The organism is Mycobacterium sp. NGS39 (assembly GCF_059812765.1).
On record NZ_JCALDH010000009.1, the window covers coordinates 1 to 114107 of the forward strand.

Below are 114107 nucleotides of genomic sequence, written 5' to 3' on the forward strand. Positions count from 1 at the left end.
GGGTGCGGCCGCCGGCACATGGATAGGACCCGAAGGGGCACTCATCGGGGGAATCATCGGCTCGATCGTCGGCGGCATCGCCGGCGAGAAAGGCACGAATGCCGTCTACCAGTGGGCGACCAGTGGTTGATGCCGCGGCGTGGGCCCACGTTCATCAACCCACGTGGTCGAAGACATTGTTGATCGCGGCGTTCGCCGTCTGGGCACTCGCGTTCGTCGCAGACATCGTCGTGCACAGCGTCGAGGTGCAGCGTCGGATCTACTGGATCGGGTGGCTCGGCGGCGGTGTGCTGGCTGCCGGTTCGGTGTTCTTCCGCGGCTGGGCGGCCACGGCCGGAGTGCTGGCTCTCGTGGTGTCCGTCGCCGTTGGTCGTGCCTACGCGTCGACTCCCTACCTGAAGTTCGGGAAGCGAGTATTTTCCCTGCGATCCAGCTACCAACAGCCTCCGCCGCCGAGCCCGCCGCCGCCGGACGCGTACGGCGACATCTCGGCAGCGAAATTCTGGTGGATTATGGCGATACTGATGCTTTTTCTCGGCGTCACCGTAGCAAACCTCGGATTTGCTACGGCCGCAGGGCTTTTGGCGCTTCTGATGGCACTCGCCGCTCTGGGATGCGGTGCCGACGACGCGCGGCGACGGCTTCCTGTCGTCCGCCAGCAGTACGTGCAGGCGGGGATCGCCGCCCTCGCCTCGATACCGCTTTATGGCGTGCCGCCGGTGATGTACGCCATCGGTTACGTCATCGGCCAACGGATGCCGCCGCCAGGCGGTCGGCACGCCGCCGGGCGCGTCACCGCTGCCGAGCGAAGAACTCCTCCAGCATCGCCGCGCACTCCTCCGCCAGCACCCCGCCGCGGACCTGCGGGCGGTGGGTGAGCCGACGATCCCGCACCACATCCCACAACGATCCGACCGCGCCGGTCTTCGGCTCCCATGCTCCGAACACCAGCCGCGCCACCCGCGCCATGACCAGCGCGCCTGCGCACATGGTGCACGGCTCGACCGTCACCGCCAGCGTCGCGCCTTCGAGCCGCCACCCGTCGCCCAGCACTCGCGCCGCCGCCCGCAGCGCCAAGATCTCCGCATGGGCAGTGGGGTCGCCCAAAGCCTCGCGCGCGTTGGCGGCCCGTGCCAGTTCGATGCCGTCGGCGCTGAACACCGCCGCCCCCACCGGAACGTCGCGAGGCCCGGCGCTCGCTGCAGCTTGCAGGGCGACGCCGATCAATTCCTCGTCATTGGGCACCATCAGTTCGGGCGCGAAATCACCGATTCAATCGATCGAGTGCTGCCGAGAACTCGTCGGTGAAGCCCATGCGCGCGGCGATCATCCCGAGCTGCTCGTCGGCGTACAGGTCGGTGTCGGACAGAATCACCCCGAGGACTGCCTCAGGCAGGCCGATGTCCGACAGCACGCCGAGGTCGCCCTCCTCGAACGGCTCGTTCGGGTCGAGTTCGTCGTAGTCGATGTCGGCGTCGAGCTTCTCCAGCGCCTCCGCGGCGATGTCGTAGTCAAGCGCGGCGGTCGCGTCGGACAGGAACAGCCGCGTGCCCGACGGCGCTGGACGCACGATGACGAAGAACTCGTCGTCGACGTTCAGTAAACCGAAAACCGCACCGGCACTGCGTAATTCGCGCAACTCAGTCTCCGCGGCCGCCAGGCTGGTCAATGCCCTGGACCGCATCGGGGCGCACCGCCACTGGCCGTTCTCTCGGACCACCGCGAGCGCGAAGCCCTCCGGGATCTCCCGGGTCTGCTCCTTCGCCGGTCGACGCTGTGGTCCCATGGCCGCATACGGTAGTCCCCGAGCACGCGCCTTGACCACTATTGGCAGCAGACGCCCTCAACCGGATGTGCCAACCTTGAACACGTGACCACGACACCCGTCTGCGTGCTGGGCATGGGCCTCATCGGCGGGTCGATCATGCGGGCAGCGGCCAAGGCCGGCCGCGAGGTCTTCGGCTACAACCGCTCCGTCGAGGCCGTCACCGCCGCCCGGTTCGACGGCTTCGACGCCACGCACCACCTCGACGAAGCACTGCACCGCGCCGCCGATGCCAACGCCCTGATTGTGCTGGCCGTTCCCGCCCCTGCACTGTCGATCCTGCTTCCATACGTCAGGGACATGGCCCCGGACAATCCGCTCACCGACGTCACCAGCGTCAAAGTGGCTGTGCTGCAAGAAGTTCAGAGATTCGGGTTACAGAGGCGGTTCGTCGGCGGCCATCCCATGGCAGGCACCACCCACTCCGGCTGGTCGGCGGGAAACGCCCGCTTGTTCGTCGGCGCACCATGGGTGGTGGCCGTCGACGACCACGTCGACCCACGTTGCTGGACGACGGTCACCGAGCTCGCCCTGGACTGCGGCTCGGTGGTGGTGCCCGCCAGGTCCGACGAGCACGACGCAGCCGCGGCCGCGATTTCGCATCTTCCCCACATCGTCGCCGAGGCCGTTGCGATCACCGCCGGCGAAGTACCCCTGGCGTTCGCGCTGGCGGCGGGGTCGTTTCGCGACGTGACCAGGGTGGCGGCCACCGCGCCGGAGCTGGTTCGCGCGATGTGCGAGACTAACGCCGAGCAGCTGCTGCCGATGCTCGACCGGACAATCGAGCTGATGACGCGCGCCCGCACGGTACTGGCCCAACACGGTTCGGTCGCCGAGCTGGTGGACGACGGCCACGCCGCCCGCATGCGCTACGACGGCTTCTCGCGCTACGAGATCGCCGGAATCGTTGTGGGCGAGGAACGCTGGCGTGAAGAACTGGCCGCCCTCGGCAGGGCCGGCGGGGTGATCAGATCCGTGCCGCCAGTCCGGGATAGTCCAGGATGAAGCCGTGGTCGTCGACGGTGACCTTGGTCTGAGCCACCGGTGAATGCAGCTTGATCCCGTCGGCTTCGCTGCTGTAGGAAATCGAGGCCGGCTTCACCTCGAAGTCGGGCAGCATCACGTACACCACAGGAACTGTCACCGACTCTCGGCGCTTGTACACCCCAGTTCGGCGAATGGGCAGTGTGTTGAAGAACGGGCTGAACACCACGTCGACGTCGAGAGCGCCGTCGAATGCGCCTCGTGACAGGCCTTGGTTGTTGGTGATCGACCACATGTTCTCGTCGTCACGCGCAATCGAGAGATGACGGTCGCGTTCAGACAGGGTCAGACTTATCGACAGCCGCTTGGTAGCACCGCCTTCGTCGGTGACCAGATCGTATGACGCGCTGAACGGCGGATGCGCGTCGGTGGGGCCGGCCACGATACGGCCGTATGCCTTGATTCTGTTGCCGGACAGGTGAATTCGTGCCGACTCCATGCGCGCGACGTCGTAGGCGCGCCATGTCATGATCGTCGGCCAGGGACTCGATGTCGGGTCGGACGGGCTCGCGCTCACCTCTCTACGGTAAGCGACGGACGTCCCACTGCGCCCGCGGTCCCTGAAGTGGTTCCCGGCGTTGTGACGGACGCTACATCGTCGACGAGCTGCGCCGGCATTCGTCGGAGCCGACCCGTGCCCGGCGCCGAAACCCACACCGCGAATGCCAGCAGCGCGTCGAGAATCAGCGCCAGCGCAGTCACCATGAGCGCCCCCACCAACGCGATGTAGAACTGGCGCACCTTGATGCCGTCGATCAAGTAGCGGCCCAGCCCGCCCAGACTCGCGTACGCCGCGATCGTGGCCGTCGCCACCACTTGAAGCACCGCGGTGCGCAGGCCGCCGAGGATCAGCGGCAGTGCGTTCGGAAGCTCCACCCGCAGCAGCACCCGCGACTCCGTCATGCCCATCGCCCGCGCGGCATCGACCACGGCCGGGTCGACGTTCGCGATCCCGGCGTACGTGCCGGCCAGCAGCGGCGGGATGCCCAGCAGCATCAACGCCACCGTCGGCGGCACCAACCCAAGCCCCCACAGCAGCACACCCAGCAGCAGCACACCCAGTGTCGGCAGCGCACGCAGCGCGTTCACCCCGGTGACCACCACCAACGTGCCGCGGCCGGTGTGGCCGACCGCCATGCCGATCGGCACCGCGATCACCACCGACACCGCGACGGCTACCACTGTGTACTGCAGATGCTCGCCGGTGCGGGCCAGCAGCCCGGCGCTGCCGCCCCAATTGGCGGCGGTGAAGATGTAGGACAGCGCCTGCTGCAGAAAGTTCATCGGGCACCCACCCGTTGCGCGCGCACCCACGGTGTCGCCAGCCGCCCCGCCACCAGGATCGCTGTGTCGACGACGATCGCGAGCACGAAAATCGCAATGATTCCCCCGATGATCTGGTCGCTCTTGTCGGCCTGATATCCCTCGGTGAACCACGTCCCCAATCCGCCGATGCCGATCACCGAGCCCACGGACACCATCGAGATGTTCGTCACGGCGACCACTCGAAGGCTCGCGACGAGCACCGGAATGGCCAGTGGCAGTTCGACTTTGACCATCCGCAGAAGGGGGCGGTAGCCGACGGCCGTGGCGGCGTCGATCACGTGGGCGGGCACCGCGTCCAGCGCCTCGGGCACGGCGCGCACCAGCAACGCGATCGTGTACAGCGTCAGCGCGACGATCACGTTGGCTTCGTCGAGGATTCGTGTCGGGATGACCAGCGGCAGCACCACGAACAGCGCCAGCGACGGGATTGTGAAGACGATGCTGGCACTCACCGTGGTGAGCCGCCGCAGCAGACGTGTCCGCTGGACGAACGCCCCCAGCGGCACCGCGATCAGGAGCCCCAGCAGCACGGGGATCAGCGACAGACGCAGATGCACGAGTGTGAGCGCCCAGCCGTCGTCGAGGTGGTTCAGCAGGTAGCGCATCAGCGGCTCCGCTGTTCGTCGAGCGCGGCCAGCACGTCGTCGGCGCGCACACAGCCGATCACCTTGCCGGCGTCGTCGACCGCGACACCGACCCCCACCGGTGATGACAGCGCCGCGTCGAGCGCCTGACGCAGCGTGCCGTCGGGACGGAACAGCGAGCCGCCGGCGACCAGCCCGTCGGCGTTGCGCCATCCGACCGGCGCCCCGTCGGAGTCGGTCACCAGTTCCCAATCGCCGACACGCCGGATGTCATGCAACCGCAGACCGGAGGCGTGGAAGAACTGCAACCTGCGGTAGCCGCGGTCGGCGCCGACGAAACTCGCGACGAACTCGTTGGCCGGGTTGGCCAGCAGCTGCGCGGGCTCGTCGTACTGCTGGAGCACGCCGCCCGGACCGAACACCGCGACCTTGTCGCCGATCTTCACGGCCTCGTCGATGTCATGGGTGACGAAGACCACCGTCTTGTGCAATTCGCTTTGCAGCCGCAGCATTTCGGCTTGCAGCTCTTCGCGGACCACCGGGTCGACGGCGGAGAACGGCTCGTCCATCAACAGGATCGGCGGGTCGGCAGCCAGCGCACGCGCCACCCCGACGCGCTGCTGCTGACCACCGGATAGCTGCGCGGGATAGCGGTCGGCCAGTTTCGGGTCGAGACCCACCCGCGCCATCACCTCGAGCGCTGCCTTGCGTGCGCTGCGGCGCGACTGTCCGCGCAGCACCGGAACGGTCGCGACGTTGTCGATGACCCGCTGATGCGGCATCAGCCCGGCGCTTTGGATCACATAGCCGATCCCGAGCCGGAGCTTGACCGGGTTCACTGTGGTGACGTCGGCGCCGTCGACGGTGAGCCTGCCGGAGGTGGGCTCGATCATCCGGTTGATCATCCGCATTGAGGTCGTCTTGCCGCAGCCGGACGGGCCGACGAAGACCGCCAAGGTGCCGGTGGGCACGTCGAGAGTCAGGTTGTCCACCGCGACGGTGCCGTCGGGGTAGGTCTTGCTGACAGCGTCGAAGGTGATCATTTCGGTTTGTCGAAGCCGTTGTCGTGCACCCACTTTCGGGCTGCTTCGTCCGGGTCGATGCCCGAGTTGCCCGATACGGCGGCATTGAGCTTGATCAGATCCTCGGTGGTGAGCTTGGCCGAGACCGCGTCGAGTACCGTCTTGAGCCGATCGGACATCTTCTGCGAGCTCACCAACGGAACGACGTTGGCGGCCAAAAAGTTGTTCTTCGGGTCCTCGAGCACCACAAGATCGTTTTGCGGGATGGCCGGCGACGTACTGAACAGATCGGCGGCGGTGACAGTGCCGTTGACCAACGCCTTGACGGTCGCCGGGCCGCCGCCGTCGCTGATCGCCACGAAATTGCCGGGGCTGATGTCCAGTCCGTACTTCGCCTTGAGGCCTGGCAATCCCTCAGTGCGATTGAGAAATTCCGACGGCGCCCCGAATTTCACCTCCGCCGAGTGGGCGGCGAGGTCGCCGATGGTCTTGAGGTTCCACCTGGTCGCGGTATCGCGCGTGACGGTCACGGTGTCGGTGTCATTCGCCGGTGACGGCGTGAGGACAGACAGATCGCCGGGCAGCGCCTTCAGCAGCGCGAGCACCACTGCGTCGGGGCTCGTGGCTGTGGTCTTGGGATCGAAATACTGCAATAGGTTGCCGGTGTATTCCGGGATCAGGTCGATCGAATGGTCTTTGACCGCAGGAATGTACGTCTCGCGGCTGCCGATGCCGAACTGGCGGCGGACGTTGAAGTCGTTGGCCTGTAAGGCTTGCGCGTAGATTTCGGCCACAATCTTGGACTCGGGGAAGTCGGCCGACCCCACGGCGATCGACTTGAGGTCACCCGACGCCGGACCGCCCCCGAGCGGGTTGGAGCTTCCGCAGCCGGCCACCAACACCGCCCCGGCGACGAGCGCCGACAAACGCCGCCGGGCTCGGGCCATGGGCATTCCTCTCGGCAGGCGCCGTCTGCTCGCTGAACCATAACGCGCCAGAGGTTTGATTCTCATCAGGAACGGGTGAAGATGGAGTATGACCAGCGATCCTCGGGTGCCCCCCGAACCGCCCGAGCCGCCGCCCGTCGTGCCGGCTCACACCACGGCCGGCAGTAGCGATGCTCTTTCACCCTCCGCCACGCCACCGACCTCAGCGGTGAAATTCACCAGGACAGCCGCAGCGTGGTGGTCCCTTATCGTGGGGCTGCTCATCCTCGTTTTGCTGCTGATCTTCATCGGCCAGAACACCGACTCGACGACGATTCACTTCTTCGGCTGGAGTTGGAACACACCGGTGGCGCTGGCCATCCTGGTCTCCGCCGTCTGCGGCGCCGGCATCACCGTGCTGACGGGTGCCGCGCGCATGTTTCAGCTACGACGCGCTGCGAAACGGAACCTGCGCGCTGGCCGCCGCTGACTGACCTAAGGCGCCGTTGCCAGCGCCCGCCGCTATTCATGGGTGAACGAAAACACTTCTAGCCCTTGGCTTACCTGCACGTCGGACGTCCCGGGTGACGTTTGCATTCGTCGCTGAACCTCTCTTGGACCACTCCTCCGCTGCACGAGCGTGCGCTGTGGTAAGGAAACGGAACCATCCGCGTCGGCGGTCGCTCCGAATGACTTTGCGACCACGGTCAATGACGGCACCCGCCGTCGCACACGAAGGAGTGATGATGCGGCACCCTCAACCCACAACCCTTGCGCTGGCAGGACTTTCCGTTGTCGCGGTGGTTGGCCTGTCGGCCTGTTCGAATGACAGCAGCACATCGGCGGCGCCCACGAGCACCAGCATGGCCACTGCGCCGGCGGCCTCCAGCTTGGTCGGTCCGGGATGCGCCGCTTACGCACAACAGGTTCCGACCGGCCCGGGCTCCGTCGAGGGTATGGCCCAAGACCCCGTGGCGGTCGCGGCGTCCAACAACCCGATGCTCACCACGCTGACTGCTGCGCTGTCGGGCAAGCTGAACCCGAACGTGAATCTGGTGGACACCCTGAACAACGGCCAGTACACCGTGTTCGCGCCCACCGATGACGCGTTCAAGAAGCTGCCGCAGTCGACCATCGATTCGCTGAAGACCGACTCGGACACGCTGACCAAGATCCTCACTTACCACGTGGTGGCCGGCCAGGCGTCGCCCGACAAGGTCGTGGGAACCCACAAGACGCTGCAGGGAGCGACGGTGACCGTCACCGGCTCCGGCGACAACCTGAAGGTCAACGACGCCAGCCTGGTCTGCGGTGGCGTGAAGACGGCGAACGCGACCGTCTACATGATCGACACGGTGTTGATGCCGCCGGCTGCGTGACTGCTATCGACTCTGCGCTGAGAGCGTGAAAAGCCAAGCGGCTCAAGCTCTCAGCGCAGAGTCAAGCGTTGATTACGCGCAGGCCGGCGGTGATCAGCGGCGCGACGCCCAACCAGTGGTTGACAGTGACCGTTTTCCACGCAGTCAAACTCAACTGAGGAGGCGGAGCTCCGTCAAGATTGCCAGCACGGCCCCTGATACGCGCCCTTAAGCTCTTTCTGTGGCCCTTTTGCGAGTCGATCAAGACGACCTTCGAGTTGTAGCGAGCGAATTGCACTCACTTGCAGACGACCTATCCACTGGCTCTCCTCTCCGGAATCGGGTACATGCTGAGCAAGATCTGGAAATAGGCGAATGTCACCATCACGCACGTTCACGCCATCAAAGGCGTTCAACTGGCTGACCACCAACAGGTACGGGATGGTTCTGTCCAGTGCCATAGTGCTCGCGTTCGCGTGCTTGGAGGGCTACGTCTTCTTCAAGATGCACAATGGTCTTTACCTCATCTTTGCGATATTCATGGTCGCCGTCGTCGTCAACGGGTGGGTGCAGGTGTACCGGCACCGTAACCACAGATCCTGGCCTCCCAAGCTTCGATGGGTCTCGCGAGACAAGGCAGATTAGTTCGATTTCCCAGCGAGAATTCCGGCTGCGTGACTGCTATCGACTCTTGATTTCGCGCAGGCCGGCGGTGATCAGCGGCGCGACGACGTCGTTGTCCCAGTCGGGCGGGCCGCCGCCAGTGGCCAGCCGGTCGCGGAAGTCCACACCCGCGGCGATGATCGCCAACTTGAAGTACGCCAGCGCCAGATAGAACGACCAATGCGTGAGCTCGCGGCCGGAAATCACCGAATAGCGTTGCGCCAGTTCGTCAGCCGACGGCAACAGCTCTGACGTCCACGCCGCGTCCATCTTCACGATCGCATCCATCGCGGGATCGCGGTAGATACACATCAACGCGACGTCGCTGAGCGGATCGCCGAGCGTGGACATCTCCCAGTCCACCACCGCGCGCACCACCGACGCGTCCTGGCCGTCGAGAATCGTGTTGTCGATGCGGTAGTCACCGTGCACGATCGACGCCCCGCTCTCCGCCGGGACCGCTTGCCCCAGCAGAGAATGCAGCCGCTGCACGTCGGCATCTCGCGGGTCGTCCTGCTCGCGCACGTACTGCCACTGACCGCCCCAGCGCTTGACCTGACGACCCAAATAGCCTTCGGGACGGCCAAAGTCGCCCAGCCCCACTTCGCCCGGGTCGACGGCATGCAGATTCGCGAGCACCTGCACCAGACCGGTCACGCAGCCGTCGACGACATCACGGCCTCCGAGGGCTTGCAGCTCGTCGCGCGTGCGCACGATGCGCCCGTCGACGTACTCAACCATCGCAAATGGAGCGCCGAGCACGGACTCGTCCTCGCACAATGCGACCGCCTTGGCCACCGGCACACCTGTGCCGGCCAGCGCCGCCACCACCCGGTACTCGCGGGCCATGTCGTGAGCGGACGGTGTCAGACCATGCAGCGGCGGTCGGCGCAGCACCCACTGTGACGCGTCGTCACGCACGTGGAACGTCAGGTTGGAACGCCCGCCGGAGATCAATTCGGCGCGCAGCTCTCCGCGGCGGGGGACGTCGACGCCGTGCAGATAGCGGTCGAGCGCAGCGAGGTCCAGTCCAGCGAGGCTGTCGGTGGTCACCGACTGTGTATATCGGGTCAGCGCGAGTTGGGTGGCAGCAGGTCCCACACGTGCTCGGTGCAGTTGACTTCCGCGACGGTGAAGACACCTCGACGGGAGTAGCGCAGCCGCGTGATCGAGGCGTAGTCGATGGGAAAGAGCAGCAGACGCTCGGTGCCGAGGATGCGGTGCAGGGTCACGTTGATTACCCCGCCATGGCTGAACAGGGCCACGGTGTCGTCGTGGTCGGCGTTGGACACGACGTCGTCTATCGCGGCGGACACCCGCTTGACGAACGCATCTTCGTCGACGCCGCTGGGCAGATGCCCGCTGGCCAGTCGCTCCCACTCCTCGGGGAACTCTTCACGGATCTGCTCGATCGGGACGTAATGCGCCATGTCGCGGTCATATTCGGCAAGGCGGTCGTCGATCTCGACGTCCAGGCCGAGCGCGTCGGCGACGGGCGCGGCGGTCTGCACCGCCCGTCGCTGGGGGCTGCTGAGCACTCGAGTGATCGCGTGGCGGCTCAGCGCTTTCGGCAGCCGGCGCGCCTGCTCCACACCTACGTCGGAGAGTTCGGGATCCGCGCCCTCACCCGGCTCACTGCGAAGGGGCAGCGCATGCCGGATCAACAGCAATTGCACGCGTGCCACCATAGAGGGCGTGCCCGGGTACGCCGACGACCTGTTCGACCTCACCGACCGCGTGGTGCTGGTCACGGGCGGCAGCCGGGGGTTGGGCCGCGAGATGGCGTTCGCGGCGGCGCGTTGCGGCGCCGACGTGGTGATCGCCAGCCGCAATTTCGACAGCTGCCAAGCTACCGCCGCCGAGATTACGCAAGAGACCGGCCGGGCGGCGATGCCCTACGCCGTGCATGTGGGGCGGTGGGATCAGCTCGACGGGCTGGTGGACGCGGTGTACGAGCGGTTCGGCAAGGTCGACGTGCTGGTGAACAACGCCGGTATGTCCCCGCTGTACGAGTCGCTGACGTCGGTGACGGAAAAGCTGTTCGACGCGGTGATGAACCTGAATCTCAAAGGGCCGTTTAGGTTGTCAGCGCTCATCGGCGAGCGCATGGTGGCCGCCGGGCGCGGTTCGATCGTCAACGTCAGCACGGTGGGATCGCTGCGGCCGGGCCCCGACATCGTCCCCTACGCGGCGTCGAAGGCCGGGCTGAACGCCATGACCGAGGCGCTCGCCAAAGCGTTTGCGCCCGCAGTACGGGTGAACACGTTGATGCCCGGGCCGTTTCTGACCGACGTCAGCAAGGCGTGGAACCTGGACAAGGCGACCGGGAACCCATTCGGCCACCTGTCGCTGCAGCGCGCCGGGCAGCCACACGAAATCATCGGTGCTGCTTTGTATTTGATGTCCGACGCGTCGAGCTTCACCACCGGTTCGATTGTGCGGGTGGACGGCGGCATCCCGTAACACCGCGACGCTGCGTTCAGTGTGGTGCGGGCATCGGGAACGAACCTGCGCCGTGGTCACTGGCGGCGATCACCGGCAGCACCACATAGGACGGATGCGCAGCGTCATGCAGGATCGTCTGCGTTGCCGCCCGCATGTCGGTGTCCTGTCCGAAAGGCTTGCCGGTGTTGGGGTTAGGCGCGAACTGCGGGTAATCGCTGCTGGAAATCTCGACACCAATCCGATCGCCGGCGCGGAACAGATAGCTGGTGGGCCACACCGCGATCGTGTACTCATACGGCTGGCCCGGAGTGATTGGCTGCGGAGCGGCCAACGAGTCACGGAATGCGGCGCGCAAAATGCCGTTGTTGAGATTGATCACTTGCCCGTCGGGCTTGACGACGGTCACTTTCGCGGTGAAGTCGGTGTCGGTTGCCGACGACGCCGCCCACAGGTGCACGTCGATCGGGCCGGTGACTTCGGTGTCGGCGGTCAACGGTGCGCTGTCGTACACGAGGACGTCGGACCGCTGCTCGACCGGCGTCTGATCGTACGGACCTTGCTGCGACTTGCGGGCATCGCAGCACGAATGCCCGCCGAGGCTTGGTACCGGAACCGCTGGATCGTAGGTGTAGACGTCGGCCTGCTCCGTGGCTGCGGGCGGTTCGGTGCCCAACTTGCCTGTGCGCTCGGCGAATTCGCCATGGCCGGACAGGTAGTAACGTGTCCAGCGCGTCTGCGGAAGCGGCCATCCTGGCGCTGACTTCCAGCGGTTGGCTCCCATCAGGAAGTAGTCCACCCTCGGGCTGCCCGCCACGCCGTTGTCGACGCCCTTCAGGAAGTGGTCGAACCACGCCACCATCAGTTCGTTGATAGGGCTGTTGCCCACAGCGCCAACGTCTTTCAGCAACGCTGGCGCCGGTGAATCGGAGCGCCCCCAATCCAGGTGATCCCATGGGCCGATCACCAACCGCTGGTTGCTGCGCGCCAGAGGTGTGGCGCCGTGGGCGAGCATGCCGGTGAAGTTGTCCAATCCACCGGACAGAAATGCGTCGTACCAGCCCTCGACGTCGAGCACGGGAACCTTCACTGCCGCATAGCGATCCCGGATGCTCCAGCGCGTCCAGTAGTCGTCGCGGGTCGAGTGCCGAATCCAGTCGAAGTACCACGGTGCAACGGCGGGGCCGCCCGGGTGCAATACGGGTAAGTCCTTGTACGGCCGGAAGTTCAGCCACCGCGTCACCTCCCCCGCTGCCGCCCTCAGCTCGGCGGCCGTGGCCGAGTCATGGCGGTTTTCCGCCGCGGTGGTCGCGATCGACGTGATCGCCCACGGCAGCACGAAACCGAGCCGAAATTCGCCGCCTTCGTACATCCAGCCGTCGTAGTAGTCCGCGGCGGTGTTGGCCGGCACGATCGTCACCAGATGCGGCGGGGCGGTCACGGCTGCAAGCCACTGCGTCGCACCGACATACGACGACCCGTACATTGCGACCTTGCCGTCGGAGCCGGGCAGCGCAGCCGCCCATTCCACAGAGTCGTAGCCGTCGGCCATGTCGGGCCCGAACTCGCTGAACGTGCCCTCCGAGGAGCCCTGCCCCCGAACATCCTGCACGGCAACGAGATAACAGTGCGACGCGAACCAATCCGGCGGCTCGTAGCGTGACGGGCTGGTCTGCGCGCCGGACTTGCCGTACTGGGTGCGCATCAGGATCACCGGCACAGAGTCTGCGGTCCTGGGCCGGTAGACGTCGGCGCGCAGGATCGTGCCGTCGCGCATGCGTGCCGGCACGTCGGTCTGCTTGCTCACCGCACAAGGCCCGCGCCCGGCAGCGGGCCGCCGCGGTGGCTGCGGGCTTTCACTGCACGCGACCAGCAGCACAACGAGTGCGATGGCAAGCGCTGCATGAGCGGCCGTGGCGAGACGGCGCATTCGGTCCCTAGGTTTCGTCAGCGATCTGATCGCGGCTTTCGTGCAATCCCGGTGCGTCCGGGTCTGTGCCCTGCTGATCGTGCTGCGCCTGCCACTCCCGTTGGCTGTCAGTCGCTTTCCGGGCATCCCTCGGCGTGGCAGGCGGATCGTTGTGCTGGTCCATGATGAGAGCCCTCCTAGGTCCGGCGCATCGTTACGGCGTGACGATGTCGAAGTTGGGGTTCGGCTTGTCCAGAACATCGGCCAGGCGGGCCAGCGCGTCACTGTCCCCGCTGACGTCGATGCCGGGCGACGTCCGGTCGCCTGCCACGTACGTCAACAGCCGCATCTTGTCATCCAACCGCACCGCCGCGTCGGCGGTGGACCGGTCCCCCGGTCGCTTGCGGTACACCAGCACACCGTTGCGCAGCGTCACGCGGTAGTTGGCGTCCAGGTCTGCGAACGTCACGTCGAACGCAAGGTCGAGCCCCCATGCGCGCGGACCGTTCACGCTGATCGCCAGGATGTCGAACATCTGCTCCGGCGTGAGCTGCGCGAGGATGGTCGGCGACGTGAGCTGGCTGGCGGTGCCGAAATTTCCGCCGCGCAGTTCGGTCGCACCGGAGAGGAAGAAGTTGCGCCACGTCGCGTTCTCGGCGCCGTAGGCAAGCTGCTCGAGAGTGTCGGCGTAGACCCGGCGTGCGTTCTGGTGATCCGGCTCGGTGAAGATGGCATGGTCCAGAAGTGTTGCGGCCCAGCGGAAGTCACCGGCATCGAACGCCTTCTGGGCAATCTCGACCACCCGGTCGATGCCACCGAGAGCGTCGACGTATCTCTTGACCAGCTCTTCAGGCGGGTGCGGCCACAGCCGGGCCGGGTTCCCGTCGAACCAGCCCATGTAGCGCTGGTATATCGCCTTGACGTTGTGGCTCACGGAGCCGTAGTAGCCGCGGACATGCCATGCCCTGTTCAGCGCCGGCGGCAATTGGAACTGCTCGGCGATCTCCGCGCCGGTGTAGCCCTGGTTCAGCAGCCGCAGCGTCTGATCGTGCAGGTAGGCGTACATGTCGCGCTGCGTCGACAAGAATTCGACGATCCGGTCCCGGCCCCAGATGGGCCAGTGGTGGGACGCGAACACCACTCCGGCGTCGTCGGCGAAGCGGTCGATCGCTTCGGTCAGGTACCCCGACCAGACGTGCGGGTCGCGCACCAGCGCGCCGCGCAGCGTCAGCAGGTTGTGCAGGTTGTGCGTGGCGTTCTCCGCGATGCACAGAGCGCGGTAGCGGGGGAAGTAGAAGTGCATCTCGGCCGGCGCCTCACTGCCCGGCGCCAGCTGGAACTCGATCTCGACACCGTCGATAGTGTGCTTCTCACCGGTTCTCGTGATGACGACGGTCGGCACGATCAACGCGAACTCGCCGGTGGAAGTGTTCTGCCCCAAGCCTGTTCCGACCTGGCCCCGGGGACCCCGCGCCAGCAGTGTGCCGTACATGTAGGTGGCGCGCCGCGCCATCGCTGTGCCGGCGTAGATGTTCTCTTGCACCGCGTGCTCGGTAAAGCCCTCGGGGGCAAGGATGCTGACCTTGCCGCCGTCGACGTCTTGTTGGTTGGTGACGCCCAGCACGCCACCGAAGTGGTCGCCGTGGCTGTGGGTGTAGATGACCGCCACGACCGGCCGGTCGCCGCCGCGGTGTTCGCGGTACAGGTTCATCGCCGCCGCGGCGACCTCGGTGGAGATCAGTGGGTCGATGACGATGACGCCGTTGTCGGTTTCGACGAACGTGATGTTGGAGATGTCGAAGCCGCGCACTTGATAGATGCCGTCGACCACCTCGTACAGGCCTTGCTTGGCGGTCAACTTCGACTGCCGCCACAAGCTGGGATGTACCGACATGGGGGCGTCGCCGGTGAGGAAGGCGTAGGCGTCGTTGTCCCACACCACCCGCCCGTCGGCTGCCGTGATCACACACGGCTGCAGCGTCGCGATGAGCCCGCGATCGGCGTCGTCGAAATCGGTGGTGTCGTCCAACGGCAGCGAGCCGAGGTGATCCTTGTGCGCGCGTTCGATCGTCGGGGTGGGCGGCTTGGGGGTCATGGCTCCGACAGTGCCACCGCGACTCGCCTTGCACATCGAATTCGGCTGATTATCAGGGGGTTACCATGCAGCGGTGACGTTCGTGGAGGTCATCGAGACCGTCGGCAAGGTGATCGACGCGACCGGTGTTGCGGTGATCGTCGGTGGTGCGCTGGCCGCGGCGGCGCTGACGTCGACGCGGCGATTTGCCGACGGCAGTCGCTACGAATCGTTTCGCCGCCAGCTCGGCCGCTCGATTCTGCTCGGCCTCGAATTTCTGGTGGCTGCCGACATCATCCGCACGGTGGCCATCACGCCGACACCGCAGAGCGTCGCGGTGCTCGGCGGCATCGTGCTGATTCGGACGTTCCTGAGCTTCTCGCTGCAGTTGGAGATGACGGGTGCCTGGCCGTGGCAGCACCGGCCGGCGGTCAAAACCGGTGCAGCACAACCTGACTGAGCAGACCATCCTGCACTGTCGCTGTCATGTAAGTGCAGTGCGGCTGGCGGCGCCGGTCGGTGGGCGACCCAGGGTTGAGCAGCCGCAGTCCCGTCGGCGCGGTGCTGTCCCAGGGGATGTGGCTGTGGCCGAACACCAGCACGTCGACGTCGGGATAGCGGCGTGCCATCCGCGCGTCGCGGCCCTTGGCGTCGCCGGTTTCATGCACCACGGTGAAGCGCACGCCGTCCAGCGTGGCGATGGCTTCCTCGGGTAGGCGGGCGCGCAGCTCGGGTCCGTCGTTATTGCCCCAGCAGGCGATCAGTTTCGTGGCGCGATGCTCGAGCGCCTCGAGCAGTGCCACGTCCACCCAGTCGCCGGCATGGATGACCACGTCGGCGGCGTCGACTTCGTCCCATACCGGGCGCGGCAGGTCGCGGGCCCGCTTGGGCACATGGGTGTCGGAGATCAGCAGCAGCTTCACGACGTCTGCAGCAGCTCGGCCATCTTGGGCATCACCGCTTGCAGCGCCTTGAGCGGCCGCAGCATCACCTTGACTTCGGTGATCTTGCCCTCGTCGTTCCAGTGGATCATGTCGATGCCGTTGACGTGGATGCCGTCGACGTCGGCGACGAACTCCAACACGGCCGAGCGGTCGCCATACCAATGGTTGACGTAGCGGAAGTCGTTGGCGCCGAACAACTTTGCGGCGGCTTGCAAGTATGCGAGCGTCTTGGCGCGGCCTTGTTGCGGCGTGAAGACCGCCGGCGAATAGAACACCGCATCGTCGGCGAGCAGGTCGTGCAGCTGGTCGGTGCGCTGGTTGTCGATCATGTCGATCCAGCGCTGGATCACCGGCGGCGTCATGTGATCGGCTCGATTCCGAGGTCTTTGTACGTGACAAGGGCAACGTACGGCACATTCAGCTCGGCGAAGAGGCGGGCGGCGATCTCGCCGCGGTCGACCATCGGAATCACGCCGGTGACCGCGGCGCCGGCCTCGATGACTTTGTCGTGCGCCTTGCGGACCGATCCGCCGGTGCTGACGACGTCCTCGACCAGCAGCACTCGCGTACCAGGATGGTCGCGCAGCCGGAAGCCCTCGATGAACTGTTCGAGGCCACGAGACTTGGGTTCCTTGCGGACCGAGAACCACGCCTTGCCGGTGACCATTGCGACGCCGACGGCAAGGGCGTCGGCACCCATCGTGAGGCCACCCACCGCATCGAATTCGATTCCGTGCTGCTGGGCCAGGTCGACGATGGCCCGGCTGACGACGGCCAGTCTGGCGCCGGTGTCCACGGCGTGCTTGCCGTCGATGTAGTGGTGGCTGGTCTGGCCGCTGGCGAGTTTGAACGGCACGTCGCGGTACTCGTGGCCGCGTTTGATGATCTCGAAGGCGTCCTGCCAGGAGGTCGAAGTCGTCACCGCGGTAATGCTACGGACGCTGGTCGGCCGTCTGCCGAGACTACGGTTGCTGACGGATTTCGGCGGATCTGGCGCAACAACCGTAGTGTCAGCGCGATCTCTGGCTCGCAGAAAGCGCGCCCGAAGGGATTCGAACCCCTAACCTTCTGATCCGTAGTCAGATGCTCTATCCGTTGAGCTACGGGCGCTCGTATTCAGTTGTGTGGCGGAGGCGAGAGGATTTGAACCTCCGGTCCGCTTTAAGGCGGACAACTCATTAGCAGTGAGCCCCATTCGGCCGCTCTGGCACGCCTCCTTGAAACGGCATCCGCCGAAGGCACAGCGTACACAGCGCTCAGCGAGCAAGGCAAAGCGCCGCAACGCCCGAACCCCCGCAACCTATGCTGGGCGGGTGACCGCCCGTCTGCGCCCCGAGCTGGCCGACCTGCCGGCCTACACCCCGGGTAAGACGGTGCCGGGCGCCATCAAGATCGCCAGTAACGAGACAGTCCATGGGCCGCTGCCGACGGTCCGCGCGGCGATCGAGAAGGCCACCGACAGCATCAACCGCTACCCCGACAACGGCTATTCCGAACTGCGTGAGCGGCTGGCCGAGCACGTCGGCTTCTCCCCCGAGAACATCTCGGTGGGCTGCGGCTCGGTGAGCCTGTGCCAGCAGCTGATCCAGCTGACGGCCGCCGCCGGCGACGAGGTGGTGTTCGGCTGGCGCAGCTTCGAGGTGTACCCCCTGCAAGTCCGCCTGGCAGGGGCCACGCCTGTTCAGGTGCCGCTGACCGATCACACCTTCGACTTGGCCGCGATGGCCGACGCGATTACCGACCGCACACGGCTGGTGTTCGTCTGCAATCCCAACAACCCCACCTCGACCGTGGTCGAGCCTGCTGCACTGATCGAGTTCGTCGAGGCTGTGCCGCCCGATGTGCTGGTCGCGATCGACGAGGCCTACGTCGAGTACATCCGCGACGGCATGCAGCCGGACACCTTGGACTTGGTGCGCCGCCATCCGAATGTCGTTGCGCTGCGGACCTTTTCGAAGGCCTACGGGCTGGCCGGGCTGCGTGTGGGTTATGCGATCGCAGACCCGGACATCGTGGTCGCGCTTGGCAAGGCGTACGTGCCCTTCAGCGTCAGCAGCATTGCGCAGGCCGCCGCGATCGCCTCGCTCGACGCCGCCGACGAGTTGCTTTCCCGCACCGACGACGTGGTGGCCGAACGGGAACGGGTCGCGTCGGCACTGGCCGCGGCGGGCTACCCGCTGCCACCGTCACAGGCGAACTTCGTGTGGCTGCCGCTGGCCGAGCGCACCTCCGAGTTCGTGACCGCCGCCGCCGACTCGCGCCTCATCGTGCGGCCCTACGGCCAGGACGGCGTGCGAGTCACCATCGGCGCGCCGCACGAGAACGACGCCTTCCTCGACTTCGCCCGGCACTGGATAGGAGACAACCGTGACCGATGACGTGGCGCGCAAGACGTTCACCGAACTCAAGGAGCGCACAGGACGGATCCCCGATGCCGAGCTCGACGAGTTCTGGGCGACGCTGGAGCCGGCCACGATCGATTTCATACTGGGCGAATGGAAGGGCGGCGAGTTCCACACCGGCCACCCCGCCAACGGCTTCATGAAACGGCTGAACTGGTTCGGCAAGACCTTTCACTCCGCCACCGACGCCAAGCCGCTGGTGTGCCTGGACGCCGACGGCAACAAGTTCTCCAACACCGAGGCGATGAACGGCGAGGCCAGCCTGTGGATGGAGGAATTCCGTGGCGAGGTGACGGCCAGCATGGTTTACGACGGCCGGCCCGTGCATGACCACTTCAAGAAGATCGACGACAACGCCGTCATGGGCATCATGAACGGCAAAGGCGCGGTGATCGACGGCCGCTACCTGTACTTCTACCTCGAGCGGGTCTAGACGTTACGGCCCGTCGCCGGACGTGAGCCGGTTGCGAAAAAATCGGCCGGTTTTCGCCGTGCGCTCACGCTCGGCGCGCAATCCGATCGGGTCTAGCTCGGGCGCCGACCAGTGAACGCGATCAGCCGGTCGAACGCCGACGCCTCCTCACCTACCTCGACCGGCTCGTCGAAGCCGACGGTGGCGCGGCCCTGCGGGGTGATGATGTTGCGCGCCAAGCCGTACACGTACTCCGCCAGTTCGGGCGTGGGCTCCACCGTCTGACCCGTGGCTTGCGCGTAATCCCAAGCGTGGATCAGGAATTCGATCGACAGCACCCCGACCATCACCTTGGCTGGCGCCTCGTTGGAACCCACCTTGACAGTGCCGTCGACGCCGCGTCTGCGCCACGCATCCAACGTCGGCCGCGCCGCGAGGATGATCTGCCGCTCGACGGAATCGGTGCTGTCTCGGGGCGGCAGCTGCGCCCCGGCCGCTTCCCCGATCGTCGTGATCGAGCTGATCAGGTGATCGGTGAGGGCGGCAACGTCGTACTCGCGGCATGGAGTTTGCTTGCCCAGATCGTCCGCCGAGATCACGTGCACCACTCGGTGCAGCTCCGTCAATGCGGCTTCGGCACTGCTCAATTCGTCGATCGGCGGCGTCTCTGCGCCGGCGGGGTAATCCGAGGGCATAGCCCCAACCGTAGCCGTCCTCGCCGAAGCGCCAGCCCCTGCCGACATGGGGTCTCGACGGCCGCCGATAGCCTGCAGGCATGGCAGACGCATACGAATCCGTGACCGTCGACGTCGACGACCACGTGGCACGGGTGACGCTGATCGGACCCGGCAAGGGCAACGCGATGGGTCCGGCGTTCTGGTCTGAGATGCCGGACCTGTTCGAGAAGCTGGACGCCGACCGCGACGTGCGCGCGATCGTGATCACCGGCTCCGGCCGCAACTTCAGCTACGGCCTGGACCTGCCCGCGATGGGTGGAAGCCTGACCGCGGTGATGGCCGACGGCGCGTCAGCGCGGCCCCGGGCCGAGTTCCACGCCGAGGTGCTGCGGATGCAGAAGGCGATCAACGCCGTCGCCGACTGCCGCACGCCGACCATCGCCTCGGTGCACGGCTGGTGTGTGGGCGGAGGCGTCGACCTGATCTCGGCGGTGGACATCCGCTACGCGAGCGCTGACGCCAAGTTCTCGGTGCGCGAGGTGAAGCTGGCGATCGTTGCCGACGTGGGCAGCCTGGCCCGGCTGCCGTTGATCCTGAACGACGGGCACCTCCGTGAATTGGCATTGACAGGCAAGGACATTGACGCCGCCCGCGCTGAGAAGATCGGCTTGGTCAACGACGTCTACGACGACGCGCAGACGTGCCTGGCGGCTGCGCACGCGGCCGCAGCCGAAATTGCGGCGAACCCGCCGCTGACGGTGCGCGGCATCAAAGACGTGCTGGATCAGCAGCGTATCTCGCGGGTGTCGGAAAGCCTGCGCTACGTCGCGGCGTGGAACGCGGCGTTCTTGCCGTCGAAGGACCTGACCGAAGGCATCTCGGCGACATTCGCCAAGCGGCCGCCGAACTTCACGGGCGAATAGCGAAATCGGCGGTGGCGGAGGGATTTGAACCCCCGGACGGTGTTAGCCGTCTCTCGCTTTCAAGGCGAGTGCATTAGGCCGCTCTGCCACGCCACCGCGGACAAGCGTAGCCACCCCAGGCGCGCCGCCCTAGGCGCGGCCGGCCCGCCGCGGCTGCTCGCTCAGCTTCATGCCGGCGATGATCCGCCGGCAGTTCTCCCCCAGCGCGGCCACCTGCGGCCGTGACAGCTGGCCCAAGAAGTGCGTTCGCACGCACTGGGCGTAGGTGACCATCGCCTCGTTGACGGAATCGCGACCCTCGTCGGTGATCGTGGCCAACACCCCCCGTCGATCGTCGGGACTGGCTTCCCGCCGCACCAGGCCCTGGCCCTCGAGCCGTCGGATTTGCCGGGTGACCCGGCTGGGCAGCGACATCAGCTGCTCGGCCAGATCCCCCATCCGCGCCGACCCCGACGGCGTGTTGTTCAGTAAGTCCAGCAGCCGAACGTCATTGAGCGTCAGTTTGTGCGCGTCCACGAGCCCCCTATTGAGGATCACCGACAATCGCAGCGACGCCTCCAGGAAGTTTTGCCAAGATTTCATCTCGGCAATGTCCAAGCCCGGCATCTCGCTGGCCGAGCGCCCCCCGATCAAAACCTCCATGGGCGTTCATCCTAAAGCAGAGGATGTTGCCAGCGCACCGAAATGGTGCGGGAGTACCGTTGCCTCATGCGCGCCGTTGTAGCACGGTCGTCCGACCGCATGTCCTGGGAAGAAGTACCCGATGTGCACTGTGGGAAAGGTGAGGTACTACTGCGGGTGCGGGCCGCCGGAGTTAACCGTGCTGATTTGCTACAGGCGGCAGGACATTACCCGCCCCCGCCGGGCGCAAGCGACATTTTGGGGATGGAAGCCTCTGGGGTAATAACCGAAATTGGCGACGGCGTGTCCGGATGGGAACCCGGACAGGAAGTCTGCGCTTTGCTGGCGGGCGGCGGCTATGCGGAATACGTGGCGGTGCCGGCTCGTCAACTGATGCCGGTTCCCGACGGCGTCGATCTGATTGCCGCCGCGGGTCTGCCCGAGGTGGCCGGCACGGTGTGGTCGAACCTGGTGATGACGGCCGGACTGCACTCCGGTCAGACCGTGCTGCTGCACGGCGGTGGCAGCGGCATCGGCACGCACGGCATCCAGGTGGCCAAGGCGCTGGGCGCTCGCGTCGCGGTGACGGCCGGCTCGCGACAAAAGCTCGACGCCGCGCGCGAGCTCGGCGCCGACATCACGATCAACTACCGCGACGAGGACTTCGTCGAGCGGATCCGGGAGGCCACCGATGGCGCCGGTGCAGACGTCATCCTCGACATCATCGGAGCCAAGTACCTCGACCGCAACATCGACGCGCTTGCCAACGACGGCCGTCTTGTGGTGATCGGCATGCAGGGCGGTACCACGGGGGAGTTGAACCTGGGCAAGCTGCTGGCCAAACGCGCGGGCGTGATCGCCACCGCCCTGCGCAGCCGCCCGGTCGACGGGCCCGCCGGCAAGGGGACGATCGTCGAAGAGGTCGTCCGCAACGTCTGGCCGATGATCGCCGACGGGCGCGTGCGGCCGGTGATCGGTGCCGTGCTGCCGATCGAACAGGCCGCGCAGGCCCACCGGATGCTGGCCGAGGGCGAGGTGATCGGCAAAGTCGTTCTGCGCGTAGGAGATTAGCGCAGCAAGCCGATCAGCCGAGCGACGCCAGCGTGCGGACCAGCTGGTCCACCTCCGCCGTCGTCGAGTAGTGCGCCAGCCCGATCGACACCGCGCCCCCGACGTCGTTGACCCCGATCAGATCCAGTACCCGCGACGGCGCGTTGGCGATCGCGCAGATTCCGTTGTCGGCCAGCCGTTGCACCACCCGGTCCGCCGGCACGTCCATCACCGCGAAACTCAGCACCGGGATGCGCACCTCCGGACGCCCGAGCACCATCACCCGGGGCAGCGACCGTAGCGAGACCAGCAGGTAGTCGAACACCCGGTCCATGTACAAGCCCGCCGACTGCATCGACATCGCGAGCCGCTGCCTGCGGGTGCCGCTGGCCGACTCGTCAAGGGCCGCAAGGTATTCGATGCTGGCGACCACTCCGGCCAGCAGCCCGAACTGGTGCACTCCGGTTTCGAATCGGGCTGGCCCGGTCGCGTTGTGTGTCAGCGACATCGAGGCGAACGTCTCCATGATCGACGGCTCGCGGAATGCCAGCGCACCGATCGGTGGGCCGCCCCAGCCGACCGCGTTGACCGCCACCACGTCGGCGTCGACGTCGTTGATGTCCATCAACCGGTACGGCGCGGCCGCGGAGTGGTCGACCACTACCAGCGCACCGACGTCGTGCGCGAGCTTGGTGACGACGCGCAGATCGGTGACAGTGCCCAGCGTCGACGACGCCGACGTGATCGCCACCAGCCGAGTTGACTTGTTGATCAGGCTTTCCCATTGCCACGACGGCAGATCGCCGGTCTCGATGTCGACCTCGGCCCACTTGACCCTGGCGCCGTAGCGATTTGCTGCCCGCAGCCACGGGGCGATGTTCGCCTCGTCGTCGAGCCGGCTTACCACCACTTCGTAGCCGAGACCGGCCCGCGACGCCGACGCGTCGGCGAGCGCCCGCAGCAAAACGGCGCGGTCCGCGCCCAGCACCACGCCGCGCGGGTCCGCGTTCACCAAATCGCCGACGGCCTGGCGGGCGGCTTCCAGCACGGCCGCGCTGCGGCGCGCCGCCGGGTGCGGACCGCGGGGGTCGGGTCGAGAGCCACGGAAGGCGGTGGACACCGTGGTGGCGACGGCGTCGGGGACCAACATGCCGAGCTGCGCGTCGAAGTGCACCCAACCGTCGCCCAAGGTCGGGTGCAAACCGCGCACCCGGGCAACGTCGTACACCATATGAGCCACCTCAGAGCATCTGAAGATCTCGACTAGCCGACCCGTCGCCGGCGGCGCCCGGGCACATCCAGGCCTGACGGACCGGGTCACCTGGCCAGCCATACTAGTCCAGTGAGCTTGGCCCTCGGAGTGCTACCAGCGCTGTTGTTGCTGATAGTGCCCGGGACGGTGGTCGGTTTGGCCGCCCGGCTACCCGCACCGATTGCGGTCGCCACTGCTCCGGCGCTGACCTACGGAGTCGTGGGGCTGGCGATCGTTCCGTTCGGCGCCATCGGGTGGCCGTGGAACGCCTGGACGGCATTGTTTGCTATGGCGGTGGTGACCGGAATCGTCGCGGGCTTGCGGACGGCACTGGGCCGTCATCGCGACCGCGACGCGGAGGCGCTGGCCCCATCCGGCCGCCCCGTGCTGCTGGTCGCGGGCGGGGTGCTCGTGGGCGTGGTGCTCATCTGCTACGCGGCCGCGGTGGGGTTGCCCCATTGGCAGTCGGTGCCGAGCACCTGGGATGCGGTTTGGCATGCCAACGAGATCCGCTACATCCTCGACACCGGCCAGGCCTCGCCGACTCACATGGGCGAATTGCGCAACGTCGAAACCCACGCCCAGCTGTACTACCCGTCGGCGTTTCACGCGATGGCCGCGGTACTGAGTCAGCTGACCGGCGCCGCGCCGACCACCGCCTACACCGTCAGCTCCGTGGCGGCGGCTGTCTGGCTGTTCCCGGTCAGCGCCGCGGTGTTGACAGGGCAGCTTCTGCGCTCCCGCACCGCGCTGTGGCGCACGGCCGGCTGTGCCGCCGCGGCGGCCGTGATGTCGGCCTCGTTCACCGCGCTGCCCTACATCGAGTTCGACACCGCGGCGATGCCCAACCTCACCGCCTACGGCCTGGCCGCGCCGACGATGGTGTTGGTGGTGTCCACGCTGCGGCACCGCGACCGGATCCCGGTCGCGGTGCTGGCGCTGCTGGGTGTGTTCTCTGTGCACACCACCGGCGGCGTGGTGGCGGCACTGTTCGTCGCGGCGTGGTGGGCGGTCGACGGGCTGTGGCGTCCAGTGCGCGGCCGCGTGCCCGACCTGGTGACACTGCTGGCCGTCGCGGTGCCCGCGGCGCTGTTACTGCTGCCGCAGTTCAGCGGGATTCTCAAGCAGGCCGACATCATCGTCGGGCACGCATTCGTCACCCACCTGGGCAAGAAACGGGCGCTGTTCGACGCGGTCGTGGGCCACACCCGCCATCTCAACGACTTCCCGATCCAGTGGGCGCTGATGGCACTGGCCGCGGTGGGCGCAGTCGTGCTGCTGGTGCGCAAGATCTGGTGGCCGCTGGCCGTGTGGCTGCTGCTGGTGGCCGCGATCGTGTACTCGTCGGCGCCGTTCGGCACCCCGCTGGGCGGTGTGCTCGGCAAGTTCAGCGACCTGTTCTACAGCGACCCGCGGCGGCTGTTCGGGGTGATCACCCTGCTGCTCGCGCCGTGGGCCGGGATCGCGCTGGTCACCGTCGCGGTGGCGGCGGTCGCACGGCTTCGGCGGCTGGGCGGGCACCGGCTCCGGCTGACCGACGCGGGCTGGTACGGCGTCACCGCGGCGGTGGTGCTCGCGGTCGGGGTGGGGTACGGATGTGCCTACTTGCCGCGCCACGAGTACCTGTTCGGCCAGAAATACGACTCGGTGATGATCGACCACAAGGACCTCGAGGCGATGGCGTACCTGGCGACGCTGCCCGGCGCCCGCGACACGCTGATCGCCGACGGCAACACCGACGGCACGGCGTGGATGTATGCGGTGGCCGGGCTGCATCCCCTGTGGACCCACTACGACTACCCGGTGCAGCAGGGCCCCGGCTACCACCGCTTCGTGGTGTGGGCCTTCGCCGACGACGCGGACACCGATCCGCGGGTCGCCGAAGCGGTCCGCGCTCTCAACATCCGCTACGTCCTGACCAGCACTCCGGTGGTCCGCGAGTTCGTCGTCCCGGATGGCCTTGCGTCGCTGGACAAGTCGCGCTCGTGGGCCAAGATCTACGACAACGGCGGCGCCCGCATCTACGAGTGGCGTGGCGGCCAAGGTTAGGGTACGGGTCGCCGGGTACGCACTGGTGAGTGCGCGCGAGCCAGGAGACTACTGTCGGGAGATGCTGAGCGCGCCGGATCCATCGAGCGGTGCGGGCCCAAACCGGGTGACTCCGGCCGCAAGCTGACGAGAAGAGGTGACGACGGTGAGCACGAGCACCGACGACGACAACATCGAGATCATCAACGGCCGCCGCGACGACGACAACGGCTCGCAAGACGACTCCAACGGGCGGTCGGTGACCGATCTGGTGGAGCAGCCCGCGAAGGTGATGCGGATCGGCACGATGATCAAGCAGCTGCTCGAGGAGGTCCGGGCCGCGCCGCTGGACGACGCCAGCCGCAACCGGCTGCGCGAGATCCACGCGACCAGCATCCGCGAACTCGAGGACGGGCTTGCGCCTGAGCTGCGCGAGGAGCTGGAGCGGTTGTCGCTTCCGTTCAGCGAGGAGTCGACCCCGTCGGATGCCGAGCTGCGGATCGCCCAGGCCCAGCTGGTCGGCTGGCTGGAAGGGCTGTTCCACGGCATTCAGACCGCCCTGTTCGCCCAGCAGATGGCCGCCCGCGCGCAGCTGGAGCACATGCGCCAGGGTGCGCTGCCGCCGGGCATCAGTGTGCCGGGGCATCAGCAGCCCGGTGGCCACGGCCACTCCGGCACGGGGCAGTACCTGTAGCCGAGGCCGTGGGGAAGAGCGTGTCCCTGACCGATTCGACCGCGCCTCCCGCGCACGACGTCAGCATCCGCACCGATGGGGCCTGGGTCGAGTTTCCGATTTTCGACGCCAAATCGCGGTCGCTGAAGAAGACGTTCCTCGGCAAGGCCGGCGGCACGATCGGGCGCAATACGTCCAATGTGGTGGTGGTCGAGGCGCTGCGCGACATCACTCTGTCGCTGAACACCGGTGACCGCGTCGGCCTGGTGGGCCACAACGGCGCGGGCAAATCGACGCTGCTGCGGCTGCTGTCGGGCATCTACGAACCCACCCGCGGCAAGGCCGTCGTGAAGGGCCGTGTCGCACCGGTTTTCGACCTCGGAGTCGGGATGGACCCCGAGATCTCCGGCTACGAGAACATCATCATCCGCGGGCTGTTTCTCGGGGAGACCCGCAAGAAGATGCAGTCGAAGGTCGACGAGATCGCCGAGTTCACCGAGTTGGGTGAATACCTGTCGATGCCGCTGCGCACTTACTCGACCGGCATGCGAGTGCGGTTGGCCATGGGCGTGGTGACCAGCATCGACCCGGAGATCCTGCTGCTGGACGAGGGCATCGGCGCCGTGGACGCCGAGTTCTTGAAGAAGGCGCAAGTGCGGCTGCAGAGCCTCGTCGAACGCTCCGGCATCCTGGTGTTCGCCAGCCACTCGACTGAATTCTTGGCCCGGCTGTGCAAGACCGCGATCTGGATCGACCACGGCTCGATCAAGATGATGGGCGGCATCGAGGAAGTGGTACGCGCGTACGAGGGCGAAGAGGCCGCGCGGCACGTGCGCGAGATCCTGGCCGAGACCGAATGACCGACGTCTGCGCCGTCGTCGTCACCCACCGGCGTCCCGACGAGTTGGCGAAGTCGCTGGACGCCCTGGCACAGCAGAGCCGTCGTCCGGACCATCTCGTCGTCGTCGACAACGACTTCTCCGACGGCAGCGACGAGCGCGTGCGCGACCTCGTCGCCGGCCAGCCCATCCCGTCGACATATCTGGGATCACGCCGAAACCTCGGTGGCGCAGGCGGTTTCGCGCTCGGCATGCTGCACGCGTTGGCGCTCGGTGCGGAGTGGATCTGGTGCGCCGACGACGACGGCCGGCCACAGGGCCCCGACGTGCTGGCCACGCTGCTGGCCTGCGCGCAGAAGTACCAGCTGGCCGAGGTGTCGCCGATGGTGTGCGACATCGACGACCCGTCGCGGATGGCGTTCCCGCTGCGGCGTGGGCTGGTGTGGCGCCGGCACGTGAGCGAGCTGCGCGACGGCAGCAACGACCTCCTGCCCGGCATCGTGTCGCTGTTCAACGGGGCGCTGTTCCGCGCATCCACGTTGGAGGTCGTGGGCGTCCCGGACCTGCGCTTCTTCATGCGCGGTGACGAGGTGGAGATCCACCGGCGGCTGGTGCGCAGCGGTCTGCCGTTCGGCACCTGCCTGAACGCGGTGTATCTGCACCCCAACGGCGCCGAGGAGTTCAAGCCGATCCTCGGTGGCCGCATGCACACCCAGTACCCCGACGATCCGCGCAAGCGCTTCTTCACGTACCGCAATCGCGGCTATCTGCTGTGGCAGCCTGGGCTGCGCCGGCTGCTGCCGCAGGAGTGGCTGCGGTTCGGCTGGTTTTTTCTGGTGTCGCGACGCGACCCGGGCGGGCTGGCCGAATGGTTGCGGCTGCGCCGGTTGGGGCGTTCCGAGAAGTTCGGCCGACCGCAGGAGGGGTCGTGACGATCACCGACGACGCTGTCGACTCCAAGACGTTCCGGCGCGCGTTCGCCGACCTGGCCGACGGCTTCGCGCATCGGCAGTTGTGGCTGCACCTGGGGTGGCAGGACATCAAGCAGCGCTACCGCCGGTCGGTGTTGGGTCCGATCTGGATCACGATCGCCACCGGCACCAGCGCCGTGGCGATGGGCGTGCTGTATTCGAAGTTATTCGGCCTGGAACTGTCCGAGCATCTGCCGTACGTGACGCTGGGGCTGATCGTCTGGGGGCTGATCAGCGCGTCGATCCTCGAAGGCGCGGAGGTGTTCATCGCCAACGAGGGGTTGATCAAGCAGTTGCCGACGTCGTTGAGCGTGCACGTCTACCGGCTGGTGTGGCGTCAGGCGCTGCTGTTCGCCCACAACATCGTGATCTACGTGATCATCGCGGTGATCTATCCGAAGCCGTGGAAGTGGACAGACCTTTCGGTGATCCCGGCACTGGGAATCATTGCGCTGAATTGCATTTGGGTGTGTCTGGTGTTCGGAATCCTGGGCACGCGGTTCCGCGACATCGGGCCGCTGCTGAACAGCATCGTGCAGCTACTGTTCTTCCTCACGCCGATCATCTGGACCGACCAGACGCTGCAAGCGCAGGGCGCCGGCCAATGGCGGTGGGTGGTCGAGCTGAATCCGCTGTACCACTATCTCGACATCGTGCGGACGCCGCTGCTCGGCGGCGACCAGCAGGTGCGGCACTGGCTGGTGGTGTTGGCGCTGACCGCCATCGGTTGGGTGCTGGCGGTGCTGGCGATGAAGCAGTACCGCAGCCGGGTGCCGTACTGGGTGTGACCGTCAGAACACCTTGGTGATCACGTCGCCGGCGACGCTGATGTCCCCGTCAGGCCAGGGCGAAGTAGCGCAGCCAGAGATACAGTGCCGCAAGAGAAATCGACATCGCAGTGACGACGGCGCCCTTGCGGGTGAACTCCCAGAACGAGATCGGGCTGTCAGAGCGGCGCGCGATGCCCAGCATCACGACGTTGGCGCTGGCACCGATTGCGGTGAGGTTGCCGCCGAAGTCGGCGCCCAGAGCAAGCGCCCACCACAGCGCGTTCTGGTGGGTGTCCCCGTCCATGCTCGACGCCAGCTCGGCCACGATCGGCGTCATGGTCGCGACGTAGGGGATGTTGTCGACAATCCCCGAAATCGGCGCTGAGACAAGAAGAATCAGCATCACGGTCAACAGCGCGTTACCGCCGGTCGCATCGGTCGCCCAGTGCGCCACCTGGTCGATGACCCCGGTCTTGACCAGCGCGCCCACCATGACGAACAGACCCGCGAAAAACAGCAGTGTTTCCCACTCGACACCGGACAGGTAGTCGGCCTTTTCCAGCCGCGTGATCAACACCAGCACCCCAGCGCCCAGCAGCGCGACGATCGACGGCGCGATGTGCAGCGCCGAATGCGAAAGGAACGCCGCGAACACCGCGACCAGCACGACAGCGCATTTGACCAACAGCGCAGGATCGCGGATCGCTTCCCGCTGCTGCAGGGACATGACGTCCGTAACCCGTTCGGGGTCTACGTCGAAAGAGCCGCGGAACAGCCACGGCAGCATCAACGCCAACACCACGGTCACGACCAAGACGATCGGCGTCAGGTGGATCAGAAAGTCGTTGAACGACAAGCCCGCTCGGCTGGCGATGATGATGTTCGGTGGATCGCCGACGAGGGTGGCGGCGCCGCCGATGTTGGACGCGAACACCTCCGCCATCAGAAACGGTGCCGCGCGCACGTCGAGCCGGTCACACACCAGCAACGTCACCGGCGCGACCAGCAGCACCGTCGTCACGTTGTCCAGCAACGCCGATGCCAACGCGGTGACCAGCACCAGCAGGATCATGATCCGCAGCGGAGAACCCTTGGCCCGCTTGGCCGCCCAGATCGCGACGTATTCGAAGACGCCGGTCTGACGCAGCACCGAGACGATCACCATCATGCCCAGCAGCAGGAAGATGACGTCCCAGTCCACGCCCGTCTGTCGGGAGAAAAACACGTCGTCTGAACCGACGACACCGAGCGCGGCCACTATCGCCGCACCAGCCAAAGCCACCACAGTTTTGTTGACGCGGTCACTGGCGATCAGTGCATAGGCGATCACGAACACCGCGATCGCGACGACGGTCATGGCCTCAGCCGCCGAGCGCAGCGGCCAGCAGGCGTGACGCGGTGATCACGCCCTGCAGTTCACCGTCTTTCACCACGGCCAGCAGCGGACTGCGGTGGCGCGCCATGACCGCCGCGACTTCGACGATGGTGTCGTCCGCGTGCGCCGACGGCACATCCAGCAGATGCTCGGGCAGCACGTCACCAACCGTCTTGCCCGCCAACCGTTCAGCACACCGGTCGGCCATCGACTCGTCGAGAACCCCGGCCAGAGACGGATCGTCCTGCACATACTTCGGCACCACGAACCGCACCACCTGCGATGCCGGCAGCACCGCATACGGATGCCCCGACGTGTCGGTCACGACGACGCCGGGCAGCCGGTGCCGCGCAAGCATGCGCGCGGCATCCAGGGCCGGCGAGTCGATGCTCACCACTGGGAACTGTTCGGCGATGTCGCCAGCATGCACACATGCACGATACGTCTGACAGCCGTCTAAGCTGCGCGAGTGGCCGAGCCCTTGATGCCGTCGACGTTGTCGCTGAAGACGCAGGTCGTGCGGTTCGTGATCACCGGCGGGTTCTCGGCGGTGGTCGACTTCGGGCTGTATGTGGCCGGCCTGGCCGTCGGCTTGAACGTCAACGTGGCCAAGTCGCTGAGCTTCATCGCCGGCACGGTGACCGCGTACTTGATCAACCGACGCTGGACATTCCAGGCGCCGCCCAGCAGGGCCCGGTTCGTCGCCGTGTGCGTGCTCTACGGGCTGACCTATGCGGTGCAGGTGGGCATCAATTACCTGTTCTACATGCAGTTCGCCGACCAGCCGTGGCGCGTTCCGGTGGCATTCGTGATCGCCCAGGGCACCGCAACCGTGATCAACTTCATCGTGCAGCGCGCGGTGATCTTCCGGATGCGCTGAGCGCTGGGCGGAGGCGGCCGGCGGTAGGCTGACCGGCGATGTTGACCACGAAGCGGCTGACCGGGTGGGGCCGCACCGCGCCGACCGTCGCGCAGGTGCTGTCCACGCCGGATCCCGAGGAGATCGCCAAGGCAGTGGCGCAGGCCGGCCCGCGCGGTGTGATCGCCCGCGGCCTGGGCCGCAGCTACGGCGACAACGCGCAGAACGGCGGCGGCCTGGTGGTCGACATGACCGCGCTGAACCGCATCCATTCGATCAGCGCCGACACTCGGCTGGTCGACGTGGACGCCGGTGTGAACCTCGACCAGCTGATGCGGGCCGCGCTGCCGTTCGGGCTGTGGGTGCCGGTGCTGCCGGGCACCCGCCAGGTCACGGTAGGCGGCGCGATCGCCTGCGACATTCACGGCAAGAACCACCACAGCGCAGGCAGCTTCGGCAACCACGTGCGCTCACTGGATCTGCTGACCGCCGACGGCGACGTGCAGCGCCTCACCCCGGAGTCGGATCTGTTCTGGGCAACGGTCGGCGGCAACGGGCTCACCGGCATCATCCTGCGCGCCACAATCGAGATGACGCCTACGGAGACGGCGTATTTCATCGCCGACGGTGACGTGACGGCCGGCCTGGACGAAACCATCGCGTTGCACAGCGACGGCAGCGAGGCCCGCTACACGTACTCCAGCGCATGGTTCGACGCGATCAGCCCACCCCCCAAGCTGGGCCGCGCTGCGGTGTCGCGGGGATCGCTGGCGCGGCTGGACCAGCTGCCCGCCAAGCTGCAGAAGAATCCGTTGAAATTCGATGCGCCGCAACTACTTACGCTTCCCGACATCTTCCCGAACGGCTTGGCGAACAAGTACACGTTCGTGCCCATCGGCGAGCTGTGGTACCGCAAATCCGGCACCTACCGCGGCAAGATCCAGAACTTGACGCAGTTCTACCACCCGCTGGACATGTTCGGGGAATGGAACCGCGCCTACGGGAAAGCCGGCTTCGCCCAGTACCAATTCGTGGTGCCGACGCAGGCGGTGGAGGAGTTCAAGAGCATCCTCTACCGGATTCAGTCGTCCGGGCACTATTCGTTTCTCAACGTGTTCAAGCTGTTCGGCCCGGGAAACCAAGCGCCGCTGAGCTTTCCGATGGCCGGTTGGAACGTGTGCGTCGACTTCCCGATCAAACCCGGGGTCGGCGAGCTGCTCGCCGAACTCGACCAGCGGGTGCTCGAATTCGGCGGCCGCGTCTACACGGCCAAGGATTCACGCACCACCGCCGAGACCTTCCACGCCATGTATCCGCGGATCGACGAGTGGATTGCGCTGCGCCGCAAGGCTGATCCGCACGGAGTGTTCGCTTCCGACATGGCCCGACGCTTGGAGCTGCTGTAAATGCTTGACGCTGTAGGCAATCCGCAGACCATCTTGCTGCTGGGCGGCACGTCGGAGATCGGGCTGGCGATCTGCGAGCGCTACCTGCGCACGGCGGCCGCGCGAATCATCCTGGCCTGCCTGCCCGACGACCCGGGCCGCGACGACGCCGTCGCGCAGATGAAGGCCGCGGGCGCCCGGGAGGTCGAGGTCATCGACTTCGACGCGATGGACACCGCCAGCCACCCGAAGGTGATCGAGCAGGCGTGGGCAAAGGGTGACGTCGACGTGGCGATCGTCGCCTTCGGACTGCTCGGCGACGCCGAGGAGTTGTGGCAGAACCAGCGCAAGGCCGTGCAGATCGCCGAAGTCAACTACACGGCGGCGGTATCGGTGGGTGTGCTGCTGGGCGAGAAGATGCGCGCGCAGGGCTTCGGGCAGATCATCGCGATGAGCACGGTCGCCGCCGAGCGGGTCCGCCGGTCCAACTTCGTGTACGGCTCGACGAAAGCCGGACTCGACGGCTTCTACCTCGGCCTTTCAGAGGCGTTGCGCGAGTACGGAGTTCGCGTCCTGGTGATCCGTCCGGGTCAAGTGCGCACGCGGATGAGCGCGCACATCAAGGAAGCGCCGCTGACCGTCGACAAGGAAGACGTCGCCGAGCTGGCGGTGCGGGCCGCGGCCAAAGGCAAGGAACTGGTGTGGGCGCCGCCGGCGTTCCGCTACGTGATGATGGTGCTGCGCCACATTCCCCGGCCGATCTTCCGGAAACTGCCCATCTAGATGCGCACAGCGCTCGGCACTCTCGGCCGGATGCTGATCGCGGCCGCGGTCGCTGTCGTGGTGGCCGCGGTCGCGCTGACCGCGATAGCCCGGGTCGAGTGGCCCGCCTACAACTCGTCGAACCAGCTGCACGCGCTGACCACAGTGGGTCAATTCGCTTGCCTAACAGGCGTTTTGGTCGCCGGCTGGTTGTGGCGGCGGGGGCGGCGGCGGATCGCCCACGCTGCGGCGCTGGTGTTCTTGGCCGCGTTCAGCGTGGTCACGCTGGGGATGCCGCTCGGCGCCACCAAGCTGTATCTGTTCGGCATCTCCGTCGACCAGCAGTTCCGCACCGAATACCTGACGCGGCTCACCGACACCGCCGCACTGCGCGACATGACGTACTTCGGGCTGCCCCCCTACTACCCGCCGGGGTGGTTCTGGCTCGGCGGGCGGGCCGCCGCGGTCACCGGGACGCCGGCCTGGGAGATGTTCAAGCCGTGGGCCGTCACGTCGATCACGATCGCGATCGCCGTCGCATTCGTGTTGTGGTCGGCGTTGATTCGCTTCGAGGTGGCGCTCGTCGTGTCGGCGGCTACCGCGGCGGTGACGCTGGCGTACTCGCCCGCCGAGCCGTACGCCGCGATCATCACCGTGCTGCTGCCGCCGGTCCTGGTGCTCGCGTGGGCCGGGCTGCGGGGCGGCGAGCGCAACGGCGGCTGGGCAGCGGTCGTGGGCGTCGGCGTGTTCCTCGGTGTCGCGGCGCTGTTCTACACCCTGCTGGTCGCCTACACCGCGTTCACGATCGCGGTCATGGCCGCGGTGGCGGCCACCCGCCGGCGCTGGGATCCGTTGCTGAGGGTCGGGGTGATCGCGGTGATCGCCGGGGCGATCGCCCTGATCGGCTGGCTGCCCTACCTGCTGGCGGCGATCGGCGGCTCCCCGGCGGGCTCAGGAACCGCGCAGCACTATCTGCCCGCCGACGGCGCGCAGCTGTCCTTCCCGATGCTGCAGTTCACGCTGCTGGGCGGGCTGTGCCTGATCGGCACGATCTGGCTGGCGGTGCGCGCGGGATCGTCGACGCGGGCGGCGGCGCTGGGTATCGGCGTGCTCGCGGTGTACGCGTGGTCGCTGCTGTCGATGCTGACGACACTGCTGCACACCACGCTGCTGTCCTTCCGTCTGCAGCCGACGCTGGCCGTGCTGCTGGCCGCGGCCGGCGCGTTCGGGTTCGTCGAGGGCGCGCTCGCGCTGGCCCGCCGGTCCCAACCGCCCACCTCCCGCCGGGTGGTGGCGGCCGCCGGTGTGCTGGGCGCCGTCGGGGCGCTGGGGTTCAGCCAGGACATTCCCAATGTGCTCAAGCCCGACCTCGTCGTCGCCTACACCGACACCGACGGCGCTGGTCACCGCGCCGACCGCCGGCCACCCGGCGCCGCGACCTACTACCCCCACATCGACGCGAAGATCCGGGAGGTCACCGGCAAACCGCGCGACGAGGTGGTCGTGCTGACCGCCGACTACAGCTTCCTGTCGTTCTACCCGTACTGGGGTTTCCAAGGATTGACGTCGCACTACGCAAACCCGTTGGCGCAGTTCGACAAACGGGCCGCCGCGATCGAAAGCTGGGCCGACCTCAAGACCGCCAACCAGTTCGTCGCCGCGCTGGACGCGCTGCCGTGGAAGCCGCCGACCGTGTTCTTGATGCGTCACGGCACCAGCGAGACGTACACGCTGCGGCTGGCCGCCGACGTCTACCCGAACCAACCCAACGTCAAGCGCTACCAGGTGGCGCTGGACGCCGCGCTGTTCAAAGACCCTCGTTTCGAGGTGACCACGATCGGCCCCTTCGTGCTGGCGATCCGCAAATGGTGATTTCGGTGCGCTTACGTGCGGTGACCGTCGTTTTGCGCACCGAAATCGCGGATTAGCATCTACCCCCGTGGCAGGCGGCGCGGGTGACTACCGAACCGCCCGCACCGTTGCCATTGTCGCCGGCCTGCTCGGCGCCCTGCTGGCGCTGGCCACTCCGCTGCTGCCGGTCAAGCAGACCACCGCGCAGCTGAACTGGCCGCAGAACGGCGTCTTCTCGTCGGTCACCGCACCGCTGATCTCCTACGTCGCGACAGACCTCGACATCACGGTGCCCTGCCGGGCGGCCGCCGGGCTCACGGACCCGACGAAAACCGTGCTGCTCTCCACGGTGCCCAAGCAAGCGCCGAAGGCCGTCGACCGTGGACTGCTGATCCAGCGGGTCGGCGACAACTTGCTGCTGATCGTCCGCAACACGCCCGTCGTCACCGCGCCGCTGAGCCAGGTGCTCAGCCCGGCGTGCCAGAAGTTGACGTTCACCGCCCACGCCGACAAGGTCACCGGCGAGTTCGTCGGCCTGGCCAACGGCCCCGACAGCGACGACCCCGGCACCCCCCTGCGAGGCGCCCGCACCGGCTACGACTTCCGGCCGCAGATCGTCGGCGTGTTCACCGACCTGTCCGGACCGGCGCCGCCGGGGCTGAGTTTCTCCGCGACGATCGACACCCGCTACAGCAGTGCCCCGACCCTGGTCAAGCTGCTGGCGATGATCCTCGGTGTCCTGTTGACCGCGGCGTCGCTGATCGCGCTGCACGTGTTGGACACCTCGGACGGCATGCGGCACCGCCGCTTCCTGCCGTCGCGGTGGTGGTCGCTGACCCCGCTGGACGGGGTGGTGGCCGCGGTGCTGGTGTGGTGGCACTTCGTCGGCGCCAACACCGCCGACGACGGCTACATCCTGACGATGGCGCGGGTGTCGGAGAACGCCGGGTACATGGCGAACTACTACCGCTGGTTCGGCACGCCGGAGGCACCGTTCGGCTGGTACTACGACCTGCTGGCGCTGTGGTCGCACGTCTCGACGGCCAGCGTGTGGGTGCGGCTGCCCACGCTGCTGATGGCGCTGACGTGCTGGTGGCTGATCAGCCGCGAAGTGATCCCCCGGCTGGGCCACGCGGTCAAGATCTACCGGGCGGCGGCGTGGACCGCGGCCGGCATGTTCCTGGCGTTCTGGCTGCCGCTGAACAACGGGCTGCGGCCCGAGCCGATCATCGCGCTGGGCATCCTGCTGACGTGGTGCTCGGTGGAGCGCGCGGTGGCCACCAACCGGCTGCTTCCGCTGGCGGTGGCCTGCGTCATCGGCGCGCTGACGCTGTTCTCCGGGCCCACGGGCATCGCGTCGATCGGCGCGCTGCTGGTGGCCATTGGACCGCTCCGCACGATCCTGCACCGCCGCTCGGCCCGCTTCGGCTACACCGCGCTGCTGACACCGATCGTCGCGGCGTGCACCGTGACGGTGATCCTGATCTTCCGCGACCAGACGTTCATGGGTGAAGTGCAGGCCAACGCGCTGAAGTCTGCGGTCGGACCCAGCCTGTCCTGGTTCGACGAGCACATCCGCTACGAGCGGCTGTTCATGGCCACACCCGACGGGTCGATCGCACGCCGGTTCGCTGTGCTCGCACTGTTGGTCGCGCTCGCCGTGGCCATCGCGATGGCATTGCGCAAGGGCCGCATTCCGGGCACCGCCGCCGGGCCGAGCATGCGGATCATCGGCATCACGGTGATCTCGTTCATCGCGATGATGTTCACCCCCACCAAGTGGACGCACCACTTCGGGGTGTTCGCCGGGCTGGCCGGCTCATTGGGCGCGCTGGCGGCCGTCGCGGTGACAGCTGCGGTGATGAAGTCGCGGCGCAACCGAGCCGTCTTCGCCGCGCTGGTGCTGTTCGTGACCGCGCTGTCGTTCGCGAGCGTCAACGGCTACTGGTACGTCTCCAATTTCGGTGTGCCCTGGTCGAATGCGTTCCCGGAAGCAGGGTTCGGTTTCACCACACTGCTGCTGGCGGTCACCGTCGTGGTGCTGCTGGTGGCTGCATGGTTTCACTTCTCGAGTCACGACATCGCGCAGCCCGACGGCCGCTGGCCGCGGCTGAGCCGAATCATCCAGTCTCCCTTGGCAATTGCGACCTGGCTGCTGGTGGCGTTCGAGGTGTTCTCGCTGACCGCGGCGATGGTCGGCCAGTACCCGGCGTGGACGGTCGGGCGGTCCAACATCGAAGCCCTGTTCGGCAAGACCTGCGGACTGGCCAACGACGTGATGGTGGAACAGGACCCGAACGCGGGCATGCTGACGCCCACCGGCGTGCCCGTCGCCGACGGGCTGGGCGCCGAGAACTCCAGAGGCTTCACGCCCAACGGCGTCCCGTCGAACGTGTCCGCCGACCCGGTCATGCAGCAGCCCGGCGCGGGCGCGTTCGTCGACACGACCACCGGCACCACCAACGGCCAGGCCGGCACCGAGGGCGGCACCACCGCCGTCACCGGAATCAACGGCTCGCGGGCGCAGCTGCCGTTCTACCTCGACCCCGCCCGCACCCCGGTGCTGGGCAGCTACCAGTCCGGCATCCAGTCGCCCGCGGCGCTGCGATCGGCCTGGTACCGGCTGCCACCGCGCGACCAGGCGGGGCCTCTTCTGGTGGTGTCGGCGGCGGGCCGCTTCGACGCGCGCGAGGTGCAGGTGCAGTGGGCGGGTGACGACGGCAAGGTGGCCGGCAGCGCCGGCTTCGCCGACGTCGGATCGCCGCCGGCATGGCGCAATCTGCGGCTGCCGATGTCGGCAATCCCGCACACCGCCACGCAGATTCGGCTCACCGCCACCGACGACGACCTGGCCCCGCAGCACTGGATCGCGCTGACCCCGCCCCGGATCGCGCACCTGCGCACCCTGCAGCAGGTGGTCGGCTCGCAGGATCCGGTGCTGCTCGACTGGCTGGTGGGGCTGGCGTTCCCGTGCCAGCGGCCGTTCGGCCACAACGTCGGCGTCACCGAAGTCCCGAAGTGGCGGATTCTGCCGGACCGGTTCGGCGCCGAGGCGAACTCGCCGGTGATGGACAACCTCGGCGGCGGCCCGCTGGGCATCACCGAACTGCTGCTTCGGGCGACCACCGTGGCGACCTATCTGAACAACGACTGGTCCCGCGACTGGGGGTCGCTGCAGCGGCTCACGCTGTACTACCCCGACGCCACGCCGGCCCGGCTTGATCTCGGTTCCGCAACACGCAGCGGACTGTGGAGCCCGGCGCCGATGCGGCATTAGGAACGTCGCATACCATCGGGCCTCGTGCCTGACAGGAGCGGCGAGAGTCCCGGGATGGCTCATCGCATCGCGCGGTTGGTCGCCGTGGTCGCGGACATCGCCGGAATCCTGCTGTGCGCAGTGGTCCCGCTGCTGCCGGTCAGGCAGACCACCGCGACGATCCTGTGGCCGCAGAACCCCAGCGGCAACGTCTCCGACGTGACCGCGGCGCTGGTGTCCGGGGCGCCAAGGGCACTGGACGTGTCGATCCCCTGCTCGGCGATCGCGACGCTGCCGCCGTCCGGTGGGCTGGTGTTCTCCACAATTCCGCCGGGCGGCACAGACGCCACCAAGTACGGGCTGTTCGTGCGGGCCAACGCCGACACCGTCGTCGTGGCCTTCCGCGACTCCGTTGCTGCGGTCGCGCCTCGCGCCGCGGTGGCCTCCGGCGCCTGCAGCGCGCTGCACGTGTGGGCCAACGTCGGCGGGGTGGGCGCCGACTTCGCCGGCATCCCCGCAGCGACGGGAACGCTTGCGGTGGAGGAGAAGCCGCAAGTCGCCGGCATCTTCACCGACCTCAAAGTGCCGCCACAGCCCGGCTTGAGCGCACGCGTGGACATCGATACCCGGTTCATCACGTCGCCGACGTTGCTCAAGCAGGCCGTGATGGTGCTCGGCGTGGTCTGCGTGGTCGCGGCGATCGTCGCGCTGGCCGTACTGGACCGCTACTCGGGCCGGCGGCCGCGCGGCAGCCTTCCACGACGGCTGCGGGCCAACGTCGCGACCTGGCTGGCCGACGTCGGCGTCGTCGGCACGCTTGTCCTGTGGCATCTGATCGGCGCGACGTCGTCCGACGACGGCTACAACCTCACGATGGCGCGGGTGTCGCACAGCGCCGGGTACGTCGCCAACTACTACCGGTTCTTCGGCACCACCGAGGCCCCGTTCGACTGGTATCAGTCGGTGCTCGGCCAGCTCGCCTCGGTCAGCACCGCCAGCGTGTGGATGCGGCTGCCCGCGACCCTGGCGGCCATCGGGTGCTGGCTGATCGTGTCGCGCGGCATGCTGCCGCGGCTCGGGCGCAAGCTGGCCGACAACCGCGTGGCGGTGTGGACGGCAGGCGCGGTGTTTTTGGCCGCCTGGCTGCCGTTCAACAACGGGCTGCGGCCCGAGCCGATCATCGCGTTCGGCACGCTGCTCACCTGGATGCTGGTGGAGAGCTCGATCGCGACTCGCCGACTGTGGCCGGCGGCGGTGGCCGTGGTGGTCGCCACGCTGGCGGCGACGGTCGCACCGCAAGGTCTGATCGCGCTCGCACCGCTGCTGGTGGGTGCGCGCCAGATCGCGCGGATCGTCGCGCGCCGCCGGGTCACCGACGGCCTTCTGGCCCCGATCGCCGCGCTGGGCGCGTCGCTGGCGCTGATCGTGGTCGTCGTGTTCCGCGACCAGACACTCGCGACGGTCGCCGAGTCGGCCCGCATCAAGTACGTCGTCGGCCCGACGATCGCGTGGTATCAGGAGTTCCTGCGCTACTACTTCCTGACGGTCGAAGACAGCGTTGACTCGTCGCTCACCCGCCGCTTCGCGGTGCTGGTGCTGCTGCTGTGCTTGTTCGGAATGCTTGCGGTGCTGCTGCGCCGCGGCGGCGTGCCGGGGCTGGCCGGCGGGCCGGTGTGGCGGCTGATCGGCACCACCGCGGTCGGGCTGCTGCTGCTCACGTTCACCCCGACCAAGTGGGCGGTGCAGTTCGGGGCGTTCGCCGGCCTGGCGGGAGCGCTGGGAGCGGTGACTGCGTTCGCGGTGTCGCGGCTGGGACTGCACAGCCGCCGCAACCTCGCCCTGTATGTCACGGCGCTGCTGTTCGTATTGGCGTGGGCGACATCGGGCATCAACGGCTGGTTCTACGTCGGCAACTATGGGGTGCCGTGGTTCGACAAGCAGCCGGTGATCGCGCGGCATCCGGTGACCTCGATGTTCTTGGCGCTGGCGATCGCCACCGGGCTGCTGGCCGGCTGGCTGCACTTCCGGATGGACTACGCCGGCCACACCCGGGTGGCCGACAACCGCCGCAACCGCATCCTCGCGTCGACGCCGCTGCTGGTGGTGGCGGTCATCATGGTGGTGCTGGAGGTGGGGTCGATGGCCAAGGCCGCCGCGCAGCGCTATCCCGTCTACACCACCGCCAAGGCCAACATCGACGCGCTCGCGTCCGGGCTGTCGAAGACGAGCTGCGCGATGGCCGACGACGTGCTCGTCGAACCTGACACCAATGCCGGTCTGCTGCAACCCGTTCCGGGCCAGCCGTTCGGCCAGTACGGGCCGCTGGGCGGAGCCAACCCGGTCGGGTTCACGCCCAACGGCGTCGGCGACAAGCTCGAGCCCGTCGAGCCGGTGTCGGCCAACCCGGGCACCGTGAACTCCGACGGCTCGCCGAACAAGCCCAACGTCGCCGTCGGCTACCTGGCCGGCACGGAGGGTGGCTACGGCCCCGTCGGGGTCAACGGGTCGCGGGTGTTTCTGCCGTTCGGCCTCGATCCGGCACGCACGCCGGTGATGGGCAGCTACAAGGAGAACACCGTCGCGGCCAAGGCCACCTCGGTCTGGTATCAGCTGCCGCCCCGGACGCCGGACCGCCCGCTGGTGACCGTCGCCGCGGCCGGCGCGATCTGGTCCTACGACGAGGACGGCGCGTTCAACTACGGCCAGTCGCTGCGGCTGCAGTGGGGTGTGCGCCGCCCTGACGGCAGCTTCCAGCCGCTGTCGATCGTCCAGCCGATCGACGTCACGGCAGCCGAGACGGCGCCGCAAAAGGCGTGGCGTAACCTGCGATTCCCCCTGGCCTGGGCGCCGCCGGAAGCCAATGTGGCCCGCATCGTCGCCGACGACCCGAACCTGAGCTCGGATCAGTGGTTCGCGTTCACGCCGCCGCGGGTCCCGATCCTGGAAACCGCCCAGCAGCTGCTCGGCTCACAGACGCCGGTGCTGATGGACATCGCCACCGCCGCGAACTTCCCGTGCCAGCGGCCGTTCTCGGAGCATCTCGGCGTCGCAGAGTTGCCGCAGTACCGGATCATTCCCAGCCACAAGCAGATGGTCGTGTCGTCGAACCAGTGGCAGTCCGCCGAGGACGGCGGCCCGTTCCTGTTCACGCAGGCGCTGCTGCGTCCGTCGACGATTCCGAGCTATCTGCGCGACGACTGGTACCGCGATTGGGGTGCGATCGAGCGCTACGAGCGGGTGGTGCCCGCCGAGCAGGCACCCGACGCGGTGATCGAGCAGGGAAGTGAGATCGTGCACGGGTGGACTCGCGTCGGACCGATCAGGGCGCTGCCGTGACGGGTTCTGACGCTCTTACCGCAAGCGGCCCGTCCGACGTCTTCGCCAACGCCGACCGCCAGCCAGGCCGCGTCGACGAAGTACGCCGCGACGTCTCCGTGGCCCGCTGGGTGGCGACGATCGCCGGGCTGGTCGGGTTCGTGTTGTCGGTCGCGACACCTCTGCTGCCGGTGGTGCAGAGCACCGCGACACTGAACTGGCCGCAAAACGGGGCGCTAACCAACGTCACGGCGCCGTTGATCTCGCAGGCGCCGGTGTCGATGAACGTGACGGTGCCGTGCGACCTGATCCGCAGCATGCCCCCGCAAGGTGGCCTGGTGCTGGGCACCGCTCCGAAGAACGGCAAGCAGGCCGCGCTCTTCGGGCTGCTGGTCAACGTCACCAGCTCGCGTGTCGACGTCGTCGACCGCAACGTGGTGGTCGCGAGTGTGCCTCGCGCGCAAGCGGTTTCACCGGCTTGCCAACGACTCGAGATCACTTCGTCGGAGGCGGGGACCTTCGCGACCTTCGTCGGGCTGACCGACGCCACGGGTAAACCGCTGCGCAGCGGGTTCGCCGACCCGAACCTGCGGCCGGCGATCGTCGGGGTGTTCACCGACCTGGTCGGGCCCGCGCCGCCCGGACTCAGCTTCTCCGCGGTCGTCGACACCCGATTCTCCACCAAGCCAACGACTTTGAAGCTCGCCGCAATGATCCTCGCGGTCGCGGCGACCGTTATCGCACTGCTGGCGTTGTGGCGCCTGGACCGCATCGACGGCCGCCGGATGCATCAGCTCATCCCGGCCCGCTGGCGGTTCTTCACGGGCGCCGACGTGGTCGTCGTCGGCGGATTCCTCGTGTGGCACATCATCGGTGCCAACTCCTCCGACGACGGCTACATCCTGCAAATGGCCCGCACCGCAGGCCATGCCGGGTACATGTCGAACTACTTCCGCTGGTTCGGCAGCCCCGAGGACCCCTTCGGCTGGTACTACAACGTGCTCGCGCTGATGACGCACGTGAGCGATGCCAGCATCTGGATGCGCCTGCCGGATTTGATCTGCGGGCTGGTGTGCTGGCTGCTGCTGTCGCGGGAGGTGCTGCCGCGATTGGGGCCCGCGGTCGCGTCGAGTCGGGCCGCGATGTGGGCGGCGGGGCTGGTGCTGCTGGCGGCATGGATGCCCTTTAACAACGGGCTGCGGCCCGAGGGTCAGATCGCCACCGGTGCGCTGATCACCTACGTGCTGATCGAACGCGCGATCATCTCCGGACGGCTGACGCCTGCAGCGCTGGCGATCATCACCGCCGCATTCACGCTCGGCATCCAACCGACGGGGCTGATCGCGGTCGCCGCGCTGCTGGCCGGTGGCCGTCCGCTGCTGCGCATCCTGGTGCGCCGCCACCGGGTGATCGGCACCTGGCCGCTGGTGGCACCGCTGCTGGCTGCTGGTTTCGTCGTCCTGACGGTGGTATTCGCCGACCAGACACTCGCAACGGTGTTGGAAGCCACCAGGATTCGCACCGCGATCGGCCCCAGCCAAGAGTGGTACACCGAGAACCTGCGGTACTACTACCTGATTTTGCCGACGGTTGACGGATCTCTGTCGCGGCGCTTCGGATTCCTGTTCACCGCGCTGTCGCTGTTCGCGTCGATGTTCATCATGTTGCGGCGCAAGAGGATTCCCGGAGTGGCACGCGGGCCGGTGTGGCGGCTGATGGGCGTGATATTCGGGACCATGTTCTTCCTGATGTTCACCCCCACCAAGTGGGTGCACCACTTCGGCTTGTTCGCCGCTGTGGGTGCGGCGATGGCGGCGGTGGCCACGGTGCTGGTGTCGCCCTCGGTGCTGCGATGGTCGCGCAACCGGATGGCGTTTTTGGCGGCGGTGTTCTTCACGCTGGCGTTGTGCTTCGCCACCACCAACGGCTGGTGGTATGTCTCCAGCTACGGCATCCCATTCAACAATGCGATGCCGAAGATCGGCGGAATCACTGTCAGCACAGTGTTTTTCGCCTTGTTCGCGGTGACCGCTCTGTATGCGGTATGGCTTCACTTCGTGGCGCGGGAGCATGGCAGCGGGCGGCTGGCGCGACTGCTGACCGCGGCACCGATCCCGTTGGCGGCGGGTCTGATGGTGGTGGTGTTCGTCGGTTCGATGCTGGCCGGTGTGGTGCGCCAATATCCGACGTACTCCAACGCCGCGGCGAACCTGCGCGCGTTCGTCGGCGGCTGCGGTCTGGCCGACGACGTGCTCGTCGAACCCGACACGAACAACGGCTTCCTGCGGCCACTGCCCGGTGACTACGGCCCGCTGGGCCCGCTGGGCGGCGCGAAACCGGTGGGCTTTACGCCCAACGGCGTGCCGGATCAGATTGTGGCCGAGTCGATTCACGTGAACCTGCCGCAGCCCGGCACCGACTACGACTGGGACGCTGCCACCAAGCTGTCGCAGCCCGGGGTGAACGGGTCGACGGTGCCGCTGCCGTACGGGCTGGATCCGGCTCGCACGCCGGTGGCGGGCAGCTGGGTCGAGGGGCCGCAGCAGCAGAGCAGGCTGACGTCGGCGTGGTACGACCTGCCGCCCGCCGACGACGGCCATCCGCTGGTGGTGGTGACAGCGGCCGGGACGATCAGTGGCTACAGCGTGCTCAACGGGTACAGCAAGGGCCAATCCGTCGAGTTGGAGGTGGCGCGGCGTGGTGCCGACGGAGGGTTGGCGCCGGCTGGGCGGCTGGTGCCCTACGACCTCGGGCCGACGCCGTCGTGGCGCAATCTGCGATTTGCGCGCTCAGACATCCCCCGTGACGCGGTGGCGGTGCGGGTGGTGGCCGAGGACCTGTCGCTGACGCCGGGCGACTGGGTGGCGGTGACACCGCCGCGGGTGCCGGAACTGCGTTCAGTGCAGGAGTACGTCGGCTCGACGAAGCCGGTGCTGATGGATTGGGCTGTGGGACTTGCCTTCCCGTGCCAGCGGCCGATGTACCACAACCTCGGTGTCACCGAGATCCCCGCCTTCCGCATCACACCCGACTACACCGCCAAGAAGCAGGACACCGACACCTGGGAAGACGGCCTCAACGGCGGGCTGTTGGGAATCACGGATCTGCTGCTGCGCGCCCATGTGATGGCGACCTACCTGTCGCATGACTGGGGCAGGGACTGGGGGTCGCTGCGCAAGTTCGACACGATCGTCGAAGCCACGCCGGCCACATTGGACGTCGGCACCGCGACCCGCAGTGGCCTGTGGAAGCCCGGCCACATCAGGATCAAGCCTTAGGGCCGCGAGCGTGCGTGTTAGTACACCGACACGCCGACGCATTGCGTACAACGGCGCACGCTCGTGCCACCGGACAAGCTCATTGCGGCGCATACACGAGGTTCAGCACGCCCGTCTTGAACGTCTGTGAGGACAGCAGTTTGAGCGGTATCGCGTCGCCGTCCCCAAACAGCCGCGTGCCTTTGCGCACGGCAATCGGATGAAGTAGTAGGTGCAGCTCGTCGAGCAGCCCCGCGTCGAGCAGCTGGCGCACTACCGACACCGAGCCGCTCATTGCGATGTCGCCGCCGGGTTCGTTCTTCAGTGCGGGGACGGCCTCGAGCAGGTCTCCGCCGAGTTGTTCTGAATTGCGCCAGGTGAACTCGAGCTTCTGGCGGGAGACGACGATCTTGCGGGCGTCGCCCAGCTTCTTGGCGAATTCCGCTTCGTCGCCATCGCCTTTCTCCCGGTCTGGCCAGGCTCCCGCGAAGCTGTCGTAGGTCTTGCGACCGAGCAGGATGGTGTCAGCCGTGCCGAGCGTGCCGTCGACGGCGGCACCCATTTCTTCGTTGAAGTAGGGGAAATGCCACTCGTTGGGCGCCTCCACGACGCCGTCGAGCGCGATGAAGAGCCCCGCTTTGATCTTTCTCATGCCCGGATAGACCGCCACGCACGGGAAAAATCATCGCGCTCGTCGGGCCGCGAAGGTGCGCTGCGGTACAGGTTGTGCGGCGTGCCGCTGTTCAGACACGCACCCTCGCGGGAATTAGATCGGGAGCAGTCCGTGCTTGCGCTGCACGCGGTCCCACTTCTGCTTGTCGCGCAGCAGGTGCAGCGACTTGCGCAGCAGCAGCCGGGTCTCGTGCGGCTGGATCACCGCGTCGATGAACCCGCGCTCCGCCGCGATCCACGGGATTGCCATGTTGAGGTTGTAGCCCTCGATGAACTGACGCTTCACCTCTTGTGCCTCAGGCGCATTCGGGTCGGGGAAGCGCTTCATCAACAGCTGGGCGGCGCCTTCTGCGCCGATCACCGCGATCCGCGCGGTGGGCCACGCGAAGTTCAAGTCGGCGGAGAGCTGCTTGGACCCCATAACCGCGTACGCGCCGCCGTAGGACTTGCGAATCGTGATCGTCACCTTCGGCACATCGGCTTCGACCACCGCGTTGAGGAACCGGCCACCGCGCTTGATGATGCCGTTCTTCTCCTGCTCGACACCCGGCAGGAACCCAGGTGTGTCGACGACAAAAACCAAAGGCAGATTGAAGGAGTCGCAGAACCGGACGAATCCGGCCGCCTTGTCCGAGGCCTCGTTGTCGATCGCCCCGGCCAAGACCATGGGCTGATTCGCGATCACGCCGACGGGCCGGCCGTCGACACGCGCGAACGCAGTGATGATCGCCTGGCCGCGCTGCGCACCGACATCGAAGACGTCGCCGTCGTCGAAGATGCGCAGCAGGATCTCGTGCATGTCGTAGGCCGCATTGTCGGAGTCCGGCACGATCGAATCCAGCTCGAGATCGTACGGCGTGATCTCCGGCTCCAGCCCCGGGTTGACGATCGGTGGGTCGTCAAATGTGTTGGCGGGCAAGAACGACAGGTAGTCGCGCACATATTGGAACGCCGCTGCCTCTGATTCGACGACCTGGTGGATGTTGCCGTAGCGCGCCTGGGCGTCGGCGCCACCGAGTTCGTCGAGCGTGACATCTTCGCCGGTGACGTCCTTGATCACGTCGGGTCCGGTGACGAACATGTAGCCCTGATCACGCACCGCGACGACGAGGTCGGTCTGGATCGGCGAGTAGACCGCTCCCCCGGCGCATTTGCCGAGGATGATCGAGATCTCCGGCACCATGCCGCGCAGCAGCTCATGCCGGCGGCCCAGCTCGGCGTACCACGCCAGCGACGTCACCGCGTCCTGGATGCGCGCGCCGCCCGAATCGTTGATGCCGATCATCGGGCAGCCGACCATGGCCACCCACTCCATCAGCTTGGCGACCTTGCGGCCGAACATCTCCCCGACCGTTCCACCGAACACCGTCTGGTCGTGGCTGAACACGCCGACCGGCCGTCCGTTGATACGGCCGTGCCCCGTCACCACGCCGTCGCCGTAGAGCGCGTTCGGATCACCCGGTGTGCGGCACAGCGCGCCGATCTCCAGGAAGCTACCGGGATCCAGCAGCGCGTGGATGCGGGCGCGGGCGCTGGGGATGCCCTTCTTGTCGCGCTTGGCGGCCGCCTTCGCCCCGCCGGGCTCCTTCGCCAGCTCCAGCTTTTCGCGGAGTTCGGCCAACTTCTCGGCCGTGGTGTGCGCGCGGCTGGTTGACAGAGTCTCAGTCACAACACGCAATCCTAAAGGAGGCCTCCATCCCGCCTCGAATCACGACAGGTTACTCGCTGGCCCTCAAGGATCTGCTGGATCCTAGCGAGCAGATCGCCCGGGATGTCACCAGCGGCGTCTTTCCACGCGACCAGGCCGTGCAGGAGGTTGGACGGCTCGACGCTCAGTTGCGAACCGAGCAACACCGTCTTTCTCGCTTCGTTGCTTCTACTCGAGTGATTTAAGCGATACGAAATCTCAACTTGCTGCGAGCGGGCACCGAGCCCCGTCGATCCGGTTTTGGGAGTGATCGACTCGACTAGCTCACGCCGGATTTCGGTCGTACTGCCCTTGGCTAACCGCACGGTCAACGTCGACGGAGAGATGCGCAAGAACGAATGTCGCCACATGCGAACCGCACCGTACAACGCCAATGGGCCCACCCCGAGAAGGATGGTGCCGACCAACCATAGCCACGCCGGCGGCCGACCCTGATGATTAAGAGCCGCGCCAATAGCGGCAATCCCTAACAGCGGAATCAGCACTATCGCGCCGTAAGCGTTGCTCTCGTACCAGGGAATGTAACGGCAGACAATCTCGTCGCCCGACCGGCTGACCCCGGCAGCCAAAAGCTTGCGCTGCCCAATCAGGATGATGCCGCCGCCCACAGCGGCACCGAGAGACAGATACCAGGCCGATCCGAATAGCAGGTTGAGACCTGCAAGCAAGAAAAGGGTGCAGGCGATGGCATAGCGGAATAGGCGCCTGCGAGGCCCTTTCGCCCTCCTAGGCCCATTAATGACCCTTTGCATTCCCGCTACCGAGACGCCGTCGCAAATACATCCGCCGCGGAGTGCTCACGCGTCGCGGCGGCCGGACTTTAGTGCGATGACTGCGGCAGTGATCGACGTGGCCATAACCGCGATGTTGACGTATCGCAGCCTGTCCCTTGTCAATGCGTCGTGAGCGAGAAAAGCCGCGATGACAAGCATCGAGCAGGCATAAAGTACTTGCAATCGTCGCGCCCGTTGCGCGCCATTGCGTGCGCCACATTGAACCGCGCGACGCAAGGCGAGCCCAATCAGCAATCCCAGCGTGGCCGCAGCCACCACCAACGGCATCATCTACTGCATTGGTCCAGTGAGACAACACCGTCTACGACGGCGGAGGCACCAGCGAGGATCCCGGCAGTGGAAGCCCCAGCGGTTACTCCTTCGGCGGGTACCGACACTGCGATCCCTACGACACCGGCGAGGATTTCACCGAAATCTTTGAGCTGTTCCTCCCCGCTGCAGCCTGGAAATCCAGGCCGGGGCACCTGGGTGTTTGGCCCATCCGGCGGCGCAGCTGTGATGACTACCGGGGGTGGCGTGGGTCGCGGTGGCAAGTTGATCGGTTCGCCAGTGACCGGTGGGGGTGGCGGAGTGGGCGGGGTCGGCGACGGCCCCTGCCTGAAGTCCACCGTCTGTACCACGGCGCGCCCGCGGTCCGTGACGATCTCAGCGTCTGCTGCTGACGAAACCTGGGCTGCGACACCCTGCGAGTCGGTGCCGGTTTGGCGGTTTCGATGAGGCGACGCTAGCCGATCTTGCAGAATTCCAATGTGCTGGGATAGCGGTGCGGCGGCGTTGGTGAGCCGGGCTGCGGTTTCATTGTCGATGGCTAGCAGGCGTTCCACCTGGGCGGTGATGTGCTCGGCGTGTGCTTTAGCTTGGGCTCGGCGCGCGGCCTGCGTCGAGGGGTTCAGATCCAAATTCCGGTCATTGATTGACAAATCCTCGCCGACCGTGAAGCCGTTGGCCTCCGCTCGCTTCACCGCGCGTAGTGCGGCATGTTTGGCGTAGGCGATTTCATCAGCGCCGGCGCGAGCGTTGCTGGCTGCGTCGCGCATGTTGTCGGCAACTCCGGTGGCGATGTCGCGATTCTTGGCGGTCTGCGCTAAGGCCGCCTCGGCGCCCTGCCCGTGCCATTCGCTGCCTCCCGGATACGTCGCTTCGCGATGCACTGCGGTGAATGACTCTTCCCACTGCTCAGCACAGCGTTGCCAGTGAACGGCGGCGTCGTGCAGATGGGTGACATCCCAGCGCCGGATTGCGGAAAGCGTCAACAAATTTGCTCCACAGAGGCCAGGTTTTCGGCATTGCTCGCGTCTCGTGCGGCGTACCGGTGTGCGGCTAGGGTGGCGAGGTCTCCGGTGCCGGCAACGAGACGCCCAAGGACGTAACCAACGCTCGACACAGTTGAGTGAAATTCGCTGACCGCAGCCGCGCTGGCCTGCCCGGTGGCCGAAACAGCCGGTGGGCAGGCAGCTATCTCGGCCACATCAGCCGCATGCCGCCCGCACACCGCGGCAAAGCCCAAGAGGCCCTCCGCGTCGACGATGACTCCGTCTGCGTCCATGCCATGAGCTTAAGGTCAATTGTCGACAGCCAAGCGCGCTAATTTCGGTATCGCTGAGATCTGCAAGCAGGGAAAGGGTCCTCGACACGGCTATGGTTGACCTGTGGCGTCACACCGTCGAACGCCCGCGACCGGTGGGCGCTGATCCAAGTCAGCTCACCGCCGACGATTGGCAATTTCTGCAGACGTACAAAACCTGCAATGGCGCGCACGAACGCGCCGTCGCCGCACTACTATCCGCCTGCCCGAGGAACTCATGACCGAGATTGCCGCGGCCGTAGGCTGTTTCGTGCTAATGGCGCTGTTCGTCGCCGCCTCGTTGTGGTACTTCAAGCGCATCCGCGATGGGCGGGCCGACCCTCTCATCAACCCGACCTCGACCACCGGCATGCGACCCAGCAGCCCGCCGCCACCGCTGCACGATCCCCCCGATCCAGATTAAGACTTCACCCCAGCGGCGGGGTGGATGAGTTCGTGCTGCATGCGTCCGTGGTGCGCCCGCACATCTTGTTCGACGGGGTTAAACCTTCTGCTGCGCTTCGACTTTGGCGAGCACCTGACTCATATGAGCGCCGACCTTGGCGATGTAGGGCTCGTCGATGGCCTGGATGTGCTCGCCACCGATCGGCACCACCTCGAGATCGGACACGTACTCACCCCAGCCGCCGTCGGGCTTTCGGGTGGCGTAGCGCGGCTCGAACATGATCGCGTCGTCGTGGTAGCGGTCGGCCATGTAGAGCGTGACGTGCCCGTCGTAGGGCCGGATCTCAGCGGTGTCGATCGCACGCTGATCCAGATACGACGTGCGCTGGTGCTCGATGATCCCTCCGGGAATCTGCACACCGCTTTCCTTGACGGCGTTCAGCACGAACTGCACTTGCCCTGCGTCGTCGAGCTTTTCGAGCTCCTCGTACGGAATCTCGGGGATCTGCACGTTGAAAGTGCGCTCGGCGAACCGCGCGTAACGCTCCCAGCGCTTGCGGGTCTCCTCCTTGGTCTGCGGGATCTCCTCGCCCGGCCGCACGGCGTCGATGAGCCCGACGAACGGTACGTCGCAGCCCTGTTCCTTGAGCCCGATCGCACAGGCATACGCCAGCGCGCCGCCCAGCGACCAGCCGGCCAGGATGAACGGCCCGTCGCCGCCCAGCTCGCGCAGCTTCGGAATGTACTGCGCCGCACGCTCTTCGATGGTGCCCTCGACGCGCTCGAAGCCGTACATCGGCGTGTCCGGCGGCAACCGCTTCAGCAGCGGCTCGTACACCACGGTCGACCCACCGGCCGCGTGGAATACGAACACCGGCACCTTGTTCGAGCCCTCTTCACGGGCGCGGATGATCCGGACGAACCCATCCAGCTGACCGGCTTCGAGGTACTGGCGCACCTTGTCCGCAAGTTCTTCGATGGTTCTCGACGTCTTGACGTCCTCGGCAGTGATCGGCCCGTCCGCGCGCTCCGAAAGCCGTTGCGCCATCTTCTCCGCGATCGCGTCGTCAACCTCGGGCAGCTCGTTGAAGATGCCGCCCGGCGACTTGCCGGTGACGATCGCCCATGTGGCGAACGTGACCCGCTCTGACGCGTCGCGCGGCGGCACGTCAGCGCCAAGCGCTTCGGTGATCGCCTGCTGATTCAGCGCCGCGGCGGCAGCCGCAAGATCGGGCTTGCCTTCCCGGGGCGGTCCGGCCGGGTTGTCCGACGGTGGTGGCGGCGGAATGTCCGGTGGCTCAGGGTCTTCCGCCTGGGTTTGTGGTTCGGCTTGCGGGTCCGGTGCCGGGGCGGTGACGGTCTGCACCGACGCCCCGGACAGCAGCCGGGCCTGCTCTTCGGCGATCTCGTCGGCGGACTTGGTCTTCTGGTACTCGTGCAGCTGCTGCACTTCGTCGCGGTGTTCGATCGCGTACTCGATCAGCTTCTCGACCGCGTACAGGTTCGCGTCGCGCACGGCCTGCAGCTGGATCGGCGGCAGGTCGAAGTCGTACTCGACGCGGTTCTTGATCCGCACCGCCATCAGCGAGTCCAGGCCGAGTTCGATCAGCGGAACCTCCCACGGCAGATCCTCGGGCTCGTATCCCATTGCGCCACCGACGATTGCGGCCAGCCGATCATGCACGGTCTCACCGGAGTCGGGCGACCACTTGGCGAACCCGGCGCCGAGGTTGGCGCCCTGGGTCAGGTTGTCATGCAGGATTTCCGCGTCGGGTTGGTCCTCGGACTCTGAAGCGGCCTCCTGTGTAACCGGCTGGGCTGCAACAGTTCCCACAGCGACGGCTGACGGTAGCGCCGCCACCTGGCCGCTCCGCGACACGATCGCGTCATAGACCAGAGTGAACGACTCGTCGATGCGCGCATGCACCTGCACCGACGCACCTCCCGGGTGCCGGGTGAGCGTGGTCACCAGCCGCGCGCCCTCGCCGGGCACCGCGCGCTGCTCGGACGCCGTCAACTGGGCATCCGGAAGCACTTGCGCGGCAGCGGCTTTCACCAACGCAGCCAGGTCGGTTTCACCGCGCGGGCGGTATTCCCAGACGTGGCGGCCGTCGGGCATCGCGACGTGGTTTCCGGGCATCATCACCGAGCTGTCACCCGTGAAGTGGGCGTCGAGCCAGTGCTCTTTGCGCTTGAACCGGGTCGGCGGGATGTTCGCGTAGTCGGCGGGGCCGGCAGCGCGCGTGAACAGTGTGCGGATGTCGAGGTCGTGGCCGTAGACGAACAGCTGCGCCATCGCGGCGATCATCGACTCGACTTCGTCTTGTTTGCGGGCCAGCGTCGGAATCAGCTGCGCGTCGTGCAGGCCCGCCGCAGCGGTGGTCAGGCCAACCTGCATGAGCGCCACCGGATTTGGCGCGAGCTCCAGGAACGTGGTGTGCCCGTTGTCGACGGCGTTGCGGATGCCGTGCGTGAAGTACACGGAGTGCCGCAAGCCCTTCTTCCAGTAGTCGACGTCGTGGATCGTCTGGCCGGGGCGGATGAAGTTGCCCTCGTGCACGGTCGAGTAGTAGCCGGTGGTGATCGGCCGGGGCTGGATGCCAACCAGCTCAGCCGCCAGCTCGCCCAGCAGGGGGTCCATCTGCGAGGTGTGGCTGGCGCCCTTGGTCTGGAACTTGCGCGCGAACTTGCCTTCCTTCTCGCAGCGCTCGATGATCGCGTCGACCTGTGCCGGCGGGCCGCCGATCACCGTCTGGCCGGGTGCGGCGTAGACGCACACCTCCAGCTCCGGGAAGTCGGCGAACACGGTCTTGATCTCATCGGCGGAGTATTCGACCAGTGCCATCAGCCGGATGTACTCGCCGAACAGCATCGCCTCGCCCTCGCCCATCAGATGCGAGCGCGAGCAGATGGTGCGGGTGGCGTCCTCCAGCGACAAGCCACCGGAGAAGTAGGCGGCGGCAGCCTCGCCCAACGACTGCCCGACCACCGCGGCGGGCTTGGCGCCGTGATGCTTGAGCAGCTCACCGAGCGCCACCTGAATCGCGAAGATGACCAGCTGCACTTTCTCGATCGGCAGCTCGGTGGTCTCGTCGGTGTAATCGACCGCGTCGTCAAGGATGAGCTCAAGGATCGAGTGTCCGCGCTCCAACTGCACCAGCGCGTCGACCTTGTTGATCCAGTCGGCGAACACCTCGTTGCGCAGATACAGGCTCTTGGCCATCTTGCGGTGCTGCGCACCGAAACCGGCGAGCACCCACACCGGCCCGTTGGTCACCGGACCGTCGGCGGTGAACACGTTCGGGCGCTGCTTGCCCTCGGCGATCGCACGCAAACCTGCGATGGCCTCGTCGTGGTCATGGGCCAGCACCACCGCACGCGAGCGACCGTGGTTGCGGCGCGACAACGCCCGGCCGATCGACTCCAGCGACGACGCCCGGCCCTCCGGGCTGTCGATCCAGTCGGCCAGCTCGGCAGCCGCGGCGCGCTTGCGCGATGTCAGGAACGCCGACACCGCCAGCGGGATCGCCGGTGCGGGCGGCGGTGACTCCTCCAGTTCCTGCAGCGCAATCTCCTTGAGCCGCAAGGCTTCGTCGGTCAGGCCTGGCAGTTCGTCGTCCGACTCGTCGGCCATGCTGGCGTGCACGCCGTAGAAGTCGGCTTCTTCGTCGTCGTCTTCGATCAGCACACCGCCGACGTACACACCTGCCTTCTCGGCGGGCTTCTCCTCGACCACCGGCTCGGGCTCGGGCTCCTTCTCGATCACGTCGCGGGGCAGCACCTCGCGCAGCACCAGGTGCGCGTTGGCGCCGCCGAACCCGAAGCCGGACACGCCTGCGATCGCGTAGCCGGAATACCGCGGCCAGTCGGTGACGGTGTCGGCGACCTTCAGCCGCACCGCGTCGAAGTCGATGTACGGGTTGGGACCGGCGTAGTTGATCGACGGCGGCAGCTTGTCGTGCGACAGCGCCAGCGCGATCTTGGCCAGGCTGGCCGCACCCGCGGCCGATTCAAGGTGTCCCACATTGGATTTCACCGCACCCAGCAACGCCGGCTTGTCCGCGGGGCGGCCCTTGCCGACGACGCGGCCCAGCGCCTCGGCCTCGATCGGGTCACCGAGGATGGTGCCGGTGCCGTGCGCCTCGATGTAGTCGACGGTGCGTGGGTTGATGCCCGCGTCCTTATAGGCCTTGCGCAGCACGTCGGCCTGAGCGTCGGGGTTTGGTGCCAGCAGACCGTTGGACCGGCCGTCGTGGTTGACCGCGCTGCCGGCGATCACGGCCAGGATCTGGTCGCCGTCGCGGCGGGCGTCCTCGACCCGCTTGAGCACCAGCATGCCGCCGCCCTCGGCGCGCGAATAGCCGTCGGCGTCAGAGGAGAACGACTTGATCCTGCCGTCAGCCGCCAGCACACCGCCGACCTCGTCGAAACCGATGGTCACCATCGGGGTGATCAGCGCGTTGACGCCACCGGCCAGGGCCACGTCGCACTCGCCCGCGCGCAGCGCCTGCACCGCCTGGTGCGCTGCCACAAGCGAACTGGAGCACGCGGTGTCGACGGCCACCGACGGACCGCGGAAGTCGTAGAAGTACGACACCCGGTTGGCGATGATGCTGCTCGCCGTGCCGGTGATCGCGTACGGGTGCGCGACGGTGGGGTCCGACACCGCCAGGAAGCTGTAGTCGTTGTTGGACGAGCCGATGTAGACGCCGACGCTCTGACCGCGCAGGCTCGACGCCGGGATGCGCGCGTGTTCCAGTGCCTCCCAGGTCAATTCGAGCGCCATGCGCTGCTGCGGGTCGAGGTTGTCGGCCTCCATCTTCGACAGCGCGAAGAACTCAGAGTCGAAGCCCTTGATGTCTTTGAGGTAGCCGCCGCGGGTGCGGGCCTTGGCCACCCGCTCGGCGATGCGCGGCTCTTCGAGGAATTCCGACCAGCGGCCCTCGGGCAGGTCGCTGATCCCGGAGCGACCCTCCAGGAGCGCCTGCCACGTTTCCTCGGGGGTGTTCATGTCGCCGGGGAAGCGGGTGGACAGCCCGACGATCGCGATGTCGGGCACGTCGCGCTCGCGTGACCAGTTCTCGTCGTCGTCGACGTCCTCGGCTTCCGGCTCGCCCTCGATGATCCGGGCCGCCAGCGACTCGATGGTCGGGTGCTGGAACGCGACCGTCGCCGACAACGTCACCCCGGTCAGGTCCTCGATGTCGGCGGCCATCGCGACCGCGTCGCGTGACGAGAGGCCCAGCTCCACCATCGGGGTGGTTTCGTCGATGGCGTCCGGGGCCTGGCCGGTGGCGTTGGCCACCCAGTTGCGCAGCCAGGTCCGCATCTCGGCGACGGTCTCGGGCCGCGCGCTAGCCGGGGAATCGCCCTGGGGGGTATCGGGAATCTCGTTGTCTGCCATAGCTTTTCGCGTTGTCAGTCCGCAGCGTCGGGGAATGAGTTGGCTGAGGCGGTACCGCCGCGCAGGCTGCCGTCGATGTAGGCGGCCCGGCAGGCTCGCCGGCCGATCTTGCCGCTGGAGGTTCGCGGGATAGTGCCCGCGGGCATCAGCAGCACGTCACGCACGGTCACGCCGTGGCGCACCGCAATCGCGGCGCGGATGTCGTCGGCGACGGGCTCGACCTCGATCTTGTGCGTGCCCGGGGCCCGTTCGGCGACGATGACCAGTTGTTCGGAGGTGTCCTCCGGGTCGTACTTCAGCCCGGCGTGCGGATTGTCGAACACCTGCTGCGGCAGCTGGTTGGCCGGCACCGAGAACGCCGCAGCGAAGCCCGGCCGGATCGCCCGGGTGGCCTCCTGCGCGGTGTACTCCAGATCCTGCGGGTAGTGGTTGCGGCCGTCGATGATCACCAGCTCCTTGATCCGGCCGGTGACGTAGAACTCGCCGTCGAGGAACGCGCCGAGGTCGCCGGTGCGCATCCACATCGCGTCATCGGGCGCGCCTTCGGCGTGCGAGGGATTGGTGCGCGACTTGAGGATGTTCTTGAACGTCTCGCGCGTTTCCTCTTCCCGATTCCAGTAGCCGGAGCCGACGTTGTTGCCGTGCACCCAGATCTCGCCGATCTGGCCATCGGGCAGCTCGCTGGCGGTGTCCGGGTCGACGATCACCGCCCACTCGTCGAAGCCGATCTTGCCGCACGACACCTGCGGCACCGCGTTGGGCGAACCCTCCGGGACCTCGACCAGCCGGTCTTTGACCAGCTCGTTGCGGTCGACGTTGATGATCTTCGGTGCCTGGTGCGGGATCGTCGTCGACACGAACAGCGTGGCCTCGGCCATCCCGTACGACGGCTTGATGGCCGACGGCTCCAGCCCGTACGGCGCGAACGCCTCGGTGAACTTGCGCATCGACGCCTGCGACACCGGCTCGCTGCCGTTGAGGATCGTCTGCACGTTGCTCAGGTCGAGTTCCTCGCCGTCCTTGGGCAGGCCGCGGCGCGCAGCGTGCTCGAACGCGAAGTTGGGCGCGGCCGACACCACGCGGCCGCGGTCGTCGCCCTTGACGCCGAGCTCGCGCATCCAGCGGATGGGCCGACGGACGAACGCGGCCGGGGTCATGAACGTCATGTGCCGGCCAAGAATCGACGGCAGCATGATCGTGATCAGGCCCATGTCGTGGAAGAACGGCAGCCACGACACTCCGCGGTCGCCCTCTTCGAACTCCAGCGCGGTCATCACCTGCGCGATGTTGGTGGCCACCGCAATGTGGGTGATCTGCACACCGGCCGGGCTGCGGGTGGAGCCCGACGTGTACTGCAGATACGCGATGGTCTCTTCGGTCGGGGTGTCGGGCATCACCCAGGTTTCGGCGACCTCGTCGGGCACCGCGTCGACCGCGATGATGCGTGGGCGCTCCTTGGCCGGGCGCTTGTGGAAGAACTTGCGCACACCTTCCGCGGCGCCGGTGGTGGTCAGAATCGTCGAGGGGGTGCAGTCGTCGAGCACTGCGTGCAAGCGCCCGACGTGACCGGGCTCGGCCGGGTCGAACAGCGGAACGGCAATGCGGCCCGAGTAGATGGTGCCGTAGAACGACGTCAGGTAGTCGAGGTTCTGCGGGCAGAGGATCGCGACGCGGTCATTCGGTTCGGTGACCTGCTGAAGGCGCGCGGCGATCGCACGGCTGCGCGCGGAGAACTGGCCCCACGTGATGTCGCGTTCGACGCCGTCGCGCTCGGTGGAGAAATCAAGGAACCGGTAGGCCAGGTGGTCGGCGCGGATGCCCGCCCACCGCTCCACATGCCGGGGGATGCTGGCGCCGTGCGGGAAGCTGAGTCGTCCCGTCTTCTTGTCGATGAACGGGTTCACCCAAATCGGCACGTTCCACTCTCCTGTCGAAGCCCACGGGCGGGGTCGGTTGTCAACTCAAGCGGGCCGGCCGCGTTCGGCTGGCTCTGCGCCGCGAAACCCCAAACCTTAAAGATCGTACAGAGGTCGGAGCGTCCGCCGCCGTCGCGTGGCCGCCGATCACAGCCGTTGCCGCTCTTAGTTATTTCTTAATGTTAGGGGACGGCTGGTCGGCGGCCAAATCGCCAGCCCGTTCACGTCGTGAATGTTGCGAATCTGTGCTATGCCCGCAGTCTGCGCCGCAGTCTTCGGAACCTCATCGTGTTTTCGGCGCGTTGTTGATCACATCGGCTGCCCAGTCGCGCGTCCAGTCTGTCGCCGAACGTCCGTCGAGCTTCCAGTACTCCGTTGTGGCGTACTTTCCGTGGACGGGCTCTCCCGCCGCGCCGAGCAGTGCTTGCAGCGTGCCGGGCAGGTTCAGCAGGTTGAACGCGCCGGCCGGCGCGGCGCAGATCAGATCGCCCTCGGCGCAGATCTCGTTCACGCGGTCGTTCAGCTCGCCGAAGCCGCCGTCGCGTGGGCCGGTCATCGTGATTCCCGAAGGGATGAACGGCATGCCCTTCAGCGTGATCTCCGCGCCCTCACCCGGCGGGTTGGGCCCCACGTCGCGGCCGACGCCGGGCTGGCGGCGCCCGTCGGCAATCAGCGTCACGCCCAGCACCCGGCCCGCGTCGACCGGACCGCGGCCGTTGCCGATGTCGCTGGCGATGTCGCCACCGATCACCGCACCTTGCGAGAAGCCGACGATCACGAAGTTGGTGCGCGGGCACCGGTCGGCGATGTCGGCGATCGCCTTACGGGTGACATCGGTGCCCTGCTTGCGGCTGTCGTCGTAGCTGACCTCGTTGTCACCGGACAGCGGCCGGTGGAACTGAGCGATGTAGGCGACGGTGTACACCTGCAGCCGGTCCGAGCCGAACTGCTCGCTCAGTGGACGAGTCACGTTCAGCAGCAACGCATTTGGAAACTGCGTGGGGTTGACGGGGTCTTGCTGCGGTGACGACTCCCAGGTGCCGGGGATGGACACCAGCTGCACGTCGGGACAGCCGGCGCCCTGCACCGAAGGCCGCGGCCGCAGCAGCACGAACACGACCACTGCCACCACGGCAGCCAGCACAAGCACGCCGACGACCGCGATCACTAGGCGGCGGCGCCGCCGATTCACACCCGCCATCGTCAGCCGTGCTTGGGATGCGGGGCCGCGTCGATCTTGCCCACCGCCCAGTTACGCGTCCACACCGTGGCCGGCTGGCCGTCGGAGCTCCAGAACTGCGTGGTGTTGTACAGCGCGTGCACCGGCTGGCCCGCGCCGCCGGCCAGCACGTCGAGCGTGGCCGGCAGGTTCGTGATGTTGAACGCTTCTTCGGGTGCCGCGCAGATCAAATCCCCGGGCGCGCAGATTTCGTTGACACGGTCGTTGAGCGCCCCGAAGCCGCCCGGACGCGGGCCTGTCATGGTGAGCCCGAACTCCGACAGCAGAGGCACCTCGTGCAACGTGATCTCGGCGCCCTGTCCCGGCGGCGTCGGCGGCACGTCTTGACCGACACCGGTCTGGCGGCGCCCGTCGGCGATCAGCGTCACCCCGAGCACAAGGTCCTCGTCGACGGGTCCGCGGCCGTTGCCGATGTCACTGGCGATGTCGCCCGCGATCACCGCGCCCTGCGAGAAGCCGACGATCACGTAGCTGGTCAGTGGGCAGCGGTTGGTCATGTCGGTCAGCGCCCGCACCGCGTTGTCCATGCCCTCTTTACGGCTGTCGTTGTAGCTGATCTGGTTGTCCCGGGAGAACGGATTGTGGAACTGCGCGGTGTAGGGCACCGTGTACGTCTGCACCCGAGCGCCGCCGAACTGGTCGGCGAGTGGTCGAGTTACGTTGAGCAGCAACGCATTCGGGAACTGCGCTGGATTCAGCGGATCCTGCTGCGGCGATGACTCCCACGTGCCGGGAATCGACAGCAGCATCACGTCGGGGCAGCTGGCGTCCTGGAACTCCGGGCGCGGCTTCTTCGGCCCGCCCGAGGTGGTGGGCGGCTGGGCGTTGGGCGGTGTGGACGGTTGCGGCGCCGAGGGTTTGGTGGCCCGCTGCATGACCACCATCAGGACCAGCCCCAGCGCCACCACCACTGCCACCGCCCCAGCGGCAGCGAGCGCGAGGATGCGGTGGCGTTTCCGCCGATTGGTGTTGGCCATGGTCTCCTGCTAGCAGAGGCGTTCGGTCGCGATGCGGATGTACGTTGCGGTCGCGGTGTCGACGTCCGCCCCGGTGGGCGGCATGGAGGTCAGGTGAGCGCCGTGCACGTCGCTGGACACCAGCGGATGCACGTAGTCCCATACCGCCTGCGGGCTCTGCCCCGCAGCGCGGGCCTGGCAGACGTAGGAGCCGATGGACAGCGCCAGCAGCTCACTGGACGGATGCACTCCATCGGCGTCCAGCGCGTCGAGGTACGCGCGCTGCTGACCGGTGACCGTCAGTTTGCGCTCGCTGCCGCTGGCACCGGCCGGCGGCTGCGCAGGCGCGGCGGGCTGAATTCCCGACGCCAGCGTGGTGGTCTCGTCGGCCGGCAGCGCGACGCTGGACATCAGGCCGTCGGACGCCGAGCAACCCGACAGCACGGCGGCCGCAAGCGTCAGCGTCGCCATTGTCGAAGACCCGGCCACGCGCCTGGAGGTCGGTTGCACGTTTCCACGGTACCGGCTGAGCGGCGGCGGCCCGGGTGAGCAATCTCGCAGTTCGCCGCCGCGTCGTCAGCTACCTGATCGCGGCCACCAGATCCCCGGTCATCGCGGCGAGCTGCGGCCCCCAGCTAGACCAGTCGTGGTTGCCGCCGGCCGGGAAGTCGAAGTGCCCGTTGTGGCCGCCGACCTGGCGGTAGTGCTGGTAGAAGAAGCGGTTCATGCCTTGCGCCTGGTCGCAGTACCCGATCATCGCGGGCTCGTCGCTGCACGTCAGCGTCTGCGGGCTGAACACCCACAGCCGGGTGTTGTTCTGCACCAGCAACGAGATGTGCACGTCCGGGTCGTGCCATTTCCAGCGGCCGAGCTGCGGCAGGCCCCACATGTTGCGGGTGTCCACGCCACCGAATCGCATCAGCCCGTCGGTGATCGCGCCGTTTTCGGTGGTCCGAGACGGCGTGAGGAAGCCCGACATCGAGCCGGCGTAGCTGTACCGGTCGGGGTGGAAGGTCGCCATCGCCACCGCGCCGTAGCCGCCCTGCGCGGCGCCGACGATCGCGTGACCGCCGGGCGCCAATCCCTTGTTGGCGGCCAGCCAGTTGGGCAGCTCGTCGGCCAGGAAGGTCTCCCACTGGCGGCTGCCGTCCTGCTCCCAGTTGGTGTACATGCTGAACGCGCCGCTGGCCGGGGCGGCCACCGAGACGCCCTTGCCGGCCAGCGTGTTCATCGCATTGCCGACCGTGACCCAGTTGCTGACGGCGTCGCCGGCGTTGAACGCGTCGAGCAGGACGACCGCGTGCGGGCCGCCGCCGAGAAAGGCGACCGGGATGTCGCGGCCCATCGCTGCCGACGGCACCATCAGGTACTCGACGGCGTCGGCCCTGGCGGTCGGTGAGACCGGGCCGGCGAACAGGCCGATTCCGAGGATGGCTGCGGCCAACACGCGGAACAGCACCCCTGCAAGCTTCATAGCCACCCTCCCTGCCGTCGCCGAATCCGCAACGTAGTGAACCACATCACGCCGACCCGCGACACAGAACTCCTGGCGCAGAAACGAGTAACGGCGACGACCGGATGGTCGCCGCCGTTACTCGATAGCGTGCTTCTACGCGGTGGGCGTAGCGCCCAGCACCCGCTGGATGTCGGGCTTCATCGCGGCCAGCTGCTGGCCCCAGTAGGCCCAGCTGTGGGTACCGGCCTCGGGGAAGTTGAACACCCCGTTCTTGCCGCCGGCGGCGATGTAGGCGTCCTTGAACGACTTGTTCGTCCGCAGGGTGAACCCTTCGAGGAACTTGGCGTTGAAGTCGCCGCCACCCAGCTCGTTGGGCTTGCCGTTGCCGCAGTACACCCAGATGCGGGTGTTGTTGTCGACGAGCTTCTGGACGTTGACCATCGGGTCGTTGCGCTTCCAGGCCGGGTCGCTGGACGGGCCCCACATGTCCTCGGACTTGTAGCCGCCCGCGTCACCCATCGACAGGCCGACCAGCATCGGCCACCAGCCCTCGGACAGGTTCAAAAAGCCCGACAGGGAGGCCGCGTACGGGAACTGCTGCGGGTAGTAGATCGCCAGCGTCAGCGCCGCCGAACCGGCCATGGACAGACCGACCGCCGCGCTGCCCGTCGGCTTCACCTGGCGGTTGGCCGCCAGCCACGCCGGCAGCTCCTGGGTGAGGAACGTCTCCCACTTGTAGGTCAGGCAGCCGTTCTTGCCGCACGCCGGCTTGTACCAGTCGCTGTAGAAGCTGGACTGGCCGCCGACCGGCATCACCACGGACAGGCCGGACTGGTAGTACATCTCGAACGCGTTGGTCTCGATGTCCCAACCGTTGTAGTCGTCTCGCGCCCGCAGGCCGTCGAGTAGGTAGACCGCCGGCGAGTTCGCGCCACCGCTTTGGAACTGAACGCGGATGTCGCGGCCCATCGCGGGCGACGGCACGTCCAGGTACTCGACCGGCAGACCGGGCCGGGAGAACGCGCTCGCAGTCGCCGCGCCTCCGACGACGCCGACGAGGCCGGGCAGCAGCGCGGCCGCCACGGCGGCGACCGTCAGCCGGCGCGCCCAGCGGCCGCGCATCTTCTCAACGAACTTCATCAATATGTCCATCCCATCCTTTTAACGCGCAACGACGGCGTCGGACGCCGTCGTGTCCCGGGTAGTCAACCACACCGTCGGTGCAGACCTGTAACCGTGAGCCTCGGGCTGACCCAGATGTGGGAATCCTCTCCCATGTCAGATAGAGGCCGGTTCACGCCTTCCGTCGACATCCATTGCGATGCTCACCGCGCCGTTGCGGTTTCCCCGACCCGAACGAAACCCGCAGCTCAGACGCTACGGGCCCGTCGCCGGTAAGCCAGTGTAAGGGGTAGCCCGCAACGGCGGTTCACTCAACCCGCAGCGCAACAGCTCGTAGCGCGGCACCCGGTCGATCCGGTAGCTGGTGAACTGGTACGCGTGCACCACGTTGGACAGGAAGCGGCGTAGTGTCAGCGGTCCTCTGATCGACGTCAGTACCGCGTCTGTGCTCGGGCATTTCAGGGCCGCTTTGGCCTGCCGGACCCAGTCCTCGTCGAGGTACGTCGGCAGATACGGGTGCTCCTCGAGCCACGGCCCCTCGGCCACCGCCCAGTCGGGGAACAGGTTCTTGTCGTGGCCGATCCGGGCGTCCTCCAGCCGCGCCGTGTGGGCGGCGAGCGGGTTCGCCAATCCGATCTGGTCGATCACGCGCACGTCCAGGCCGACGTTCATGCCGAGCATGCCGAGATTGGTGAAGAACACCGTGTGCGGGCCGGGTTTGGGCGGATTCGGGCCCAACGCCACCGGATCCGCGGGCACGACGTCCCACTGCGTGTAGTTGCCGGACGGCAGCAGCAGCGCGCCGTCCGGGGTGTTCTCGATTGCCTCCAGCACCGCCCGCATGCGCGGATAGTCCAGGTAGTCGGCGGCCGTCAGCGGATGGGCGTGGCCGGTGGCCTGCGCGTAGAACCGCCGCTCGTCGACGATCCCGGTGTAGGTGACCCGGGTGGCGTCGGCACCCATGCCCGGCGAATTGGCTGCCCACAGCGACCAGCCCACAATCGCCAGCCACACCGCGGCCGTGGCCGCGGCCAGCACCGTGCCGGTCTCGCGGGACAGGCGCAACCGGTCGGGCAGCACCAGCGGGATCACCGCGACTGGGGCCAAGAGGCAGAACATCGGCGTCAGCAACACCCGCCCGTGCATGAAGTCGCCGCCCTGCCGAATCCAATAGAGCGCTTGCAGCAGCCCGCTGACGACGATGAGGACGACGACGGCGGCCGGGTTCTGCACCAGCCGGGCGGCGCGGCTCCGGGGCGCGGTGTCGCCGTCGTTCACCCACCAGGCGCGGCTGCGGCCTGCGAGCACCAACACCGCCAGCCCGACCGTCAGGATCGCCGGGATCCACAGCGCGTACGGCCCGTTGAAGTTGGCCAGATAGACGAAGCCCTGCGACCATTTCTTTCCCGAGGCGTCCTTGGCCAGCGCAGTGCCCGGTACCAGCAGCGCGTAGTACCCCATCCGGAAGATCTGGTACGCCACCGGCAATAGGCCGCCCGCCCCGACGATCAGCACCCGCACGCCCCAATCGCGCGCGGCGATCAGCATCATCACCAGCGCCAGACCGCCGATCAATGCGAGCTCCGGACGCACCAGCACCGAGAGCCCTGCGACGAACGCCAGCGCGGCGGTGAACCCGCGGCCGGTCTGCTTCTGCTGACCCCAGCACACCAACATCCACCACAGCAGCCCGAGATACGCCAGCACCAAGCCGTTTTCCAGACCCGAGGTGGCGAAGTCGCGCGCCGGCGGCACCGCGATATACACCAGCGCACCGGCCGGCAGCAGCAACGCCCGACGCCCGAGCAGCCCCGGCGCGTAAAGCCGTGCCGTGCCGACCATCACGAAGACCATGCCCAGCACGGACAGCGTCAGCGCCAGCACCAACGCGACGTACTCCAGCCGCACCGGGCCGCCGACGAGCGCACCCAGATACACCAGATACGTCCACACCGTCGACGTGTTGGCCTCTACCCGTTCACCGACGTTGAACACCGGGCCGTTGCCCGCCAACAGGTTTCGCACTGTGCGCAGGACGATGAGTCCGTCGTCGGCGATCCAGCGCCGCTGCCACGCTCCCCAGCCGAACAGCACGGCGACCACCGCCACGCTGACCCACAGGCTCGCCTGCGCGGTCAGCTCGAGCCGACGCGCGCTAACGGACGAAGACGGCCGCACCAACTGTCCCGATCCACAGCAATGCCAGGAACTGCAGAACCCGGTCGCGCAACGCGATCTCTTCCGGTTCGCCGGCCATGCCGCCGTCGACATCCACTGCGTAGCGCAGGATCGCGATGGTGAACGGGATCATCGAGATCACCCACCACGAGCCGGAGCCGCCGTCGCGCTGGAACGCAAACAGCCCGTAGCACAACACCACCGCGGTCGCCGAGAGCGTCCACACGAACCGCAGATAGGTGCCGGTGTAGCTCTCCAGCGACTTGCGGATCTTGGCGCCGGTGTGTTCGGCCAGCTGCAGCTCGGCATAACGCTTGCCGGCCACCATGAACAGCGACCCGAACGCCATCACGAGCAAAAACCACTGCGACAGCGGGATCTTGGCGGCGGCGCCACCGGCGATCGCGCGGATCAGATACGCCGACGAGACGATGCAGATATCGAGCACCGCTTGGTGTTTCAAGCCGAAGCAGTACGCCAGCTGGATTCCGATGTAGACGGCCATCACGATCGCGAGGTCCGTGTTGACGAACACCAGCGCAATCACCAGTGACGCGGCACCGAGCACCACCGCCAGCGTGTACGCCAGCCACTCGGGCACCACGCCGGCCGCGATCGGCCGGAATCGCTTGGTGGGGTGCTGACGGTCGGCCTCGACGTCGCGGACGTCGTTGACCAGATACACCGACGAGGCCGCCATGCAGAACACGACGAAAGCGATCGCCACGTCGACCAGCACGCCGCGGTAGTCGTACTTGACGTCGCCGCCCAGCGCCGCCAGCGGTGCGGCGAACACCAAGACGTTCTTCACCCACTGGCGAGGCCGGATGGCGCGGATCAGGCCGGCGATCAGGTTGTCGGGCGGCCGTGTCACCTCTGGCGCTTGCTCGCTCATGCGCTGTTCCCGATCTTCTTGAAAAGCTGTCCGACCACTGCCCCGACCGCCACCCCGGTCAGCACATCGCTGGGGTAGTGCACCCCGAGCACCATGCGCGACAACGCCATCGGCGGAACCAGCAGCACCGGCAGCGGCAGACCCGTGAGCGGTGCCATCAACACTGCGGCCGCGGTGGTCGAGGTGGCGTGCGCCGACGGAAAGCTCAGCGCGCTGGGCGTGCCGACGTTCACCGCCACCGCGGGATGGGCGGGACGACGACGACGCACCACCCGCTTGATCAGGACCGCGGCGGCGTGCGCGACGAACGCCCCGGCACCGGCCAGCAGCCACTCGCGGCGACGCCGCGGTTGCGCTATCGCCCCGGCAGCGCAGAGCACCAGCCAGCCGGCGCTGTGCTCGCCGAAGTGCGACATCGCGCGGGCCACCGCGACCACGCCCGGCCGAGCGAGCGCGGACTGCACGGCCACCAGCGCGGCCACTTCGCCCCGGGGTTGGTCAACCATGGCTGCTCACCGCGGGGAGAAGGACCGATTCCCAACTCTGGGTGCTGGTCAGCATTGGCAGCGCCGCCCGGTAAACCCCGCGCATCTCGTCGAACCGACGGGCCAGCTTGCGCTGCCGGCGCACCGACTGGCGCAGCAGGGAGAACATCTTTCGCCGGTCCCGCTGCCGGTAAACCACTCCGCGGCTGTCGGCGGTGGTGACGGTCACGCCGTCGACGTTGCACAGTAGAAACCATCGCGAATCCTGGGTGGGCACGTTCAGCTGGGGCCGCTGGTGATGTGCGGGGTCGGCCTTGGTCAGCTGGTGCAGGATGCCGTGGGCCAGCCGAATTGCCTTGGCGGGGGCGGTTTTCGGCTCGGCGACTCGACCCACCATGCCCGACGGCGGCGGCAGCGCGGTCGCCGAGGGCAGCACCACCGCGTCGGGATACTGGCGGCGGATCTGATGCACGGCAGGCAACGCCGATTCCAGGATCGAGAAAATGTGCTCAGGACCGGCCAGGAAGTCGTCGATCGCCTTGTTCTGGATCGCGACCGTCGAATACTCAAGGCAGAGAAGGTGTTTCAGCGTGGCTTTGAGCATGCTGCGCAACAGCCCGCGCACGTCGCCGTCCCAGTGCAGGGCGGCGACCACCAGGCGGTTGCGCAGATGGAAGTACGCCTGCCAGTCGATGGCATCGTCCTTGTCGCTCCAGGCCATGTGCCAGATCGCCGTGCCCGGCATGGTCACCGTGGGATAGCCGTGCTCGGCGGCGCGCAGGCCGTAGTCGGCGTCGTCCCACTTGATGAACAGCGGCAGCGGCTGGCCCAACTCGTCGGCGACCTGTCGCGGGATCATGCACATCCACCAGCCGTTGTAGTCGACGTCGATGCGACGGTGCAGCAGCTTGCTGTCAGGGTGATTGCCGCGCAGAGGTTTTCGCGCGAAGTCGTGGTCGTACTTGGCGTGCGGTGCGTGCGTCCACATGAACGTGCCGCGGTCGACCACCTCGCCCATCACGTGCAGGTGCGACGGGTCTTGGAGATTGAGCATCTGCCCACCGACGAGCGTCGGCGTCTTGGCGAACCGGTTCATCGCCAGCGCGCGCAGCACCGAGTCGGGCTCGATGCGCACGTCGTCGTCCATGAACAGGATCTGCTGGCAGTCGGTGTTTTTCAGCGCCTCGTACATCACTCGGCTGTAGCCGCCTGAGCCGCCAAGGTTGGGCTGGTCGTGAATCGACAGGCGCTGGCCCAGCGCGGCCGCGGCTTCGGCGAAGCCCGGGTGGTCACGCACCTTCGCGGTTCCCTGATCCGGCACGATCACTGCACCGATCACGTTGTCCACCAACGGGTCCGACGTCAGCGCACGCAGCGACTGCACGCAATCGGCCGGGCGGTTGAAGGTGGGAATGCCGACCGCGATGTTCGCGACGCCGGGCGCGGCCACCGGCGCGAACCAGCCCGCGTTGTGCAGAGTGACCGCGCTGTCGGTGGTGATGTCGAACCATATCCAGCCGCCGTCTTCGAACGGGCCCAGGTCGATTTCGAATTCGACGGTCTGCTGATCGCCGGAGAATTCGCGGCCTTCGACATAGATCCGCGCGCCGGTGGCCTTGCTTCGATATACGTCGACCCGCCCCGTGCCGCTGAGCTCGGCGTGCAGCACCACCGACGTCAGCGTCGACCAGCGACGCCAGTAGCTGGCCGGAAAAGCGTTGAAATACGTGGAGAACGACACTTCGGACTCGCTGCCGATCTGTAACGCGGTGCGGCTGGCGGCGTGTGCGCGGCGGGCGTTGGTGGCCGACTCCTCGATGTAGAGCTTGCGCACATCCAGAGGCTCGCCGGGGCGGGGCAGGATGACGCGGGCCAGCAGGCTGACGGCCTTGGTCATTCCCCGGCGCTTTCGGCAAGTGGCGTGCCATCACGTAGGTGCGGGGCCAGCACGTTGTCGAACATGGAGAGCGCGCTGGCGATCGCCATGTGCATGTCGAGGTACTGGTAGGTGCCCAGCCGACCGCCGAAAAGCACCTTGGCCGTGGCGGTTTCGGCTTTCGCACGGGCGCGGTATGCGGCCAGCAGCGAACGGTCGCCATCGGCGTTGATCGGGTAGTAGGGCTCGTCGTCGTCCGCGGCGAACCGCGAGTACTCGCGCACGATCACGGTCTTGTCGGCCGGATACTCACGCTCCGGGTGGAAGTGGCGGAACTCGAGGATCCGGGTGAACGGCACGTCGATGTCGTTGTAGTTCATCACCGGAGTGCCCTGGAAATCACCGATGTCCAGCACCTCGGTCTCGAAATCCAAAGTGCGCCAGCCCAATCGGCCCTCGGCGTAGTCGAAGTAGCGGTCCAGCGGCCCGGTATAGACCACCGGCGCGTCGGGACTGGCCGCCCGTAGTTCGTCGCGCACGTCGAACCAGTCGGTGTCCAGAAGCACCTCGATTCGCTCGTCGGCGGCCATGTTCTGCAGCCACGCGGTGTAGCCGTTGACGGGCAGCCCTTCGTAGGTGTCGTTGAAGTAGCGGTTGTCGAAGGTGTAGCGCACCGGCAGCCGGGTGATGTTGCCGGCGGGCAGCTCCTTCGGGTCGGTCTGCCACTGCTTGGCGGTGTAGCCCTTGATGAACGCCTCGTAGAGCGGGCGGCCGATCAGTGAGATCGCTTTCTCTTCGAGGTTCTGCGCGTCGGCGGTGTCGATCTCGGAGGCCTGCTCGGCGATCAGCTTGCGGGCTTCCTCGGGCGAGTAGTAGCGGCCGAAGAACTGCGACACCAGGCCCAGGCCCATGGGGAATTGGTAGGCCTGGCCGTTGTGCATCGAGAACACGCGGTGCTGGTAGCCGGTGAACTCGGTGAACTGGTTGACGTAGTCCCACACCCTCTTGTTGGAGGTGTGGAAGAGGTGGGCACCGTACTTGTGCACCTCGATGCCGGTCTGCGGTTCGGGCTCCGAGTAGGCGTTGCCGCCGATGTGCGGCCGCCGTTCGACGACGAGCACCCGCTTGCCCAATTGAGTAGCCACCCGTTCGGCGATCGTCAAGCCGAAGAATCCGGAGCCGACGACGAAGAGATCGAAGGGCCCGGAGGCCACCGGGCCGACATCAGGTGAGGTCATCGGCAGCTAGGGTATCGGACCTTCACTCCCAAACCATTTCGCCAGGCTGCGGGGGCCGACGCGGGTAGGTCGCGATTGCCTTACGATTCCGTCTCGTCACTCTAATCACAGGATTCACATCCGTACCATCGGGAACGTTGGTATTGGCGGGTCGGCGCAAGTTGTCGTCCGCGGGTGCTGACCCGTAGTTGCACCTACTACGCCGACGATTTGTTGTCCAGATTGAGGAGACTTCCGTGCCGAACAGACGCCGACGCAGGCTCTCCACAGCCATGAGCGCGGTGGCCGCCCTGGCCGTGGCAAGTCCATTCGCAGTGACCGCTGTGTCTGAATTGACCGCGCAGAGTGCGCCCGCCCCCCAGCAGCACGACTTCGTGCAGGCGGCGATGGTGACCGATCTGCCCGGGGAAATCATGTCCGCGCTGCAGTCCAGTCTCTCGCAGTTCGGGATCGTCGTGCCCAACATGTCCGGCATCCTGGGCTCGAGCAGCACGCCGTCGGCGTCGTCGCCCCTGACGTCGCCGGGCGGGCTCACCGCCACGCCAGGCAGCTTGACCGCGCCGGGGTTGACGGCGACGACGCCGGGCCTGACCGCTCCGACCCCCGGTCTCACGACGCCGACGCCGGGGCTCACGACGCCCGCACCCGGCCTCACCGCTCCTACTCCGGGACTCACCACTCCGACGGCACCGATCACGTCACCTCAGTCGGTGCTCGGTGACGCCGCGCTGGCGAACCCGACCCTCACTCCCGGCGCGGCCACGGCCGCGACGCCGGCGGGCACCGCGACGGTGACGACGCCCGGTCTGACGACTCCGTCGACCGGTCTGACCCCGGGGCTGACCAGCCCGCTCGGCACCACGCCGGGGCTCACGGCGCCACCGGGAGAGGTTCCGATCAGCGCACCGCTGGGCCCGGACCCGCTGAGCGGCACCTATCCGATTCTGGGTGACCCGCTGCTGGGCGCCGCGACGCCGGCCGCAGCGCCAGCCAGCGGCGGCCTGCTGTCGGATCTGTCCAACGCCGCGTCGCAGCTCGGCGCCAGCCAGGCGATCGACCTGCTGAAGGGCGTGGTGGTGCCTTCGATCATGCAGGCGATCAAATCGGCAGCTCCTCCCGCTGCCCCGGCGCCGGCTCCCCCGCCGACCCCTTAAGACCGCCCGGCCAAACGGCACCGCAGAGAAGGCGAGCTCTGCGGTGCCGTTACCGTGCGCGTAACGGTGTGTCGCAACACTGGTAACAATTGGCACATACGTAACATCGGCTCGTGGGATGCCGCCCTGCGCCGTCGCTAGTGTTCACCGCAGTGGTGGCGACGACCCTGCTGCTGCCGTGGGCGATCGGCGGCGTGCCGGGCGAGCAGCCGGCCAAGACACCGCGAGCCGACGACACCGCGCTAGCACAGCAGCCGCTGACCGACATCGGCGCCGGCGAGACGATTCGCGAGGTCAGCCAGGCCACACCGTTTTCGTTGGTGGCGCTGACGGGCACTGACGCCCGCACCACGGCGCGGGTCCGCGCGAAGCGCCCCGACGGCACCTGGGGCCCCTGGTATGACGCCGAGACCGACGAGTACGCCGGTCCCGACGGGGCGGCCGCGCCCCGCGGCACCGAGCCGGTGTTCGTCGGTCGCACCACGGCCGTGCAGATCGCGATCAAACGCCCGGCCGCCCCGGCGCCCGCACCGAAGGCGCCGAAGGCGCCACCACATGATCTCGGTTACATCCCCGCCAACGTCGAGCAGCCGTTCGGCCAGACCGTCAACGCGGTGCTGATCACCCCGCCGCAGGCACCGTCCGACCAGTTCGCCATCCCCACCGCCGTCACGCCGCCGGGGCAACCGCCGGCGATCATCGGTCGCGCGCAGTGGGGCGCCGACGAGTCGATACGGTGTGGTCAGACCGTGTACGACAAGGGAATTCGCGCGGCGGTGGTGCATCACACCGCGGGCAGCAACGACTATTCACCACAGGACTCGGCTGAAATCATCCGGGCGATCTACGCGTACCACACCCGGACGCTGGGCTGGTGCGACATCGCCTACAACGCACTGGTGGACAAGTACGGCCAGGTGTTCGAGGGCCGTGCCGGCGGCATCACCAAAGCGGTCCAGGGCACCCACACCGGCGGCTTCAACGTCGACACCTTTGGCGTGGCGATGCTCGGCACCTTCGACGCGGTGCCGCCGTCTCCGATCCAGCTGCGCACGGTCGCGCGGCTGATCGGCTGGCGGATGTCGCTCGACGGGGTCGACCCGCGCGGCACAGTGACGCTGACGTCGGCGGGCGGCGAGTTCACCAAGTTCCCCGCAGGTGCACCTGCGACGCTGCCGACGATCTTCTCGCACCGCGACGTCGGAGCCACCGACTGCCCGGGCAATGCCGCCTACGCGGAGTTGAACCACATCCGCGACATGGCGGCCCGGTTCAACGACCCGCCCGGTCCGCAGGATCTGGCCGACTCACTTCAGGGCGGCGCCATTTATGCGCGCTGGCAGGGGCTCGGCGGGATGAACAGCTGGCTGGGTCCGCCCACCTCACCTGAGTCACCGGCCGACGGGGGCGCCCGCTATGTGCGATTCGCGCACGGCGCGGTGTACTGGTCGCCGCGCACGGGCGCCAATCCGGTCGGCGGGGCGATTTACGACGCGTGGGCCGAACTCGGGTACGAACGCGGCCCGCTCGGCTTGCCGACCAGCGGTGAAATCAGCGAGCCGCAATGGGTGGTGCAGAACTTCCAGCACGGCACGCTGAACTTCGACAGGGAAAGGCCCCGGGTCCTTCAGGTGATCGACGGTCTGGCCTATGAGGTGTCGCCGCCGCCGGCGAACGGGCCGCCGCCGCAGCTGGAGCGCTTCAGCTCGATCAACCGGTAGGGGCGTTATTGGGTCCGGCTTCGTGTCCGTCACCAGCCCGAATCGGCCTTTTTGCATTTGCTAGCAGGTAGAATTGGTAGGTGGCGGCTACTCATAAAAGTGCTTCAAACTGCGGCGATGATGACCGGGCACGCCAAGCGTGTGCTTTGCTGGCTGCCCTGGAGGCGAGCGGATTGCCGGTCCCGGATGAGTTCGGTTTCGACGTGTTGCACAGCTTCTCGATGGACGGACTGACCGACCCAGGGGAAGAAGTACACGTCCTAACCAACGTCCGCGAACCGTCAGCCCGCTTCACCGAAGGCCTGCTGATCGCCTCTCCCGGGCGCGTCGAGTCGCTATTGCTGGCCGGCAGTAACGGGACGGTTGGGTACGGCGTGGTGTTTACCAAAGACGACGCGGTGCATGTGGGCCCGAGGCCCGGATGGTCGACGCGCGAGGAGTGGCTGGAGGTGGCGGTCGAGACGGCGGTACGCACGCTGATGCGACGCAACGCGAGCCGGGAACCCGACTTCCGGTACGACCGGGTCCGCGCCGACGAGCACCTAGCGTTGGTGGAATTCAAAACCCGCACGGGTTGTCCAATTCGGGTCCGTAGTTGGCGCGTCGCAGAAGTAACCGACGTGCCCGGGGTCGACGGCGCACGGGTCGAATTGTGGACCGGGATCGTGGCCGACGGTTTGATCACCCACGCCGCGATCGCGGCGGGGTACCGGCCCGACGGCAGCATCGCCGCGCTCGCGTGCATCGAGGGTATGCCGTCGGCGCATGACATGGCGTTCCTCGGCGTCTTCACTTCCGAGGGCTCTCACCGCAACCTAGGGCCGACGGCGCCGGATGGTGACTTCCTCAGTACCGCAATGCCTTTGCTCATTCCCTATATCACCGTGTCGAACGAGTGAGTCCCGGCGTAGCTAGTTGCTGGTCGGTGGTGGTTGCCTACGTTTGATTTCCAGGGCGCGGTCGCAGTGGGTGGCCGGAACGAATCTGTTGATGGCGCAAGCGATTTGGGGGTCTTCGTAATGAAGCGTGGTAGTGGCCAGTCGACACGGTTGACTGGCTGAGCCCGGAAATGGGCCTGGGGCCTCATGATTCGTGGTGTTAGTGGACACGAATAGGAAGCCCCCAGGTGATCAACAACAGTAGTGCGACGGTGATGCTTGGGCTGGAAGGCATGGCCGTGCTGGCGGTGTCTGAGCGCGACGGTGAGCTGGAATACGCCATCGAGACGACCGCGGCGAGTGGTTGGTGCCCGGTGTGCGGAGCGATCGCTCGGTTGTATGCTCGGCGCCCGACGTGGGTGCGGGATTTGCCTGCCGGAGATCGACCGGTGACGCTGATGTGGGTCAAACGGATCTAGCGGTGCGTGCATCGGCAGTGTGAGCAGCAGACCTGGACTGAGACGCATCCGGCGATCGCGCCGCGCGCGTCGTGGACCGAGCGGGCCCGCGCGCAGGCGTGTCGGCGGGTGGGCCGCGATGGTCATTCGGTAGCGGCGGTGGCGCGCGAGTTCGGGGTCGGTTGGGCCACCGTGATGGCCGCGGTGCGTGATCACGGGGCCCGGCTGCTGCAGTGGGCTCGACCCGGCGGGGCGGTCACCGCGATCGGGGTCGATGAGACCGCTTTCACCCGCGCCAATGCGATCCGCTCGACGGTGTTCGCCACCGGAATCGTCGACCTGCGCCGCGGCCGGCTGATTGACGTCGTACCCGGCCGAAGCCGAAAAGTGTTGGCGGACTGGCTCTGTGAGCAGACCAGCGACTGGAGGGCCGCGGTCGCGGTGGCGGCGTTGGATCCGTTCCGCGGCTACGGGACGGCGCTGTCGGCCGGGTTGCCGAATGCGGTGCGGGTGCTCGATCCGTTCCATGTGGTGCGGCTGGGATTCGCCTGCGTCGACGATGTGCGCCGCCGCGTGCAACACGACACCTGCGGGCATCGCGGCCGCCGCGGCGACCCACTGTACGGAATCCGACGCGTGCTGCGCCGCGGCGCGGACAGCCTCACCGAGCACGCCTGGGCGCGGCTGCTGGCCGGCATCGAGGCCGGCGACCACAACGGGCAAGTCGCCAAAGCATGGGTGGCCGCTCAGGAGTTGCGCGCGATCTACCGCTGCCATGACCACCAGCAGGCCGCCGCTCGTCTGTATGACTGGACCGTCATGTGCATCGACTCCGAGATTGCTGAGATCGCCCGGCTGGCACGCACCATCACCACCTGGCGCGAGAAATTCCTGGCCTACTTCCATGCCGGCCGTCTCAGCAACGGACCCACCGAAGCCGTCAACCTCTTGATAAGAAAATTTTGCGCATCGGTCATGGATTTCGAAACTTTAACAACTACCGGCTCCGCCTACTACTGCACTGCGGAATCACCTGGCACCATCAAACCCCGACACCACTACGAGGCCGGCTACCACGCTTGGCTGCGTAGAGCCCGATTTGGGCTTCTACGCGGTGCGGCAGGCCACCCAGCCCGGGGTGAGGGACGTCAGTTGTTAGTCGGTGGTGGTTGGGGTTGGAAGGGTTGGTACCACCACCACTGGGCGCGTTCGCCGGTGGGTCCGGGGCAGGGTGGCACCGCGGGCGGCGGCTGGGTCGGTGGGCGGGCGAGTGAGCCCGAGTTCAGCGCTCGTCCTTCGCGGTCGGTGACGGTCAGCTCGTGTGCGGGGCCGGTGATGGTGATCAGGCCGCGGTGGTGCAGCCGGTGGTGATGCGGGCAGGCCAGCACCAGGTTGGCCAACTCGGTGGCGCCGCCGTCTTCCCAATGGCGGATGTGATGGGCGTGCAGACCCCGCGTCGCTCCGCACCCGGGCACCACGCAGGTGCGGTCGCGATGCTCGAGCGCGCGGCGCAGCCGCCGGCTGACCACCCTGCTCGCCCGCCCGGCCCCGATCGGTTGCCCGTCACGTTCGAACCACACCTCACAGGTGGCCTCACACGTCAGATAGCGGCGCTCGGCGTCCGACAACACCGGACCCAGATGCAGCGCCGCGACACGGTCTTTGACATCTAGATGCACCACCACCGTGGTGTGCTGGCCGTGCGGGCGGCGCGCCACCTCGACATCCCACCCCGTCTCCACCAGCCGCATGAACGCCTCAACGCTGCTCGGCATGGGCGGAGCCGTCTCTGACGGGTGATCGTCGGGGCCGTGGTCGCGTTTCCACTCGCCGATCAGCGCCTCCAGATGCGACGCCAACGCCGCGTCGAACTTCGCCGCCTCCAGATGCGGCAGTTTGATCCGCCAGTAACTGAACTGTTCGTCGGAGCTCTTGGTGATCGACGCCTGCGGCTCGCGTTGCGGCTGCGGTTCGGGTCGCGGTTCGAGCTTGACCGCGGTGCGCAACTGATTGACCGTCGCCACGCTGGCCAGCTGCGCGTAATGCTCATCAGAGCCCTCGGCTGCGTGTGCGGCGATCACCCCGACCTGATCCAACGACAACCGGCCCTCGGCCAGCCCCTGCACACACCGCGGAAACTGCTCACGCCGGCCCGCCACCGTGGCGATGGTGTGCGCGGTCGCCGAGGACACACCGAGCTTCCAGGCCATCAACGCCGGCACCGACCGCGCCCCGGTCGCCCCCCACAACCCCTCACCATCGATCTCGGCGACGATCTCCACGATGCGCCCATCAATCGCATTACGCTGACCCGCCAACTCCGCCAACTCCTCAAACAACACCTCAAGACGCTGCGCAGGACTCACCGCAACAGCGGCAGACGAAGCGGAAGACGACATGACGACAGCATCGCAGCCACCACCGACAAGTCGGGGCTGCCCGATTCGCTCGCAAACTCAGCGCGCCCCATCGCCCAGCCGAAGGGGAAAAACAACAGGAGTGAGTTTGTTAGGTAAACCCGGCGCGCTGCGCAAGTTGAGCCAGGATGCGTTGGTCTCGCTCGCGTATCAACTCAGGATCCGTTTCCTGAATGAACTCGACGGCGTTGAAGCCCTCACCTTGACGACGATTCTGGGGTGGTTCCAAACCCTCGATGAGAAGGGCTTCCATGGTTGCGATAAGGGTGCTTACCCCGATACCGACTTCGGGGATCGGAGTCAATTCACCGTTGTCTCGCACACCCCGAACGCCGAACCACGAGAAACGGTTCCAACGGCCAGTCAGACGGTCGCGGGTGTGCTCGAAGAGGCGCTGGCCGAGTCGAGGCTCGGACACCCTACCGACGTAGATCGCGCGGCTTCCGTCATAGAGCACATAGACACCGGCCTGCTCGTTGAAGTTAACCGGCTTACTGCCGGCCTGCTGCACACCAAGGAGATGTGTCATTTTTGGCTTCCAGTGCACCGCATCTCTATTCCAAAACATCCCGAAGGCGTTAATGAGGCCCATCTGGCGGGCGTCTTCCTGCGCCTCATCTGATTCTTCTGGCCCCGCCTCGGCTATCGCCCCGGCCTTATCACGCAGCGCGTAAACGCCCCGCCCCACCTTGATAACCGAAGATTTCTTACCCGCCCGAAGGATCGCGGACAGGGTCCCCGACACTGTTGCCGCGGGGGTTGCGCCCACATTGATCCTGTATCGCTTGTCTATGATCGCTTGGGCAATTTCCGCGTAGTGCATTGGAGCGCCGTGTTCACGAAGAACGCGAATTATCGCGTCTCGCCAAGGCATATCTGCCACTCGTCCTCCTTTTGCTGTTGCCCACCGACGCTTCTCAGCTCACGCTGAAGCCTTCATCGCCTTATAGATCATCGGCACGAGTTCACCCATCAGCTTCTGAGAAATCTCGGGGTTGTTCAGGATCTGCGTGGACAGGTCGGTGTGTGACTCCATGGCCCAGATCACCGCGCTGACGAATTCGTCTTGCAGATCCGGGCTTGCGGAAAACTGCGCCAGTGAATTGTTCTGCGCCTGCTGCTGCAGGGTCTCACTTGTTTCCAGCCGATCTTTGATGTGGGTGACGACGTTGCGCACGCTCGAATCTGGGTGCTCACCGGAGAACAGGTCGTTGATCTGTGCGATGACCTCGTCGAGGGCCACCAGTTCCGGATCGCGTGCGGTGCCCGTTCCGGATTCCTTGACCGGCTGCAGTGAAACATCGCCGGTGAGCTTGGTGGTGGAGGTCTGCCATTCGTGGTGGGCAAGGTAGTCGAATTCCACTGTCGAGAGGTCGATTTCGTGCTGCAGCTGCTCGCTTGAGATGACGGGAGCCAAATGGCGTAGATAGATCGACAGCTTCTCCACCGACGGGTCTTCGTAGTCGACGATCTGCGACAGGAAGTCGTACTGGCGAAGGAACGTGCCGACGTCCTTACGGAACATGTGCAGCTGCTCTAAAGCCAGCTGGTCACCGCGGTCGAGGGCAGCTCTTTCTCTGTCGCGGAACCGGTCGCGCGCCGGCTTCACCCACTTGGAAAGAGCGTTGTTGCCTTTGTTGGCAAGGTAATCGGCAACCAGATTGTCGACCTCTGCTTCGGTGTAGATGCCGGCGGCGTCGAGCTTGCTCATGGTCTGGTGGACGATGTTGGGGTCGGTGACGTCGGCGAGGGTGGTGGCGCGGTAGTAGGGCTCGAAGGCTTCGACGATGTCCTCGGCGGTGTTGGCGAAGTCCAAGATGAACGTCTGGTCCTTGCCCGGTGCGGTGCGATTCAGCCTGGACAGGGTTTGCACCGCCGCCACTCCAGACAAACGTTTGTCGACGTACATGGCCACCAGCAGCGGTTGGTCGAAGCCGGTCTGAAACTTGTTGGCCACCAACATCACGTTGTACTCGTCTGCAGCGAACGCCTCACGGAGGTCGCGGCCCTTCAGACCCGGGTTCATGGAGGTCTCCGTGACCTTCTCTAGCCCGGACTCGTCGTCGGTGACTTCTCCGGAGAAGGCTACGAGCGCCGCGACGTCGGTGTAGCCCTTTTCGGCGACGTACTTGTCGAACGCCAGCTTGTAACGCACCGCCGCCTTGCGTGATGACGTCACCACCATGGCTTTCGCGAGCCCCCCCAACCGCCACACCACGTTCTCGCGGAAGTGCTCGACGATGATCTGCACCTTCTGGGCGATGTTCGTCGGATGCAGCTTGACCCAGTTCATCACCGACTTGATCGCCGCGCTCTTGTCGACGAGATCCCCGCTGCCGGTACCGGTGATGTCAACGGTGCCGCCGTCTGCGGTGTCCTTCGTTTCATAGGTCTGCCCGTTGTGTGTGAGCCGGAACGCTGTCTTATACGGGGTGTAGTTCCGTAAGACGTCGAGGATGAACCCTTCCTCGATCGCCTGTTGCATCGAGTAGAGGTGGAAGGGGTGTGGCGTCCCGTCGATGCCTTTGTGCCCGAACAATTCCAGCGTCTTCGCCTTCGGCGTGGCGGTGAACGCGAAGAAGGACAGATTCTTGGCCTCCGCGCGGGCGGCCATCTCGGCGGCGAGCAGATCCTCGGTGTCAATCTCACCGCCGTCTTCCAGTTCCTGAAGTTCGGCGGTGGTCAAGGCGGCCTTGAGGCGCTTGGCCGCTTCCCCGGCCTGAGACGAATGGGCCTCGTCGGCGATGATGGCGAAGTTCTTGCCCTTGAGGTTCGCCCGGGTGTGGATCAGCTCCAGGGCATACGGGAAGGTCTGGATGGTGACGATGATGATCTTCGTGCCGCCGATCAACGCGTCGGCCAGCTCCTGCGATTTGGCCCCACCTAATCCGGCGATGTGGGCGACGACGCCTGGTGTCCGGTCGATTTGGCGGATGGCCTCTTGCAGTTGGGCGTCCAAGACGTTGCGGTCGGTGATCACGACGACGGAATCGAACACCGGCTTGTTTCCGCTGTCATGCAGGACCGACAACCGGTGCGCAAGCCAGGAAATGGAGTTGGTCTTGCCTGAACCCGCCGAATGCTGGATCAGGTACCGGTGTCCCGGGCCTTGCTCGGCGGCCGCCTCCACCAGTCGGGTAACGGCTTCCCACTGGTGGTAGCGCGGGAACAGCAGTGTCTGCGTGCGGATCTTCTTGTTGGTGATCGGGTCGATCTTTTCGTCGACCTGCAGGTGCATGAACCGTCCGACGATGTCCAGCCAGGTGTCACGCTGGAGAATCTGTCGCCACCAATAGGCGGTTGGTGAGCCATGCGGGTTGGGTGGATTTCCGGCGTGCCCGTCATGGCCGCGGTTGAACGGCAGGAAGACAGTGTCCTTACCCGCCAGCTTGGTGGTCATCCAAACCTCGCTGTTGGACACCGCGAAATGCACAAGGGCGCGAGATCCGAACTGCAGCAGCGGTTCTCCCTTGGGTAAGCGGTGGAGCTTGTACTGCAAGATTGCGTCGGCAACGCTCTGCTGGCTCAGATCGGTCTTCAGCTCAGCGGTCGCCACGGGGATGCCGTTGACGAAGAACACCAAGTCGAGGCTCGCCCTCGGGTTCTGCGTCGAGTAGTGCACCTGCCGCATCACGCGCAACCGCACGGCGTCGTAGCGCTTCTTGGTTGTCTCGTTCAGCGAGGTGTTGGGCCGGAATTGGCACATCTGGAATTGGGCGTTGAGGTCCTTGAATCCCCGCCGCAGTACAGTTAGCGTGCCGCCGTTGGCCTTTGGATCGGCGTTGAGCGCTTTGGACAGCGTATTCAGCAGTGCCGCTTGCGCTTTGGCTCGCGTGTCACCGGCGAACTCTGGCTTGAGACGCTTGGCCAACTGGTCAGGCTGGCTATCGGCAAGCCAGCCGAAGACGTCCTCGGGAAACAGAGCAAGCTCGCGGTCATACCCGGCATCAGATGGCGAGTACAGCCAGCCGTGCTCGGCCAGGTACTCGCAGATCTCGGCCTCGAAGGTCACCTCGTGATGCTGCAGCGCCATCACTACGCGGCCTCACGCACGTCGATCTTGCCGGTCACGGCATCTGTGATGAGAGCTGAGCGAAATTCTTGAAGTGTTGCAATCATCTGCTCCGCCTTGCGGGTAAGGGCATCCATGCTGCGGCAGCGTGTGTCGAGGAAGTCGACAATCTGATCTTGTTCTGTGCGCGGCGGCAGGGCGAAGGCGAACCGACCCAACGTCGTGCTGTTGGTTGAGGCCAGGTTAGTCGTCTTCTTGGCTGTCATGAAGAAGTAGTTCCGTGCGACGGATGTGTCCAGGAGGTAGACGAGAAACTTGTTGCTGAGCTGGCTCTTACAGCGAAGGGCGAAGACGTGATTTTGGTGGATACAAGGCGAAATCTCTCCAGTCCACAGGCAACCGCGACCGAGCTTGTCGATATCACCGCCTTCTGTCATCAGCACATCGCCGGTGCGCAGAAGGTATTTGGACAACTCGGCACGGTCGACGTCTACAGTCTTAACTTCATCGAGTTTGATGCCACTAGTCTGGACATTCGCGACTCGGAGGTAAGGAACCGTCACTGCATCGTCCGCACTCACCTTTCTGCCCAAAGTAAGGCCAGTTTGCACAGAAGCCAAGTGCTTCAGCTGAATTCGCTGCTTCCAATGGACGGGAGACTTCGGAACCATCGAGTCACCCGAATCGGATAAATCAACGGCCGGGTCAAGGCCTTTAGTGATGGCGTGAGTGATGGTGGCCGCACGGTCCTCACGCAGGGTAGCTATGAGCTGCTCTTGCTTGGCTATCAGCGCATCGATTCTCCCAACTTCACGGTCGATGAACCGAGCAATGTCCTCTTGTTCACTTGGCGGCGGTAACGGAACTGGTACCTGAGCGAAATGTTCCATTCCAAGAGATTGTCCGTCGCGCAGCTGGTTCGAGGTGCTTCGGAGTTCTTGGATGAACCCTGCTGACTTGAGTAGATAGACGAAATACTTATCAACTAATTCGGCATGAGGAGTCAGGACCGTATATGCGGGGCTGATTTTTCCCGAAATTGGGCTCCATTCAATACCACCTTGGAAACTTCGTAAGCTGATAACAAAGTCGCCAGCCGACACATGCTTGAGCCCAGCTTGACCTTCAATAACTTCAACGACCCTGGCTCCCCGAGACTCTACAAATTCGTCCTGATAGACCACTCCGTCGGATTGAGATGCTGTGAGTTGGCGGTCATCGTCATGGGCCGGCTCTCGGTGGCGTGAGAACAACGTCTTCGGGTTGCGAACCGCCCAATGAGAGGGGATCTCATCCAGCCACTGCACAGCGGAGCCCCTGTACTCGGGATACGGTCGCCACTTCATGCGCCGACCTCAGCGAGCATGGCTTGGATCTCGCTCACCAATACCCGCAAGTCCTTCTGAATCTCCTCCAAGGGCCTTGGCGGGATGTACCGATAAAAGTGGCGCGTGAACGGGATCTCGTAGCCGACTTTGGTCTTGTCGTAGTCGATCCACGCGTCGGGTACATGCGGTAGCACCTCACGGGCGAAGTACTCCTCGATGTCCTCTGTCAACGGGACGTTTTCGGTGTCGCGCAGGGCGGGGTCCGGTTCTGGTTTGCCTCTGGCATCGGTGACGATGTTGGCGGTGGCATCGTGCTCACCGATGGTCGACCAGATCGCCTTGATTACCGGCGCAGGCGGTTTCGTCAGGCCAGCCTTCCGCAGCGCATCTTTGAGTTCGGCGACGAACTCGTCGCGGTCCTTCCACTCCCACGTGATAAGTCCCGTCAAAGCCTTCCTGACCGCGGTCTTCTCACTGTCCTTCAGCTTGCCAACAGTCGTGTGCGCCAACACTTCTTCGACCTTCTCCTCGGTCGGCGCGAACCGAAGCTGCAGAGGCCGTTCGACGGTGATCGTGGAGTAGCCGAACTGCTCACCCTCGAAGACCTTCGAGAGCGCCGGGCGGTCGTCAGTGGCCCCCTCGTCGCAGAAGTCTTCGTACAGCTGGCAGACCTCGTCAATGTCACTCTGTCGCAGCTCTTTACGCTTGGACCCCAACGACTTGCGCATCTTGCTGTACATGTCGACAGCGTTGATCAACTGCACCTTGCCTCTGCGCTTGGCCGGTTTGTTGTTGTCCAGAATCCAGATGTAGGTGGCGATGCCGGTGTTGTAGAACATGTCGGTTGGCAGCGCGATGATCGCGTCGAGCAGGTCGTTCTCGATGATCCACTGCCGGATGTTCGACTCCCCTGACCCAGCCCCGCCAGTGAACAGCGGCGAGCCGTTCAGCACGATCGCCAGCCGGCTGCCACCCTCACCGTTCTTCACCGGCTGCATCTTCGAAATAAGGTGCAGCAGAAACAACATCGACCCGTCGGAAACCCGCGGCAATCCAGGGCCGAACCGACCGGCGAACCCGCGCTGCTCATGTTCGTCGCTCACTTGTTTCTGCTGTGTCTTCCAGTCCACCCCGAAAGGCGGATTGGACAGCAAGAAGTCGAATCGCTTGGTACGGAAGCCGTCATCGGTCAGGGTGTCGCCGAGATAGATGTTCTCGGCCTCTTGGCCCTTGATTATCAGTTCGGACTTGCACATCGCGTACGACCGCGGATTGACGTCCTGCCCGTAGAGCACCGGGCGGGCCTTCGGGTTCATCGCCACCAGGTGGTCATACGCGGTCGAGAGCATGCCGCCCGTGCCTGCGGCGGGGTCGTAGATCGTGCGGACCGTGCCCGGCTTCGTCAGCACGTCGTCCTGAGTGGCGAACAGGATGTCGACCATCAGCGCGATAACCTCGCGAGGGGTGAAGTGATCACCCGCCTGCGTTGCGTTCGATTCGGCGAACTTGCGGATGAGCTCTTCGAAGATGTAGCCCATGTCGTGTCCCGACACCACATTGGGATGCAAGTCGACCGCGGCGAACTCTTTGACGATCAAATAGAGCCGATCCGACTTGGCCAGTTTGGCGATCTGGTCGTACATCCCGAAGCCATCGAAGACGTCGCGCACGTTCGGCGAAAAGTGCTCGATGTAGTCGAGCAGGTTGTCGGCCACCCCCTCCGGATCGCCGATCAAGGACGCGAACGTCCAGCGGGACGTGTTGTAAAACGGCAGCTTGAACTTGGCTTTCATCAACACGTTCGGATCGACCTTGGTAGCCGCGATCTTCTTGTACTCGGCGAGCACCTGCTCCTTAGTCGGCTCCAAGATGCAGTCCAGGCGGCGCAGGATGGTGAACGGCAACACCACATCGCCGTACTGGTTGGGCTGATATGGGCCCCGGAGCAGGTCGGCGATCTTCCAGATCAGATTCGCGTTCGTTTGCGGCATCGCCGTGGCTTCCCCCTCAGTACAACTTCAGACGTGTGGAAATTACCGTGACAGCCTCGACACGACAGGCTGCTCGACGAAAGTCGCTGCCGCTCAACGCTTTCGAGGCGGAGCCGCTACGGCCACCACCGTTCGAGCACCCGCGCGACGCCGTCGTCGGCGTTGGTGGCCGTCACCTCGTTGGCTGCTGCGAGCACGTCGGGATGCGCGTTGCCCATCGCGACGCCATGGCCCGCCCAGGCCAGCATCGGCACGTCGTTGGGCATGTCGCCGAACGCGACCACGTCCTCGGCCGCGATGCCCAGCGGACGCGCCAGCTCCTCGATGCCGGACGCCTTGCTGATGCCAAGCGGCACGATCTCGACGAGCCCGTTGTCGGTGGAGTAGGTGATGTCCCCCTCGACCCCGATGTGCTGCGCCAGCACGGCCGCCATATCCGAACTTCGCGCCCCGGCCTTGCGGATCAACAGCTTCACCGCGGGCGCACTGAGCAGATCGTCCAGCGACACCTCGGTGTTGTCGGGGTTCAGCCACGCGTGCTCGTAGCCCGGTGAGCTGACGAACTGCGGCGTGGCCGCGTCATGCGCACTGCGGCCCACCCGTTCGACCGCTAGCCCCGCGCCCGGGATCACCCGGGTGGCGATCTCCGCCAGCGCAGCCAGCACATCCGTTGACAACGTCCGCGCCGAGACGATCCGGTCCCTGCTCGGGTCGTACAGCACCGCGCCGTTGGCGCACACCGCCATCGGAGCGAACCCAAGAGCGTCCACGACCGGGGCGATCCAGCGCGGCGGCCGGCCCGTCGCGAGCACGAACGTCGCGCCGTCGGACACCGCGGCACGCACCACGTCGCGAGTGCGCGGCGATACCATCTCGTCCTGGTCCAAAAGGGTGCCGTCCACGTCGCTGGCGATCAACGCAGGCGGGTTCATCGGCCCTGGCCCGCCCGCTTCTCCCGCTTCTCCGCCCGCTTCAGCGCGCGTCTCGACCGCTTCTGCGCTCGTTCGGCCCGCTTGCGCGCCCGCTCCGCCAGCTCGGCCTCGTCGAGCAACTTGGCTTCCTCGGGCGTCGGCGCGCTGCCGCCGAGCCGGCGGGGCACCCAGTACGCCCCCGCGGGGGCCGGATAGCCGATCTGCGCGCGCTGCAGCAACTCGGTCATGGCTTCCCGCAGTGCGGCGTCGGTCTGTTCGACGGTGTTGGTCGCGCGCAAGGGCTCGCCAATGATCGCCGTGATCGGCACGCGGTTTCGCAGCAGCTTGCGGGGATGGTCTTTCGTCCACACCCGCTGCGCACCCCACACGATCATCGGGATGATCGGCACCCCCGCCTCGCGCGCCATCCGCGCGGCGCCGGTCTTGAACTCCTTCAGCTCGAAACTGCGGCTGATCGTCGCCTCCGGGTAGACGGCCACCAGTTCGCCGGCGCGCAACATCTGCACCGCCTGCGCGTAGGCGCTGGCGCCGGCATGACGGTCGACCGGAATCATGCGGGTGTGGCGGATCAAGAACGCGACGAGCTTCACGTCGTTCATCTCGGTCTTGATCATGAACCGCAGCCTGCGACCGCGCCGGTACGCGGCGATCGCCGCGGGCATCCAGTCGATGTAGCTGGTGTGGTTGATCGCGATCACCGCGCCGCCGGTCTGCGGGATGTTCTCCAGGCCGTGATAGGTGACGCGGGGACCGATGGCCGCGACCGTGGTCGGGGTGATGAGCTCCAGCAGCCGAAAGACGGGCTCGGCCATGCGGTTACTCCACCTGTCCGGCCGGCCCGGGCTGCTCCTGAGGGCGGTGGTCGGATTCGTGCCCCGCGGCGCGGTGTTCCTTTGCGGCGCGGTTGGCTGCCCGCTGGGCGGCTTCCTCGGCATCCAGCCGGGCCGCCTCCGCCAGCGACGGCGCGCCGCCGTCCAGCCGGTGCGGAACCCAGAATTCGCCAGGCGGATGCGGGCCGTAGTCGTCTTGAACCTGATGCAGTAGGTGCTGCATCCGCGAGTGCAGCAGCTTGGTCAGCTCCGCAGCCGGCAGCGTCGGCGCAATCGGCTCGCCCACCGCAACGCTGATGGGCACCTTCGGCCGCCACATCTTGCGCGGATGGTCCTTGGTCCAGATCCGCTGAGCGCCCCAGACGATGTGCGGAATGATCGGCACGCCGGCCTCGATCGCCATCCGGGCCGCCCCCGACTTGAGTTCTTTGATCTCGAAGCTGCGACTGATCGTGGCTTCGGGGTAGACGCCGACGAGCTCGCCTGCCTTCAGCGCCTCGCAAGCCTTGGCGAACGACTCGGCGCCGCTTTCCCGGTCGACGGGAATATGGCGAAGCGCGCGCATGATTGGCCCGCTGACCTTGTGGTCGAACACTTCCTGCTTGGCCATGAACCGCACCTTGCGGCCCAGCCCCTGGCGGTATGCCGGCAGCCCCGCGAACGTGAAGTCGAAGTAGCTGGTGTGGTTGATCGCGATCACCGCGCCGCCCGTCGCGGGCAGGTTCTCGACGCCGGTGACCTTGAACTTCAGCCCCTGGATCTTCCAGACCAGGCGGGCCGCCTGAATGACGGTGGCGTAAACCGGTTCCACCCCGCCAACCCTAGTGCCCTCGTGCGCCGCACCGGCCGCGATGCCGCCTGCCAGTAAGCTCGAACCGGCACATCGTTGGCCAGTAACGGGCCAGAAAGGGGGTCGTGTGCAGGTCACCAGCATCGGGCACGCCGGTTTCCGGCTGGACACCCGCGCAGGCAGCATCCTGTGCGACCCGTGGCTGAATCCGGCCTACTTCGGCTCCTGGTTCCCGTTTCCCGACAACAGCGGGCTGGACTGGGACGCTCTCGGCGACTGCGACTACCTCTACGTGTCGCACCTGCACCGCGACCACTTCGACCCCAAGAACCTGCGCGAGCACGTCAATAAGGACGCCGTCGTGCTGCTGCCGGATTATCCGGTCGACGACCTGCGCCGTGAACTGGAGAAGCTCGGCTTCCACCGCTTCTTCGAGACGACGAACTCGGTCAAGCACACCGTCAGCGGACCCAAGGGCGAGCTTGACGTGATGATCATCGCGTTGCGAGCGCCCGCCGACGGGCCGATCGGCGACTCGGGTCTGGTGGTCGACGACGGCGAGACGGTCTGTTTCAACATGAACGACGCCCGGCCCGTCGACCTGGATGCCCTGCACGCCGACTTCGGCCACGTCGACGTACACATGCTGCAGTACTCCGGCGCGATCTGGTACCCGATGGTCTACGACATGCCCGCACGAGCCAAGACGGCATTCGGTGTGCAGAAGCGCCAGCGCCAGATGGATCGCTGCCGCCAGTACATCGAACAGGTGGGGGCGACGTGGGTGATCCCGTCGGCGGGCCCGCCGTGCTTCCTGGACCCACAACTTCGCCATCTGAACGACGACCACGGTGACCCCGCGAACATCTTCCCCGACCAGATGGTCTTCTTGAAGGAGATGCACGCGCACGGCCACGACCGCGGGCTGCTGATGATTCCCGGCTCGGTAGCGGATTTCACTGGGCCGCAACTGGATTCGCTTCGCCATCCGTTGCCCGACGACCAGGTGGAGGCCATCTTCACCACCGGTAAGGCTGCCTACATCGAGGACTACGCGCAGCGGATGGCGCCAGTGCTGGCCGCTGAGAAGGCCGGCTGGGCACCGGCAGAGGGCGAACCCCTCCTGGAGCCGCTGCGTGCTCTGTTCGAACCGATCATGAGCCAGAGCGACCAGATCTGCGACGGGATCGGGTATCCGGTGGAGCTGCGCCTCGGACCCGAAACCGTGGTGCTGGACTTCCCGAAAAGGGCTGTGCGCGAACCTGTTCCGGACGAGAAGTTCCGCTACGGGTTCGAGATCGCGCCGGAACTGGTGCGCACGGTGCTGCGAGACGGCGAACCCGACTGGGTGAACACCATCTTCTTGTCGACGCGCTTTAGGGCTTGGCGGGTCGGCGGCTACAACGAGTACCTGTACACGTTCTTCAAATGTCTCAGCGACGAGCGCATCGCCTACGCCGACGGCTGGTTCGCCGAGGCGCATGACGACACCGCATCGATTGTGCTGGACGGCTGGGAGATGCAGCGCCGGTGCCCACACCTGAAGGCCGACCTGTCGAAATTCGGTGTGGTGGAAGGCAATACACTTACCTGCAACCTACATGGGTGGCAATGGGATCTGGAGACCGGTCGCTGCTTGACCGCACGCGGCCACGAGCTGCGCTGCGCACGAGTATGATGATTCCACTGACCTACGACGACGGGCTGGTCCAGCTGGACAGCGAAGCGCTGACTCTGCGCCGCTATCACTTCCCGTCCGGCACGTCGAAAATCATTCCGCTGCAGTCGATTCGTGGCTACCGCGCCAATTCTCTTGGGCTGCTGACCAATCGGCGATTCTGGCTGTGGGGCAGTCCGGATCTGATGCACTGGCTGCCGCTGGACGTCAGCCGGCCACTGAAGTCCACGTTGGTGACGCTCGACGTGCCGGGTATCCGCCCCAAGCCCGCGTTCACACCGAGCGATCCGGACCGCTTCATCCGCGTGCTCGACGAGCTGCTCAACCGCTAGCGCCGTGGCGCCAGACTGGCGGTGGTGCTTCGCCGATCAACTCGGCCCGCACTTCCTCGACGCGCCGGATCAACCCGTGCTGCTGATCGAATCGCGAGCAGTGTTCCAACGGCGCCGGTTTCACCGGCGTAAGGCACATCTGGTGCTGTCGGCGCTGCGGCACCGCGCCGCCGAACTCGGTGATCAAGCGCTCTTCATCCAGGCGCCGACGTATAGACAAGCGCTCGAGCAGGTTTCGGGCCGCGTCACGGTGTGCCAGCCCACCTCTTGGGCTGCCGATCGGTTCGTGCGGGCCCAGCAGTCGGTCGAGGTGCTTGCTGCACGCGGGTTCGCCACGGATCAGCGGGCCTTCAGCGGTGGGCGGACAACCAGCGAGCGCTGCTCTTGGAGAACTTCTATCGCGATGCGCGCCGCCGCTTCGGCCTCTTGGTCGACGGTGGCGATCCCGTCGGCGGGCGATGGAACTTCGACGCCGAAAACCGCGAACCGCCGCCCAAGACAGCCACTTTGGAAGTGCCGGAGCCGTGGTTTCCCGAGGAAGACGACATCGACGAACAGGTGCGCGCGGATCTCGACCGTTGGGAACGCGACGGCTCGGTGACGTTCGTCGGGAACGACGGACCGCGGCAGTTCGCCGTCACCGCCGCAGAGGCGCAGCAGGCATTCCAGGTCTTCCTGCGACATCGTCTGGCGCCCTTCGGCCCCTACGAGGACGCGATGCTGGCCGACGACCCTTGGATGTCACACAGCATGCTCTCGGCCACGATGAACCTGGGCCTGCTCGACCCACTCGAGTGTGCGTACGCGGCCGAAGATGCCTATCGCAGCGGGGCGGCACCACTGGCCAGCGTCGAGGGCTACATCAGGCAGCTGATCGGCTGGCGCGATTACATCTACAACGTCTACTGGTATTTCGGCGAGGAGTACCGCACCCGCAACGCGTTGAACGCGAACAACCCACTGCCGCAGTGGTTTTCCGAGCTCGATGCCGACGCGGTGCAGGCGCGCTGCCTACGCGGCGTGCTGGCCGACGTGCGTGAGCGCGGATGGGTTCATCACATCCCCCGGCTGATGGTGCTGTCCAACTACGCACTGCAGCGCGGCTGGAATCCCGCCGCAGTGGCCGACTGGTTCCACCGCTGCTTCGTCGACGGCTACGAGTGGGTGATGGTGGCCAACGTCATCGGCATGTCACAGCACGCCGACGGCGGGCTGATGGCGACGAAGCCGTACGCCGCGGGCGGGGCGTACATCAACCGGATGAGCGACTACTGCCCGCAGTGCGTATACCGGCCCGATCGGCGCGTCGGCGACGACGCCTGCCCCTTCACCGGTGGCTATTGGTGGTTTCTGCACCGCAACCGCGACCGCCTGTCAGGCAATCGACGGCTGGCCCGCCCGCTCGCCGGAATGGACCGGCTGACAGACCTCGATGAGGTGGTGGCGGAGCAACGCCGGCTCGGCGACCTGCCGCCCTGATCAAGCGGCGACCATCTTCTCGATACGACGCAGCGCGAGCGCACATACGGTCGCATACGCCGCCGCCCACCACGGCACCTCGAAGATGACCCGGCTGCCGTCGTCGAGCGGGTCCACCCGGTGCCGCGTGGCGGATATGCCGGCCACCTTCCACGCCCAGTGCCTACCGTCGTCGAACTCCGTGACGACGAACGGCACCGCGACACCGCCAGGGGCGACGACCCGCCCGGTGGCGCCCAGAGAGATCCGGGTGCCCGGGCTGTCGAGTGCGGCGTCGGAGATCGTCGGCCCCCAGACCGGCCACTTCGTCACGTCGACCAGCACATCCCAGACAACCGGCGCGGGTGCAGCGACCACTCGCTCGACCGACAGCATGGTGGGCGCACATACCCGGCTACCACGGCGCTGAAACGCCGGCGCCATCCGACACCGGCGCGGCGTCGAATAACCGGCAGGCCATCCACGAAGGAGTGATCTGTTGCTGAACCGGTTGACGACGCTGGCGTCCACAACGGTCGAGTCCGTCGGCTCGATTTTCGGTGTGCGCTGGGGAACCGAAGAGCCGCACCACGTGGTGCTGGACCGCCTGGGGGACGTCGAAATTCGCCGCTACGGCCCGCGGATCGCCGCGGAGACCACCGTGCGCGCGAACGAGGACGCGGCCCGCAACATCGGCTTTCGCCGGCTGGCCGGCTTCATCTTCGGCGGCAATCACCGCCGCACGAAGATCGCGATGACGGCTCCGGTGGCGCAGACCCCAGCCGAACCGCAGGAGTCGGTGATCCGCTTCTTCATGCCAGCCAAGTGGACGCTCGATACGCTGCCTGAACCCGACGACGCGAGCGTCCGCCTCGTGGAGGTGCCCGGCGAGACCGTCGCAGTAACGCGGTTCAGTGGAGACCGCAGCCCCGCCGAGATCAACCGGCGCACCCGAACGTTGCTCGCGGCCTTGGAGGCATCCGGCTACCACGTCGACGGGCCGGCGGTCGCATGGTTCTACGACCCGCCGTGGACGCTTCCGTTCCGGCGCCGCAACGAGATCGCGGTGCCCGTCACTGCGGCGTGAGCACCTCGGCGCCGACATAGGGCGCGAGCGCGGCCGGCACGCGGACGCTGCCGTCCGGCTGCTGGTGGTTCTCCAGGATCGCGACCAGCCAGCGGGTGGTGGCCAGGGTCCCGTTGAGCGTCGCTGCGGTCTGCGGCTTGCCGTTGTCGTCGCGGTAGCGGATCTGCAGGCGCCGAGCCTGGAACGTCGTGCAATTCGACGTCGAGGTCAACTCGCGGTACTGCTGCTGCGACGGGATCCATGCCTCGCAGTCGAACTTGCGCGCCGCCGACGCGCCGAGATCGCCTGCCGCGACGTCGATTACGCGGTATGGCACCTCGATGAGCCCCAGCATCTCGCGCTGCCAGCCGAGTAGGCGCTCATGTTCGGCTTCGGCGTCGCCGGGCTCGCAGTAGACGAAGCCCTCGACCTTGTCGAACTGGTGCACGCGGATGATGCCGCGGGTGTCCTTGCCGTAACTTCCGGCCTCCCGCCGAAAGCACGACGACCACCCGGCGTAGCGCAGTGGGCCGTCCGACAGGTCGAGGATCTCCCCTGCGTGATACCCGGCCAGCGGCACCTCCGAGGTGCCGACCAAATACAGGTCGTCGGCGTCGACGCGGTACACCTCGTCAGCGTGCGCGCCCAAAAACCCTGTGCCGCGCATGATTTCGGGCCGCACCAGCACCGGCGGAATCATCAGCGCGAACCCGTTGTCGACGGCCAGCCGCACCGCCAGCTGCAGCAGCCCGAGTTGCAGCAGAGCGCCACGCCCGGTCAGGAAGTAAAACCGCGAGCCAGAAACCTTCGCGCCGCGCTCCATGTCGAACAGGCCCAACGACTCGCCGAGTTCGAGGTGGTCTTTGGGCTCGTCGATGCGGGGCACAGTGCCGACGGTGTCGAGCACCGCGTAGTCGTCTTCTCCGCCGGCGGGCACACCGTCGAGCACCACATTGGAAATCGCCATGTGCGCAGCGGTGAATGCCTCTTCGGCGGCGGCTTGCTGCGCCTCGGCTGCTTTGACGTCGGCCGCCAGCTGCTTGGCGCGATCCAACAGCGCGGGCCGCTCCTCGGGCGAGGCCTTACCCACTTGCTTGCTGACGACCTTCTGCTCGGCACGCAGATTGTCGGCGGCTGAAACGGCCGCGCGCCTCGCCGCATCCGCGTCGAGCAACACGTCGACCAGCCCCGGGTCTTCGCCGCGGGCACGCTGCGAGCGCCGCACCGCATCGGGATCGTCGCGCAGTTGTCTGAGGTCGATCACGGCCGCAACCCTACTTTTCCGCGCCGGACGCCGAGCACAACCCCATAACGTTACAACTGCATCACTTGTCACGCCGAGCGGCGCGCCTGTCACAATGGGTGCGATGTCCGTCGTTCCCGAGCAGCAGCTACCGCCCGACGCGGAGCCCAAGGCCGACGCTGTGGGCGCCGGCGGGCGCGCGGCGTGGTGGCGCAGCCTGCAGGCGACAGCGACGCGGCGCGCGCTGCTGCTGACCGCGCTGGGCGGCTTGCTGATCGGCGGTGTCACCACCGCCCTGCCGGCCGGAGCCGACGGACCCAGCAAGCTCGTCGGCCTGTCCAACGCAGCCCCGAGCGCCGGCAACCGCGCCAGCCAGAAGTTCGACAAGGCCCGTCCGGGCGACTGCCTGAACTGGCCGAACCGTGCGCCGGACCAGGCCACGATCGTCGACTGCAAAGACGACCACCGCTTCGAAGTCGCCTCGTCGGTGGACTTGCGTACATTCCCGGGCAGCGAATACGGCCCGAACGCCGCGGCGCCGTCGGTGGCCCGAATCCAGCAGATCAGCCAGGAGCAGTGTCAGGCTGCCGTCAAGCGGTATCTCGGCACCAAATACGACCCGAACAGCAAGTTCACCATCGGCATGCTGTGGTCCGGAGAGAAGGCGTGGACGCAGGCCGGTGACCGCCAGATGCTGTGCGGCCTGCAGTTGCCGGGCGGCAGCAGCGAAGAGCAACAGGTGTTCAAGGGCCGGGTCGCCGACCAGGACCAGTCGAAGGTGTGGCGAGCCGGCACCTGCCTGGGCATCGACACCGCGACCAACCAGCCCACCGACGTCCCTGTCGACTGCGCCGGCCCGCACGCGATGGAAGTGACCGGCTCGGTGAACGTGGCGGAGAAGTTCCCGGGTGCGCTGCCGTCGGAGCCTGACCAGGACGGCTACATCAAAGACGCGTGCACGCGGATGACCGACGAGTACCTGGCGCCGGTGGAGCTGCGCGCCACCACACTGACGCTGGTCTACAGCACGATCTCGCTGCCGAGTTGGGCCGCAGGCAGTCACCAGGTGTCGTGCAGCATCGGGGCGACGCTGGGCAACGGCGGCTGGGCAACGCTGGTGGGCAGCGCGAAGGGGCCGCTGCTGATCAACGGCCAGCCGCCCGTGCCGCCGCCGGACATCCCCGCGGAGCGGCTGAACCTGCCGCCGATCCAGGTGCCGATGCCCACCACCACCATCGACACCTCCGGCTCGCAGACGCAGCGGCCGCAGCAGCAGGCGCCGGCCAACAACACCGCCCCGACGATCGGCAATCAGCACCTGCCCAATGCGCCGGGTCCGCAGACGCCGATCAACGACACCAACCCCGCACCCGCCGCGCCGGCCGCCCCACCCGGCGGCGCGCAGCAGGGGCCAGCCGGCCCGCCTGAAGCTCCGGCACCCAACGTCCCCGCCGAGCCCGCCCCACCCCCGGCGCCCGAGCCGGCGCCCGCCGAACCGCCGCCACCGCCCGGGGCGTAGCGGTATGGCCGTGCGGATGAGCCCGCAACGGTTCGACGAGCTAGTGTCCGACGCGCTCGACCTGATCCCGCCCGATCTGGCGGCGGCGATCGACAACGTCGTCGTCCTGGTGGAAGGCCGCCATCCCGACGAGCCCGACCTGCTCGGCCTCTACGAGGGCATCGCGCTCACCGAGCGCGACACCACCTACGCCGGCGCGCTGCCCGACACGATCACGATCTACCGCGACGCGCTGCTGGACGTCTGCGACACCGAGGACGACGTTCTCGACGAGGTCGCGATCACCGTGATCCACGAAATCGCTCACCACTTCGGGATCGACGACGAGCGGCTGCACGAACTGGGTTGGGCCTGACGGCGTCCGCGCGGCAACCGGTTCTTGTCGGCGGGCGGTGATAGGAACAGAACATGACTCCGCGCTCTGATCTTCACGCAAGCGGTCCCCCGCAGTGCCGCTACTGCCGTGACGAGTTTGAGCACTGCCACGGCACGGTCATCATCCACGTGCAGCGTCGCGCCGAATGCACCGACGACGGCTGCACCAGCCCGGAGAGCATCACTCACTCGCTGCGGATCGACTGCGACGCGGTGGGCTGCAGCTGTGCGCAGTCCGTCGCTGTTGCGGTCTGAGACCGGTCAGCCCATCGGGTCGGCGGACTCCAGCTGCTCCGGGCGCGGCATGCCGCGTGGATCGGGCAGAAACGGTGGGCTGTGCTGACCCCAGTGCACGCAGCTCCACCGCCCGTCGGTGATCGGGGCCAGCACCACCGACTCCGCGTTGCCGATGTGGTGCTCGACCACGAATGAGCCGTCCACGCCGGCCAGCGTCGCGGCGGCCAGCCGGATCGCCGCGCCGTGGCTGACCACCACGATGTCGTCGGTCCAGTCGTCGTTGTCGAGGTAGCGCAGGCGCAGGTCGGTCAGGACGGGAAGGAAGCGGTCGAGCACCTGGGCGCCGGTCTCGCCGCCGGGCAGTGCGGCGTCGAGGTCGCCGAGGTGCCAGCGCTCGTAGATCCGGTTGAACGTCTCGACCGCCTCGTCGTCGTTGCGCATCTCCAGCTCGCCCACCTGCACCTCGTGGATGCCCTCCACCTGCCGCGGACGCGTCGACCACACGTCGCCGAGCACCGCCGCGGTTTGCGCCGCCCGTAGCGCCACCGAGTGCACCAGCAGGCCGGCGCGGCGATCGAAGCCACGCGCGAAGTCGCGGGCCTGCGCGATGCCGGCGGGCGTCAACTCGGCACCCGGCGGCCGGGTGTCCAGGCATCGATTGACATTGCTCTGGGACTGCCCGTGCCGCAGCAACACCAACCGACCGCTCATCGGCCCACCCGTCCGCTGCGTAGCGCCTCGAGCCAGAGATCGGCCTCGTCCAACTCAGGCGGCACCGCTTCCGTGACGGAGCCGGTAGGCCACGAACCCAGGTATCGCACATCTGCACAACGTCGGTGCAGCGCCTTGAGTGCCTCGGCGACGGCGACGTCGTCGATGTGGCCGACGCATTCGAGGAAGAACACGTAGGTGCCGAGTTGCGTTCTGGTAGGCCGGGATTCGACCCGGGTGAGGTCGATATCGCGGATGCCGAACTCGGTCAGCGCAGCGACCAGCGCGCCGGGTTTGTTCTCCAGCCGCAGCACTACCGAGCTGCGGTCGGCGCCGGTGCGCGGAGGTGGCGGCGCGGGGTGGCCGGCCAGCACGAACCGCGTGGCGGCATTCGGCTCGTCGACCACGCCGGCCGCCAGCTCGGTGAGCCCGTAGCGCCGGGTGGCCAGCGGCGTGGTCACGGCGGCGTCGGCCTTGCCGTCGGCGACGTCGATAGCCGCCGACGCGTTCGAGTTCGCGGGCACCACCTCGGCGTCGGGCAGGTTCTGGGTCAGCCAGTCGCGCACCTGCGCCGCAGCGACCGGGAAGGCGGCGACGGTGCGAATGTCCGAGGCGGCGCTCGGCTGGCGCACCGCGATGCTGAATGCCACGTCGAGCGTCAGTTCGGCGAACAGCTGCAGCGGCGTGCCGTTGGCCAGGCTGTCGAGGATCGGCACGATCGACCCGTCGATCGAATTCTCGATCGGCACGCACGCGTAGTCGGCGGCCCCGTCGCGCACCTGCTGCAGCGCCGCGACAGCCCCGTCGGCGGCCACGGGCGAGACAGGCCCCGGCTGCGGAACCATTCCTCGATCCGCCATCTTCACCAGCGCCGCCTCGGTGAACGTCCCCTCCGGGCCGAGGTACGCGATTCTGGTCACCCCTCAAACCCTATCGGTCGGACCGACGACGAAGGCCTTGCGCGACAGCAGCACACATTATTAAGTTAGGCTCACCTTACTTCGACTGGAGGAGATGTCCATGCCTCAGCCGGCACCGTCCACCGCCGAAAGTGTCCGCAGCATCTGTGTGCGTGCGCCCGAGGCGATGCTGGCAGTCGACGGCTTCGCTCCGGTGCAAACCCCCGTCCACCACCTGCTCGACGACGGCGCAGTCGCGGTCACGGTGGCGGCCGATGCGCAGATCGCCGCGGCGATCGGCGAGTCCGACGGTGTCGAGGCGATGCTGGAGCTCACCGACCACGCGCCTCTGCCGCTGCGCAGGCCAGTGCGTTCCCTGGTGTGGATGCGCGGCCGGCTGCGGCGAGTGCCTGCGCCGCTGACCTCCGCGCTGCTTGACGCGATCGCTGCCGACGATCCCAATCCCGCTCTGCTGCAAGTGAATGCGGGCGATCAGCCGACCGCGCTGATGTGGCTGCGGACGGAGTCGGTGGTGATCGCGGATGCGACCGGCGCGGAGTCGGTACCGCTCGAAGACCTGCTGGCGGCGCAGCCCGACCCGTTCTGCGCGATGGAGTCGCGCTGGCTGCAGCACATCGACTGCGACCACCGTGACGTCGTCGACCTGTTGGCGTCGCGGTTGCCGGGCACGCTGCGCCGCGGCCGTGTCCGCCCGCTGGGTTTGGACCGCTACGGGGTGCGGCTGCGGGTCGAGAAGGACGACAGCGACCACGACGTGCGTTTGCCGTTCACGGCGCCGGTCGACGACCTCACCGGCCTGGGCCGCGCGATCCGCGTGCTCATGGGTTGCCCGTTCCTCAACGGGTTGCGCGCGCGTCGCGCCTAGCAGCTCACCCGGTCAGGCCGCGCACGGCACGCTCTACCGTGTCAGCATGACCGAGCCCGCGGGCTTGTCCGAGCGAGCGTCCGACACGGCGCTGCCGCCGCGCACCTTGCGGCTCGAGGTCGCCATCGTGTTGGCCGTGACGTTCGGGTTGTCCGCCGTCACCGCGGTGCTGCAGCTCGTCGACTCGGTGTTGCGCATCCTCAGCACGCAGAAGATTCCGCTGCTGCCCCGTCGTTCTTACTTCGACCTGATCGACCTGGGGCTGAACCTCGCCTCGATCGCCCAGCTGCTGGCATGGGGTGCATTGGGGCTGTACCTGCTGTGGCGCAATGGAATCGGCCCGCGTGATGTCGGCTTGGGCCGACCCAGATGGCGTGCCGACGCACTCGGCGGGGTGGCCTTGGCCGCGCTGATCGGTATTCCGGGGCTGGGTCTGTACGTGTTGTCGCGGATCGTCGGGCTGAGCGCATCGGTGGTGCCGACGACGCTCACCGACAGCTGGTGGCGGATACCGGTGCTGGTGCTGGCCGCCTTCGCCAACGGCTGGGCCGAGGAGGTGATCGTCGTCGGGTATCTGATGACGCGGTTGCGCCAGCTCGGCGTCGGCAGCACACGGACACTGCTGTACTCCAGCGTGCTGCGCGGCGCGTATCACCTGTACCAGGGCTTCGGCGCCGGCTTGGGCAACCTGGCGATGGGCGTGGTGTTCGGGGCGGTGTGGCGGCGCACCGGCCGACTGTGGCCGCTGGTCGTCGCCCACGGGCTGATCGACACCGTCGCGTTCGTCGGATACGCGCTGCTTGTCGATCACCTCGGTTGGTTGCCGTGACGCCGTAGATTTATCCGGTGACGCACGACCGGCCGGGCCACGGCGGCGGGCCGCCAATGAGACCCGGCGGCGGGCCGCCAAGAGGGCACAGCGGCGGGCCGCCAATGAGACCCGGCGGCGGGCCGATTCGGCGCCCCACGCCGCCGCGCCGCGAGCCGTCGCAAGTGATCCGTCGCGACCCGGCATACCGCCCGGCTCCCCCGCCGCGCCCACAGCCACCACCGCCACCGCGCCCGCCGCAGCGCCCCCCGCCTGCGCCTGCGCGGCAGCAGCGCCCGGTCAAGCCTCCGGAACCGGCCAAGCGTCGTCGCAAACGGCACTGGGGTCGCTGGCTGGTGCTGCTCGTGGTCGCGCTGCTGGTTGCGTTCATCGGGATCGGAGTCTGGGTGGACACTTCGCTGCACCGCGCAGCAGTCCTCGCCGGCTACCCCGGCCGGCCCGCATCCGGCCACGGCACCACGTGGCTGCTCGTGGGCTCAGACAGCCGCAGCGACCTCACCCCCGAGCAGCAGAGCGCGCTGGCCACCGGTGGCGACATCGGCAACGGGCGAACAGACACGATCATGCTGGTCCACATCCCGTCGCTGTTGTCCAGCGTGGCGCCGACGCTGGTCTCGGTCCCCCGCGACTCCCTGGTGACGATTCCGGGCAACGGCGACGGCAAGATCAATGCCGCGTTCGCGCTGGGCGGCCCGCAGCTGCTGGTGCGCACCGTCGAGCAGGCCACCGGGCTCCGGATCGACCACTACGCACAGATCGGTTTCGCAGGATTCGCGGATGTGGTCGACGCGGTCGGCGGCGTCACGATGTGCCCCACCGAGCCCGTCGCCGATCCGTTGGCGGGCATCGATCTGCCGCCCGGCTGTCAAAAACTCGACGGCCGCAACGCGCTTGGTTACGTGCGCACGCGCGCCACCCCACGCGCCGATCTCGACCGGATGGTCAACCAGCGTGAATTCTTGTCGGCGCTGCTGCACCGCGTGGCCAGTCCGGCGGTGTGGCTGAATCCCTTGCGGTGGCTGCCGGTGAAGAGCTCGGTCACCAACGCGCTGACCGTCGATTCCGGCGCGCACGTGTGGGACCTCGCGCGGCTGGCTTGGGCGCTGCGCGGCTCCCCGCTGACCACCACCGTGCCGATCGCGGGCTCGGAAGACACCGACCTCGGCGACGTCGTCGAGTGGGACAGCGACGCCGCGTCGCGGCTGTTTTCCGCCTTGTCCGACGACGCGGCGGTGCCTAACGACGTGTTGCAGTCCCAGCCGACGGGCTGAACCCACCGTGCCATGACGCGCGAGTCTCAGGCCGAAGTCGAGCCACCTACTTCGTGGCCGGCGGCGAGCCGAGAGGTGACGGATCGCGCCCACCACACGGCATGTGATCACCCTTTGTTGGTGCTCTCGTCGAGACGCCCCCGCTCGAGCCAGCGCTTGGTTTGCGCAGGATAATTCGTCGCAATCCAGTCGACGCCCAGTCTGCGGCAGTGATCGACGTCTTCGTAGCGGTCAACCGTCCAGCAGTAGGTGGCCCGGCCCCGCGCCGCCGCGCGGTCGACCAGCTCGGGATCCTTCCGCAAGGTACTGATGTGCGGGCCGACTGCCGTGGCACCGACAGTCGTGGCGGAAATGCCCCGCAGCATGCGCGACGCTTCACCCAGCAGCACCGTGGGCAGCAGCGGTGCGGCCCGGCGGATCCGCCACACCGCGGCGGGCGAGAACGACATCACCACCGCCCGCGACAGATCCGCTGACGCGGGGGACGCAATACCGAAGCGCCGCAGCACCTCGAGAAGCGTCTTCTCCACCAGCGCCCCGTAGCGGACAGGATGCTTGGTTTCGATGAAGATCTTCACCGGACGGCGCCAGTCCAAGACGAGCGCGATGAGGTCGTCGAGCAGAAGAACGCCGGTGTCCTCATGCAACTCGCCGTTGGGATGCCACGAGCAGAAGTCGAGCTGACCGACCTCGTGCAAGGTCATCTCACTGATTCGCCCCGTGCCGTCGGACGTCCGGTCGACGCGGCGGTCGTGCAGGCAGATCAGTCGTCCGTCGCGGGTCAGACGCACGTCGCATTCGACCCCGTCGGCCCCTTGAGCCAGTGCGACGTCGTAGGCCGCCAAGGTGTTCTCGGCGCGATCGGCAGAGGCTCCGCGATGCGCAACCACGAACGGATGCCCGCCAGACGTCATAGACGTCTATGCTGCCGGTTCTTCACCATCGGGCTCAACTTCGCCACCCGATTCGGGTTCGGATTTCTTGCCCTCGGCGACCACCAGCCAGCGATGTGAGGGCCGTTCGACGGGTGTGCGCTCGAACGCGAACACCAGCCGCGCCGCCGCTATCGTGGCGGCCATCGCGAGCAGGTAGGCGACGATGAAGCTCACCGTGTTGTCGGCGATGCCCTGGGTGTCGTCGGGGAAGCTGGTGGCCGTGGCGAAGATCGACACCAGGGTGCTGAGCACGAACAGCGCCCACCACGACCAGATCAGCTTGCCCACGCGTCGATAGCGGTCTTCGGCCACCGCCAGTTCCATCACGTACGTCAACCCCCACGCCAGATTCACCAGGGGCACAAGGCATCCCACCCACAGCGCACGCACCGATCGCGGGTCGGGCAGGTGATGATGCGCGAAGGCAGCGGCCCGCCGGCCGACCAGCCACGCCGTCAACACCAAAGCGGTGCCGACCATCGAGAACAACGCCGCGACACTGGCCACTACCGCCGCCCAGGTCCCGATCCCGGCGACGACGACGTTGAGCAGCATGTCGCGATTCAGGACCAGCAGGACGTAGCGCACGATGTGCAGCAGCGCGGCCACGCCGTACACGCCGATCGTCGTGTAGAGCATCGCCCGCAGGGCCCGTTCTGAGGGTCCGCGGCGCGGTGGCGTGGCTGAAGCGGGTGGCAGCTGAGTGGCCGGATCGACCAACCCCCACTGGGGGATATAGGCATAGCGGGGAGTCGGCCCGAGAGGACGGCGGCGACGGCGCGGTGGAGGCCCCGAGCCAGGCCGCAGCGCGATCCAGCGATAGCCAGGCGGCAGGCGCGGCGAGCGCCCGCTTGTGGGTGAAGCGCCCGGCTGCGACGAGCTCGCGCCGGCAGCGGATGAGTGTGTCCACTCGTGCGAGGCGTCCGGGGGCAGCAGTGCGCCGTTGCAGCGCGGGCACCACTGCCGCTGGCGGTCGCGCACGTTCCACCGCGTGCCGCAGCGCGAACACACCTGGATCACGCCGACCAGCGTAAGCCAGGATCAGCGCCTCACTAAGGCGCCGGCGCTGCCAGCTATCGCCCGGCGGGACGAGGTTATCCACAATTTCCACAGCTTTATCCACATCCGGTGAAGCGTGGGGTGCGGCGTTGAGCGCGCATTCTGCGCTGGGAATCGGTGGCAACTGTGGATAACCTGGGAGCCGGGGCCGCGAGTGATCAACAGCGGCATGCGGGTCTCAGCGAAATGCCTTGCTGAGCTAGCTATTTCGTCCGTCGGCTGGCGCGAGCCGGTCATCGGGGGGCTACCCGCCTGCCGCACAGTTCAATCCGATCAGCGAGATTTTTCTTGCGGCGCGAGAGCGGATAAGATCGCGCTCACAGCGAGGCGATGTGACACACCTCACTGCGGGTGAGGTTCGAACGTGCTGGTAGGGGGTTTGGAAATGGCAGCGCATCCCATTGGGCCCAATTCGGCGGTGCCACCGTCGGAATGGAACTCCCCGTCGGCTCCATATACGCGCGCACAGATGACGTCTGCCCTGCGCGCGGCGCTGATCGCGCTGGTATTGCTAGCCGTGCTCGCGATCATCGTCTTGTTCTGACTCGTCCTGACAGGCGCCGCTGTGCGGCCGATGCCTGCGACGCAGGTGTCCTTGCGGTGCGCGCGGCAATGGAGCAGGGTTGTGGTCGAAGCACACAACTGAAGACAAGAAAGGAATCTCGTGGCTGAGTACACCTTGCCCGACCTGCCCTACGACTACGGAGCCCTCGAGCCGCACATCTCCGGCCAGATCAACGAGCTGCACCACAGCAAACACCACGCAACGTATGTGAAGGGTGCCAACACCGCGCTCGAGCAGCTGGCCGAAGCGCGGGAAAAGGGTGACCACGCCTCGATCTTCTTGCACGAGAAGAACCTTGCGTTCCACCTCGGCGGCCACGTGAACCACTCGATCTGGTGGAAGAACCTGTCTCCGGACGGTGGCGACAAGCCCACCGGCGACTTGGCCTCCGCGCTCGACGACGCGTTCGGCTCGTTCGACAAGTTCCAGGCGCAGTTCACCGCGGCGGCCAACGGTCTGCAGGGCTCTGGCTGGGCGGTGCTGGGCTACGACAGCCTCGGCGACAAGCTGCTCACCTTCCAGCTCTACGACCAGCAGGCCAACGTGCCGCTCGGCATCATTCCGCTGCTGCAGGTCGACATGTGGGAGCACGCCTACTACTTGCAGTACAAGAACGTCAAAGCCGATTACGTCAAGGCGTTCTGGAACGTGGTGAACTGGGCCGACGTGCAGGATCGGTTCGCCGCCGCGACGAGCAAGACCAAGGGCCTGATCTTCGGCTAGACCCGCCACCTTTCCGGCGTGACGCCAGAGTCCTCGAGGCTCTGGCGTCACGCCGGTTTTGCGTTGGCACTCGTGTCGTATTGCGTGCCAACAGCAATTTCGTCATCCTGACCTGACCGACCCAGTGACGTGTCGTATCTGGTTCGAGATGTCCGAAGGCGGAGGCGGGACATGAGTACGGGATCCGGCCGGGCCATCGAAGTGGCCCCCTTCCATTCGCGCGGCACACTCAAAGGCTTTGTGGTGTCCGGCCGGTGGCCGGACTCCACGAAGGAGTGGGCTCAATTGCTGATCGTGGCCGTGCGGGTGGCGTCGCTTCCCGGATTGCTCTCCACCACAACGATTTTCGGTGTCCGCGAGGAGCTGCCCGACGAACCGGAGCCCGGCACCGTCGGGCTGGTGCTGGCCGAGGGGCCGGTAGTCGGTGAATTCGCGTTGGAGCCAGGCCATTTCGCCGAGCACACGCCGCCGGCGCTGATCATGCTGCATCCGCCGTCGGAAACCGTTCCGTCGCTGCCGGAATGCAGCGGTGCCGCGTCGGGATGCGTGTTGCTGCCCGGACTGCCGCACTTGGGCCTGGAGCACCGCGCAGCGTGGGTAGAGGCGGAGGCCGACGGCACGGTCACTTCCATGGTGAGCCGCGTGGGCGTCGACCCGATCAGCCATCCCGACACCGCGATTCTCGCCATGCTGCTTGCGGCATAAGGGTATTCGAAGCACTCGATACGGGCAGCCGAAATCCCGCTGGGGCGTGGCGGATTCGGATCCGGCTGGCTATCGTCGGAGAACGTAAGCGAAGGGGAGTAGCCCCAAATCGTCGTGTCGACACACTGGCGCAACCACGCCCGGCCGGCGAACCGAGCAACCACAGCGCGGTGGGCGAGACCTTCGACCGGATGCCCGACAGCCGCGTGCGCGCGGCCCGGGCAGCGCGTCGAAAGGTCTACAGATGCTCACCGCGACACTCATCAGCTTGGGCGTGGTGTTCGTGGCCGAGCTCGGCGACAAGTCGCAGTTGATCGCGATGACGTATGCGCTGCGGCACCGCTGGTGGGTGGTGCTGTCGGGCGTGGCGGTGGCCGCGTTCCTTGTGCACGGACTGTCGGTCACGATCGGACACTTCCTCGGCCTGACCCTTCCCGAACGGCCGATCGCATTCGCCGCGGCCCTCGCGTTCGTCTGTTTTGCGGCGTGGACCTGGCGTCAGCGCAGCGACGACGATTCCCCGCCACCGGCGCCGGAACACCGGTTTGTGTTGCTGGCCGTGGTGTCGTCGTACGTGCTGGCCGAACTCGGCGACAAGACGATGCTGGCCACTGTCGCGCTTGCGAGCGAACACAACTGGGCCGGCGTGTGGCTCGGCGCCACGCTGGCGATGGTCCTGGCCGACGGACTGGCCATCGGCGTCGGCGCGCTGTTGCACCGGCGGCTGCCGGAGCGTCTGCTGCACGCCGCGGCCAGTGTGCTGTTCCTGCTGTTCGGTCTGTGGCTGCTGTTCGACGCGGCGCTGGGCTGGCGGTGGGTCGCTCTCGTCGTCACGTCCGTCGTCGCAGTGTTGGCGGTGGCGGGCGCCGTCGCTTTCGCGTTGCGCGCCAAGGCGACCCGGCGAGCGGCTGAGTGACGGTTCGCCAGCCCACCACTTCTGTGACCGATGTGGCTGCTGTTCTCTGGCGCCGCAGCAAATGACTGTCAGCCAGCGAGTCGGAGCTTGCCAGCTGCTTGCGTTCACAAGCTTCTCGCCACCTTTGATGACGCGCGTTATAGTATGCCGCAACGGTGGGTTCGCCGAGGAATGTCGCTCGTCAGAGCGGTCGGTCCGGGTCCCGCGCGCGCGCGGCAGAGTAGCTGTCGACCGCTCCGACCTGCTGTTTTCTACACCAGCGCAAATATTAATTTAGTTTGCACTGTTCTCTGAGCACATCTGTGGGTACGATGAGCAGCAAAATAAACGCGGTCACCAGACACTGCCACCTCCGGAGGGAAATTCATGAGCAAGACGTTCGCGGCGCGACTGAATCGTCTGTTCGAGACGGTCTATCCGCCGGGCCGGGGCCCCCACACCTCGGCGGAGGTGATCGCGGCGCTCAAGGCCGAAGGCATCACCATGTCCGCGCCTTATCTGTCCCAGCTGCGTTCCGGCAATCGCACCAACCCGTCGGCGGCCACCATGGCAGCGCTCGCCAACTTCTTCCGGATCAGGCCCGAGTACTTCACCGACGACGAGTACTTCGAGAAGTTGGACCAGGAGCTCACCTGGCTGGCCGAGATGCGTGACGAGGGTGTGCGGCGGATCGCGGCCCGCACCGTCGGACTCTCGACGGAGGCCAAGGAAGACCTCGTCGCCCACGCCGAGGAGCTGCGGCGCAAGGAGCAGCTGGAGAGCTAGGCGGATCGGGCGTCGGTGCGGCGCCCCGCCGAGTTCGATGTGTCCGCCTCCGAAGGGGCACGCTGACCGCTGACGACGAGATCGCGGTATTGGCGCGCGATCTCCAAGATCCATTCCCGATCGGAGTAGCCCTCCGGTTGACGCAGCCAAGCCAGGCCGGGAAAGTTCGACGCCTTGTCGCCGTCCAGGCTGGCGAAGACCCACTTGGCGATAGCCCCGGCCTGCTCCTGCGGGCTGACAGCCGGCGGGTTGCGATCGACCGCCGAGAGCCGGCCCGCGCGAGCCGCCTGATGCGCCTCCGTAGCCTCCAAGAACAGCCCGTCGGAGATCAACGACATCTGTTCGGCTACCTGGAATGCCAACGGCCCGCGCGGCCGCACACCCACGCCGACGTCGGGCTGCCGTTCGCACAACTCCTGCAACAGCGGCGCGATGATCCGCATCTCCCGACGGGCGCCGAACCAGTCCTCGACGCTGGGCAGTAGCGAGCCGGTGGCGACGATCAACATCGCGCACGCCAGCAGGGTGATCGCCGAGCCGACGCTGACGAATTCCGTGGAGCCCACCGCCCGCATCAGGAAGAACCCGGTGGTCAACACCAATAGACCGATGCCGACGCTGAAGACGAACAGCGCGCGGCCGCGACGGGTGGTGTTGGAGTAACGCATGCCCGCCCACAGCACCACGGTCAGCGCCAGCATGATGTAGAGCAGCGGCAACAGCCAGGGCAGCGAGGTGTGCTGGTTGAGGTTTCGCCGCAGATACTCCTGCGGCGCCATCTCGGGCTGCCGCCCGTCGGCGAAGAAGAACACCACCGACACGGTCGCGATCACCGCCGCGATCCCGTAGTTGGCCCACGCCAGTCGGCGGGTGACCACGGGGTTCATCGCGGACGCCGCCGACGTGATCATCACGCAGCTAGCCGCAGCGCACAGCGTCAGCGCGATCTGCGACAGCGCTACCGAGATGTTGGGCCAGCGCAGCACGGTGTCGACGAGCAGCGTGAGCGGCTGCCAGTTGAGTGCAGCGACGAAGCCCAGGCTGCCGAGCGCGAGCATCATGGCGGCGCTCACCACCGACTGTTTGTTCACCAGGGCCCAGCCGACCCGCAGTCCAGTGGCCACGCCGAGCAGTCCGGCGATGACCCAGAGGATCACCCGAAGGCCTCGCCGAGGCGGACCTGCACGATCGAGGCACGATCCGAACGCAACCGGCCGAGCCGATAGCCGAGAAGCGCGGCGAAGTCTTCCGCCTCCTGTTCGGCGTCTTCTCCGGCGGGCCCCATGCAGCCGGTCCGCTGGTTGAGCATGTAGCGGATCAGGTCATCGCTGACCAGCGCCGTGCCTTCCCGGGCCGCGTCCACCACGGAGATTCCTTCGTGCCCGAGCACCAGGTGGCCCAGCTCGTGGGCCAGCGTTCGGTCCCACGCCGGAAGGCCCTGCTGGATCAGGAAGACATCGTGGTCGGCGTATTGGCGCCACTGGCCGCACACCCCGGGTGGCAGCTCCTCCATCTGGATTTCGATCGGCCTGTTACGGCTTTCCGCAACCGCTTGGACCAGCCGCGTCATCGACACTTCGCCTTGCCGCGGCGCCAGATTCAGCACACTGGAGACCGCGCGGGCGACCCGTCGGCTGGCAGACATGCCGCCCCCTTTCGCTCATCGGTGCCCTGCCGTAGACGCTTGCCAGATCAGCGCAGGAAACGGGAAATGCCCTCCGCTCGAATTAGGTGCCCGGCCCTGGCCTGCCGGTATCCGATGAAGCCGCCGCCCACGGTGAACAGCAGTATCGCGGCGGCGCCAGGCACCGCGATGGCGGTGATCTGCGCCAGTCCCGCGTTGCGCAGGTAATCGCTGTAGCCGGCCCGATAGGCGACGTTCTGGTCGAGTTCATTCGCTGCCGGGTTCGGCGGCGGGCTGGGCAGTGGTTTGTCGACGGAAAGCGGCCCGGATACCGGCTGCGTCACCGGCGACCGCGGCATGTCCATGCCCATCGGGGCCAGCTCGGCCGGCGGCGCACCCGCACCTAGCAACGGCTGCACGGCAGGTCCGGCCAGACTCGCCCTCGAGGTGGGCGGTAGCTGGTTCTGTGCACCCAGCGGCGACGTCGGCACCACGATGTCCGACAGCAGCGCGGTCACCCCGTCGGCGATGAACGACGGCAGCACGAAGTTCATCGTCGGCGTGATCAGCAGTCCGGCCAGCGGCACCTTCTGCGCGATCACAGTCAGAATCGCCACCAGCGGCGTGGGCAGCAGCTGCTTCACGATCGGCGCGTTGAGGTCCAGCTCAGGCAGCATCCGGCCCAGCGGATTCTTGATCGTGGTCTGCTGGCCGGCCGGCACCCCGCTGGGCACCAGCGAAATCGTCCCGTAGGGATTGCCCGTGGACGGGGCATTGGCCGCTTGTGTTCGCGCCGCCGTCGACGTCTCGGGGGTGCCGTTCTGCGCGGCTTCCGGCTCGTTCGAGGGAGCGGCAGGTTGGCGTCCGCTCGGCTGCTGCGCCGGGGTGTTCGCCGACGGCAGCTGCACGGCGCCCCATCCGGGGATCGTGAAAGCCGACACCGGGCCGGCCTGCGTGGCGTCGGTTCCGGTGGCGGTTTCGGGCGCGGTAGTCGGCCCGATGCGGGTGGGCAGCAGCATCATCGGTGGTGAGATGGGGCCCGTCCGGGCCGCGCTGTCGGCCATCTGCTGACCCAGCCACCGCAGTCCCGGAAAACGGGGCAACTTCGCCGGGTCCGTCTTGGTCCCGGTATCGGCGGGCTGCGATGCGCCCGGGTCGGTGGGGCTCACGCCGCCGGTTCCGTCATTTCCAGGTTCGTCGGCGAAAGCCAATGCGCCGGAACCACTCATCAACATGCCGCCCGCGACGACGCAGGCGGCGGCGGTGTACCGGATCAGCGACCGCTCGACCATGTCCTCACTCCAACCCCCAGACGCCAGCGCCCTAAGGCGCATCGGAGTAAGTGCATTGTCTCACATTCGTACCACCGGAAATATCCCAACGGGAAAATTCCGAAACCCACGGCCGGCCCCCGACCGGCACCGGAAAAAGTGCCCCTCCGACAGCGGGCGATAGTGTTGGTCCACCAACCGCGGCGCGGGCATCTGTGTCCGCAATGCGTGCAATGCATCGGAAAGCTCGACCAGACGACCGGGAGGCCAGCCCGCATGGGCCTGTTCACCAAGCGCACGAGCAGAGCGACCCGCCGCGCCGAAGCCCGGGCGCTGAAAAGGCGAGCCAAGCTCGATGCCAAATACGCCGCGCGTAACGAAAGGCGGCGCATCAAAGCCGAGCAACGCGCCGCGCAAAAAGCGCTGCGGGCGCAGCTCAAGGCGCAGCGGGAAAGCGACAAGGCCGCGCTGAAGGTGGCCGAAACCAACCTGAAGGCGGCACGCGAAGGCAAGGTGCTCTCACCGACCCGCATTCGCCGGACGCTGACGGTCACGCGATTGCTGGCGCCGATCGTGGTGCCGGTCGCCTACCGGGTAGCGGTTGGCGCCCGCGGATGGCTCGACGAACGACGCGCCGACCGTCTCGGCGTGCCGTTGACCGAGCTCGGCCAGTTCTCCGGCCACGGCGCACGGCTGTCGGCCCGCATCGCCGGGGCCGAGCATTCGCTGCGGCTGGTCGCCGACAAAAACCCGAAGGACGCCGAGACCAAGCAGTTCGTCGCCGCCATCAGCGCCCGGCTCAAGGACCTTTCCGCGGCCGTCACCGCCGCCGAGAACATGCCGCCGGCGCGACGTCGCGCCGCCCATGCCGCCATCTCCACCGAGTTGGACGGCATCGACGCCGATCTGCTGGCCCGGCTGGGCTTGCACTGACTCTGATGCGCCGACTCTGATGCGCCGACTCGACGCCGCAGCGCGCTGGCGCGGCGCGTCGGCAGCGCTGCTGAGTGTGGCGCTGTCGGTGGGCGCCCACGGCGTCGCCGGTGGCGGCGTCCCGAGCGGCGCAACGCTCGTGCTTCTCGTCGTGCTGGCCGCGACGCTCGGCGCGGTGGCTGCGAGCAGCCAGTGGGCCGCCCGTCCGGCCGGCTTGATAGCGCTGCTGGCCGGCGGCCAGATTCTGGGTCACGTGCTCGGGGCGAGCGCCGGCCACTTTCACGCGCCGGTGCCGGCGCCGACGATGGTGGCCGCGCATGCCGCTGCTGTCGTGGCGGGGGCGGCGCTGATCGCCGCCGGCGAGCGGCTGTGGCGGGCACTGTCGACGGTCGTGCGGGCCGTCGCCGGGCCGTCGGCGGCGGCGCAGCCCTCCTCCGCCGTGCCCGCGACGGTCTCGGATCAGCCGCCGCAGTGGATGGTTCTGCTCTCGGCGTCGAAGTCGCATCGTGGTCCGCCGGTCGGCTTGCTCCGCTGACCCGACCACGACGACAAGAAAGCCGACAACCGAATGACACGCATTTCCCGGGCGCTTCACCGCGCCCTGATCCTCGCTGTGGTGACCGCAACGGCACTGACCCTCGGGCTTCTCGCCGGCACCGCGCCGGCGTCGGCTCACGTCCATGTGGACGCCGACGAAGCCGTGCCCGGCGAGTGGGCGCTGCTGAGCTTCGAGGTACCCAACGAATCCGAAAATGGTTCTCTGACAACCGAATTGGCGGTGACACTGCCGGCTGGCAGCGTTGCCTCGGCTGAGGTGGTGCCGGGCTGGACCGTCAAGCTCGACCGCGACGTGGCCGCCGGAACCGTCCGGTCGGTCACCTGGACCGCCGCACCGGGTGGCGGCATCCCGCCCGACCAGTTCGCATTGTTCCGGATATCGCTGAAGCTGCCGCAGTCCGACAGCGCGAGTTTCCCTGCGACACAGACCTATTCGGACGGCTCGGTGGTCCGGTGGGATCAGGGCGCACTTCCGGGCGGCGGTGAACCCGAGCATCCGGCGCCCACGCTGACGATGCATGCCGAGGACGCGCCCTCGCACAGCGACGACCTCGCGCGCTGGCTGGCGGTTGCCGCGCTGGTGGTGAGTGCGGCCGCGGTGACGCTTGCCTTGGTGCGCCGGCGCCGGTCATGAGGATCGCTGTCCTGCTGGCCGGGCTGCTGACGGCGCTTAGCTTGGCGACGGCGCCGGTGGCTTTCGCTCATGCCGCCCGGATCGCGAACGATCCCGCCGACGGGGCTCGGCTGTCCAGCGGACCGGCGCAGGTCAGCGCAACCTTCAACGAGCCGCTGCAAACCGCGTTCGCCGCGATGACGGTGGTGGGCCCTGACGGCAACATGTGGACCGAGGGCGAGCCTCGCATCGAGGGCGCCGTCATCACCGTCGGCCTGCGACCGCTGGGGCCCGCCGGCCGATACACCGTCAACTATCGGGTCACGTCGGCCGACGGTCACCCGGTGACGGGTTCGTGGTGGTTCGAGCTGACGGCGCCTGGCACGGGCACGCCGGGACCGGCGGTGTCGCCCCCGGAAAGCAGGGGCGTGCCGGTGTGGCCGTTCGTGGTGTTCGCGGTGGCGGTCGCCGGGATCGGTGCGGGATTGACGCTGCGACGGCGCGGGCGCAGCTGAGCCGGCCGTGAAGGCAGCGTCGGCTGTGGCCGCTGTGCTCGCGGCCGTCGTCGTCGCGTCGGCCGCCGCAGTCGTGCTCGCGTTCCCCCATGCGGCTCCCGCGGCTGCGGCGGTGCGGACGCTGGCCGACTGCGCATCGGTCACCACACTCGGGCTGACCGTGGTGCCGGCGCTCGACGACGGCCGCCGACGCCCCGAACTCGCGCGGCTGGCGGCCCCGCCGCTGATCGTGGTGGGCGCTGCGTGGCTGGCGGGCGAACTGCTGCGCCAGCTGCTGGCCGCTGCGCAGAGCGCCGACGTCGCGGTGACCGTGCTGTCGGCGCGGGCTGCGCTCGAGTTCACCCTGCACACTGCTGCGGGCCGGGCCGGTCTGGTCAGCATCCTCGCGGCAGTCACGGTCGGTGTGATCGCAGCGGCGGGTCGGGGCTCGACCGCACTGTCGGCGACCGCCGTGGGCACGTCGGCGCTGGGGATCGCCGCCCGAGTGGTCAGCGGACATCTGTCCCAAAGCGCCTGGGGCGCAGTCGCTGTCGCGGTGCACGCGCTGGCGGCGGCGGTATGGTGCGGCACGCTGGCCGCGTTGGTGATCACGGTCAGACACCGCGGTCAGTGGGCCAGGGTGCTGCCGCGTTTCGCCCGCACGGCTCTGGTGTGTGTGGCCGCGCTGTTGGCGAGCGGTGTTCTGGCAGCGGCTGAGGCAGCGGGATCGCCCGTCTACTGGTACGCCAGCGGATACGGGCGCGTGCTGTTGGCCAAGGCAGCGCTAGCCGCTGCGCTGGTGGTGTTGGCGTGGCGCAACCGCACCGTCTGGCTGCCGGCAGCGCGCTCGCATCGGGCCGCCGTCACGGCGTCGCAGGGCCGCGCGGTCGCCGAGGTGGCGCTGATGGCGGCCGCGCTGGCGCTCGCGGCGGCGCTGGCCGTGACGGGATAGAGGCTCGCGGTGGCCGCTGGCATGATGGGGTACCCCGCGAGAAATTGCGAAGGAGCAGCCCTATGGCAGACCAGCCGGACCGACCGGACGAGCCGCGCGACCCCACGCCGCCGGCTGCCGATCCGCCCGCACCGGGTCAGAAGCCTCCCGCGAAGCGCGCTCCCGCGAAGGCCGCGAAGAAGGCGCCCGCCAAGGCGGCGAAGAAGGCGCCCGCCAAGGGCGCAAAGGCCAGCAAGGCCGATAAGGCTGCGCCGAAGAAGGCCGCCAAGAAAGCCGCGCCACCCCCGCCACCTGCTCCACCGCCGCCGTCCCCTCCTGCTGAGCAGGCGCCCCAGCAGCCCGCACCCGAACCGGTCGGCGCCACGCTCGCCGACACCAACGGTGAGAGCCGCTACGGCGCTGTCGACGACGTCGCCGCCCGCGCGCGCCAAGCGGTGGACACCGCCGGTGACACCCTGGCTACCAGCGTCAGCCGGGTGCAGGTCTCGCAGGCGCGTGTGCAGACCGCGGTGGCGCTGGCGTTGGCCCTGCTGGCGATCGTGGTGGTCCGGCGGCTGCTCGCGGGCGATTGACGTCGGCTTGACCCTGACGTCGCGTCAGGGCCGATAGTGGTGCCATGCACAGCAAGACCGTCGGCGCCGTCGCCGCCCTCACCGGCGTGTCGGTACGGACACTGCACCACTACCACCACATCGGTCTGGTGGTGCCCAGCATCCGCACGGCGGCCGGATACCGCGGCTACACCGACGCCGACATCGAGCGACTGCATCTGGTCCTGGTCTACCGGGCCGCCGGCCTACCCCTCGACGAGATCGCCAAGCTGCTCGACGACCCGGAGGTCGACACCCTGGCGCACCTGCGCCGCCAGCATCAGCTGCTGCTCGACCAGAGAGACCACCTGGACAGCACGATCACCGCATTGGAGAAACTCATGGACGCCCACCGCTCCGGTATTCGTTTGACCGCCGAGGAGCAAGTCGAAATCTTCGGCAGCACAAGGTTTTCCGAGGAGTACGCCGCTGAGGCCCAGCAGCGCTGGGGTGACACCGAGCAGTGGCGGCAGTCGCAGCGGCGCACAGCCGGCTACACCAAGGCCGACTGGCTGCAGATCAAGGCCGAAGGTGAGCAACTGCTGTCCGATTTCGCGGCAGCCAAGCGCGACGGGGTGGTGCCCGGTTCGGCGCGCGCGAACGAGCTGGCGTGGCGACATCGCGACAGCATCGAGCGGTTCTACGACTGCAGCGAGCAGATGCACACATGCCTGGCCGAGATGTACGTGACCGACGAGCGTTTCACCCGCTATTACGACGACGCCGAACCGGGGTTGGCGCAGTTCGTGCACGACGTGATCGTCGCCGCGTACAGCAACGTAGATTCTGGGGCGTGACGAACCGCGTAGAACCCCGCGCCACCGCAGATCTCGTCGACGAAATCGGCCCGGCAGTGCGGAGCTGTGACACTCAGTTCCGTCAGTTCGGCGGTCGGCCGATGTTCGCCGGACGAATCCATACCGTGCGCTGCTTCGAAGACAACGCGCTGCTCAAATCCGTGCTGTCGGACGCAGGCGACGGCGGCGTGCTGGTGGTCGACGGCGGAGCGTCGCTGCACAGCGCGCTGGTTGGCGACGTGATCGCCGGGCTCGGGCAGGACAACGGGTGGTCCGGGATCATCGTCAACGGCGCGGTGCGCGACTCGGCGGCGCTGCGCACCATCGACATCGGCATCAAGGCGCTGGGCACCAATCCCCGCAAGAGCGGCAAGGCCGGGTCCGGCGAACGCGACGTGGAGGTCGAGTTCGGCGGAGTGACCTTCGTGCCAGGCGAATTCGTCTACAGCGACGACGACGGGATAGTGCTCACGCCGATGCCGCGCTGATCGCCGCCGGGCGCTTCGAGAACTCCAGAGCTTCGTCGTCGACCTTGCCGAGCCGAATCAGGCTCACGTCGAACAGGTAGTTCTGCTTGAGCCGCCACGGCACCTTGTGGCCGGCCTTCGGCAGCCGATCCAGCGCCCGCAGCACATAGCCCGGCGTGAAGTCCATCAGCGGGCGCTCCTCGATCGAGTCGCCCGGATGCCGCGGCACCACGGTGTCGTACCCGTTGGCGTCCATGTAATTGATGACGCGACAAGCGAATTCGGACACCAGGTCAGCCTTGAGCGTCCAAGACGCGTTCGTGTAGCCGATGGTGAAGACCATGTTGGGCAGCTCGGTGAGCATCATGCCCTTGTAGGCCATCAGGTTGTGCAGGTCTACCGGGACACCGTTGCGCATGATCGCGGCACCGCCGAACAGCCGCAAATTCAAACCCGTTGCGGTGATGATGATGTCGGCCTGCAGCTCTTCGCCTGAGCTGAGCCGGATGCCGGTCTCGGTGAACGTGTCGATGGTGTCGGTGACCACGTCGGCCTTGCCGTGCCGGATCGTGCGGAACAGGTCGCCGTCGGGCGCCAGGCACAGCCGCTCGTCCCACGGGTTGTACCGCGGCCCGAAATGCTTGTCCACGTCGTAGCCCTGCGGCAGGCGCCGCTTGGCCATGGTCATCAGCTGCTTGCGCATGTAGTTGGGGAACTTGCGGCTGAGCTGGTAGACGGCGGCCTGGTAAAGAATGCTCTTCCACCGGATCGCCAGATACGCGAGCTTGGGCGGCAGCCGCTTCTGCACCTGCACCGCAAACGGATCCACGGCGGGCAGGGAACCGATGTAGGTGGGTGAGCGCTGCAGCATCGTCACATGCCCGGCACCTGAATTGGCAAGGGCGGGAATCAAAGTCACCGCCGTGGCGCCACTTCCGATGACGACGATCCGCTTGCCCTGGTAGTCGAGGTCTTCCGGCCAGTGCTGGGGATGAACGATCACACCCCGGAAATTCTCGGCGCCCGGGAATTCGGGCGAATAGCCCTGGTCGTAGTCGTAGTAGCCGCTGCATGCCATCAGGAACGAGCAGCTGATCTCGACGGTCTCGCCGTCGCGGTCGACCTTCAGGTGCCAGGCGTTGTCGTCGTCGGACCAGTCCGCGGCCACCACCTTGTGGCGGTAGCGGATGTGCTTGTCGATGCCGAACTCTTCGGCGGTTTCCTTCAGGTAGGCCATGATCGACGGCCCGTCGGCGATCGCACGCTCCGATGTCCACGGCTTGAACCGGAAGCCCAGGGTGTACATGTCGGAGTCGGATCGGATGCCGGGATATTTGAACAGGTCCCATGTGCCACCGAGGTTGTCGCGCGCCTCGAGGATGGCGTAGCTCTTGGTGGGGCAGCGCTCCTGCAGGTGCCATGCGGCGCTGATGCCGGAGATGCCGGCGCCGACGATCACAACGTCGAGATGTTCGGACATGCAGCCACGGTATCAACACAGTGTCGAGTCGGTCAACGTAGTGTCGAAAACGTCGACATGGCGTAGAGTGCCTGCCGTGACCGCTTCCGCACCCTCCCGTGGCCGCCGCTCGTCGCGGCCCTCCGGTGACGATCGCGAGGCGGCGATCCTGCGTACGGCCGAGCGGCTGCTCGAAGAGCGCGCGATGACCGAGATCTCCGTCGACGATCTGGCCCGTGGTGCCGGGATCTCGCGCCCGACCTTCTACTTCTACTTTCCGTCCAAGACCGCGGTCATGCTGACGCTGCTCGATCGGGTGGTCGAGGAAGCCAACGCCGCGCTCGACGGGCTCGCCGAACAACTGCCCGACGACCCGGCCAAAGGCTGGCGCATCGGGATCAGCGCGTTCTTCGAGGCGTTCAGCGCGCATAAGGCCGTCGCCCGCGCCGGCGCACCAGCGCTGGTGCTCGACAGCGCGATCCGGGAGCTCTGGTCGACGCTGATGCAGAAGTGCGTCGACAACACCGCGGCCCTGATCCGCGCCGAACGCGAACGCGGCGCGGCACCTGACACCATCCCCGCCGAGGACCTCGCGACGGCGCTGAACCTGATGAACGAACGGGCGATGACAGCAGCGTTCAACGACGAACGGCCGTCGATTCCCGAGGACCGGCTCGTCGACACCCTCACCCACGTCTGGCTGACCAGCATCTACGGCCGCACGCCATAGGTGTCAGACCACGGCGCGACGATGGGGTTGTGGGTCGTGACGCCAGCATCCTGCACGCCGACCTCGACTCGTTCTACGCGTCGGTCGAGCAGCGTGACGATCCCGCGCTGCGCGGGCGGCCGGTGATCGTCGGCGGCGGAGTGGTGCTGGCCGCCAGTTACGAGGCCAAGGCTTACGGCGTGCGCACCGCGATGAGTGGCGGCCAGGCCCGGCGGCTGTGCCCTCACGCGGT

Annotated in this window: 106 protein-coding genes, 3 tRNA genes and 3 pseudogenes (1 of these 112 running past the window's edge); 54 read left to right on the forward strand and 58 right to left on the reverse strand. The window is 67.0% G+C overall.

The window, feature by feature from the left end; all coding sequences use genetic code 11:
- Positions 1-122 precede the first annotated feature (122 nt).
- Positions 123-878, forward strand: a complete 756-nt coding sequence (locus AC5Y39_RS13800) for a hypothetical protein (RefSeq protein ID WP_500021272.1) — start codon at positions 123-125, stop codon at positions 876-878.
- Here AC5Y39_RS13800 and AC5Y39_RS13805 read toward each other — a convergent pair.
- The gene (locus tag AC5Y39_RS13805) at positions 793-1245 is read right to left on the reverse strand and encodes a nucleoside deaminase (protein ID WP_500021270.1); all 453 of its coding nucleotides are present in this window, start codon (positions 1243-1245) and stop codon (positions 793-795) included. The two genes, AC5Y39_RS13800 and AC5Y39_RS13805, sit on opposite strands and share 86 nt — an antisense overlap.
- 19 nt (positions 1246-1264) lie before the next feature.
- Positions 1265-1786 carry a tRNA adenosine deaminase-associated protein gene (locus tag AC5Y39_RS13810; protein WP_500021268.1) on the reverse strand — a complete coding sequence of 174 codons (522 nt, stop codon included), beginning with the start codon at positions 1784-1786 and terminating at the stop codon, positions 1265-1267.
- Between the two features lie 84 nt (positions 1787-1870).
- On the opposite strand from AC5Y39_RS13810, the gene AC5Y39_RS13815 reads away from it, so the two are divergent.
- Positions 1871-2830, forward strand: a complete 960-nt coding sequence (locus AC5Y39_RS13815; RefSeq protein WP_500021266.1) for a prephenate dehydrogenase — start codon at positions 1871-1873, stop codon at positions 2828-2830.
- Here AC5Y39_RS13815 and AC5Y39_RS13820 read toward each other — a convergent pair.
- Genes AC5Y39_RS13820 through AC5Y39_RS13840 form a run of 5 tightly spaced genes read right to left on the reverse strand, consistent with a single transcriptional unit; the run spans position 2793 to position 6748 of the window.
- Positions 2793-3338: a putative glycolipid-binding domain-containing protein gene (locus AC5Y39_RS13820; RefSeq protein WP_500021286.1), complete on the reverse strand. Its 546-nt coding sequence runs from the start codon at positions 3336-3338 to the stop codon at positions 2793-2795. The two genes, AC5Y39_RS13815 and AC5Y39_RS13820, sit on opposite strands and share 38 nt — an antisense overlap.
- Before the next feature lie 44 nt (positions 3339-3382).
- A complete protein-coding gene (locus AC5Y39_RS13825) occupies positions 3383-4153 on the reverse strand; it encodes an ABC transporter permease (RefSeq protein WP_500021264.1) in 771 nt (256 codons plus the stop codon).
- Positions 4150-4800, reverse strand: coding sequence for an ABC transporter permease (locus AC5Y39_RS13830; RefSeq protein WP_500021262.1), 651 nt, complete (start codon positions 4798-4800; stop codon positions 4150-4152). The genes AC5Y39_RS13825 and AC5Y39_RS13830 overlap by 4 nt, the downstream gene beginning before the upstream one ends.
- Positions 4800-5822 carry an ABC transporter ATP-binding protein gene (locus tag AC5Y39_RS13835; RefSeq protein ID WP_500021260.1) on the reverse strand — a complete coding sequence of 341 codons (1023 nt, stop codon included), beginning with the start codon at positions 5820-5822 and terminating at the stop codon, positions 4800-4802. Before AC5Y39_RS13835 ends, AC5Y39_RS13830 begins: the two co-directional genes overlap by 1 nt.
- Positions 5819-6748 (reverse strand): ABC transporter substrate-binding protein, encoded by a 930-nt coding sequence (locus tag AC5Y39_RS13840; protein WP_500021258.1) that lies wholly within the window; start codon positions 6746-6748, stop codon positions 5819-5821. The genes AC5Y39_RS13835 and AC5Y39_RS13840 overlap by 4 nt, the downstream gene beginning before the upstream one ends.
- Positions 6749-6836: 88 nt before the next feature.
- Between AC5Y39_RS13840 and AC5Y39_RS13845 the strand changes: the two genes are divergently transcribed.
- Together AC5Y39_RS13845 and AC5Y39_RS13850 are read left to right on the forward strand one after the other, a co-directional pair.
- A complete protein-coding gene (locus tag AC5Y39_RS13845) occupies positions 6837-7217 on the forward strand; it encodes a LapA family protein (RefSeq protein WP_500021256.1) in 381 nt (126 codons plus the stop codon).
- A 256-nt stretch (positions 7218-7473) separates the two neighbouring features.
- Positions 7474-8106 (forward strand): fasciclin domain-containing protein, encoded by a 633-nt coding sequence (locus tag AC5Y39_RS13850; RefSeq protein ID WP_500021254.1) that lies wholly within the window; start codon positions 7474-7476, stop codon positions 8104-8106.
- Between the two features lie 173 nt (positions 8107-8279).
- Here the strand turns inward: AC5Y39_RS13850 and AC5Y39_RS13855 are convergent, their stop codons facing one another.
- From AC5Y39_RS13855 to AC5Y39_RS13865, 3 genes are all read right to left on the reverse strand, one after another.
- Entirely contained in the window at positions 8280-8546 is a 267-nt protein-coding gene (locus AC5Y39_RS13855) for a hypothetical protein (protein WP_500021252.1), read from the reverse strand.
- Between the two features lie 220 nt (positions 8547-8766).
- Positions 8767-9801, reverse strand: coding sequence for a phosphotransferase family protein (locus AC5Y39_RS13860; RefSeq protein WP_500021250.1), 1035 nt, complete (start codon positions 9799-9801; stop codon positions 8767-8769).
- A 17-nt stretch (positions 9802-9818) separates the two neighbouring features.
- A complete protein-coding gene (locus AC5Y39_RS13865; RefSeq protein ID WP_500021248.1) occupies positions 9819-10424 on the reverse strand; it encodes a histidine phosphatase family protein in 606 nt (201 codons plus the stop codon).
- Between the two features lie 19 nt (positions 10425-10443).
- Here AC5Y39_RS13865 and AC5Y39_RS13870 point away from each other — a divergent pair, with 19 nt between their 5' ends.
- Positions 10444-11211 (forward strand): SDR family NAD(P)-dependent oxidoreductase, encoded by a 768-nt coding sequence (locus tag AC5Y39_RS13870; RefSeq protein WP_500021246.1) that lies wholly within the window; start codon positions 10444-10446, stop codon positions 11209-11211.
- A gap of 16 nt (positions 11212-11227) precedes the next feature.
- Here the strand turns inward: AC5Y39_RS13870 and AC5Y39_RS13875 are convergent, their stop codons facing one another.
- Positions 11228-13120: a CocE/NonD family hydrolase gene (locus AC5Y39_RS13875; protein ID WP_500048230.1), complete on the reverse strand. Its 1893-nt coding sequence runs from the start codon at positions 13118-13120 to the stop codon at positions 11228-11230.
- Between the two features lie 193 nt (positions 13121-13313).
- Positions 13314-15194 (reverse strand): alkyl/aryl-sulfatase, encoded by a 1881-nt coding sequence (locus AC5Y39_RS13880; protein WP_500021240.1) that lies wholly within the window; start codon positions 15192-15194, stop codon positions 13314-13316.
- 73 nt (positions 15195-15267) lie between these two features.
- Here AC5Y39_RS13880 and AC5Y39_RS13885 point away from each other — a divergent pair, with 73 nt between their 5' ends.
- Positions 15268-15633, forward strand: a complete 366-nt coding sequence (locus AC5Y39_RS13885) for a DUF1622 domain-containing protein (protein ID WP_500021238.1) — start codon at positions 15268-15270, stop codon at positions 15631-15633.
- On the opposite strand, the gene AC5Y39_RS13890 is transcribed toward AC5Y39_RS13885, so the two are convergent.
- From AC5Y39_RS13890 to AC5Y39_RS13910, 5 genes are all read right to left on the reverse strand, one after another.
- The gene (locus AC5Y39_RS13890) at positions 15605-16096 is read right to left on the reverse strand and encodes a metallophosphoesterase family protein (RefSeq protein ID WP_500021236.1); all 492 of its coding nucleotides are present in this window, start codon (positions 16094-16096) and stop codon (positions 15605-15607) included. The genes AC5Y39_RS13885 and AC5Y39_RS13890 overlap by 29 nt on opposite strands.
- Positions 16093-16479 carry a nuclear transport factor 2 family protein gene (locus AC5Y39_RS13895; RefSeq protein WP_500021234.1) on the reverse strand — a complete coding sequence of 129 codons (387 nt, stop codon included), beginning with the start codon at positions 16477-16479 and terminating at the stop codon, positions 16093-16095. Before AC5Y39_RS13895 ends, AC5Y39_RS13890 begins: the two co-directional genes overlap by 4 nt.
- Complete coding sequence (gene pyrE, locus AC5Y39_RS13900) at positions 16476-17048, reverse strand: orotate phosphoribosyltransferase (protein WP_500021284.1); 573 nt, start codon at positions 17046-17048, stop codon at positions 16476-16478. The genes AC5Y39_RS13895 and pyrE overlap by 4 nt, the downstream gene beginning before the upstream one ends.
- Positions 17049-17154: 106 nt before the next feature.
- Positions 17155-17227: transfer RNA gene (locus AC5Y39_RS13905), tRNA-Arg, on the reverse strand.
- A 15-nt stretch (positions 17228-17242) separates the two neighbouring features.
- A tRNA-Ser gene (locus AC5Y39_RS13910) sits at positions 17243-17334 on the reverse strand.
- 96 nt (positions 17335-17430) lie between these two features.
- Between AC5Y39_RS13910 and hisC the strand changes: the two genes are divergently transcribed.
- Both hisC and AC5Y39_RS13920 read left to right on the forward strand, forming a co-directional pair.
- Entirely contained in the window at positions 17431-18495 is a 1065-nt protein-coding gene (gene hisC / locus AC5Y39_RS13915; RefSeq protein WP_500021231.1) for a histidinol-phosphate transaminase, read from the forward strand.
- Positions 18485-18952, forward strand: a complete 468-nt coding sequence (locus tag AC5Y39_RS13920; RefSeq protein WP_500021229.1) for a DUF4334 domain-containing protein — start codon at positions 18485-18487, stop codon at positions 18950-18952. The genes hisC and AC5Y39_RS13920 overlap by 11 nt, the downstream gene beginning before the upstream one ends.
- Positions 18953-19044: 92 nt before the next feature.
- On the opposite strand, the gene AC5Y39_RS13925 is transcribed toward AC5Y39_RS13920, so the two are convergent.
- Positions 19045-19626: a TIGR03086 family metal-binding protein gene (locus AC5Y39_RS13925; RefSeq protein WP_500021227.1), complete on the reverse strand. Its 582-nt coding sequence runs from the start codon at positions 19624-19626 to the stop codon at positions 19045-19047.
- 80 nt (positions 19627-19706) lie between these two features.
- Between AC5Y39_RS13925 and AC5Y39_RS13930 the strand changes: the two genes are divergently transcribed.
- Entirely contained in the window at positions 19707-20531 is an 825-nt protein-coding gene (locus tag AC5Y39_RS13930; protein ID WP_500021225.1) for a crotonase/enoyl-CoA hydratase family protein, read from the forward strand.
- 9 nt (positions 20532-20540) lie between these two features.
- Here AC5Y39_RS13930 and AC5Y39_RS13935 read toward each other — a convergent pair.
- A tRNA-Ser gene (locus AC5Y39_RS13935) sits at positions 20541-20627 on the reverse strand.
- 33 nt (positions 20628-20660) lie between these two features.
- A complete protein-coding gene (locus AC5Y39_RS13940) occupies positions 20661-21173 on the reverse strand; it encodes a MarR family winged helix-turn-helix transcriptional regulator (protein WP_500021223.1) in 513 nt (170 codons plus the stop codon).
- 66 nt (positions 21174-21239) lie between these two features.
- On the opposite strand from AC5Y39_RS13940, the gene AC5Y39_RS13945 reads away from it, so the two are divergent.
- Positions 21240-22223 (forward strand): NAD(P)H-quinone oxidoreductase, encoded by a 984-nt coding sequence (locus tag AC5Y39_RS13945; RefSeq protein WP_500021221.1) that lies wholly within the window; start codon positions 21240-21242, stop codon positions 22221-22223.
- Between the two features lie 13 nt (positions 22224-22236).
- On the opposite strand, the gene AC5Y39_RS13950 is transcribed toward AC5Y39_RS13945, so the two are convergent.
- Positions 22237-23433 (reverse strand): cysteine desulfurase-like protein, encoded by a 1197-nt coding sequence (locus tag AC5Y39_RS13950; RefSeq protein WP_500021219.1) that lies wholly within the window; start codon positions 23431-23433, stop codon positions 22237-22239.
- A gap of 111 nt (positions 23434-23544) precedes the next feature.
- Between AC5Y39_RS13950 and AC5Y39_RS13955 the strand changes: the two genes are divergently transcribed.
- The 5 genes from AC5Y39_RS13955 (at position 23545) to wzm (ending at position 28753) form a co-directional block, all read left to right on the forward strand.
- Positions 23545-25503, forward strand: coding sequence for a DUF6541 family protein (locus AC5Y39_RS13955; protein ID WP_500021217.1), 1959 nt, complete (start codon positions 23545-23547; stop codon positions 25501-25503).
- Between the two features lie 136 nt (positions 25504-25639).
- Positions 25640-26176, forward strand: coding sequence for a bacterial proteasome activator family protein (locus tag AC5Y39_RS13960; protein ID WP_500021215.1), 537 nt, complete (start codon positions 25640-25642; stop codon positions 26174-26176).
- Between the two features lie 65 nt (positions 26177-26241).
- The gene (gene wzt / locus AC5Y39_RS13965; RefSeq protein WP_500021282.1) at positions 26242-27015 is read left to right on the forward strand and encodes a galactan export ABC transporter ATP-binding subunit Wzt/RfbE; all 774 of its coding nucleotides are present in this window, start codon (positions 26242-26244) and stop codon (positions 27013-27015) included.
- On the forward strand, positions 27012-27926 hold the full coding sequence (gene glfT1, locus AC5Y39_RS13970) for a galactofuranosyltransferase GlfT1 (RefSeq protein WP_500021213.1): 915 nt from the start codon (positions 27012-27014) through the stop codon (positions 27924-27926). Before wzt ends, glfT1 begins: the two co-directional genes overlap by 4 nt.
- Positions 27923-28753, forward strand: coding sequence for a galactan export ABC transporter permease subunit Wzm/RfbD (gene wzm / locus AC5Y39_RS13975; protein WP_500021211.1), 831 nt, complete (start codon positions 27923-27925; stop codon positions 28751-28753). Before glfT1 ends, wzm begins: the two co-directional genes overlap by 4 nt.
- Positions 28754-28802: 49 nt before the next feature.
- Here the strand turns inward: wzm and AC5Y39_RS13980 are convergent, their stop codons facing one another.
- Together AC5Y39_RS13980 and AC5Y39_RS13985 are read right to left on the reverse strand one after the other, a co-directional pair.
- Positions 28803-30092, reverse strand: a complete 1290-nt coding sequence (locus AC5Y39_RS13980; protein WP_500021209.1) for an ArsB/NhaD family transporter — start codon at positions 30090-30092, stop codon at positions 28803-28805.
- A 4-nt stretch (positions 30093-30096) separates the two neighbouring features.
- A complete protein-coding gene (locus tag AC5Y39_RS13985) occupies positions 30097-30540 on the reverse strand; it encodes a CBS domain-containing protein (RefSeq protein ID WP_500021207.1) in 444 nt (147 codons plus the stop codon).
- A gap of 54 nt (positions 30541-30594) precedes the next feature.
- Between AC5Y39_RS13985 and AC5Y39_RS13990 the strand changes: the two genes are divergently transcribed.
- From AC5Y39_RS13990 to AC5Y39_RS14020, 7 genes and pseudogenes are all read left to right on the forward strand, one after another.
- Positions 30595-30990: a GtrA family protein gene (locus AC5Y39_RS13990; protein ID WP_500021280.1), complete on the forward strand. Its 396-nt coding sequence runs from the start codon at positions 30595-30597 to the stop codon at positions 30988-30990.
- 38 nt (positions 30991-31028) lie between these two features.
- Positions 31029-32375, forward strand: coding sequence for a decaprenylphosphoryl-beta-D-ribose oxidase (gene dprE1, locus AC5Y39_RS13995; RefSeq protein WP_500021205.1), 1347 nt, complete (start codon positions 31029-31031; stop codon positions 32373-32375).
- Positions 32376-33137 carry a decaprenylphospho-beta-D-erythro-pentofuranosid-2-ulose 2-reductase gene (gene dprE2, locus AC5Y39_RS14000; protein ID WP_500021203.1) on the forward strand — a complete coding sequence of 254 codons (762 nt, stop codon included), beginning with the start codon at positions 32376-32378 and terminating at the stop codon, positions 33135-33137. It begins immediately after the preceding gene.
- A complete protein-coding gene (locus AC5Y39_RS14005; protein ID WP_500021201.1) occupies positions 33138-34988 on the forward strand; it encodes a galactan 5-O-arabinofuranosyltransferase in 1851 nt (616 codons plus the stop codon).
- A gap of 67 nt (positions 34989-35055) precedes the next feature.
- Complete coding sequence (locus AC5Y39_RS14010; RefSeq protein ID WP_500021199.1) at positions 35056-38244, forward strand: arabinosyltransferase domain-containing protein; 3189 nt, start codon at positions 35056-35058, stop codon at positions 38242-38244.
- 54 nt (positions 38245-38298) lie between these two features.
- Complete coding sequence (locus AC5Y39_RS14015) at positions 38299-41559, forward strand: arabinosyltransferase domain-containing protein (RefSeq protein WP_500021278.1); 3261 nt, start codon at positions 38299-38301, stop codon at positions 41557-41559.
- A 70-nt stretch (positions 41560-41629) separates the two neighbouring features.
- Positions 41630-44816: pseudogene (locus tag AC5Y39_RS14020) on the forward strand (arabinosyltransferase domain-containing protein); the annotation flags it as partial.
- 79 nt (positions 44817-44895) lie between these two features.
- Here AC5Y39_RS14020 and AC5Y39_RS14025 read toward each other — a convergent pair.
- From AC5Y39_RS14025 to AC5Y39_RS14045, 5 genes are all read right to left on the reverse strand, one after another.
- A complete protein-coding gene (locus AC5Y39_RS14025) occupies positions 44896-45447 on the reverse strand; it encodes a dihydrofolate reductase family protein (RefSeq protein WP_500048231.1) in 552 nt (183 codons plus the stop codon).
- A 114-nt stretch (positions 45448-45561) separates the two neighbouring features.
- Complete coding sequence (locus tag AC5Y39_RS14030; protein ID WP_500021276.1) at positions 45562-47124, reverse strand: acyl-CoA carboxylase subunit beta; 1563 nt, start codon at positions 47122-47124, stop codon at positions 45562-45564.
- Positions 47125-47147: 23 nt separating this feature from the next.
- On the reverse strand, positions 47148-47927 hold the full coding sequence (locus AC5Y39_RS14035) for a hypothetical protein (protein WP_500021195.1): 780 nt from the start codon (positions 47925-47927) through the stop codon (positions 47148-47150).
- Positions 47928-47972: 45 nt separating this feature from the next.
- Positions 47973-48236, reverse strand: a complete 264-nt coding sequence (locus AC5Y39_RS14040) for a hypothetical protein (protein ID WP_500021193.1) — start codon at positions 48234-48236, stop codon at positions 47973-47975.
- On the reverse strand, positions 48236-49222 hold the full coding sequence (locus tag AC5Y39_RS14045; RefSeq protein ID WP_500021191.1) for a hypothetical protein: 987 nt from the start codon (positions 49220-49222) through the stop codon (positions 48236-48238). Before AC5Y39_RS14045 ends, AC5Y39_RS14040 begins: the two co-directional genes overlap by 1 nt.
- A gap of 549 nt (positions 49223-49771) precedes the next feature.
- Here AC5Y39_RS14045 and AC5Y39_RS14050 point away from each other — a divergent pair.
- Complete coding sequence (locus AC5Y39_RS14050; protein ID WP_500021189.1) at positions 49772-49957, forward strand: hypothetical protein; 186 nt, start codon at positions 49772-49774, stop codon at positions 49955-49957.
- A 78-nt stretch (positions 49958-50035) separates the two neighbouring features.
- Here the strand turns inward: AC5Y39_RS14050 and pks13 are convergent, their stop codons facing one another.
- The 12 genes from pks13 to glf all read right to left on the reverse strand — a co-directional run bounded on the left by pks13 (position 50036) and on the right by glf (position 68704).
- Positions 50036-55342: a polyketide synthase Pks13 gene (gene pks13, locus AC5Y39_RS14055; protein ID WP_500021187.1), complete on the reverse strand. Its 5307-nt coding sequence runs from the start codon at positions 55340-55342 to the stop codon at positions 50036-50038.
- A gap of 14 nt (positions 55343-55356) precedes the next feature.
- Positions 55357-57252, reverse strand: coding sequence for a long-chain-fatty-acid--AMP ligase FadD32 (gene fadD32, locus AC5Y39_RS14060; RefSeq protein ID WP_500021274.1), 1896 nt, complete (start codon positions 57250-57252; stop codon positions 55357-55359).
- Positions 57253-57541: 289 nt separating this feature from the next.
- Entirely contained in the window at positions 57542-58459 is a 918-nt protein-coding gene (locus tag AC5Y39_RS14065; protein WP_500021185.1) for a cutinase family protein, read from the reverse strand.
- 2 nt (positions 58460-58461) lie between these two features.
- Positions 58462-59475 (reverse strand): carboxylesterase Culp6, encoded by a 1014-nt coding sequence (gene culp6 / locus AC5Y39_RS14070; RefSeq protein ID WP_500021183.1) that lies wholly within the window; start codon positions 59473-59475, stop codon positions 58462-58464.
- A gap of 9 nt (positions 59476-59484) precedes the next feature.
- Positions 59485-59964 (reverse strand): DUF732 domain-containing protein, encoded by a 480-nt coding sequence (locus AC5Y39_RS14075; protein WP_500021181.1) that lies wholly within the window; start codon positions 59962-59964, stop codon positions 59485-59487.
- A 70-nt stretch (positions 59965-60034) separates the two neighbouring features.
- Positions 60035-60928: an alpha/beta hydrolase-fold protein gene (locus AC5Y39_RS14080; protein ID WP_500021179.1), complete on the reverse strand. Its 894-nt coding sequence runs from the start codon at positions 60926-60928 to the stop codon at positions 60035-60037.
- A gap of 135 nt (positions 60929-61063) precedes the next feature.
- Positions 61064-62050 (reverse strand): esterase family protein, encoded by a 987-nt coding sequence (locus AC5Y39_RS14085; RefSeq protein WP_500021177.1) that lies wholly within the window; start codon positions 62048-62050, stop codon positions 61064-61066.
- A 237-nt stretch (positions 62051-62287) separates the two neighbouring features.
- Positions 62288-64210, reverse strand: coding sequence for a terminal beta-(1->2)-arabinofuranosyltransferase (gene aftB, locus AC5Y39_RS14090; RefSeq protein ID WP_500021175.1), 1923 nt, complete (start codon positions 64208-64210; stop codon positions 62288-62290).
- On the reverse strand, positions 64188-65105 hold the full coding sequence (locus AC5Y39_RS14095; RefSeq protein ID WP_500021173.1) for a decaprenyl-phosphate phosphoribosyltransferase: 918 nt from the start codon (positions 65103-65105) through the stop codon (positions 64188-64190). Before AC5Y39_RS14095 ends, aftB begins: the two co-directional genes overlap by 23 nt.
- Entirely contained in the window at positions 65102-65611 is a 510-nt protein-coding gene (locus tag AC5Y39_RS14100) for a phosphatase PAP2 family protein (protein ID WP_500021171.1), read from the reverse strand. The genes AC5Y39_RS14095 and AC5Y39_RS14100 overlap by 4 nt, the downstream gene beginning before the upstream one ends.
- Positions 65604-67487: a glycosyltransferase gene (locus AC5Y39_RS14105; protein ID WP_500021169.1), complete on the reverse strand. Its 1884-nt coding sequence runs from the start codon at positions 67485-67487 to the stop codon at positions 65604-65606. The genes AC5Y39_RS14100 and AC5Y39_RS14105 overlap by 8 nt, the downstream gene beginning before the upstream one ends.
- Positions 67484-68704, reverse strand: a complete 1221-nt coding sequence (glf, locus tag AC5Y39_RS14110; protein ID WP_500021167.1) for a UDP-galactopyranose mutase — start codon at positions 68702-68704, stop codon at positions 67484-67486. Before glf ends, AC5Y39_RS14105 begins: the two co-directional genes overlap by 4 nt.
- 236 nt (positions 68705-68940) lie before the next feature.
- On the opposite strand from glf, the gene AC5Y39_RS14115 reads away from it, so the two are divergent.
- The 5 genes and pseudogenes from AC5Y39_RS14115 to AC5Y39_RS14135 form a co-directional block, all read left to right on the forward strand.
- Positions 68941-69858, forward strand: a complete 918-nt coding sequence (locus AC5Y39_RS14115; protein WP_500021165.1) for a hypothetical protein — start codon at positions 68941-68943, stop codon at positions 69856-69858.
- Positions 69859-69971: 113 nt separating this feature from the next.
- Positions 69972-71579, forward strand: a complete 1608-nt coding sequence (locus AC5Y39_RS14120) for an N-acetylmuramoyl-L-alanine amidase (protein WP_500021163.1) — start codon at positions 69972-69974, stop codon at positions 71577-71579.
- Positions 71580-71725: 146 nt separating this feature from the next.
- Positions 71726-72478 carry a hypothetical protein gene (locus tag AC5Y39_RS14125; RefSeq protein ID WP_500048232.1) on the forward strand — a complete coding sequence of 251 codons (753 nt, stop codon included), beginning with the start codon at positions 71726-71728 and terminating at the stop codon, positions 72476-72478.
- Between the two features lie 227 nt (positions 72479-72705).
- Positions 72706-72936, forward strand: a complete 231-nt coding sequence (locus tag AC5Y39_RS14130; RefSeq protein WP_500021159.1) for a hypothetical protein — start codon at positions 72706-72708, stop codon at positions 72934-72936.
- A gap of 6 nt (positions 72937-72942) precedes the next feature.
- Positions 72943-73863 (forward strand): annotated as a pseudogene (locus AC5Y39_RS14135) (ISL3 family transposase); the annotation flags it as partial.
- Between the two features lie 200 nt (positions 73864-74063).
- Here the strand turns inward: AC5Y39_RS14135 and AC5Y39_RS14140 are convergent.
- The 8 genes from AC5Y39_RS14140 to AC5Y39_RS14175 all read right to left on the reverse strand — a co-directional run bounded on the left by AC5Y39_RS14140 (position 74064) and on the right by AC5Y39_RS14175 (position 85236).
- Positions 74064-75314 (reverse strand): HNH endonuclease signature motif containing protein, encoded by a 1251-nt coding sequence (locus AC5Y39_RS14140; protein ID WP_500048233.1) that lies wholly within the window; start codon positions 75312-75314, stop codon positions 74064-74066.
- A gap of 109 nt (positions 75315-75423) precedes the next feature.
- A complete protein-coding gene (locus AC5Y39_RS14145; RefSeq protein ID WP_500017967.1) occupies positions 75424-76206 on the reverse strand; it encodes an HTH domain-containing protein in 783 nt (260 codons plus the stop codon).
- A gap of 48 nt (positions 76207-76254) precedes the next feature.
- Positions 76255-79365 carry a type I restriction endonuclease subunit R gene (locus tag AC5Y39_RS14150; RefSeq protein WP_500017797.1) on the reverse strand — a complete coding sequence of 1037 codons (3111 nt, stop codon included), beginning with the start codon at positions 79363-79365 and terminating at the stop codon, positions 76255-76257.
- A gap of 2 nt (positions 79366-79367) precedes the next feature.
- Positions 79368-80651 (reverse strand): restriction endonuclease subunit S, encoded by a 1284-nt coding sequence (locus AC5Y39_RS14155; RefSeq protein ID WP_500017795.1) that lies wholly within the window; start codon positions 80649-80651, stop codon positions 79368-79370.
- A 35-nt stretch (positions 80652-80686) separates the two neighbouring features.
- Positions 80687-82663 (reverse strand): type I restriction-modification system subunit M, encoded by a 1977-nt coding sequence (locus AC5Y39_RS14160; RefSeq protein WP_500017793.1) that lies wholly within the window; start codon positions 82661-82663, stop codon positions 80687-80689.
- Between the two features lie 116 nt (positions 82664-82779).
- Positions 82780-83595 carry an HAD family hydrolase gene (locus AC5Y39_RS14165; protein ID WP_500017791.1) on the reverse strand — a complete coding sequence of 272 codons (816 nt, stop codon included), beginning with the start codon at positions 83593-83595 and terminating at the stop codon, positions 82780-82782.
- Positions 83592-84407 (reverse strand): lysophospholipid acyltransferase family protein, encoded by an 816-nt coding sequence (locus tag AC5Y39_RS14170; RefSeq protein ID WP_500017789.1) that lies wholly within the window; start codon positions 84405-84407, stop codon positions 83592-83594. The genes AC5Y39_RS14165 and AC5Y39_RS14170 overlap by 4 nt, the downstream gene beginning before the upstream one ends.
- 4 nt (positions 84408-84411) lie before the next feature.
- Complete coding sequence (locus AC5Y39_RS14175) at positions 84412-85236, reverse strand: lysophospholipid acyltransferase family protein (RefSeq protein ID WP_500017787.1); 825 nt, start codon at positions 85234-85236, stop codon at positions 84412-84414.
- 106 nt (positions 85237-85342) lie between these two features.
- Here AC5Y39_RS14175 and AC5Y39_RS14180 point away from each other — a divergent pair, with 106 nt between their 5' ends.
- The 4 genes and pseudogenes from AC5Y39_RS14180 to AC5Y39_RS14195 all read left to right on the forward strand — a co-directional run bounded on the left by AC5Y39_RS14180 (position 85343) and on the right by AC5Y39_RS14195 (position 88704).
- The gene (locus AC5Y39_RS14180; protein WP_500017785.1) at positions 85343-86893 is read left to right on the forward strand and encodes a Rieske 2Fe-2S domain-containing protein; all 1551 of its coding nucleotides are present in this window, start codon (positions 85343-85345) and stop codon (positions 86891-86893) included.
- Positions 86893-87225, forward strand: coding sequence for a hypothetical protein (locus AC5Y39_RS14185; protein ID WP_500017783.1), 333 nt, complete (start codon positions 86893-86895; stop codon positions 87223-87225). The genes AC5Y39_RS14180 and AC5Y39_RS14185 overlap by 1 nt, the downstream gene beginning before the upstream one ends.
- 76 nt (positions 87226-87301) lie before the next feature.
- Positions 87302-87385 (forward strand): annotated as a pseudogene (locus AC5Y39_RS14190) (hypothetical protein); the annotation flags it as partial.
- A 224-nt stretch (positions 87386-87609) separates the two neighbouring features.
- The gene (locus AC5Y39_RS14195) at positions 87610-88704 is read left to right on the forward strand and encodes a cryptochrome/photolyase family protein (protein ID WP_500017781.1); all 1095 of its coding nucleotides are present in this window, start codon (positions 87610-87612) and stop codon (positions 88702-88704) included.
- On the opposite strand, the gene AC5Y39_RS14200 is transcribed toward AC5Y39_RS14195, so the two are convergent.
- Entirely contained in the window at positions 88705-89079 is a 375-nt protein-coding gene (locus AC5Y39_RS14200) for an SRPBCC family protein (RefSeq protein WP_500017779.1), read from the reverse strand.
- Between the two features lie 103 nt (positions 89080-89182).
- Between AC5Y39_RS14200 and AC5Y39_RS14205 the strand changes: the two genes are divergently transcribed.
- On the forward strand, positions 89183-89770 hold the full coding sequence (locus AC5Y39_RS14205; protein ID WP_500017778.1) for an SOUL family heme-binding protein: 588 nt from the start codon (positions 89183-89185) through the stop codon (positions 89768-89770).
- Here the strand turns inward: AC5Y39_RS14205 and serS are convergent.
- Positions 89757-91013, reverse strand: a complete 1257-nt coding sequence (gene serS, locus AC5Y39_RS14210; protein WP_500017776.1) for a serine--tRNA ligase — start codon at positions 91011-91013, stop codon at positions 89757-89759. The two genes, AC5Y39_RS14205 and serS, sit on opposite strands and share 14 nt — an antisense overlap.
- 94 nt (positions 91014-91107) lie before the next feature.
- Here serS and AC5Y39_RS14215 point away from each other — a divergent pair, with 94 nt between their 5' ends.
- From AC5Y39_RS14215 to AC5Y39_RS14225, 3 genes are read left to right on the forward strand one after another with little or no spacing between them, the layout of a single operon-like run.
- Positions 91108-92511: a septum formation family protein gene (locus AC5Y39_RS14215; protein ID WP_500017774.1), complete on the forward strand. Its 1404-nt coding sequence runs from the start codon at positions 91108-91110 to the stop codon at positions 92509-92511.
- 4 nt (positions 92512-92515) lie between these two features.
- Entirely contained in the window at positions 92516-92866 is a 351-nt protein-coding gene (locus AC5Y39_RS14220) for a metallopeptidase family protein (protein ID WP_500017772.1), read from the forward strand.
- A gap of 53 nt (positions 92867-92919) precedes the next feature.
- A complete protein-coding gene (locus AC5Y39_RS14225) occupies positions 92920-93141 on the forward strand; it encodes a hypothetical protein (RefSeq protein WP_500017770.1) in 222 nt (73 codons plus the stop codon).
- A gap of 6 nt (positions 93142-93147) precedes the next feature.
- On the opposite strand, the gene AC5Y39_RS14230 is transcribed toward AC5Y39_RS14225, so the two are convergent.
- Complete coding sequence (locus AC5Y39_RS14230) at positions 93148-93834, reverse strand: histidine phosphatase family protein (RefSeq protein WP_500017768.1); 687 nt, start codon at positions 93832-93834, stop codon at positions 93148-93150.
- The gene (pheA, locus tag AC5Y39_RS14235) at positions 93831-94754 is read right to left on the reverse strand and encodes a prephenate dehydratase (protein WP_500017766.1); all 924 of its coding nucleotides are present in this window, start codon (positions 94752-94754) and stop codon (positions 93831-93833) included. Before pheA ends, AC5Y39_RS14230 begins: the two co-directional genes overlap by 4 nt.
- A 100-nt stretch (positions 94755-94854) precedes the next feature.
- On the opposite strand from pheA, the gene AC5Y39_RS14240 reads away from it, so the two are divergent.
- The 3 genes from AC5Y39_RS14240 (at position 94855) to AC5Y39_RS14250 (ending at position 97719) form a co-directional block, all read left to right on the forward strand.
- A complete protein-coding gene (locus tag AC5Y39_RS14240; RefSeq protein WP_500017764.1) occupies positions 94855-95619 on the forward strand; it encodes a DUF2470 domain-containing protein in 765 nt (254 codons plus the stop codon).
- A 46-nt stretch (positions 95620-95665) separates the two neighbouring features.
- Positions 95666-96448: a CPBP family intramembrane glutamic endopeptidase gene (locus AC5Y39_RS14245; RefSeq protein WP_500017762.1), complete on the forward strand. Its 783-nt coding sequence runs from the start codon at positions 95666-95668 to the stop codon at positions 96446-96448.
- A 104-nt stretch (positions 96449-96552) separates the two neighbouring features.
- Positions 96553-97719: an LCP family protein gene (locus AC5Y39_RS14250; protein ID WP_500017760.1), complete on the forward strand. Its 1167-nt coding sequence runs from the start codon at positions 96553-96555 to the stop codon at positions 97717-97719.
- A gap of 107 nt (positions 97720-97826) precedes the next feature.
- On the opposite strand, the gene AC5Y39_RS14255 is transcribed toward AC5Y39_RS14250, so the two are convergent.
- Together AC5Y39_RS14255 and AC5Y39_RS14260 are read right to left on the reverse strand one after the other, a co-directional pair.
- Positions 97827-98633, reverse strand: a complete 807-nt coding sequence (locus tag AC5Y39_RS14255; protein WP_500017758.1) for a glycerophosphodiester phosphodiesterase — start codon at positions 98631-98633, stop codon at positions 97827-97829.
- A gap of 6 nt (positions 98634-98639) precedes the next feature.
- Positions 98640-99674 (reverse strand): DUF4328 domain-containing protein, encoded by a 1035-nt coding sequence (locus AC5Y39_RS14260; protein ID WP_500017756.1) that lies wholly within the window; start codon positions 99672-99674, stop codon positions 98640-98642.
- A 424-nt stretch (positions 99675-100098) separates the two neighbouring features.
- On the opposite strand from AC5Y39_RS14260, the gene AC5Y39_RS14265 reads away from it, so the two are divergent.
- The 5 genes from AC5Y39_RS14265 (at position 100099) to AC5Y39_RS14285 (ending at position 103387) form a co-directional block, all read left to right on the forward strand.
- Entirely contained in the window at positions 100099-100257 is a 159-nt protein-coding gene (locus AC5Y39_RS14265; RefSeq protein ID WP_500017754.1) for a hypothetical protein, read from the forward strand.
- A 120-nt stretch (positions 100258-100377) separates the two neighbouring features.
- Complete coding sequence (locus AC5Y39_RS14270; RefSeq protein WP_499910973.1) at positions 100378-101001, forward strand: superoxide dismutase; 624 nt, start codon at positions 100378-100380, stop codon at positions 100999-101001.
- A gap of 171 nt (positions 101002-101172) precedes the next feature.
- Positions 101173-101706: a peptidase gene (locus AC5Y39_RS14275; RefSeq protein WP_500017752.1), complete on the forward strand. Its 534-nt coding sequence runs from the start codon at positions 101173-101175 to the stop codon at positions 101704-101706.
- Positions 101707-101950: 244 nt separating this feature from the next.
- On the forward strand, positions 101951-102622 hold the full coding sequence (locus tag AC5Y39_RS14280; protein WP_500017750.1) for a TMEM165/GDT1 family protein: 672 nt from the start codon (positions 101951-101953) through the stop codon (positions 102620-102622).
- A 366-nt stretch (positions 102623-102988) separates the two neighbouring features.
- Positions 102989-103387, forward strand: a complete 399-nt coding sequence (locus tag AC5Y39_RS14285) for a transcriptional regulator (RefSeq protein ID WP_500017748.1) — start codon at positions 102989-102991, stop codon at positions 103385-103387.
- Here AC5Y39_RS14285 and AC5Y39_RS14290 read toward each other — a convergent pair.
- Genes AC5Y39_RS14290 through AC5Y39_RS14300 form a run of 3 tightly spaced genes read right to left on the reverse strand, consistent with a single transcriptional unit; the run spans position 103384 to position 106303 of the window.
- The gene (locus AC5Y39_RS14290; protein WP_500017746.1) at positions 103384-104544 is read right to left on the reverse strand and encodes a hypothetical protein; all 1161 of its coding nucleotides are present in this window, start codon (positions 104542-104544) and stop codon (positions 103384-103386) included. The two genes, AC5Y39_RS14285 and AC5Y39_RS14290, sit on opposite strands and share 4 nt — an antisense overlap.
- Positions 104541-105032 carry an ImmA/IrrE family metallo-endopeptidase gene (locus tag AC5Y39_RS14295; RefSeq protein ID WP_499913701.1) on the reverse strand — a complete coding sequence of 164 codons (492 nt, stop codon included), beginning with the start codon at positions 105030-105032 and terminating at the stop codon, positions 104541-104543. Before AC5Y39_RS14295 ends, AC5Y39_RS14290 begins: the two co-directional genes overlap by 4 nt.
- Before the next feature lie 47 nt (positions 105033-105079).
- A complete protein-coding gene (locus AC5Y39_RS14300; RefSeq protein ID WP_500017744.1) occupies positions 105080-106303 on the reverse strand; it encodes a hypothetical protein in 1224 nt (407 codons plus the stop codon).
- Positions 106304-106558: 255 nt separating this feature from the next.
- On the opposite strand from AC5Y39_RS14300, the gene AC5Y39_RS14305 reads away from it, so the two are divergent.
- The 8 genes from AC5Y39_RS14305 (at position 106559) to rraA (ending at position 111707) form a co-directional block, all read left to right on the forward strand.
- Positions 106559-107215: a DUF6474 family protein gene (locus tag AC5Y39_RS14305; RefSeq protein ID WP_500017742.1), complete on the forward strand. Its 657-nt coding sequence runs from the start codon at positions 106559-106561 to the stop codon at positions 107213-107215.
- A gap of 19 nt (positions 107216-107234) precedes the next feature.
- Positions 107235-107750, forward strand: coding sequence for a hypothetical protein (locus AC5Y39_RS14310; RefSeq protein ID WP_500017740.1), 516 nt, complete (start codon positions 107235-107237; stop codon positions 107748-107750).
- 33 nt (positions 107751-107783) lie between these two features.
- Positions 107784-108407: a YcnI family copper-binding membrane protein gene (locus AC5Y39_RS14315; RefSeq protein WP_500017738.1), complete on the forward strand. Its 624-nt coding sequence runs from the start codon at positions 107784-107786 to the stop codon at positions 108405-108407.
- Positions 108404-108901, forward strand: a complete 498-nt coding sequence (locus AC5Y39_RS14320) for a copper resistance CopC family protein (RefSeq protein WP_500017736.1) — start codon at positions 108404-108406, stop codon at positions 108899-108901. The genes AC5Y39_RS14315 and AC5Y39_RS14320 overlap by 4 nt, the downstream gene beginning before the upstream one ends.
- 25 nt (positions 108902-108926) lie before the next feature.
- Positions 108927-109832: a CopD family protein gene (locus AC5Y39_RS14325; RefSeq protein ID WP_500017735.1), complete on the forward strand. Its 906-nt coding sequence runs from the start codon at positions 108927-108929 to the stop codon at positions 109830-109832.
- 62 nt (positions 109833-109894) lie between these two features.
- The gene (locus AC5Y39_RS14330) at positions 109895-110404 is read left to right on the forward strand and encodes a hypothetical protein (RefSeq protein WP_500017733.1); all 510 of its coding nucleotides are present in this window, start codon (positions 109895-109897) and stop codon (positions 110402-110404) included.
- Positions 110405-110448: 44 nt separating this feature from the next.
- The gene (locus AC5Y39_RS14335) at positions 110449-111219 is read left to right on the forward strand and encodes a MerR family transcriptional regulator (RefSeq protein ID WP_500017731.1); all 771 of its coding nucleotides are present in this window, start codon (positions 110449-110451) and stop codon (positions 111217-111219) included.
- Positions 111216-111707: a ribonuclease E activity regulator RraA gene (gene rraA, locus AC5Y39_RS14340; protein ID WP_500017729.1), complete on the forward strand. Its 492-nt coding sequence runs from the start codon at positions 111216-111218 to the stop codon at positions 111705-111707. The genes AC5Y39_RS14335 and rraA overlap by 4 nt, the downstream gene beginning before the upstream one ends.
- On the opposite strand, the gene AC5Y39_RS14345 is transcribed toward rraA, so the two are convergent.
- On the reverse strand, positions 111688-113166 hold the full coding sequence (locus AC5Y39_RS14345) for a flavin-containing monooxygenase (RefSeq protein ID WP_500017727.1): 1479 nt from the start codon (positions 113164-113166) through the stop codon (positions 111688-111690). The genes rraA and AC5Y39_RS14345 overlap by 20 nt on opposite strands.
- A 67-nt stretch (positions 113167-113233) precedes the next feature.
- Between AC5Y39_RS14345 and AC5Y39_RS14350 the strand changes: the two genes are divergently transcribed.
- Both AC5Y39_RS14350 and dinB read left to right on the forward strand, forming a co-directional pair.
- A complete protein-coding gene (locus AC5Y39_RS14350) occupies positions 113234-113875 on the forward strand; it encodes a TetR/AcrR family transcriptional regulator (RefSeq protein ID WP_500017725.1) in 642 nt (213 codons plus the stop codon).
- Between the two features lie 29 nt (positions 113876-113904).
- A protein-coding gene (dinB, locus tag AC5Y39_RS14355) for a DNA polymerase IV (RefSeq protein WP_500017723.1) crosses the window boundary here: on the forward strand, positions 113905-114107 show its start. It continues 991 nt past the right edge of the window; only the first 203 of its 1194 coding nucleotides appear in the window; it begins with the start codon at positions 113905-113907; the stop codon falls past the right edge of the window.

What these genes read in the sequence shown, in the direction of transcription:
- AC5Y39_RS13810 (WP_500021268.1), bottom strand. Translation starts at nt 1,786, where the DNA reads ATGGGACCACAGCGTCGACCGGCGAAGGAGCAGACCCGGGAGATCCCG.
- AC5Y39_RS13820 (WP_500021286.1), bottom strand. Translation starts at nt 3,338, where the DNA reads ATGACATGGCGCGCCTACGACGTCGCGCGCATGGAGTCGGCACGAATT.
- AC5Y39_RS13825 (WP_500021264.1), bottom strand. Translation starts at nt 4,153, where the DNA reads ATGAACTTTCTGCAGCAGGCGCTGTCCTACATCTTCACCGCCGCCAAT.
- AC5Y39_RS13830 (WP_500021262.1), bottom strand. Translation starts at nt 4,800, where the DNA reads ATGCGCTACCTGCTGAACCACCTCGACGACGGCTGGGCGCTCACACTC.
- AC5Y39_RS13835 (WP_500021260.1), bottom strand. Translation starts at nt 5,822, where the DNA reads ATGATCACCTTCGACGCTGTCAGCAAGACCTACCCCGACGGCACCGTC.
- AC5Y39_RS13840 (WP_500021258.1), bottom strand. Translation starts at nt 6,748, where the DNA reads ATGGCCCGAGCCCGGCGGCGTTTGTCGGCGCTCGTCGCCGGGGCGGTG.
- AC5Y39_RS13845 (WP_500021256.1), top strand. Translation starts at nt 6,837, where the DNA reads ATGACCAGCGATCCTCGGGTGCCCCCCGAACCGCCCGAGCCGCCGCCC.
- AC5Y39_RS13850 (WP_500021254.1), top strand. Translation starts at nt 7,474, where the DNA reads ATGCGGCACCCTCAACCCACAACCCTTGCGCTGGCAGGACTTTCCGTT.
- AC5Y39_RS13855 (WP_500021252.1), bottom strand. Translation starts at nt 8,546, where the DNA reads ATGGCACTGGACAGAACCATCCCGTACCTGTTGGTGGTCAGCCAGTTG.
- AC5Y39_RS13875 (WP_500048230.1), bottom strand. Translation starts at nt 13,120, where the DNA reads ATGCGCCGTCTCGCCACGGCCGCTCATGCAGCGCTTGCCATCGCACTC.
- AC5Y39_RS13880 (WP_500021240.1), bottom strand. Translation starts at nt 15,194, where the DNA reads ATGACCCCCAAGCCGCCCACCCCGACGATCGAACGCGCGCACAAGGAT.
- AC5Y39_RS13895 (WP_500021234.1), bottom strand. Translation starts at nt 16,479, where the DNA reads ATGACGCCGCCGGTGATCCAGCGCTGGATCGACATGATCGACAACCAG.
- AC5Y39_RS13925 (WP_500021227.1), bottom strand. Translation starts at nt 19,626, where the DNA reads ATGCCCTCGGATTACCCCGCCGGCGCAGAGACGCCGCCGATCGACGAA.
- AC5Y39_RS13930 (WP_500021225.1), top strand. Translation starts at nt 19,707, where the DNA reads ATGGCAGACGCATACGAATCCGTGACCGTCGACGTCGACGACCACGTG.
- AC5Y39_RS13940 (WP_500021223.1), bottom strand. Translation starts at nt 21,173, where the DNA reads ATGGAGGTTTTGATCGGGGGGCGCTCGGCCAGCGAGATGCCGGGCTTG.
- AC5Y39_RS13945 (WP_500021221.1), top strand. Translation starts at nt 21,240, where the DNA reads ATGCGCGCCGTTGTAGCACGGTCGTCCGACCGCATGTCCTGGGAAGAA.
- AC5Y39_RS13950 (WP_500021219.1), bottom strand. Translation starts at nt 23,433, where the DNA reads ATGGTGTACGACGTTGCCCGGGTGCGCGGTTTGCACCCGACCTTGGGC.
- glfT1 (WP_500021213.1), top strand. Translation starts at nt 27,012, where the DNA reads ATGACCGACGTCTGCGCCGTCGTCGTCACCCACCGGCGTCCCGACGAG.
- AC5Y39_RS13980 (WP_500021209.1), bottom strand. Translation starts at nt 30,092, where the DNA reads ATGACCGTCGTCGCGATCGCGGTGTTCGTGATCGCCTATGCACTGATC.
- AC5Y39_RS13990 (WP_500021280.1), top strand. Translation starts at nt 30,595, where the DNA reads ATGCCGTCGACGTTGTCGCTGAAGACGCAGGTCGTGCGGTTCGTGATC.
- dprE1 (WP_500021205.1), top strand. Translation starts at nt 31,029, where the DNA reads ATGTTGACCACGAAGCGGCTGACCGGGTGGGGCCGCACCGCGCCGACC.
- dprE2 (WP_500021203.1), top strand. Translation starts at nt 32,376, where the DNA reads ATGCTTGACGCTGTAGGCAATCCGCAGACCATCTTGCTGCTGGGCGGC.
- AC5Y39_RS14005 (WP_500021201.1), top strand. Translation starts at nt 33,138, where the DNA reads ATGCGCACAGCGCTCGGCACTCTCGGCCGGATGCTGATCGCGGCCGCG.
- AC5Y39_RS14015 (WP_500021278.1), top strand. Translation starts at nt 38,299, where the DNA reads ATGGCTCATCGCATCGCGCGGTTGGTCGCCGTGGTCGCGGACATCGCC.
- AC5Y39_RS14025 (WP_500048231.1), bottom strand. Translation starts at nt 45,447, where the DNA reads ATGAGAAAGATCAAAGCGGGGCTCTTCATCGCGCTCGACGGCGTCGTG.
- AC5Y39_RS14035 (WP_500021195.1), bottom strand. Translation starts at nt 47,927, where the DNA reads ATGCAAAGGGTCATTAATGGGCCTAGGAGGGCGAAAGGGCCTCGCAGG.
- AC5Y39_RS14040 (WP_500021193.1), bottom strand. Translation starts at nt 48,236, where the DNA reads ATGCCGTTGGTGGTGGCTGCGGCCACGCTGGGATTGCTGATTGGGCTC.
- AC5Y39_RS14050 (WP_500021189.1), top strand. Translation starts at nt 49,772, where the DNA reads ATGACCGAGATTGCCGCGGCCGTAGGCTGTTTCGTGCTAATGGCGCTG.
- pks13 (WP_500021187.1), bottom strand. Translation starts at nt 55,342, where the DNA reads ATGGCAGACAACGAGATTCCCGATACCCCCCAGGGCGATTCCCCGGCT.
- AC5Y39_RS14065 (WP_500021185.1), bottom strand. Translation starts at nt 58,459, where the DNA reads ATGGCGGGTGTGAATCGGCGGCGCCGCCGCCTAGTGATCGCGGTCGTC.
- culp6 (WP_500021183.1), bottom strand. Translation starts at nt 59,475, where the DNA reads ATGGCCAACACCAATCGGCGGAAACGCCACCGCATCCTCGCGCTCGCT.
- AC5Y39_RS14080 (WP_500021179.1), bottom strand. Translation starts at nt 60,928, where the DNA reads ATGAAGCTTGCAGGGGTGCTGTTCCGCGTGTTGGCCGCAGCCATCCTC.
- AC5Y39_RS14085 (WP_500021177.1), bottom strand. Translation starts at nt 62,050, where the DNA reads ATGAAGTTCGTTGAGAAGATGCGCGGCCGCTGGGCGCGCCGGCTGACG.
- AC5Y39_RS14095 (WP_500021173.1), bottom strand. Translation starts at nt 65,105, where the DNA reads ATGAGCGAGCAAGCGCCAGAGGTGACACGGCCGCCCGACAACCTGATC.
- AC5Y39_RS14100 (WP_500021171.1), bottom strand. Translation starts at nt 65,611, where the DNA reads ATGGTTGACCAACCCCGGGGCGAAGTGGCCGCGCTGGTGGCCGTGCAG.
- AC5Y39_RS14105 (WP_500021169.1), bottom strand. Translation starts at nt 67,487, where the DNA reads ATGACCAAGGCCGTCAGCCTGCTGGCCCGCGTCATCCTGCCCCGCCCC.
- glf (WP_500021167.1), bottom strand. Translation starts at nt 68,704, where the DNA reads ATGACCTCACCTGATGTCGGCCCGGTGGCCTCCGGGCCCTTCGATCTC.
- AC5Y39_RS14140 (WP_500048233.1), bottom strand. Translation starts at nt 75,314, where the DNA reads ATGTCGTCTTCCGCTTCGTCTGCCGCTGTTGCGGTGAGTCCTGCGCAG.
- AC5Y39_RS14145 (WP_500017967.1), bottom strand. Translation starts at nt 76,206, where the DNA reads ATGCCTTGGCGAGACGCGATAATTCGCGTTCTTCGTGAACACGGCGCT.
- AC5Y39_RS14150 (WP_500017797.1), bottom strand. Translation starts at nt 79,365, where the DNA reads ATGGCGCTGCAGCATCACGAGGTGACCTTCGAGGCCGAGATCTGCGAG.
- AC5Y39_RS14160 (WP_500017793.1), bottom strand. Translation starts at nt 82,663, where the DNA reads ATGCCGCAAACGAACGCGAATCTGATCTGGAAGATCGCCGACCTGCTC.
- AC5Y39_RS14165 (WP_500017791.1), bottom strand. Translation starts at nt 83,595, where the DNA reads ATGAACCCGCCTGCGTTGATCGCCAGCGACGTGGACGGCACCCTTTTG.
- AC5Y39_RS14170 (WP_500017789.1), bottom strand. Translation starts at nt 84,407, where the DNA reads ATGGCCGAGCCCGTCTTTCGGCTGCTGGAGCTCATCACCCCGACCACG.
- AC5Y39_RS14185 (WP_500017783.1), top strand. Translation starts at nt 86,893, where the DNA reads ATGATTCCACTGACCTACGACGACGGGCTGGTCCAGCTGGACAGCGAA.
- AC5Y39_RS14200 (WP_500017779.1), bottom strand. Translation starts at nt 89,079, where the DNA reads ATGCTGTCGGTCGAGCGAGTGGTCGCTGCACCCGCGCCGGTTGTCTGG.
- AC5Y39_RS14215 (WP_500017774.1), top strand. Translation starts at nt 91,108, where the DNA reads ATGGGTGCGATGTCCGTCGTTCCCGAGCAGCAGCTACCGCCCGACGCG.
- AC5Y39_RS14220 (WP_500017772.1), top strand. Translation starts at nt 92,516, where the DNA reads ATGGCCGTGCGGATGAGCCCGCAACGGTTCGACGAGCTAGTGTCCGAC.
- AC5Y39_RS14225 (WP_500017770.1), top strand. Translation starts at nt 92,920, where the DNA reads ATGACTCCGCGCTCTGATCTTCACGCAAGCGGTCCCCCGCAGTGCCGC.
- AC5Y39_RS14230 (WP_500017768.1), bottom strand. Translation starts at nt 93,834, where the DNA reads ATGAGCGGTCGGTTGGTGTTGCTGCGGCACGGGCAGTCCCAGAGCAAT.
- AC5Y39_RS14240 (WP_500017764.1), top strand. Translation starts at nt 94,855, where the DNA reads ATGCCTCAGCCGGCACCGTCCACCGCCGAAAGTGTCCGCAGCATCTGT.
- AC5Y39_RS14245 (WP_500017762.1), top strand. Translation starts at nt 95,666, where the DNA reads ATGACCGAGCCCGCGGGCTTGTCCGAGCGAGCGTCCGACACGGCGCTG.
- AC5Y39_RS14250 (WP_500017760.1), top strand. Translation starts at nt 96,553, where the DNA reads ATGAGACCCGGCGGCGGGCCGATTCGGCGCCCCACGCCGCCGCGCCGC.
- AC5Y39_RS14255 (WP_500017758.1), bottom strand. Translation starts at nt 98,633, where the DNA reads ATGACGTCTGGCGGGCATCCGTTCGTGGTTGCGCATCGCGGAGCCTCT.
- AC5Y39_RS14265 (WP_500017754.1), top strand. Translation starts at nt 100,099, where the DNA reads ATGGCAGCGCATCCCATTGGGCCCAATTCGGCGGTGCCACCGTCGGAA.
- AC5Y39_RS14275 (WP_500017752.1), top strand. Translation starts at nt 101,173, where the DNA reads ATGAGTACGGGATCCGGCCGGGCCATCGAAGTGGCCCCCTTCCATTCG.
- AC5Y39_RS14280 (WP_500017750.1), top strand. Translation starts at nt 101,951, where the DNA reads ATGCTCACCGCGACACTCATCAGCTTGGGCGTGGTGTTCGTGGCCGAG.
- AC5Y39_RS14285 (WP_500017748.1), top strand. Translation starts at nt 102,989, where the DNA reads ATGAGCAAGACGTTCGCGGCGCGACTGAATCGTCTGTTCGAGACGGTC.
- AC5Y39_RS14295 (WP_499913701.1), bottom strand. Translation starts at nt 105,032, where the DNA reads ATGTCTGCCAGCCGACGGGTCGCCCGCGCGGTCTCCAGTGTGCTGAAT.
- AC5Y39_RS14300 (WP_500017744.1), bottom strand. Translation starts at nt 106,303, where the DNA reads ATGGTCGAGCGGTCGCTGATCCGGTACACCGCCGCCGCCTGCGTCGTC.
- AC5Y39_RS14305 (WP_500017742.1), top strand. Translation starts at nt 106,559, where the DNA reads ATGGGCCTGTTCACCAAGCGCACGAGCAGAGCGACCCGCCGCGCCGAA.
- AC5Y39_RS14310 (WP_500017740.1), top strand. Translation starts at nt 107,235, where the DNA reads ATGCGCCGACTCGACGCCGCAGCGCGCTGGCGCGGCGCGTCGGCAGCG.
- AC5Y39_RS14315 (WP_500017738.1), top strand. Translation starts at nt 107,784, where the DNA reads ATGACACGCATTTCCCGGGCGCTTCACCGCGCCCTGATCCTCGCTGTG.
- AC5Y39_RS14320 (WP_500017736.1), top strand. Translation starts at nt 108,404, where the DNA reads ATGAGGATCGCTGTCCTGCTGGCCGGGCTGCTGACGGCGCTTAGCTTG.
- AC5Y39_RS14330 (WP_500017733.1), top strand. Translation starts at nt 109,895, where the DNA reads ATGGCAGACCAGCCGGACCGACCGGACGAGCCGCGCGACCCCACGCCG.
- AC5Y39_RS14335 (WP_500017731.1), top strand. Translation starts at nt 110,449, where the DNA reads ATGCACAGCAAGACCGTCGGCGCCGTCGCCGCCCTCACCGGCGTGTCG.
- AC5Y39_RS14345 (WP_500017727.1), bottom strand. Translation starts at nt 113,166, where the DNA reads ATGTCCGAACATCTCGACGTTGTGATCGTCGGCGCCGGCATCTCCGGC.